Consider the following 115,343-nt stretch of genomic DNA (forward strand, 5'->3'; position numbering starts at 1 on the left):
TATTTGCTCAGCCTTAGCCTGTTTATCAACACCTATTTTTTCCATAAAGTCTTCCATAAAAACCTGCTGATTGCTTGAACCCCCATCATTTTTTATCATTTTCTGGGTAGAAGCTACTAAAAGATTAATAAAATCGCTTTGATCAGTACATAAATCCTGAAATTCGGAAGAGAGGGCTCCAAAATAATATTTCAAAAACTCTTCTGTTTCAATTGTTAAGAGTGTTCCATCTAAATCAAAAAGAAAAACATCTTTATCTTTAAACAAAATTTAACCTCCCTCTATAATTCTGGTTATATAAACTGCTTAGTTTAATGCTCAATGCTAAAACTTTTCCATCAGCGGCAGAAAATCTGTTTCATCAACTAAAATATCTACAAACTGTTTTAAATATTTTCGATCAAGTTCATCAAAACGTGCTTTTTGAGGACTGTCAATATCTAGAACTGCTATAACTTCTCCGGCAACTATTATCGGCAGAACAATCTCTGATTTAGAATTTGGATCACAGGCAATATGGCCGGGAAACTGATGTACATCTTCTACCAGCATTATTTTGCGCTGAGAATATGATGTACCACAGACCCCTTTATCTTCCTCAATCCGAACACAGGCTGTTTTACCCTGAAATGGCCCCAAAACAAGCTGGTCATTTTTCCAAATATAATAGCCAGCCCAATTAATATCGTCCATAAATTCAAATAAAAGGGCTGAACTATTTGCTAAATTGGCCAGCCAATCTCCTTCCGGTTGAATTAAAGCTTTTAAAGCCTGATTCATTTCCTGCAGCTTTTCTTCTTTCTTAAACACTATAATCATTCCTTTCTCTATTTTAAATTATAAGTTAAATACTTAAAAATAATGGAACTAAAATTGGTACAAGTGTTGAAAGTACTGCTCCACTAATAAAGGCTGGAATTACAACCGCTTCTCCGCCTGATTCCTTAACAAGAGGTAGGGTAACATCCATTGTTGTAGCTCCACCGGGTGCAATTGCTGCCAGGCTGCCGAAATATTTGGCAACTAAGGGCAGAATCATAACCGTCAAAAGTTCTCTAAAAACATTTGTCAAAAATGCCAGCGATCCCAATTCAGCACTATGTAATTTAGATATTAAAACTCCTGATAAACTGTACCAGCCAAAACCAGCTCCAACTGCAGCGGATTCGCCAACTGAAAAGTTAAATACAAAACCTATTAAAACAGTTCCTATAACAGAAGCTAAAGCAATTAAAACAGGAATTACAATCAATTTCCAGCCCATCAGCTTTAGGTCTTCAATAATTTCACGGCTGGCTCCAATATCAATCCCAACTCCGAATAAAAGTACAGCTAAAGAATAATTAGTTATTGAATCTAAAAGAGCTGTTTCTCCACCATTTAAGAGGAAATATCCTGCTAAAATACCAAAAACAACTGATCCAAAAATTAAGATTGTCATTGTATTATCAGCATTTTGATCTTCAATCTCTGCTTCTGTATCAGGATCAGCTCCGAGGAGCAGATTATTTAAGTCTAAAATCTTAACAAAAATTATGACCGCTAAAACACTAAAAATAATGCTGACTGCTGCAAAAACTAACGCCTGAAAGCCAATTTCTCCAAGCTGAAGAAAAATCTGATCATTACTTCCCAAATTAGCTCCCATTGCCAGCAGTAAAACTACAAGCCCGAATTTTGTTATTAGATCTGCAAATCTCACAAAATAATTTTTTTCATCTAAATTAAAACCTAATACGATCCCTGTGAATAAAAATAAAATTATTAAATAAAAATCCAACTCTACCCCTCCACCATTATTCTATATAATTTTTAGTAACATATTGAGAAGTCATTGCTCTTAACATTGCACTATAATTAATTTTAAAAGTTAAAAGATCTCCAACCTCTAAATTTTCTGCCACCTCAGTCACATCAGTTATTAAATGATCACTGCTGCACCCTAAAACTTCTACTCCTTCTAGTTCTGGATAAAGACCGTGATAATCTATATCCTGTTTACCAACTGCTAAAATTGCCCGCTGCCGCAGACCTTTATCAGCTATAACCTGGCCTCTTCCCTGGCCTCCAAAAGCCATCTCTCCCTCGGGGTTTGATGGTTTTTCTTTCAATTCAATTATTTCTGCTTTAAGGTGAAAATTATAATGATTAAATCCTTCAAGCAAAGTCTCATTTATAATATCTGTACCGAGAAGAACTGCCTCACCAACCCTTAAATTGCTTATTTCAGCTGCTAGATAGTCATCTGCTAAAAGTCTTAAAGTAGCGGTATTACCAGCAGACAAAATATCCAGCTCTCTTCCCAGCTCAGCTTCAAGTTCTTTTTTAATTTTTATTAATTTTTTTGTGTTATTTTCATCTGGAATAATCCCTGCAAAACAACCGAGATTAGTACCTATTCCCTTCAGTACTACATTTGGCATCTCTTCAATTTTTAGAGCCAGACCTGCTAAATCAGCAGCCAAAACACCTTCTCTTCTATCACCAATATCAACCATAACTATTAAATCCATTATTTTATCGACCTGCTGGGCCTCTTTCGATATCAGCTCAGCAGTTTTAAGCTCTGTCACCAAAGAAACATCTGTATATCGAACAATTTCTTCGATCTCAGAAGGCATTGGAATTCTGAGCATTAAAGCTTCTCCCTGATAACCAGCTTCTCTGAACTTAATTATATTTTCAATTCTAGAGTCGGCTATACTCTTGATTCCTGCCTGCTGATAAGCTTTAAAAACATTTGTGTCACCAGCCAGGCCTTTAACAACTGATGTTAATTTTATATTTTTTGCCTCTAACTTTTCTTTTAATTTAACTGCATTCTCTTCAATTTTATTTAGATAAATATCAAGCTCTGGATAATTCAATTAAAATCCTCCCCATAAAATAAGATTAATTTGCGATGTTTATAATTTATAATTATATTATACTCTACAATTGACAATTCTTCAATTATCAGCCTATAATTGAAAAAATCCCGACCAACAGGCCGGGATTAAATACTAACTAGCTATTATTAAAGTTTATTCGATATCGATTGTACGCTTTTTGACAGGAGTTTGTTCTAATTTTGGTAGATGGACTTTTAAAATTCCTTCATCATACTCTGCCTTAATTTCATCCTGGTCTACATTTTCCAGGTAAAAACTGCGTGTATATCTACCCTGTCTTCTCTCGCGACGAATATAGTTTTCTTTCTTTTCTTCTTTTTCTTCCTGATGCTCAGCTGAAATTGTTAGATAGTCATCATTAAGCTCGAGCTTGATATCTTCCTTTTTCATACCAGGCATTTCAGCTTCGATAGTATATTCGTCATCACTTTCTTTAATGTCAGCTCTAAAACTGCGTCCTGCAAAATCCATCACATCATCAAAGAAACCAGAGACCAAGCTGTTAAATGGATCTTCTTCTCTTTCAGCAACATCTCTCCGACTGCGGTTTCTAAATGGTACTAAATCAAACATAAAACCACCTCCGAATTTAATTAATATTATTTTTTTCACCTTTATTTTCTACTTTTATTATAAGGCTAAAGTCAAAGAAGGTCAAAAAACTACAGATGCTGCTTTTGTTTAATAATTTTCATTAAATTAATTTAGCTCTTTAAATCTCTTTTATTCTTAATTTTAAGAGAGAAATCTCTCCCCTTTAATAAAAGTTTTTTGAACTTTAAAATTACTATCAAAAATTACTAAATCAGCCTGATAACCAGCTTTAATCTTTCCTAACTTATGATCCAAACCCAATTTTTTTGCCGGATTTAAAGACACCATTTTAAATATTTCAGGAATCGACATTTCTGTTATTTCCATTAAATTGCGAACTGCCTGATCTAGAGTTAAAACACTACCAGCCAGCACACCAGACTCTAATCTCGCTGCACCAGCTTTAACAATTACCTTCTGCCCTCCCAATTCGTATTCTCCATCTTCCAGCCCGGTAGCTTCCATTCCGTCAGAAACTAAAATAACTTTATCTGCACCCTTAGCTTGGATTGTAAAGCGGTCTACTGCCTGATGATGGTGAATCAAATCAACAATTAATTCAACTGTGGAGTCAGAATCAAATGCTGCTCCAACAAGACCGGGTTTGCGGTGATGGAGACCAGTCATTGCATTGTATAAATGGGTAAAGTGATTCATTCCGGCTTGATAGGCCTCCTGAAACTCTTCGTATGTTGCGGCAGAGTGGCCGGCAGAAGCGGTTATATTATTTTCTTTAAGCTCTTTTATTAATTGAAGTGCACCATCAACTTCAGGTGCCATAGTTACAATTTCTACAATATCATAATAGTCCTGAAGCAGTTCTAAATCAGGTTTAATTAGATTTTCGCTATTTTGAGCTCCAATATAATCCGGACTAATAAAAGGTCCTTCAACATGAGTACCTAAGACTTGAGCTCCACTTAATCCCTGCTTTTTAGCCTGACGAATATTCTCTAAAGCAGAATGAATTTGATCTCTAGCCATTGTCATTGTTGTTGGCAGAAAGGCTGTCACACCATGTGCTGCCAGAACCTGGCTGATTTTACTTAGAGCTTCAGGAGAAGCATCCATGGTATCAAAACCGCCACCACCATGAATATGGGTATCGATCATTCCCGGGCTTAAATAACCCCCATCAGCATCAATGATCTCAGTGTCTGGTTCAGTTTCCAAATTATAAGCAGCTACTTTTTTAATTCCAGATTCAGAAAAAAGCAGAGAACCATTTCGAATAATTTTATCTTCTAAAATTATATTTGCATTTTTTATTAGTTTCTTCATTTATTTTCACCTCTGATTATAATTTATCGGAAGAATATTTATTTTTAAAGAAAATATACTACATTTTTAACCGATAAATTAAATTTCGCCTTTATTTAATTTTTATTCTTTCTTTTCATTAATCCCATTCTCATTATTTTCTTCATCTTCTTCAGCAAGAAGTTCACTATCAAACTCTGCATATTCTTCCAGTTTTTCTTTAACAGCAGTATGAACTTTTTCTGCCTCTTCTGCCAGCATAATCTCTAAAGCTTGATCTATCTCTTCGATACTGTAAAGATTAAATTCATCCTGCTCAACTGCAGTAATAACCTCTTCTGCCAGCATTAAATTATCCAGATTCCTCTGAGGGATAATAACCCCCTGCTCACCGGTTAAACCTTTGGCCTGACAGACTTTGAAAAAGCCTTCAATCTTTTCATTAACTCCACCAATTGGCTGGACAACTCCTTTTTGGTTCATTGAACCTGTTATGGCTATATCCTGTCTAATTGGAATCCCAGAGAGTGAAGATAAAAGAGCTACTACTTCAGCACAGGTTGCACTGTCACCATCTACACCGCCATAGCTCTGCTCAAAGGCAATAGAAGCTGTTAAGCTTAAGGGGTTATCCTGAGCATATTTACCACCTAAATAACCGGTTAAAATCATTACACCTTTGCTGTGGATCCTGCCGCTCATTTTAGCCTCACGTTCAATGTTAATTACACCTTCTTTGCCAAGATAACTGCGAGCTGTAATGCGAGCTGGACGACCAAAACTATAATTGCCTGCCTGATAAACAGAAAGCCCATTAATCTGACCAACTTCCTGACCGCTGACATCAAGCAGTAAATGATCACGATCTATCTGCTCCTGTATTTTTTCTTCGAGCAGATTTGAGCGCATTTCTTTTTCGTCAATCGCTTTTTTAACAGATTCAGCACTTACTACTTCTTCTCCATAGCTATCTGACCAAACATCAGATTCGTATAAAACCTCAATAATCTCATTAAACTTAGTTGATAATTTTTCGCGATCTCCTGTCAACCGGGAACTAAAATCAATCATTGCTGCCACTGCTCCCGAGCTAAATTCTTTGAGCTGATCTCTCTTAATTACTGAAGAAACAAAATCAGCAAACTTAGCAATATTTTCTTTGTTTCTGGTCATTTCAGTGTCAAAATCAGCTTTAATTTTAAATAACTCAGAAAACTCATCATCATAATTATAGAGTAAATAATAAACATATGGAGAGCCGATCATTATTATTTTTAGATCGAGTTCTACAGCTTCAGGTTTTAAAGTAATAATTGGAACACTTCTGTATTGTTCTCCTATATTCTCAACAGTTATTTCTTGATTAATTAGCGCTCTTTTTAAAGTATCCCAGCAAAAAGGATTTGTCAGCAGATCCTTAGCATGAACAATTAAGAAACCACCATTGGCTCTATGCAGAGAACCACTCCTAATCATTGTAAAATTGGTAGTTATTGTTCCAAACTGACTCTTACCCTCAATCTTACCAAATAAATTATAGTAAGTAGGATTTTTTTCATAAATTACAGGTGCTCCATCAGTTTTGCTGTTATTAACAAAAATATTTATTTGATAACGAACAAAAAAGCTCCCATCCTCATCCTGCTGCATTGCTAGAAAAGGATTTTGCTGATCAGAATCATCATTATTGCGAAAACGATCAATATTATCTACAATATCATCCTGAACTTCTTCTAAATATTCTACAATTTCTTTACAACACTCATATTTATCTTTCAGATGACAAATAATTGGCTGAACTACTGAAATACCTATCTTTTTTTCTAAAGCTCCCAGTTCATCTTGAGCCTTTTCTTTGATAGTACGAATTTCACGCATCACCTGAGATATTTCATTTTGAATTTTTTGACTTTCACTGCGAACTTTCTCTTTTTTTTCTTCATCCATCTCCTGGAATTTATCACGAGATATAGGATCCCCATCTTCATCAACAGGAACAGGTACTAACCCCTGAGAAGTATTCTGCAGAATAAATCCTCTTTCTCTAACTGAACTTTCAAACTCCTGCATTAGTTTATTAGATTTGGGTTGATACTCATTTAAAATCTCTTTTCTTTCTTTATCATATTCCTCACCTTCAAAAGCACGAGGTATTTCCTCCTGTAATTCTTCTATAATTTTATCCATATCTTCTTTTAAATCATTTCCCATTCCAGCTGGAACCCTCATAACTCGCGGCACCTCTGGTTCTGAAAAATTAAAAATATATAAAATGTCCTTAGGCTGGTCCATTTCTGCTGATTTTTCCTCTGCCATATTTTCAGCATATGTTGATTTTCCAGTTCCAGACTCACCGGCCATAAAAATATTATAACCATTTTTATTAACTCTCATTCCAAAATCAAGAGCGGATGCTGCTCTATTTTGACCAATAATCTCCTCATCAATTGCAGAAAGTTCTTTGGTAGTGTCAAAATCTAATTTTTCAGCGTTAAAATTATAATTCAACTTGGATTTAGAAATTTTATATTTATCCATTTTATACACTCCTCTGCATTTAATCTAATCATTTTATGATATACGAAAATTCTGACTAAATCTCTTTAATTAATACTTTCGTCAAAAATTAAATATATCCTGCTTTGAAAAAATTGTTTCGGTAAAATCAAACTTCACCTTTAGCTTAATCTTTTAGGAAAAGTTGAAAAATTCTTTCTGCTGAGATAAAATAAAGTTAAGATATGTTATTTTTTTAACAATATTTGGGGGCGATATAAAATGGCTAAAGATTTATACAACATTCCAGACATAATTATAAGCAGACTACCTGTTTATTATCAGCATTTAAAAAGGTTAAAAGAATCAAGCAAAAAATATATTTCATCTGAAGATCTAGCAAAATTAACTGGATTCAGCAGTTCCTTAATTAGAAAAGATTTAAGCTATTTTGGTACTTTTGGTCGTAAAAGTTATGGTTATGATATCTTTTGCCTTTTCCAACAAATAAGCATCATTATGGGTTTTAATTACGATAAAAAAATTATTTTGATTGGTGCAGGTCATTTAGGACAGGCTCTGGCATATAATAAGGGCTATATTGAAAGAGGATATAAACTTACAGCACTTTTTGACAAAAACCCAAAATTAATTGGACTTGTAATTAATGATCTTGAAATAAAAAATATCAATAATTTAGAAAATCATTTGGCTGCAAACAAGGCTGACGTCGCGATTTTAGCTGTTCCTGGAGCAGCTGCCCAAAAAATAACCGACCGCCTGGTGGCTGCCGGAATTAAAGCTATCTGGGATTTTACAGAAGTCCCTTTAGAAGTACCTGATGATGTTTTAATAGAAGAACAATTAATAAATGAAGGTCTCTGTAAATTATCTGTCAAAATGAATCAACTTAGAATCAATGAATCTGATGAAGATCACAACTTTGAGTGTGATCAAAAATAAAAATTTAAAATCAAGATAATTAAATTATACTAACTCTGCTATTGGATCTTCAATCCCTGAACCATATAATCCAAAATTAAAATCCCTGATATTTTTAGTTATTTTTATTTTGCCACCTCTAAGCAGGGTTATTTGATCAGCCAGTTTTTTTATCTGTCTTCTGTCATGACTGACCATTACCACTGTCATTTGATCAGTTACCAGGTCAGCAAAATGAGAATTAAAAAAGTGAATACTTTCTTCATCTAAATTTGTAGTTGCTTCATCAACAAATAAGATTTCGGGGTCTGTAATTAAAGCTCGGGCAATAGAAGTTTTTTGCTTTTCTCCACCGGAAAGTGTATGGGCAGATTGCTCCAACAAATTACTTATCTCAAGTCGAGCAGCTATTTCCTTAACTTTTTTTTCGATTGCGCTTTGAACAGTGTCTCTTAATTTTAAGGGAAGGGCAATATTATAAAAAACACTACCTCGATATAAATATGGATCCTGCCAGATCACAGAAAATTTGCGCCTTAGAGATAAGTTTTGTTGTTCTTTACTAATCTTCTTCCCTTTATAATAAAGCTCTCCCTGATAAGTCTGGTCAACCAGACTCAAAATATTAAGAAGTGATGTTTTTCCGCTGCCATTGCCACCAATTATAAAATTAAATTTATTTTTAATAACTGCAAAATTATCAATATCAAGAATGGTTTTATCTCTGCAGATCTTTTTAATATTTTTAACTTCGATAATTTTATCTCCTTGCATAGTTTTTTCCCTCCTGCAGAAAATAGGTAAGAAAATTTATTAAAAATGAAAGTGTTAAAAGAATAATCCCCAAAGCCAGAGCAAAACCAAAACGACCTTTATTTGTTTCTAAAGACATAGCAGTTGTTATAGTTCTGGTAACACCTTTAATATTTCCACCAAGCATCATCGAAACCCCAATTTCGCCTAAAACTCTGCCAAATCCTGCAATTACTGCTCCAATAATCCCGTATCTAGCTTCTAAAATTAAAAGTTTAAATTTTTGACTGCGGCTGGCTCCAATTGAAGTTGCTGTTTTATATAATTTTTCATCCATTGAAAAAATAACATTTCTAACCAGAGCTGTTATTAAAGGGATAATTAATATCACCTGTCCAATTATTATTCCAACCGGAGTAAAGAGCAGATCAAATTCTCCTAAAACCCCTCTTCTTGAGATTAATGAATAAACAAAAATACCAACTACGACTGTCGGCAGACTGAGCATTGTATTTAAAATAATATTAATAAACTTTTTTGTTTTAAATTTATTCCGAGCAATTAAAATTGCCAGCGGCATGGATATAATTGAAGCAAGAAAGGTTGATGATACAGAAATTTTTAGTGAGGTTGTAACAACCTTTATCAGTTCTGAATCCAGGCTGATAATCAACTGCAGTGCTCTAAGTATTGCATCAGTATAATAATCCACTTTTTGCCTCCTGAAGATATAATTAGATCAGCCGACCACAGAAATAATTTCTACAGTCAGCCGAAAAATAGGTCTATTCTTCTAAATTCTCTGCTTCAATTGCAGAAGGATAAAATAACTGCTCATCATAACGCATATAGTTATTAATTATGTTTTGCCCCTGCTGAGAAGTTACATAACCGGTAAAAGCCATTGCCATCTGGTAGTTCACATGTGTATGATAGGCTGGATTAATCGGAATGATTCCATAAGGATTAAAGAGCTCAGGATCACCGCTATTTACAATCTCAAGCTCAATATCTCCGCTGTAGGCTAAAAAGGTCCCGCGGTCAGCTAAAATATAGGCCTGACGCTCATTTGCCATATTGATACTTGGTCCCATTCCCTGGCCGCTTTCTAGATACCAGCTGCCATCAGGATTGATACCGGCACTATCCCAGATAGATAGTTCTTTTTTATTGGTACCAGAATCATCACCACGGGAAACAAATTCTGCCCCCTCAGACTTAATTTTTTGGAAAGCCTCAACAGCAGTTTCTGTATCTTTAATTCCAGCTGGATCAGCTGGCGGTCCCAAAATAACAAAATCATTATACATTACATCTCTTCTGTTAACTCCATAACCATTGGCTACAAATTCGTCTTCTGCAGCTCGAGCATGGACAAATATAATATCTGCATCCCCATTGCGACCTAGCTCAATAGCCGCTCCTGTCCCTACAGCCACAACATCTACTCTTACATTAAATTTTTCTTCAAAAGGCGGCAGCAGTTCTGCCAAGAGCCCTGAGTTTTCAGTGCTGGTTGTAGTAGCCATTGTCAAAACTTCCTGAGCAGCTGCAGCTGCTGTAAAAATAAACATAAAAATAAGTAATGATAATAAAGTTTTCTTAATTGACATAGTAATCCCCCTAATTTTTTATTTTTCCGTATTTGCTCTCTTCTAACTCAAATCAATGTTTAAGCAGAATCAGCTAAAAAATAAAGTCAAAAAAATAACTCCCGGCAGCATAACCGGAAGTTTTAGGGCGGATTGAGCTTAATGCAATCCAAATCGATCACTCCTTTCCATCCCGGGAGGCCTAAAAGTTTCCTTTTAAACCCTATCGGTGTAATCAGCATAACTATTCGTCTTAGCATGAAAACACTCGGAGTTGTGCGACTATTCTTACATTAATAATATATTCTTTTTTGTTTAAAGTCAACAAATTTATTTAAATGAGTCAATTTCTTACTTTAATAAAGATAAACTCTTGCTTCATAGGGCCTTAAACTGCCGTTGAGGTTGAATTCAGCTTTTTCCTCATAATTATTTAATATCAGCTCTGCGGCTTCAACTCCAATATCTGAACTCAGATCATATTCTACTTCATTTTCAGTAAAGTTTAAAAGCACCAACAGATTATTTTGCTCACCTAAGCGCTGATAGGCATAAATATCTTTATCTTCTTCCAGTAATATTTGATAGCTGCCATAAGCAAAGACTGGATACTGTTTGCGCAGAGAAATCATTTTTTGGTAATATTTAAAAACTGAATCATCAGCAGCTAAATCTTTTTTAACATTGATTTCAGGATAATTTTCATTCATTTTTAACCAGGGCTCTGACTCAGAGAATCCAGCGTATTTATTAGCATTCCAATGCATCGGAGTTCTTGCATTATCTCGGGTTCGGTAATTAGCAATTTTTAAAATCTCTGACTCACTTAGTTCTCCTTTTGCCTGAACATCTTTAATATAACCTCTAGTCTCAATATCGTCAAAATCAGTTAAAGAATCAAAACTTATATTGGTCATTCCTATTTCTTCTCCCTGATAAATAAAGGGTGTTCCCCGCAGAGTATGGAGCATTGTTCCCAGCATCTTAGCTGATTCCTTGCGGTACTGACCATCATCCCCATAACGAGAAACAATTCGTGGCTGGTCGTGGTTGCAGAAATAAAGGCTGGTCCAGCCATTATTATTCTGCAGCTTATACTGCCATTCACTCATTACATCTTTAAGCTCTTTTAGATCCCAGTTTGTAATCTTTTCCCAGTCATCTTTTTTGTCTAATTCAAGATGTTCAAAAGGAATAATCATTGAAAACTCTTTTCTTTCTTCTTTTACAAAATTTAAAGCCTCATCTTTATCAACAAAAGGAGTTTCTCCTACTGTCATTGCATCATAGTTATTATAGGTTTCTGCTGCCATTTCCTGTATAAACTCATGAACACGGGGTCCATTAGCAAAATATTCGTGACCTTTTAGGCCAGCTTCTTCACCATCAGGAAAGCGCTGATCTTTGGAGATTAGATTGATTACATCTAATCTAAAACCATCAATTCCCTTTTTCAGCCACCAATTGATAATACTGTAAAGTTCTTTCCTTAATTTAGGATTTTCCCAGTTTAAATCAGGCTGTTTCTGTGAAAACAGGTGTAAATAATATTGCTCAGTTAGTTCATCATATTTCCAGGCTGATCCGCCAAAAAATGATATCCAATTATTTGGAGGGCCATCATTTTTACCATCTTTCCAAATATAATAATCTCGATAGGGGTTATCCTTACTTTTTCGTGATTCCTTAAACCACTGATGCTCATCTGAGCTGTGATTAATTACTAAATCCATAATCAGTTTAATATCTCGCTCATGCAGCAGCTCCATTAGCTCCTCTAAATCTGCCATGGTTCCAAATTCATCCATAATATTCTTATAATCACTAATATCATATCCATTATCATCATTAGGTGACTTATAAATTGGATTTAACCAGACTGCATCTACACCTAGTTTATCTAAGTAATCCACTTTTTCAATTATTCCTCTTAAATCTCCAATTCCATCATTATTACTATCATTAAAACTACGGGGATATACCTGATAGACTACTGCTTCTTTCCACCATTTTTTATTCATTCTGAGCCCTCCAATTTAAATTTTTTAGTTAAGCGTTCTTTATCTTTTAGCTTTTTGATTAAATAATTAATACTTAAAAATAAAATAAATAGACTGCTGACAAAAACTGGGATTAACTCTAAAGAAAATTTTCTAGCCAAAACACCTGCCAAACCAGGCAGCAAAGCACCACCAAGACCGGCAGCAGAAATCTGCATTCCAATTGTATTTACTGTATGTTCTTGTCCTACTCGGTAAGAAGTGCTGGAAATCAGCGCCGGAAAGATTGGAGCGATTGCCAGACCGGTAACTGCTATTCCAATTAAGGATAAGTACTGTGAAAAATTTAGAGCAATCAAAATACTGCCAAAAAGTCCTAAACCTGCTGCATATTTTGCAATTTTTCTGCTCAAAAATTTATATGCTAAAAACCCTGCTAAAATCCGACCAGCTGTAAATGAACCCCAGTAAACACTAACCCAAAAGCCTGCGGTTGAAGTATTGATTTCTCTCGATTCCGTCAGCAAAGTATAAATCCAGTGTCCAAGAGACATTTCGATACCTGTGTATAAAAAAAATAAAAAAACACTTAATAAAGCAGGTAAATAAGTTATTGTCTGCAGCAGTTTAAACTCTTTTTTCTTCTTTTTACTTTTTACAGATTCTGTTTCAGCTTGATCTCTTTGAACTTTCCAGAGAGACAGAGTCATTAAAAAAACAAATGCTAATAATAACTGTGCTGCACCGACTATTATATATCCAATTCTCCAGCTGCCTGAATATTTTATAGCATTTGCCATAATAATTGGTCCAATAGTAATTCCAATTCCAAAACTGGCATGAAGCCACTGCATTAGCCCTTCGTTGAAATTCTTTTCAACATAGGTGTTTAAAGCTGCATCAATTGCACCTCCGCCCATCCCTGCTAAAACTGCTAATAAAGGTATCAGCCACCACCAGGGAACAAGTGTATAAGCAATCAGCGCTGCACCTGTAGCCAAACAGCTTAAAGAAAGCAGAACTGCTACTCCAATTTTTTTCATAAAAAATCCATTTAAAAAACTAGAGATTAAATAACCTGTAGTTGAGCCAATTAAAATAATTCCTAAAGCATCAAGAGGTAAGGAAAAGCTTGTCCGCATTTTGGGCCAGGCGACTCCCAATAAACCATCTGGAAGTCCGAGAGAAATAAAAGCTATGTAAATAAGTGTAATCAGCAAATATCTTTTACTCTTTTTAGTCATATTTGATCCCGCCGCCTTCTTCAATAATTTAATATTATCTCAAATATTGATAAAAATATTCTAAGCTGTCTCCCTTTTTATAAGTTCTAAATCTAACTCCTGCTGGTGTTTCCCATTTATTTCACCATTAATTGCTTTTAATAAAACCCCAATTGCTAAATAGCCAAGCTGATACATTGGTTGGCTGATTGTTGTTATTTTTAAATATTTAGCCAACTCAATATTATCATAGCCAATTACAGCAATATCTCTTGGGGCCTGCAGTCCTTTTTCTTCCATCGCTTCTAGAACACCGATTGCCTGGTTATCAGAAGCAGCAAAAACAGCAGTTGGCCAATCTTCCTCTGGGAGTTTTAATATCTCCTGCATAGCTTTAAAACCTTCAATAATTTTGAACGGGCAAAACTTTAATAATTCTGAAGCAATAGTTAAATTGTTTTTTTCTAAAGAATTTCTGACTCCTTTTAGACGATTTTGAGCAGCCTGAGTTTCTTTCTCACCATCTATAAAAGCTAACCTTTGATGTCCAACCTGAATTAAATAGTCAACTGCCATTTCAGCTCCCAAAACATCATTCAAATAAATTGAATGAAAATTACTATTTTTCTCATCAGCTAAAACAATTGGAATTTCTGAATCTAAAAGCTGCTCAGATTGGTGATTAGAAATCCCCATTGTCACTGCAACTATTCCATCAACTGTTTTACTCTGAATAATATCTAAAATTTTATCAATCATATTTTCGCTATAAGAAATCTTATGTAAAATTAAATCAACTGCTTCTTTTTCTAAAGCACCCTGGATACCTTTTAAAACCTCAACAAAAAAGTGATCAACAAAAGTTGGTAAGATAACTGCTACTGCATTAGTTTTCTGCCGTGCCAAATTTTGAGCTGAACGATTAGGTCTATAATTTAATTCTTCGATCACCTGCAGAACCTTAGCTCTGGTTTCTTCTTTTACTTTATTACTTTTGTTGAGAACTCTTGAAACCGTACCAATCCCGACTCCAGCTTTTTCTGCAACATCATAAATATTAACTTTATTTTTTGCCATAACTAATTATTATCCTTTCATCTTTCCTAATTATTACTACTATTTTCATCTATCTTTTTGGAATCGCTTCCAAAATAATTATAGCAGTAGTTATTTTAAAAGTCAAAGATAAACACACTGCAGATTAAAAATTACAATAAAAAACTGACATAAAAAGCAAAAGCCCGGAGCTATTAGCTCCGGGGTCTTAATTATTTCTCTTTAATTTAATAGCCTCCCATCATGTAATAATCCATCAAGGCGCTATCTTTCAATTTTACGTGTCCCTCTACATCAGATTTAGTGTTGTACTTCACCTGATCCTCATGACTTTTGTGAGTGCGCTTGTGCTTAAAAATGTTCTTCATTAGTAATGCCCCCTTAATAATTTGGTTAGGGAACATACTCGCTGCACATCTACTTTGTTCCGAAAATACGACCACCGACCTAATAGTTAACTCAGCTACTCACTTTCTGTCGGTTCAATTAGATTATACTACTTTGAAAATCATTTGGCAAGGAAAATTATGAATTTTTTAAAAATTATTTCTTTTGTTCTTTAGCATGATAATGTGTTGATTTAACAAATGTTATGCAGGACATCTGAAATTTAAAAAGAAATATAACTTATAAACAGCTATTATTGATTTTATCAGTTTCATTTTTAAACTTAGTCTATTATTTTTCAAACTTAAAAGGAGGTAAGATCATGAACCAGAGGAATCTCAGCCTAAAATTTACAAATTTAGTTTTTCTGGCATTAACCATTTTCGTTAATTTTTTGGCCAACTATTTGCCAATTAATAATCTCAGCAGTGGTGAAGTTTCCGCACTTTATCAAAACCCGTTTACCCCAGCTGGATTTACTTTTTCGATCTGGGGAGTAATTTATACTCTATTAATTATTTTTATTATTTATCGTTTTTTTGGCAGTGGACAAATCAATAATAAATTTAGTACAGGTCCTTATTTTATTATTGCTTCACTTGCTAATATCTCCTGGCTCTTTCTCTGGCACAATCTGCTGATTCCATTTTCGATGCTTGTTATTTTGATTTTACCTTTATCATTGTTTCAGATCTTTAAAAGACTGCAGCAGTATCAAACTTATTCTTTAAGTGAATATCTAGCCCTGAAGCTGCCGTTTAGCCTTTATACTGGCTGGGTTACTGTAGCCTCCATTGCTAATTTTATGGCCTTATTGGTTTATTTTAATCAAGACTGGCCTGCTAACTTTCTCAACATTGCAGCTATCATTGGTGTTTTATTGGCTTTAACAATTGCAGTTAAAATCTTGGATAAGTATAAAAACATAGCTTTTGCGCTGGTAATAATCTGGGCCTTAATTGGAATAATTGGCGCCCACTTAAGTTATCAGAGCCCGGTAATGGCTATTATAATTACTGCAGCCATCTCTATTTTAATTATCAGCATTAAAATCATTAAAATTTTGAGCTCATAAGCTAGAGATCCATCTTTTTCAAACGGTATGAAACCTGATAATATTTTAGATCAATTCCTTTTTCCTGTAATCGATTAGCTATTCTTCTGGCACCAAAACCTTTTTCACGATAAAACTTAATTAGGTCTTCTATATTATCCGAATCAGAATTATTTTCTTTAACTGCTGATTGATAATTATTTTTGTTACCTTCAGCAAGTATTTTTTTAGGTATGTGCTCATTCTTAACTAAAATCATTAGTTTTTTATTATTTAAATTATTAATTAATGGAGTAGCACTATCAATTGCATAATTTATCACATTTTTAAAGTGCCTTACATTTCTCTTATAAGATGCATTCAGTAATCTTTCCCTAGCTTCAGGCTCAAACATTATTTCTAAATCAAAATCATATTTTTCTAAAGCTGATTTTTTATATTCCTCTTTAAAATGGAGGAACATTTTCTCTTTTTCACTATATGAGCGCTGATCAAAAGGTGGTAAAAACAGCTCATACTGAGCCAGTCTTTGATAAAGTTCGGGCAGCAGATTTTCCTCCAAATCCTTTGTGGATGCTGCAATCACAATTACATCAACAGGTATTTCTTTAATTCCTCCTATTCTGCGCACCTTCTGCTCTTCAATTACTTTTAAAAGTAAGTTCTGGTAATTTTTAAGAGCATGAGCCTCATCAAGGAACAAAATACCTTTATTGGCCTGCTCAATCAGTCCATTTTTATTAGAAGCACCTGTAAAGCTTCCCTTTTTTGAACCAAAAATTTCAGCTGCTGCAATATCAGGATTTGTAAATTGAGCACAATTAATATGAACAAAAGGGGCATCTTCTTTTAAAACTCCAATATTTTTAGCAAAGCGGTACATCAGTTTAGCTAAATAAGTTTTTCCAGTTCCAGTTTCACCTGAAATAATAGAATGCCTGGGACCTCCTGGGGATCCCATTGCTTTACAGGCCTTGTTTACCACCTCTTTTAAACTCCCCTGACTACCAATAAAATCATTAAATATATTTGAAGAAGATGTGTTAATTAACTTTTCCTGCAGATTTAAAATTTTACTATTCATCATCTTTAATTCTGTGATATCCCTGAATATTGCTAAACCACCCTTGATCTCTCCTTCGATTATTAAAGGATAGGCGTTAACAATAAAATGTCTGCCATCAGGATTTTCAACATGAAGATTAGTATATTCCTTCTTAAAGTTTAAAACTTTCAACACAGCCGCATTTGGATAAAATTCTGTAATATGCTTACCCACCATATTTTCAATAGAAGTATTTGCATAATTTGCAGAATTATCATTAACATAGATTATATTTCCATCTGTATCAACTACATTTACACCTTCATTGATTTTCTGAATTATTTGATCCAATATTAAACTTTTAGATTCATTCAAATCAAGCCACTGCATAAGTTAATCCTCCCTCAGTGAATTAAGGTTTCTGCTGTCAAAAAGAATTTTAAAATAGACACTATCTCATATACTTGTTATATCATACCTCTGCTTAATGAGTAGGTGGCACAAGTGAATTTCGATCATATCCAATTAGGTCTTTCCGTCCAGCCATCTTTAAAGCTTTACGCACTATTTGATGATTCCCCTTTTTATGATACTGCAGAAGTGCCCTCTGCATTTTTTTAGCAGCAGGAGACTTTGCTGTATAAACTTCCTCCATTGTTCTCGGATCATAACCGCTGTAATACATTGCAGTTGCCATTGTTCCCGGTGTTGGATAAAAATCCTGTACCTGGTCTGGATGATGATTAATATCACGCAAATACTCAGCCAGTTTGACCGCATCTTCCAAACGACTGCCCGGATGGCTGGAAATAAAGTAGGGAATTAAATACTGTTCTAAACCTATCTCTTCATTAACCTGATAAAAAGCTTCTCTAAATTTATCAAAAACTTCTATCCCTGGTTTTCCCATATAGCTTAATACATTATCCGAAACATGTTCAGGAGCAACTTTAAGCTGCCCACTTACATGATGAGATGCCAGTTCTTTTAAGTATTCTCGTCCTGCTTTATCTTCTAACAAATAGTCAAAACGAATTCCAGAGCGGACAAAAACTTTTTTAACACCAGGAAGCTGTCTCAATTCTCTTAAAATCTCAAAATATTCCTCATGGTCAACTTCCAATTTACTGCAGGGAGAGGGAAACATACACTCTCTGCCCTTACACATTCCTCTAGAAAGCTGGTCTGGACAGGACGGCTGACGGAAATTAGCTGTTGGTCCTCCTACATCATGAATATAACCTTTGAAATCATCAAGTTCGATTATTGTTTTGGCCTCTGCAATTAATGATTTTTTACTTCTAGCTGTCATCATCTTTCCCTGATGAAAAGAAATAGCACAAAATGAACAGGCACCAAAACATCCGCGCGAACTTACAAGGCTAAACTTAACTTCTTTAATTGCCGGCACTCCTCCAGCTTTTTCATACATCGGATGGTAATTCCTTTGATAAGGTAGGGAGTAAACATGATCAAGCTCCTCCTGATTCAAAGGTTCAACCGGAGGGTTTTGAACTAAATAACGACCGTTATGTGCCTGCACAAGCTGCTGACCCCTAACTGGATCCTGCTCTAAATATTCTATTTTATAGGCATAGGCATACTGCTTTTTATTATTCTTTACATCCTGGTAGGAAGGTAATATTTCATAATCATATAATGATTCTAATTCATCTGCAATAAAAGCTGTACCTGGTAAATAGTTTATATATTTAATATCTAAACCAGCCTCAAGATTTTCTGCAATTTTTAAAATCTGTTTTTCTCCCATACCATAAACCAAAAGATCAGCTCGGCTGTCAAATAATATAGAACGGCGTACACTATCATCCCAATAATCATAATATGCAAAACGACGCAGGCTGGCCTCTATTCCTCCAATAATAATTGGAATATCTCCATAAGCTTCCCGAATTCGGTTACTGTAAACAATAGTTGCCCGATCTGGACGGTGCCCACTTTCTCCCCCTGGGGAATAATTATCATAACTGCGGCGATTTTTAGACGCTGAAAAATGATTGACCATAGAATCCATATTCCCAGCAGTAACTAAAAAGCCATAATTGGGTTCTCCCAATTTTTTAAAATCAGCTGTAGATCTCCATTCAGGCTGAGCTATAATACCAACTTTGAATCCCGCATCCTCTAGTACACGAGCAATGATTGCTGTCCCAAAAGATGGGTGGTCAATATATGCATCACCACTAACAATAATGAAATCTAATTTTTCCCAGCCTCTTTTTTTCATATCAGCTTTAGAGACTACCATGAATTGGTCACGTGGATTTTCTAAATTTTCTTGACTTATTGCTTTAGTTCTTTTCTGTTTAACATTTTCCATTAAATAATCAATAACTCCTTTATTGTGTCTGGCAGCAAAATTAATTTAGTATAAAAATCTATTTTTAAGTTTAAATTATAATTAAAAGTAAATCAAACATAAGTGATCTACTCATTATTATAGCAGAAAAATAGCTTTAAATCGAATTTGAGTCTGAATAATTATTTAAATTTAATTTTCCCCTTATTTTTAATTTAAAAAATCCCCTGCTGCTTCACAAAAAAGAAGTTTACAGGGGATAATTTTTTGGTTTTTTCTAAAACTCCAAAATTTAAATTGGATTAGTTTAAGAAGCTAAATTTGCAAAGAGAAAAATACTAACCATGTAAATTAAATAAAAGCCTGCTGCTGCGGTTGCAATCTTATTAAAAAGCTTTATTTTACTGTTAGAAGTAATTCCTTTTTTAATCTCTTCTCTTGTAGGCATTATTTCTGGCAGACTTTTTCTTTTAGAATCATATTTATTTAAAATAATTGTTAGAGCAATTGTCAGAACAAAAGCAATGCTCAAAAGAATTGCTACAGAATCAATTCCTACTGCATATAAAACAAGAGTAAAAATCGTAACTCCTGCTGTTGTTAAAGCATAAGGAATCTGTGAACTAACATGATCAATATGATCAGATCCGGCAAATATTGATGACATTACAGTTGTATCAGAAATTGGAGAAACATGATCACCAAAAATAGCCCCTCCAAATAAAATCCCCATTAATACAGGAACAATACTAAAACCTACTAATTCATAGCCTGTAGAAACAGCAATTGGAGTTAAAATAGCCATCGTACCCCAGGAAGTTCCAGTTGTAAATGAGATAAACATTGCTGCCAAAAAAATAATTATTGGTAGAGCTCTACCAGGCAGACCAATATTCATTAAAATACTGACAACATATTCTGCTGTACCTACTTGATCTGTCGCATGACCAATTGTCCAGGCTAAAATAATAATTGCAGCAGCAATTATCATAGTTTTAAAACCATCAATTATAGCATCACTTGCTTCACTTAAAGATACCGTCTTATAAGCTAAGGCTCCAACTAAGGCAAAAAAGACAAAGGCAAATGAACCATAAAGTAGGGCTAAAGCAATATCAGTCTGCTGAAAAGCCTGAGCAACACTCACTCCAGCCAGATATCCCTCACCAAGCCACCACATTGAAAATACACTCACAACTAATAAAGAAATAATAGGCAAAAAGAAATTAATCAGTTTAGGATTTAAACTGCTCTGCTCTCCTACATCAGTACTAATATCTGACAGGGCTTCTGCTCCATCCTTCATTAGTTTTCCTTCTTTACGTGAACGCCACTCGGCATCCAGCATTGGTCCATAATATCTCTGTGTAATTGCAACAAAACCAACTGTAAAAAAGGCTAAAAGACAATAAAAATTCCAGGGTATTGATTTTAAAAACACCGCGTATGGAGTCATTCCTATCTGCTCAGCAGTAATCCCAGCTGCAGAAAAACCAACAGCAATCATTGAAACCTGATAACCTATCCAATTTGAAACTGGACCAAAGGTAGTTACCGGTGCTGTTGTTGAGTCTAAAATATAAGAATGGGCTTCTCTAGATGTATTATTTTTCATACTCACATCACGAGTTGCATTACCTGTTACAATTGTACTGGTATAAGAATCAATAAAAATAAACATTCCGATCATCCAGGTTAAAATTTGTGAGTCCCTTGAAGTCTTAACTGCGTTTCCCATCCAATTTTCTAAAGCTAAAACACTACCAGATTTATAAATCAAAGCAGCACCTGCTCCCATCAGCATTATCAAAATTAGAAACTTAGCATTCCAGGGATCGTTGACTGTATTTACAATCCAGCGCAGAGATAATGAAGTTGCAGAAATTGGGTTCCAGCTGCTAATGATCAAAGCAGCAGACCAAACTCCGGCAAATAAAGAAATAAGTACTTCCCGAGTATACATAGCAAGTATAATTGCTAATATAGGTGGGATAATTGACAAAAAACCAACTGTTTCTCCACTAATAATAAAAACCTCCCTCGTTTTATTAATTTAATAGATTAAATTATAGCTTAATTTTATCGAATCTGACTACAGTTGTAAAGTGCAATCTTTTTTTAAAAAATATATAGAAAACCCTCTATTTTGATATGATATCAAAATAGAGGGTTTTTAATCTAACTATATTTTTTAGACTCAATATTTCAATATATAATACTGAAATTTATTCAGCCATTATTCTTCCTTCAACTTCAGGCGCTACAGGAGCATTAGCCTCGATATATTCCATTAGTACTTCTTCCAGACCTCCAGCTTCACTAACTATTGGAGCATCTGCAAACATGGAATATCCATCTCCACCTGCTTTCATAAAGTCATTTGTAGCTACAGTATACATTTTATTTGGATCTAACATTTCGCCGCCAACCCAAACTTCCTGAACTCTATTTCCAGGTTCAGCATCACCGTCAAAGGTGAATTTAATACCTGAGACCTGTGGGAATAAACCTTCTGTTGCAGGATATTCAGACACACCGTGTTCTAAAGCAGCTCTAAGATCAGCACCGCTTAACTCCATCATCATGGCTGTATTACCAAATGGCAGCACAGTGATTACTTCACCCTGAGTTATTTCACCCTGGTCAATTGAAGCACGAATTCCTCCACCATTTGTAATAGCTGCATCTGCACCAAATTTAGCTCTCATAGAATCTGTAATTAGATTACCGAGATTAGTTTCACCTGTTCTAACATGTTCTCTGGCTCCATTTAGTTCAACAGCAGTTCTTCCAACTACCTGAGAGGTAATAACCTCGTTAGCTCTATTAACTCTATCTACAACTAATGAAATAATATAATCTTTTTCTACATCTGCTGTCTCTTCCCTTGGAATTAAATTGGCGTTAATTGCTTCTACTTCACCATTTTCTACAGTTAGGTCTACATAACCAAGAAATTTAGAATATTCACCAGCCATTGCAATCATTGTATCATTAACCATCATACCTTCTTCCAGCACATTATGGCTGTGTCCGTCAATTATTAAGTCAATCCCTGATACTTCTTCTGCTAACTTTGTACTTGTGTATTCGCTTCCTTCACTTATTCCTAAATGAGTTAAGGCAACAACAACATCTACCTGATCTTCTAATTCATTTACAACAGCTTCTGCAGTAGTAAATGGATTTTCAAAAACTAAACCCTCAACATTTTTAGGGTGAGTTTTATAGCTTGTTTCAGGTGTTGCTAAACCAAACACACCAACTTTAACTCCATCATATTCTTTAATAAAATAGTCCTGAGCATAAGAAATTTCTTCTCCATCTTCTCTGCTTAAGTTAGCAGCTAAAAATGGAAAGTTGCTCATTTCATTTAATTCAGCTAATCTAGCCTGTCCATAATTAAAATCATGATTTCCTAAAGTTACAGCATCTAAATCCATAAGATCAAGAATATGGCTGATTGCCTCACCTTCATTTATATTTGCAATTGTTTGACCATGGAAAGTATCTCCCGCATCTAAAAACATAACATTATCGTTATTTTTTTTACCTTCCTTAATCAAAGTTGCCATTTTAGCATAACCCATGCTGCCAGCATAATCATCTTCTTCTACTCTGGAATGGACATCATTGACATGATAAATCCTTAAGTTTACCTCTTCCGCTAGAATAGTAAAAGATAGAGTCATGACTAAAATTAAAGTTAATAAAGTAATTGAAAGTTTTTTGAATTTCACAAATTCCACCTCCGTGATTTTTTTGAAAATTGATTATACTCTTATAATATATTATTAGCGATAAGCTCACAGTTTCCTGCTTAACATAAAGAAATATTTTCTTTAATTGATAAATAGTAGTTTATTAAATTTGAGCTATCATTTATAATAAAATAGGAGGCGGTAATATATGAATAATGATATAACAGCTGTTAAAGGAATTAAAGTAGGTCATGCTGAAGATAAAGCTGCTGGCACGGGCTGTACTGTCATTCTAACTGAAGGTGAATTCACTATTGGAGCTGAAGTCCGTGGTGGAGCTCCTGGCAGCAGGGAGATTGCTCTAACAGACAGCAGAGCTGCTGTTGATAGAGCAGATGCTATTTTTCTAAGTGGAGGCAGTGCTTTTGGACTGGATTCTGCAGGAGGCGTAATGAAATATTTAAAAGAAAAAAATATAGGTTTTCAAACAGGTGGTGGAGTTGTTCCAATTGTTCCAGCTGCAGTTATTTATGATTTAGAATATAAGAGTAATAATTATCCTGATCAGGAAATGGCTTATCAAGCCTGTCTGCAGGCCAATAATTCAAAACAACTAAGTCAAAGTATTGGAGCAGCGGCCGGAGCAACCTGTGGAAAAATTATGGGAATGGACTATGCCAGCAAAACAGTTATGGGGCACGCTGCAGTTAAAACTGGAGATATAATTGTTGCTGCTCTAGCAGTAGTAAACGCTTTTGGTGACATTAGAGATCCTGAACAGGGAAAAATTATTGCTGGAGCAAAAAATAAAAAAGGTGAATTTTTGAATACTGAAAAGACAATTATTAACCAAGCCAAAATAAATCTCGGCTTTTTACGAGAAAATACAACTCTGGTTACAGTTACAACAAATGCTGTTTTAAATAAATCTGGAGCCAACAGAGTTTCTATGATGGCCCACAGTGCTTTCAGCAGGACAATCTATCCTGTCCATACCCTCTTAGACGGAGATACTGTTTTTACGCTTTCCTCAAACCGGTATCAGGCTGATATAAATCAGATTGGAGTTATGGCTGCTGAAGCTGTTAAAAAGGCAATAATTTCAACGACCAAACCACAATAATAACTAATTACTTGAAAAAACTATAGTAATTTAATATACTATAAAATGCATCTTAAAATTTAAGCTACTTTATTAACTTAAATTATTAAATTATTTATATTATTGTGAGGAGGAAATTATGTTTAGTAAGAAAAAAGATTCGCGTTTAACAGATCGATTTTTAAACCGCATTGAAAAAACAGGAAATAAACTTCCACATCCAGTTATTTTATTTTTTATCTTATCTCTATTTGTGCTAGTTTTGTCCTGGTTTGTTAGTTTATTTGAAATAGCGGTAACTCATCCTGGTACAGGAGAGACAATAAGAGCAGTCAATTTACTCTCAAAATCAGGAATAAGAAGAATTTTCACAGAAGCAGTTAGTAACTTCACTGGCTTTGCACCCTTGGGCGTTGTTTTAGTAGCAATGCTGGGAGTTGGAATTGCTGAAAAATCAGGTTTGATTTCAGCCGCCCTGAAAAAAACAGTTTTAAGTGCTCCTGATAAGTATATTACTGCAGTTGTAATTTTTGCCGGAATCATGTCTAATATTGCTTCTGATGCTGGTTATGTTGTTTTGGTTCCTTTAGGAGCTGTAATTTTTGCAGCAAAGGGTAGACATCCAATTGTTGGCCTGGCAGCTGCTTTTGCTGGAGTTTCTGGGGGTTATAGTGCTAATTTACTTGTCTCAACTCTAGACCCTTTACTGGCCGGTCTTTCTCAGGAAGCAGCACAGCTGATTGATTCGGGATATACAATTCCACCAACTGTCAATTATTACTTTATGGTGGCTTCGACTTTTATAGTTACAATTATTGGCACCTGGGTAACCGAAAATATTGTAGCTCCCAGATTTGGAAAATATACGGGTGATCACGAAGAAGCTTTAGATAAAATTAGTGCTGAAGAAAATTCTGGCTTAAAATCAGCTGTAATCTGGCTGGGAATTACCTTAGCTGTCATCTTGTTAATGACTGTTCCTCAAAATGGTATTTTAAGAAGTGATCAGGGAAATTTGATTATGGGTTCAACTCCATTTGTAGGAGGAATGGTTCCTTTAATTGCAATTTTCTTTTTAATTCCAGGACTGGCTTATGGTAAAAAAACAGGCTCTATTCAAAACGGAGATGATGTGGCAAAATTTTTAGATGAAACAATGTCTGGAATGGGAGGCTATATAACTCTTGCTTTTGCAGCCGGACAATTTGTTGCTTATTTTAACTGGTCAAAATTAGGTACAATTTTGGCAATTGCTGGCGCTGATTTTCTTGAAGCAATTAACTTTACTGGTTTACCATTAATTATTGTATTTATTTTAGTAGCTGGTTTAATTAATCTATTTATTGGTAGTGCTTCTGCTAAATGGGCTATTATGGCCCCAGTTTTTGTTCCAATGTTAATGCAGTTAGGTTATTCTCCAGAATTTGCTCAGATGGCTTACAGAATTGGAGATTCAACTACAAATATTATTTCTCCACTAATGCCTTATTTTGCAATCATTATAGCTTTTGCCAAAAAATATGATAAGAATGTTGGAATCGGTACTTTAGTCTCAACTATGGTCCCTTATTCAATTGCCTTTATGATTGGTTGGACAATTTTATTAGTAATCTGGTTTATTTTCAACTTACCAATTGGACCTGGTGGAGTCTTATTTTATTAAAATAAAATAAGAAAAAATAATAATTATTCATTAAAAAAAGGCCTTTTCAGGCCTTTTTTAATTTATTTTAATCACTTTATTATTATTTTAATATTTAACTCTTTTTCCAGTTACAAAAAAGATTGTTTCTTCACCAATATTAGTAGCATGATCTCCAACTCTCTCAAGAGCTTTAGCTAAATTAATATGCTGAACTATTTGTTTTATATCTTCTCGCTTCTCAGTTTTACTGATCATTTTTATTGCTTTATGATAAATATCTTCGTAAAGATTATCTGCTTTTTCGTCCATACGGCAGGCTGCCTCTGCTAAATCAGCATTTCTTGTAGAAAATGCTTCTAAAACTACATCTAACATTTCTCTTACAATATCAGCAAGTTCTGGAATCATAACTAAAGGTTTTAAAATACCGTCATGCTTTAACTGTAATAAGATTTCTGCTATATTTGTTGCTTGATCTCCAATTCTCTCTAAGTCATTAGCAATTTTAATCATTGCAATACTAAACCAGGTATCAGCTGCCAGGGGTTGATCCAGGGTCAACAAGCGTGAAACTTCTTCCTCAATAGTTATTAAATAGTTGTCTACAACGTCATCTCTAGCTATAATTTCATGAGCTGCATCAACATCTACATTCTCTAGAGCCTTCATTACATTCTGCAGCATTCCCTCTGCAACTTCACTCATATCACTGAGATCATTAAGAAGCTGTTCACGCTTTTTTTCGTACACCTGTTCCATCGGACTCACTCTCCTCTTTTAAATTTAATAAAGTTAAGTTTATCTATTAATTATTTAGGTCATATTTAAATATTCTTGACAAAAAGCTAAAATCCTGCCTTTTTTAAAATTTAATTTAGGCAAAAATCTTTTTAGCTGTTATCTCAATATTTTTTACTGCATAACGAATATCTTCTAAACTTAAATCAAGATGAGTCACAGCTCTCAGCTTACCATCCAATCTGCTGACCCTAATTCCTTTTTTAAGCAGTTCATCCGCAAATAAATCTGTTTTTCCATCTGCTACTGAAAAAAGAACAATGTTAGTTTCTACTGTGTTAGGATCAATTTCGAGACCATTTTGATCAGCTATAGTTTCTGCAAGCATTCTCGCATGCTTATGATCTTCTTTTAAACGTGCAACATTATGTTCCAGAGCAAAAATCCCTCCGGCTGCAATAATTCCAGCCTGTCTCATTGCCCCTCCTAATCTCTGTTTCCAGAATCGAGCTTGCTCAATAAATTCTGCTGAGCCAGCCAGCACTGATCCGACTGGAGCCCCAAGTCCTTTACTTAAATCAAGCCAGATTGAATCAAAATACTGTCCATATTCAGCTGGATTAACATCTGCTTCTACAGCAGCATTTAACATTCTTGCACCATCCATATGCATTTTTAGATCATTTTCTACAGCAAGCTCGGCGATTTCTTTAATTCTCTCTAAAGGCCAAATTCGGCCACCACCTAAGTTCGTTGTCTGTTCAATCGAAACAACTTTAGTCTGAGGACTGTGATAATCCTTATCTCTGATTGCCTGTTCAACCTGCTTAGCTGTAAAGATCCCGCCTTCACCCTGTAAAGGCTTAATTGAAACACCAGAAATAACTGCAAGAGCAGCACTCTCATAGTGAATAGGATGTGCTGTTTGATCCATTATTATTTCATCACCCTGATTAGTATGTACAGCAAATGAAATTTGGTTAGCCATCAAACCAGAAGGTAAATAAATTGCCTCATCTTTACCAAGCATTTCCGATGCCATGCGACAGAGACGGTTAACACTTGGATCTTCTCCCAACTGTTCATCTCCAACTTCAGCCTCAGCCATAAATCTTCTCATATCCTGAGAAGGCCTGGTTCCTGTGTCACTAAATAAATCAACTTTAATTTCCATTTTAAAACCCCCATTTATTTTTTTAATGTAAGTAAATAATTAAAAATTTTATATTTTTAAAATAAAACAGCTGTTAATAAATAAAAAACAAGCCCACCACTTACAGTATAAAAAATATTCTTTGTTTTATAAGCAACCAATAGTGTCGGAAAAAAAGCAACAAGTGAAGTATTTGCTAGATTTAAATATAAACTACCATTTTGAAGCAGAATAGAGGGTGCCAGTAAAGCTGACAAAACAGCCGCTGGAATAAAACTCAACCAGAGAATTACTTTTTCAGGAAGTTCTTTATTCCCTAATAAAATCAGTGGTACAACTCTTGGAATAAAAGTAACTAAAAACATACCAATAATCATTAAAATAAATTTAATTATTTCCACTGATATACACCCCTAAAAATGAAGCTAGTACTGTTGCTAAAATTATATTCCAACTCCCATCAATTGTTAAAGCAAAGAAAATCGAAAGCAAAGCTGAAAAAATTGCTACAATGATCTCACTTTTTGAACTAATCTGCATCACTAATAGGACAATGAACATTGCCGGCAAAACAAAATCTAAAGCTCCACCTCCACCAAAATTAATAAATCCAGTTAAAAATGCTCCCACAGCAGAACTGGAAACCCAACCTAAATATGCTGTTAAGCCCAAGCCAAAGAAATATCTATGCTTGTTTTTTTGATTATTTATTTTACTCATACCAACTGCAAAAGATTCATCAGTAATTAAAAATCCTAAAAAGGGATAATAATACAGTGGTAAATTACGCAGATGGAGGCTGAGTGATGCCGATAAAAGCAGATGTCTTAGATTAACCAAAAAAGTCATTGCTATAATTGCCGCTGCTGCAGCACCTGATGCAATCATTTCTATTGAAACAAGCTGAGCTGATCCAGCAAAAATAAAAACAGACATTGCTGAAGCCTGAAAAGCAGTCAATCCTTTGTTAACTGCAAGCATACCAAAAGCCATCCCAATTGGCAGATAACCCAAAACTATTGGGACAGCATCTCTAATACCATTTTTAAAATCTGAATCACTAATCTTTTTTCTAATATTTCCTTCACTTACTAACTTCTCATTACTCTGTGACATAAATATAATCTACTCCTTTAACCAAATATCTCAACTACTCAATTTCTGTCTCTTTAATCATTTTCAGGCATTAAAAACCCAGTTTGCCCTAACAACCCATAACAACTAATCAAGCTGGCGTGGATCCAGGGCATCTCTCAGAGCATCCCCAAGCAGGTTAAAACTTAAAACAGTTATTATTATTGCCAGTCCTGGAAAAATCGACATCCAGGGTGCCTGAATTAAATATTCCTGACCACGATTTAACATTGTACCCCAGGCTGCAGTTGGTGGCTGAATACCTAAACCTAAAAAGCTTAGGCCGGCAACTACAAGAATTGAAATACCAATTCTTAAGGTTGCAAGTACAATCAAAGATGAAATAGAATTTGGTAAAATATGATAAAATAAAATTCTTAAATCACTGGCTCCTAAGGCCTTAGCAGCTGCTACATATTCTTTTTCTTTAATCTGCAGAACAATAGATCGTGTAAGACGAGAAAAGTTTATTAATCCTGTAACTCCAACAGCAATTATAATATTAAAGATACCTTTTCCCAGAGCAGAAATAATCGCCAGGGCCAGAAGAATAAAAGGGATTGAGTTCCAGATTTCAACAACTCTCATAATGATCATATCCGCTTTCCCACCATAATAACCTGCTACTAATCCTAAAGTAACACCCAAACTTGCATTAACTAAAACTGCAGCAAAACCTACACCTAAGGCTATCCTAGCACCATAAATCACTCGGGAAAACATATCTCTCCCAAAATCATCTGTACCAAACCAGTGATTCCAGGAAGGGCCAGAATAAGTCATATTACTATAGTCAATCTCAGTCGGCGAATAAGGTGCAATAAATGGTGCCATAAATGCTGCATAAAAAATTAAAGCTAGAATAATTACAGCAATTTTACCTCCATAACCTTTATTAAATTCTTTTAAAGTTTTAGCATAAAGATCATTTTCTTTAAATTTAAGAAATATACTGTTTCTAAACAGCATCAGCAGGAGTAATATAATAATAACTATTGAAAATACTGTAGCAAATTTATATTCTAAGCTGCTCCAAACTCTACCCTCTATAATCCAATTTTTATAATTTACATATATTTGAATTAATAACAGTGTAAACAAAATAATTTTCTTTTTCAAATTTTAACACCTCAATTCTAAACTATTTGTAGCTAATTCTGGGATTAATAAAAACATAAATTATATCAACCAGAAGATTTACTACAACATAGAGTATCGATAAGATTAAGATTGAGCCAAAAACAAGCGGCTGATCTCTAAACTCAACTGCTTTAACTGCTAACCTCCCTACACCGGGCCAGGCAAATACAGACTCAATCAAAATTGCTCCCCCAAACATCATTGCCAGCTGATTACCAATATTAGTAATAATAGGAATCAGTGCATTTCTAAAAGCATGTTTTAAAATTATTATTTTCTCAGCCACACCTTTCGAACGGGCTGTGACCAAATAATCTTCTTTCATTATATCAAGCATTGATGATCTGGTTAAGCGGCTGGTGCTGGCAATCATAACTGTACTTAATGAAAAAGCCGGCAAAATTAAATGCCTCAAACCAGATAAAGTCCAAATACGCCCTCCATAACCAGAAGAAGGAAATATTTGAAAATAAACTGAAAATAAATAAATAAAAATGATACCTGTAAAAAAAGCAGGAACCGAAATACCTATAGTAGCAACAAACATACTTAGGAGATCAAATAAAGAATTTTTTTTAACAGCTGCAATAACCCCGGTCGGAATGGCTACCAAAACAGCAATAATTAAAGATAATACTCCCAGCTCAATTGTTGCTGTCATTCTTCTTCCAATAATATTTATAACTTTATCACCATAATAGATAGAATCAAGTTCTCCAGTCAAAAAATTTTTAAGCATCAAAAAATATCTAATATGAAAAGGCTCGTTAAAACCAAATTTTTCATTTAAAGCTTCTACTGCTTCAGGGGTTACATTTGTACCAAGCATTATGGCAGCTGGATTACCGGGAACAAGCTGCATGATACCAAATAAAATTAAGGAGACCCCTATCACAACTGGAATTAACCAGAGCAATCTTTTAATAATATAAGCAAACAAATTGTTCACCTCTTTCTAAAAAGACTATGCAGATAGACTAAGCTATCTGCATAGTGATTTAAGATAATTTTTCTTTATTCAGAATAGTCCATAATTCACTTCAAATAAACTTTATTCCTTATAAACATTAGCAGTAGGTGTAACTAAAGGAATCAATAGTGAATTTCCTGGCTCTAACTCTCTTACATTATCCTGCATTACATAGATTTGAGTTGAATGGGCTAGTGGGTGGAAAACCAGATCTTCAATTAGGACTTTTCTTAAGACTTTATTATAAAGTTCTTCTCTTTGAGCCTGATCGGAGATTGCTCGAGCCTCTTCTAACCACTGATCCACCTCTTCATCTGAGTAAAAAGCTCTGTTTAAAGATCCCCCTGCATCAGGAGATTTAAAGAATCTATATAACCAGTAATCTGGATCTGGATCTGAAACAAATCTCAAGAAGAACATTCCTATTTCACCACGTCCTAGCATATCCCACATTGTTCCAAATTCCATAGCATTTACTTCAGCATCTAATCCAGCTTGATTTAAAGCAGTAACCATTGCTTCTGCAGTTTTAACCTGATTTGGACGGCTGTTTGAAACATAAACTTGAGCTACATAATCCTCGGGAATAACCCCATCTGCCTTTAATTCTTCAAATTTTTGGGCAGCAGCTTCAGGATCAAATCCAACTGCGTTTTCTTTGAGGAATTCTCTTTCTTCAGGCCAAATTGTAGGTGGTAACATTGAATAAGCTCTCTCACCTAAGATTCCAAAAATCTGTGGAATAATCTGATCAAAAGGTACTGCCTGCAGTACAGCTTCTCTAAATTCTCGCTCATGTGTTGGCTCCATTTCAAAGTTAAAGCCTAAAAAGTTAATCCCTGCTCCAGCAGCTGATTTAACCTGATAATCAGGATTATCAGTAAATGATTCTAACTGACCTACATCTAAGTTAACACCAAAATCAATACCTCCGCTGCGTAATTCCATTGCCTGAGTTGCAGATTCTGGTATAGATCTAATAACTAATTCTTTAATATTTGGAACCTTATTCCAGTGATCTTCAAAAGCTGACAACACTATCTGATTACCTGCATCCCATTCTTCCAATTTAAAGGGACCTGCACCTATCGGATTCCTACCCAATTCTTCATCTCCAACTTCTTCGGCATATTCTTCAGGAACAATACCAAAAGTCATAGCTAAAATAAATGGTGCATAAGGTTCACTTAAAGTAAATTTAATTGTATAATCATCTATTACCTCAATTGAGTTAACTGACTCAATTTTAGCTCTTAAACCGGAACCATAATCCGGATTTAAAATTCTATTGTAGGTATATTCTACATCACCAGCTGTAAGCTCCTGACCATTATGGAACATTACACCTTCTCTTAAATAAAAAGTATATTCTAAACCATCTTCTGAAACCGTCCAATCCTCTGCAATACCTGGAACTATCTTATTTGCCTCACCATATTCTACTAACCCATCAAATATTAAAGAAGCAACTCTCTCATTAACCGAAATAGTTGTCTCACCAGGGTCCAGATTACTTACCTCATCCTCAATCCCCATTACAAATCTCTCAGTTTCCTGTGCCTGAACAGCTGAAAACATGGAAAACAAAAATAGCGAAACTAATAATAAAACTAAAAACTTATTTTTCATCATACTTCCTCCTTTAAATACTCTCTTATTTTCTAGTGCGGTCCACAAAATCAACAAAGTCTTTAAATAACTTTAACTGAATTGGATCTTTAGCAGCCATCATTTCAGGATGCCACTGAACTCCTAGCAAATATGGATAATTTTTATCTTCAATACCTTCAACAAAACCATCTGGAGCTACAGCAGAAACCGTCAAACCTTCACCAACTTTATCAACAGCCTGGTGATGATAGGAATTAACTGCAACCTCATCTCCAGCAAACACCTTAGCTAAACGGGTGTGATCTTTAATTTCTAACTTGTGTGTTTTATAATATTTAGGTACCATTAAAGCCATATGTGGAATTTTACTCTCATCATTATTACCACAGACATCAACCTTTAAAGAACCACCATAATAAATATTTATCAGTTGAAAGCCTCTACAAATACCTAAAATAGGCTTCTTCATCTCCATAGCTATTTCCAGTATTTTTAGCTCCCAGCGGTCTCTTTCCGGTGTGATATTTCCTAAATTCTTTTCCGGATATGAATTATATAATGCAGGATCAATATCACTTCCGCCAGGTAAAATTACACCATCCACCTCGTCCAGCACTTCTCTAATATACTCTTTATCGTCAATTCTTGACTCAAGGTAGGGCATTATTAATGGTAAAGCACCAGCCATACTTAAGGATTCAGAATAATCCTGGGTTACTAAAGAAAAATCTACTCCCTCTAAACTATACTGTTCTCCCATTTTTTCTGTTGGAACTTTAAAAGACGTAATTAAAATTTTTGGGTACATACTCTTCCTCCATCCAAAAGCTTTTTAACTTTTTTAGCAAAAATTACTATATAGATTATATTTTAAAAAATTATATCAATCTTTAGTATTATTGTCAACTTTGAATATTTTATCACATTAAAGTGTAAAGGAATAGAATTATTAAAATTTTAACCCTGCTTATATAATATTTCTGCATAACTTAAGCTTTTTCCTGCATCAATTATTAGAATATCTGATCAATTTAATTATTGTTTGTCGGCACCCAAACTGAATACCCTTCTGCTGCTGTCCCCTTCACCTTAAACAGCCCATTTGCCTCAGCATCAGTTTCTACTTTTTCAGCTATATTGCCTGTGAAATCATAATAAAGTTGATTGGCCTGCCCTGTATTAATTTTTTTTTCAATTATCTCCTCATTTTCATGCTGTGTAATCATCATCACTAAACCGCTACCAGGGTGTTCTTCATTTCCAGATCTAATATAGGAATAAGTATTTTCATCATTTTGATCACTTTCATAAGCATCTCCGTAAGCAAATTTTTTTCTGGCTTCTATTAATTTATCAATTCTTTCCTTTAGCCCATGACTGTGATAATCCTTCCAGAAAATTGTGGGTACTCCATCTCTCCGCATTAAAATATAGCAGTAAGCCTGCATTTTCCGGTAGGCAATTGATTCGGTCCCATATTCATTTGTACCATCACGCTCAGTGTCATGATTGTCCACAAAAGTAATAGCTCTACTTTTATAATCTTCTTGATTTACCAAACCTTTATCACCCAGCCAGCGCATATCCAAATTACCCTGCATCAGCTTCACAAAATTTTCTCTTAATGGAAAATCAAATACATGAAGTCTATCTTGACCAACTGTATTTAAATAATCCTTTAAAGTCTCAGCATCATTTACCCAGGCTTCACCGATAAAGAATAATTCTTTATCGGTACTTTTATTTACTTCCTCAATGAAATCATGAATCATTTGATTATCAACATGTTTGCTAGCATCAAAACGAAAACCGTCAAAATCGATCTCATTTACTATCCATTTCCCCCAATTAATAACATCTTTTTTAATTTCTGGGTTTTCATAGTCTATGTCAGCTCCCATTAAATAATCATCTTCATAAGAATCATCCCACTCTTTGCATTTAAAAAGAAACTCTCCAGCTCTTTTAGTTCTTTCATCCCAGTCAACACCATCGAAAACTCTCCAGTCAAGTTTAAAGTCACTGTGTTTATTAGCTCGAGCTTCAAAATTAAATACCGTCCAGACTTCAGCAGTTTTATTATCTTTAAGTTTAACTTCTTCTTTATCATCTGCTCCTAATCTGTGATTTAAAACAGCATCATAAAGAAGTTTCAGATTATTTTTATGTAATTTTTCAACAGCATTTTCCAGCTGTTTTTTAGTACCATACTTAGTCCTTTTAGTGCCCTTTTGCTTAAATTCCCCCAAATCCCAAAGATCGTAAGTTCCATAACCAACGTCTTCTATTCCGGCTGCTCCCTTATTTGCAGGTGGTAACCAGAGAAAATCAAAACCAGACTCTGAAATTTCAGCAGCCTGCTCAGCAAGCAGTTTCCAGAGATTAGATTCTTCCGGATATTCTTCTGCATACTCACCTGTATTCATTTCCCAATAAAATGTCTGTAAAATAACAGGATTCTCCACTATAAAACCTCCTAGAAACAAATAATTCGCTCCATTTTTATTTGAATTATCTAAAAATTTAAGCTAAAAACTACTCCTTATTCCTTATCTTATCACAAATTGAATCTTATTTACATTGAATTCAAGTTTAAAAAGAAAAAATATCCTTAAAAGGAGATTATAGATTAATTCTTTAATTCATTAGACATAATTCGACAGGTTCACGGTGCATGCACATAAGTGAACGTAAACGATCACACATATAAAAACCCCGCCCAGAACCCTGGACGGGGTAAGTTGTCTTAGTTTATACAGTTTTAAACTCTATAACTTAACAACGTTTTCAGCTTGTGGACCACGGTCGCCTTCAACGATTTCGAATTCTACTTCTTGTTCGTCTTCAAGTGTTTTGAAACCTTCGTCCTCAATAGCTGAGAAGTGTACGAATACATCGTCGCCATCTTCTCTTTCAATGAAACCATAACCTTTTTTCGCGTCAAACCATTTTACTTTACCTGTGTAAATCATATTAATTCATTCCCCCTAGGAATATTCTATATTTGGGGTTCGTTCAGTTAAAACTTCACCCATCGAAGATAATTATAGCATAAGAAAATTTCCATTTCAAGGGTTTTTATGGAGTTGATTTTCTACTTTAATTTAAATTTATTTGTCTATTCCTAAATAGAGGTATTTACTGTTCTTCTTAAAAGTTTTACGGTCTTTAAATTCCTCTTTTTTGCCTTTATTCCATTCAGATACAGGTGAAAGATAACCAACAACTCGCGAATAAACCTCACATTTTTGTTTTTTAGCCATTTTTAGCCTCCTCTTAAAATTAATCTCTAACTTGAACATTCTTGAGATGCTTTGCTGCAGCTGCTTTAAATTCTTCCAGCTCTGAAGGTGCAAAAGAGCGCTGTTCTCTCAAATTTGGGTCAAGAGTATTAAGCGGCCTAAAGTTTTGAATAAAATATTTATCAGCACCTTTAATCTGGCTGGCAATTTTTTTAACCTCTTCACTGTCATGCAGACCTGGAACTACTGTGGTTCTGAATTCATGATCCAGATCAGAACTAATTATCAGCTCGACTGATTTTTTTATTTCTGAAAGCAATCTTCCTGGAGCCAGCTCATCATAACTGGACCAGCTAAACTTAATATCAACTGCCAGATAGTCTATTAACTCAGCCGTCAGCAGTTCTTTCAGTTTAGCGAAACTGCTGCCATTTGTATCCAGTTTAATTAAAAGATCATAATTCTGCTTGATCTTCTGTATAAATTCTTTTAAATCAGGCTGCAGCAGTGGTTCCCCACCGGTAATTGTCACCCCATCCAGCAGACTGTTTCTCTGCTGAAGAAAGTCGAAAAAATTTCCCTCCGGCATTAACTCCTGCTCGGCTGGGATTTTCATCGGAATCAGCTGGCTGTTGTGGCAGTAGGGACAATAAAAGTTGCAGCCCTGTGTAAAGACCACCGCTGAAATCTGATCGGGAAAATCAATAACTGAGGTCTTCTGTAATCCGGCCAGCTGCATCTACTCCACTTCACTTTCTGAATTGTTTTTTTCGCTAAAAGTAAAATTTGCCTCAACTGCTCCTTGCTCAGCCTCTGCTTCTGCCTCACATTTAGGGCAGTACTCATGCTCTCCCGGCAGATAGCCGTGAACCGGACAGATGCTAAATGATGGAGTTAGTGTATAATAGGGCAATTTAAAGTTTTCAGCAATTCTTCTAACCAGTTTTTTTGTAGCTTCAATGGAATCTATTTTTTCCCCAAGAAATCCGTGGAATACCGTGCCCCCAGTATAAAGTGACTGTAGTTCATCCTGCAGCTCTAAAGCTGTAAAAATATCATCAGTTAATCCTACCGGTAATTGAGTTGAGTTGGTATAATAGGGATCTGCATCTTCCTTAATTACTCGCTCCTGATTGGCAGCAATAATCTGATCTCCAAACTTTTCTCTGTCCAAACGAGCAAAACGATAGGCTGTTCCTTCAGCTGGAGTTGCCTCAAGATTATACATATTATCTGTTTCTTCCTGATACTGCTGCAGACGCTCTCTCATCTTTTCCATTACTTCTTCAGAAAACTTCTGTCCGGCTGGAGTTGAAATATCTTTACCCATGAAATTGAGCAGAGCTTCATTCATTCCATTGAGTCCAATTGTGTTAAAGTGATTTTTCCAGTACTGATCAAAGCGTTTTTTTATATCTCTTAAATAAAACTTTGCGTAGGGGTATAATCCCTGCTCAGTTAATGTTTCTAAAACTTTGCGCTTAACTTCTAAGCTCGTTTTTGCCTGATCCATCAAATAGTAGACTCTATGCATAAATTCTTCTTTAGTCTGAGCCTGATAACCAATCCGGGGCATGTTTAAAGTTACTACGCCTATCGAACCAGTTAGAGGATTAGCCCCAAATAAGCCGCCTCCTCTTTTGCGGAGTTCTTTGTTATCCAGGCGCAGTCTGCAGCACATACTCCTTGCGTCCTCAGGATCCATGTCCGAATTGATGAAGTTGGAAAAATATGGTATCCCAAATTTGGCTGTCATTTCCCAGACCGGATCCAGCTTTTCATTTTCCCACTCAAAGTCCTCAGTAATATTATAAGTAGGAATTGGAAAGGAAAACATTCTACCTTTGGCATCACCTTCCATCATCAGCTCAGCAAAGGCTCGGTTGAGCATATCCATTTCCTCTTGAAATTCACCATAGCATTTTTCCTGATACTGACCACCAATTATAACTGCCTGGTCTTTTAAATAACTGGGAACTTCAAGGTCCATGGTAATATTTGTAAAAGGAGTCTGAAATCCTACCCGTGTCGGGACATTCATATTAAATAAAAATTCCTGCAGCGCCTGCTTAACTTCTGCGTAATTAAGGCCATCATAGGCTATAAAAGGAGCCAGATAGGTGTCGAAGTTGGAAAAAGCCTGGGCTCCCGCGCTCTCACCCTGGAGTGTATAGAAAAAATTTACAATTTGCCCGAGTGCTGTCTTTAAGTGTTTGGGTGGTGCACTTTCAATTTTGGTTGCCACTCCTCTAAAGCCGCTCCGCAAAAGCTCCTCTAAATCCCAGCCGCAGCAGTAAACACTCAGATTACCAAGATCATGGATATGCAGATCACCACCGCTGTGCAGCTCAGCAGTTTCTTTGGGATATATCTCCTGCAGCCAGTACTGACCTGTCACCTCAGAAGCAATATAATTATTTAGGCCCTGGAGTGAATAACTCATATTGGAATTTTCATTTACCTTCCAGTCACTGCGGTCTAAATAATCATCCATAATATTAACTGCATCAGCAAAGAGTTTTTTACTGTCCCTGAGTTTGCTGTGCTGCTCCCGGTAAAGAATATAAGCTTTTGCAATTTCGGCATAGCCCTTTTCGATCAAAACTTTTTCCACCAGATCCTGAATCTGTTCTACCTCTACTGTACCACCATTTTTGAAAAATATCTTTAAATAGGATATCACCTCAGCTGTTATCTCAGCACCAATTTGCTGGTCAACCTGATCTACTGCTGCAGCTGCTTTTGCCACAGCATTTTCAATTTTTTCCGATTTGAATTTAACTTTTTTCCCGTCACGTTTTTTTACATAATCTAAATTCATAATTCCTCCTTTTCGAACTTATGTTTGTCTATATTTAATTATTTCTCTGCTACTTTGAATAATCCTGCTTATTTCTAATTTTTTTATAACCTATGTAAACTAAAAAATCCCCTCCGCACAGGCTCTGCACGAAAGGGATTAATAATTAAAGTTTGCTTAAAGAATTTTATTTAAAATCAGCTATTTATTATTAAAAATAATTCAAATAAAATTCGCTCAAACACCCCCTCATGACCCGTGAGTTTATGGTGTTTAAATAAAGGCAGGTCTTCCGGCTCGGTTCAATTGATAATCAGCCTTCCCAGTATTCCCAGTGGCAGTTTTGATTATCTTTAAACCTTACGGCGGCGGGACCGCAGAGGTTTTTCACCTCTTTCCCATTTTAATCCAGCCAATTATTTGAGCTATAGTCGCTAAAATAATAGCTGAAACCCTTATTTAAAACTATTCAATTTTACTAAAAAATTTATTTAACTTATATTTAGTTTAATACATATTTTATAAAATAACAAATTAAATAAATGCATTTAAAGAATAAAATCTCAGCTAAGCTCAAATTAATTATCATATTTAGAGTAAATACTGCTTAATCTATTTTTAGTTTTACAAATAATCATTCATTGCGTCCTTTAAAAGCTACAGAAGTAAAATAAAATAGTGCAGCTGTAATAATAATTACTGCTCCTGATGGAAGATCATAATAATAAGAAAAAGTTAGACCACTAAAAGAAAAAACAAGACCAAAAATAACAGCAAGTCCCATAATTTTCTTTAAATCATCTGTATATAAACGAGCTGCTGCTGGTGGCGCTGTTAAAAGAGCAATTACAAGTACTATTCCTACAACTCTAATTAAAATTACTATTGCAAGAGCAATCATCACAAAAAGAAAGTTTTCTAAAATAGTTGATTTGACTCCCAAAACCCGCAAAAATTCTTCATCAAATAGGTAAGCTTTCCAATAATTAAAGAGACTGCTGATTGCAGCTATCATAAAAATAGTTAAAGCTGCCATCAGCCAGACATCTACTCTCCGAACGGTTAAAATATCGCCAAATAAATAAGATGAGATGTCAGGTGGATAACCAGGAGTAAAGCCGATAAATAGAACTCCAAGGGCCATTCCTAGAGACCAAAACATACCAATTAGGGTATCAGATCCGGTCCCAATTTTACGGCGAATAGAAGCAATCGCTAAAGAAGCAGCAACTGCAAAACCAAAAGCTCCATAAATGGGCTCGATATTCAAAAGATATCCAAGTCCAATACCTCCAAAAGAGGTATGAGCTATACCTCCACTCAACATAACAAGCTTTTTTTCAACAATTATTGTCCCAATCAGACCACAGGCAATGCTGGCCAAAACTGCAGCAAAAAAAGCATTCTGCATAAATTGATAATTCAAAATTGCATCAATCATTATTTTCCTCCTCTCCATGAGGTTCAAATACATGGTGAGGATGTCCATGTGCTATTAGATCAACAGGGCAGCCAAAAACCTGTTCAGTTGTATGCTGATCCAGCTGTTTATCACCGTGATGATAAAGTCTTTCATTTAAACAGGCCAAACTATCAAAATAAGAAGAAACAGCTGCCATATCATGTGTTACAACAATAATAGTTTTTTTCTTATTTAATTCTTTCAGCAGCTGATAAATTTGCGAAGTAGCTCTAGCATCAACATTAGCAGTGGGCTCATCTAAAAGTAAAATTTCAGGCTCTACAGCCAGACCTCGGGCAATTAAAACTCGCTGCAGCTGTCCACCTGATAATTTACCAATTTGTCTATCTTTAAGCTGCAGCAAATTTAACTGCTCTAAAACTGCCTCTGCTTTTTTTATATCATCCTTTTTATACTGATGAAAAAATCTAACTCTTCCTCCAAGTCGAGCCATCAAAACTACATCTAGCACACTAATCGGAAAGTTTCGATCAAAGTTTGAAATTTGGGGCACATAGCCAATCTTATCCACTGCCTGATCTAAGGGACGACCAAATATTTTAATTTCTCCTACTTCCGGCTCAATCAGTCCCAGTACAACCTTTAATAAAGTAGTTTTACCACCACCATTAGGACCAATAATCCCTAAAAAAGAACCCTCAGCAACCTGGAGGCTGATATTTTTCAAGGCATCCAAATTACCATATTTAACTGAAACATCTTTCAGTTCTACTGCATAACTCACTAATTATCATCTCTTTCTTTAAGTTCAGCTTCCATTTTAGCAGCCATCATTTTTAAATTTTGAAGATAGTTTTCTGCTAATGGATTGAGCTGAATAGTCTTTCCACCCAATTCTTCTGCAACAGCCCTTGTTTTAGTACTATCAATTTCTGCCTGATAAAATACGTTCTTTATTCCTTCAGCCCTTGCAAATTCAATGATTTCCTGCAGATGTCTGGGACCAGGTTCTTTTCCTTCCGCTTCTATTGCTATCATTTCCAGACCATAATGATCTGTAAAATATCCAAATGAAGGATGATAAACTAATATTTCTTTTCCTTTATAAGGAGCCAGCAGTTCTTTGTTCTCTTGATCTACTGCTGCTATTTTTTTAAGATAGGCATCAGCATTCTCTTTAAATTCAGCTTCATACTCAGGCATAATTTTAATTAACTCATCTCTAATTATTTCTACCATATAACTAACTCTTGCTGGTGAAAGCCAAAGATGAGGATCTCTACCTCCAGCATGATTGTGGCTGTGATCATTATCCTCTTTATGCTCTGCCTGCTCATCAGTATCTTCTTCCCCAAAATAGCGGTGAGGATATTTAGCTTCAATTCTTTCAAATAATTTTACGACTCTTAAGTCAGATTGCTCCTCTGCCCTTGGTAAAATATTCTGAACATCGGCAGGAACTCCCATCGAAAAATAAATGCTGGCTTCATTAAAAGCCCTCATTTCAGCTGGAGATGGTGCATAATTAGAAGGACTGAATCCTTTGGGGATCATTTCAATAACTTCAAGCTTTTCCCCAGCTACTGCTTCCACCATTTCCAACTGAGGCATGATAGTTACTGCCACAGTTGTTTTAGCAGCCGCACTATAAAAAGGCACAGCTAATATTAAAACTAACAGAAAGAATACAATTGTTTTTACTTTTAAATTCATATCAAATCACCCTTATATATTCAAATTTGTTTATATTTAAATCACCGTTCTTAAAAGCAACTGAAGCAGACCAAAAACACCGCCAAACCAACCATATTGTTTAAGATGATTGAAATATTTTCCCGCAAAACTGTCAAAAACAGCCTCTATTTCTGCTGGATTCATTTTTCGAATTTCTTTGGCAGTCAGCTCTTTTAACTCAAGGCTTGAAAGTAAAGCTTCAGAATTGGCTTTGAAACTATCAACTCCTGCTTCAATTACTAAAGCCAATAAAAATCTTAGACTATCTCTGTCCATTTCTGTTTTTAATGTATCAGCTAGTTTTAAAATCTCAGCCTCAAGTTGATTTAGTAAAGATTTCCTTAATTCTTGATCATCTAATAATGAGCAGCTATTTTCTTTGAATTTTGCTAAAAATTGAGGATTAAAATACTCAGCATCTAACAACTTAAGCTCAGCAAACATTTTTTCTATTTCCTGATTTAGGAAATCAAAGTTAAGCTGCTTTATTAATTGAGTAAGCTCTTTTCTAAAATTATCTGCAGAAATTAATTTTTTAAACTGGATTAAAAGCTCTAACTTCTGTTCAAGATTTAAATAATCATTTATAAAAAACTCAACAAATTCAGATTCTATGCTTAAGTTTAAGGAAAAAAGTTTTTTGCTTTCTGATTTGAAAGTTAAATCAATTAAATCTGTTAAAAGATCGTCATTTAAATATAAGCTTTTTGTTAAAATATCCGTCCCAGCTTCTGTAGTTAATAGTTCTTTCAGCAGCTGATTAATCTTCATTTGATCTTTTGTCAATAATTCTTTATTATCATCAATTTTCTTTATAAATGAAAAATATAATTTTTTTAATTTACTTCTGTTTTCTATTAAATACTTTTCCTCAAGCCCCTGAAAAACTAATGCCACAACTGAATCTACAAATTCATCTAGATCAGCCATGTAAATTGCCCCAGAGATCAAGGTGTTTTTAAGCAGACCACCTTTTTTCTCTTTTTCTTTTTCAATAATTTCGTCTTTTTTGAAGTTAATCAGACGAGCTGTCTTTTCCTGCTGTTCTAAAAACAGATTTAAACCCTGATCTAAATAAAAATCAACTTCTCTTTTGGCATGATCAATCAAATATTCTTTTGAATCAAAATCAATCTCTTTTTCAAATAAATAAGGTACTAAAAATTTAATTATTGGATAAAGTTCTTTATTCTGCATGAAATTTTTCAATTCTTTTGAATTAAATTCTAATTTATATTCTCCAGCAGCTGCTTCTATTATCGTATTCACTTTAAAGCCGGAACTGAGTCTGGATTCTAAATTAAAACAGTCATTATCTTCTGCTAAATATTTATTAAGTTCAAGGGCAAAATCAAATCCTTCAGCCTTCTTCATAAGCAATCTATTTAAATCTTTATTAAAAGCTTTTATCATGCTTTCAAAGTGCTGATAATCTAGTTCAGAAATTGTGTTTTTTAAACTGTTTAATATTTTCTTTGCTAAAATTTGATTATTTTCTGAAATCAGGTCAAAAAACTGCTGGTAATCATTCCCTTCAAAAAACTCTTCAGTCCTGGCTCTGATTTGCGATCGATTTTGTTCAATAATCTCCGCTGCAGAATTGGCTTTAAGCAGTTCTTTTTCTACAAATTTTCCCATAGAATTAGCAAACCGACTTCGATTTTTGGCTACTACTCCCGGGGTAAAAGGGATTTTAAGGCCAGCTATGTTTTTCTGCTGATAGGGATGAAAGATCATCCAGATTGCTAAAACATTGGTTAACCAGCCGACTCCACCATATAATAAGGCTGAGCTTAAATATTCAATCCAGATTGGAAAAGAATTAAAAACAGCTGCTTCTGCTCCACTGGCAGCAAAGATGGAACCGGCTGCAGCGCCCAACAAAGCTCCTAAATAAGTAATTGGTTTTAATTCTTTACCCATAAAATCTTCTATAGCAGCTTGAACTTCCTGGTCAGAAAGCTGATGTAAATTTGTTGATGCTGCTTCAGTAATTTTACCTTCTAATAACTCAGGAAGATTATTATAGAAGAAAGTTGAAATTGATTCAGTTAAATCTGTAACAGCTTCTGGATTGTCTCTAAAAACTCTATAGAAAGACGATATTTCTTTGGCTGCTGCTTTATTTTTTAAATGCTCAAGCGAATTTTGGATTGAATCTTTGAATTCAGATTTAGAATTATTAATTTCGTTATTTAAAATAGCAAAGAAGTTTTCATTAAGATAGGATACAGCTTGTAGCTTAAATCTTTCTTCTGCCTGCATAAACTTATAAAATTTAGCTGCTGCAGTTTTCTTCTTATTATTAACTGTAGGCTTTGTAATTAAATCTTTTAACCTAAAATCAAATAGATAATCAACCATAATATCTATTGATTCTGATTCACTGCTCAACTTTTTAATAAAGGAGAACAACAAATCAGTAATTTTATCTGAAAAATAGCCCTGAGCGAAAAAATCTTCAGAAAAAAGTTCAATTAACCTTTTGTCTCTATTTTGCTGGTAAAAATCCCAGATTAAAGTTTCCAAATTATTAGTAACTTCTTCCAAATCAATGTTACTTACTAATTTATTTATCTTTATTTCTTTTATTTTGCTGAAAAAGAATTCAGTTATCTTATGATGACTATCAGCATTCTGATTACCTTTAAAATAATTTTTTAGATAAGTTGTTGGTAAACCATATTCATCTATATTTTCTCGATATTTACTATAAATACCCTGACGACTCATTGCTTTGAAGCCAGTACTGGACTCTATCTCAGCTTCTACAGCTTCAAATATCAAGCTGTTTAATTCATTTTCTTCTTCAGTTAAAAAATCTAACAGTTCTGATTCTCCAACAGATATAATTTTTTCTAATTCAGCCTTTAATTCTGCTTTAACTTCTTCGGTTAAGAAATCTTCTAAAATATAATCAGAATTATTAAGCTCAATCTTGATATTTATTAATATTTCTTTTAAGATATTCCTGATTCCTGCTTTATCTTGCTTTTTTTCAATTTCAGTTTGACTTTTAAAAAGATCACTAATTCTTATTTTTTTTATCTCATTTATTATGTTTTTACTAAATTTTTCGATATTGAGTAGTTCTTTGGTTTTCTCTTTAAAATCATTCTTTTCAATCTGGTTCAGACTTTGATAATTAGTTTTAAAATATTCATTTAGTTTTTTTATTATAGTTCTAAGCTGTTCCCTGCTCTCAACATTTAAAAGTTCTCTGAGCTTTTTATTCTGCAGCTGCTCATAAAATTCAACTATTATTTTTTCTGCTGTAGATTCAGATTTCATTTTTTCTAGAATTTTGCTGTAAATTTCTTCAGTAATTTTTTTCTGATTGGAATCAGAAATCAGCTTATTTAATTCAACTTTTCGTAAATGGCCACTGCTGACAGCCAAAAGCTCCACTATTGAAATAGCCGCTGACTCTGTCAATACCCCAAAATTATCTTCCCAGGCAGGTATATCAGAAATTAAAGTTTCAGAACTATGACTTTCCAAATGATTATTTATAAAATCAGCTACAGTTCTACCAAACTCATTTTTGAATTTAGGATGAGAAAATTCCTCTTTTAAAGTATGGTGATTAATCAAATCTCTTTCAACTAAAGCAGAAATACTATCAATAAACTCATTTTTAGTTTTTATTACCACTCCCCCAAGTGGACCATACTCTTTAAAAATCATCTTTAATGCCAGATTATTTGTTAAATAACCAGTTACCGCTCCTGTTCCTGCTGCCGAAATAATTGCTAATAAATCTAAAGCCATTTTTTGTTCCTAAAATAAATTAATTGAACAACGGCAATTACCAGCATTAAAATAATCACAGCAGGATAAGCAATTTGATAGTTAAGTTCTGGCATATATCTGAAATTCATCCCATAAATTCCAGCAATAAAAGTAAGGGGAATAAAAATTGTAGAAATTACAGTCAAAAACTGCATTACTTCATTCATTTTGTTGCTCTTGTTTGAAAGGTAGATTTCCAGCATGCTGGAAAGCATATCCCGGCCAACATCTATTTCATCCATTAGCTGTCCCACATGATCATAAACATCACGCAGATAATAGTCTGTCTCTTTTGATAAAAGTGGTGATTCAACTCGATATAGATTACCTAAAATTGTATTTAAAGGCCAGATTGTTTTCCGCAAAAAGACTATTTCCTGTTTTAAATTCTGAATTAGCTCCAAAGTATCAGGACCTGTTTTAGCTGCAACAACCAGATCATCCAACTCCTCAAGTACTTCTTCGTTTCTTTCTAAAATATGAAAATAATTATCAACAACTGCATCTAATAAGGCATAGAATAAATAATCTGCCCCTTTTTTTCTGATTTGGCCTTTATTTTCTTCAATCCGAACCCTAACTGGATTAAAATCATCTCCATGAGCTTCTTGAAAAGTTATCACAGCATTTTCTAACAGAATTAAACTTACCTGTTCTGACTGTATGTACTCTCCCTGATAACTCAACATATCTAAAATTGTAATTATATAATTATCAAACTCTTCTTTTTTAGGACGCTGTCTGGTATTTGTAATATCTTCTAAAGTAAGTGGATGTAAATTAATCAAATCTCCAACTTCTTTTACCAGCTCAACATCATGAATTCCTGTAATATTGATCCAATTAACATAGCTCTCCGCTTCAATCAGCCCTGATGAAAATTCTTCTATTTTTTGACGCTGAATATTATCTTCATTAAATCTAATTAATTCAATTTCTGCATCAATTTCTTTTTCTATACCGTGTAAAGTTCCTGGTGTATGACCAATTTCACTTGATTTTATTCGAGAAAATTTTCTCATCTGCTCCCTCCTTTATTTATTTATCCACATTAACAGCTATAAGATCCAATAAAAGGGGCTTAATTTACAAATTTTCGATTATTGTAAATAATAATCATTTTTAATATCCACAATTTGTGGATAACCTGTTGGTAACCAGGGTGATTAATCCACATTTTTTGTTAATTAATTGTTAACAACTGTGGATAAAACACCTGTTTTGTTAGTAACTTGTGGATAACATATCTCTGACTTGTTTATATTCTATTTATTTTTATTATTTAAAAAATTGATAAATTTATCCACAATTTCTGGATCAAATATTTTTTCTTTATAATAATTTAATTCATCAATAATCTCCTTTTCTTCTAAAGCCCCAAAATAATATTTGTTTTTCAGCAGAGGAAAATAAATATTTGATTTTAGTTTACTATAAAAATTTACTACTGAAAAAAGTCTGCTTAAATATGGAATTTGATCTCCTTTTAAAGCCTGAGGCCAACCACTCCCATCAAAATGCTCCTGATGAGAATAAATAAGATCACATATATCGCCTAGATCCCGGTAATAAGCAGCAAAAACTGCTGAATTAATCACATACTTTTGATACTCATGCCATTCTAAATCTGTTAATTCGGCACCTTTTTTAACTATATTTTTTGCAAGAGCTAATTTGCCCAGATCATGATGTTCTGCTAAAAGCAGCAGCTTAGATTTTTCTTTTTGATTTAAATTAAAATATTCTGCAGCCTCTTTAGAGATTTTTAAAAGAATATTTCCCTGCCTAAGATTTAAGTAATTATTTTTTTCTACATGATTTAAGATTGATCTGTAAAACTTGCTTTCTGTACTTTTTTTATATTTATTGAAATTTATTTTGCTGACTCCATCGTTAAAAAACTTATTTGCACTGAGCTTTGGAATTTCTTTTTCCATTGAAACTGCAGCTGTATCTATATAAATTCCATTAATATTTATTTCTGCCAACTCTTTTTTTATCGAAGTTAAAGTTTTGTCTATCTCAGATCTATTCTGGTTTTTTAAAATAACTGCAAAATGATCAGCACATAAATGAGCAGCTAATTTATCCTCATCTCCTATTTTAGCTAAAATTAAAGCAATTTCTTTTAGAACCTTATTTCCTTTCTGACAGCCAAAAAATTTATTAATTAGATGAAAATTTTCTACATTAATTAAAATTAAAGCTAAATTGTCTTTTTTATTTTGATTCAATTCTTCAAATAATTGATTAAAATATTCCTTATTATAGAGGCCGGTAAGCCTGTCATATCTCTTAATATAATTTAATTTCTCTTCCTGCTTTTCTAAGTCTGTTATATCATAAGATGCTCCCACGATCTCTTCTACTCTTCCATTTCTAACAACAGGATATAAAGTTGTCTGCCATGCTTTGTGACCGGCTGGAAAAGTTATTTTTTCAGTATAATTAATTCTTTCTTTTTTTCTTAAACATCTACTGTATTTTTCCTCTAATTCAGCAGCTACTTCTTCACTAAAAACCTGATTAACCCTTCTACCTCTAATTTCTTCATTTGTTAAAGCGGTCAAGCGCTCATGGGTTTCATTAATTCTTTTGTAATAAAAATTATCATCACAATCAACTCGAATTAAAAATATAGCATCATGAGTATGATCAATAATAGTCCGATAGTCCTTTAATTTTTCTTCTCTAGCTTTTAACTTTTCTTTTTTCTTTTTTTGTTTAAGCATTGTTAATAATAAAAGATTGGCAAAAGTCGAATAGCCATCATCTTTATTAAAAATAGCTGTTAAATTATTGATATTCTCATAATCCAGAGCCAGCTCTTTATCAGTTTCAGTTAAAAGCATAATACTTGATTCTTTAAATTCTTTTTCAGCCAGCATTAATAAATCTAAACCCGAAAATATTTCAGCTTCTCGATTTTCAGCTATTATAATATCGATATCATTATTTTTATAAAGATAATTAACTGCCTTCCTATTATCACTAAAATCCTCGACTAGTTCAAAGTCAAGATTATTAATCTTTCCTGCTGCCTGATTAAGATAAGATTTTATTTTATTTTTCTCTATTATATCTTTGACAATAGTAATAATTTTTAACACTTTAGCCCTCTCCCATATTATAAAGTAGTAAATTTATTTTTGATGAACAGAAAGTGGATCTACATGTACCAGTACATCTTTAACATCATCACTATTATTAATAATCATATTTTCTACCTGACAGGCAATATTATGACCATCAGCTACTGAAAGCTGGTCTTTAACAACAATTTTTAGATCAACTATATAGTTGGGGCCATAGCTCCTCAGCTTAATATCATGGATCTCAATCACACCCTCAATCTCCGCTGCTAAAGCTCTAATTTCATTAATTTTTTCTTTAGCAGGACGTCCATCCATTAATTCATAAGAAGTATCACGCATAATTTCATAGCCAACTTTTAAAATTAAAAGAGCTACAACCAACCCGGCCAGTGGATCTAAAAATCTAAAACCTAATTTTGCTCCTCCAATACCAATTAAAGCCGCAATTGATGATAAAGCATCGGAACGGTGATGATGAGCATCTGCAATCAGACCTCTGCTGTTAATTTCTTCTCCAATTTTTATTGTAAACCTATAAAGTAATTCTTTAACTATGATTGAAATAAAAGCTGCAAATAAAGCCCAGCTTCCAGGCTCAGCAATATTTCCACTCATAATTGTCAGGACTGCATCTCGCCCGAGAAAAAAAGCAGTCAAAATTAAGATAACTGCTAAAATATTAGTCCCCAGAGCTTCTGCTTTTTCGTGCCCATAAGGATGATTTTTATCAGCTGGAGTCTCAGAAAATTTAATACTGGCCATCACAATTATTGTTGAAGCCATATCTGAAACAGAGTGAAAACCATCTGCAATTAAAGCCTTACTATTAGCGAAAAAGCCAATAAAAATTTTAAGTAAAGCAAGCAAAGTATTACTTATAAGGCTAATAATCGATATCTTTTTACCCTGCTGAAAACGCATATTTTCTTCTTCCATTTTTGACCTCCTAAATCTTTTAAATACATTTTCTCTACTATATCCTTAAGTATATCAATTCAATTAAATAATAGCAATCAATCAGATTTGAATAAAGAATTATAATGTAGTATTATTTACTTAAGTGCTGGCTTTGACTTTTCAAAGGAGAGGATCATGTTTAATAATAGAATTCTAGACTTGTTATTTACCTTATTTAAAAGCATGAGTGTTATTGCTACTTTTGCATATATTCTCAGCCGTCTCAGTAGTGTAAAACACATTTTTGATGATAATTTCAATAAATATGAAAAAATATTTTTAACCATTTTCTTTGCTGTGCTGTCGATAACTGGAACTTTTTTGGGAATTATTATTATGGACGCCTATGCTAATATTCGTGCTATCGGTGCTTTAATGGGCGGTATTCTTGGTGGCCCACTTGTTGGAATGACAGCAGGTTTGATTGCCGGTCTACACCGCTTTTCACTTGGTGGTTTTACTGCTTTAGCCTGTGCAGTTGGTACAACTTCCAGTGGACTAATCGGTGGTCTATTCTATAAAAAATATAAAAATAATGAAATTAACTTTAAAGATGGTTTTTTAATTGGTATTTTAGCTCTAACAATTGAAATGATTATTGTTGTGGTCTTTAGTCGTCCAATTAGCCAGGCAGTCGAACTGGTTAAAATTATTGCAATCCCCATGATTTTAAGTAACAGTATGGGCATTGCTATTTTTATCAGTATTCTAAACAAAGTAAAGGAAGATAATGAAAAAATTAGAGCCTTTCAGGCAGAAAAAGTTCTTTCTATTGCTGATCGCTCTCTACCTTTACTCCAAAATGACTTAAATCCAGAAGCTGCTGCAGAAATTATTAAAATGATTAAAAAAGAAAGCCAGGTTGATGCAGTATCACTAACTGACAACGAAAAAGTCATCGCCTTTACGGGAACCGGAGAGGATCATCATTTAGTAGATGAAAAACTAAAAACAGAAGCCAGCCGCAGAGCAATAGCCGAAAAAAAGACAATTTTAATAGACAATCAAAAAGATATTAACTGTAAAGATAACAGCTGTCAGTTAACTGATGCCGTTATTACTCCTTTAAAAATTGAAGATAATGTTTATGGCCTCTTAAAATTATACCGCTGTAATCAAAAGATAACTGTGCTTGATATTAAATTAGCTGAAGGAATAGCAAGCTTTTTAGCTACTCAAATTAAACTTGCTAAATTATCAAAACAGGCTGAACTAAAAAGTGAAGCTGAGCTAAAAGCTTTACAGGCCCAAATCAATCCTCATTTTCTTTTTAATTCACTAAATGCTGTAGCTGCAACCTGCAGAACTAAACCAAAACAGGCCAGGGAACTGCTGATAAAATTAGCAGGTATTTTCCGCAGAACTTTAAAAAGAGATGTTTATCAAATAACTTTAGCAGAAGAAATAGATTTTTGTAAAGACTATTTAAGTATAGAAAAAGCTCGACTTGATAAAAGGCTTGAAGTCAAATGGAAAATACCTTTTGAATTAAAAGATATAATAATTCCTCCTTTTATTATTCAACCTTTAATCGAGAATTCTATTAAACATGGAATCTATCCCCAGGAAAAGGGAGGCAGAATAGTCATCAGTGCCCAAAAAATAGCTGATAAACTTCAAATTACCATCGAAGATAATGGTCGTGGAATTTCTCGTGAAAAAATTTCTGAAATTGAAAAAGGTGCTAATGACCGAATAGGTATTAATAACATTCAGGAGAGACTGAACTCTGTCTATGGAAATAGTGCTGAATTTATAATCGAACCTAAAACTAATCAGGGTACTCGCAATATAATCAATATTCCTTCTGAATTTCTTTTTGAGAGGAGAAAAGCAAATTGATAATCAAAACTATGATTGTCGAAGATGAGAAGCTGGCCCGAGATGAATTGAAATTTCTAATTGAAGAAGCATCCGACTTTGAAGTTATCTCTGAAGCTGCAGATGGGAAAAAAGCTCTTGAAATCTTAAAAAAAGAAAAAATTGATTTACTATTTTTAGATATTCAGATCCCAGGTCAAAGCGGAATCGAAATTGCTAGAATTTTAAACCAGCAGCAAAACGCTCCCTACATTATTTTTACAACAGCTTATGATGAATATGCAGTTGAAGCTTTTCAGCTGTCTGCTGTAGATTATCTGTTAAAACCAATTTCAGATCAGCGGCTGCAGGAAGGCTTGGAAAAAGCAAAAAAAGAAATTATGGAAAATAAAAATAATTTTAATCAGCAGTTAGAAAATCTTTTTGCCAACTTAAATAGTTCGAGACAAAAAAAATGCCTGAATAAAATTGCAGTTATGGAAAAAGATTATTATCTGATGCTTGATTTTAAAGATATCTATTATTTTTCAACAAAAGATAAAAAGGTCTGGGCTCACTGTTACAAAAAATCGTACATGACCCAGTTCCAGCTCAAAGATTTAGAAAATATGCTGCCAGAACAGTTTTTTCGAATCCATAAAAGCTACATTGTTAATCTAAAACATATCAAGGCTGTAATCCCCTGGTTTAAAGGTAAATATCAGGTTTTAATGGAAGACTACTCTGAACACAAAATTCCTGTCAGCAGATCAAAGGTTGATCAGATAAATAAACTGTTAAATCTTAAATAATGCAATTGAGTATAATATTTTTACAATTCAGTTAAGATGCCTTTTCTAATTCCCTAATCAGAGTATAATTAACTTGTAATAAAAAAACTTTTAGGGGGTTATATTTAATGGCATCTTTTCTTATTTCTTTAGCGGTCTTAATTATTGGTTATTTTACTTATGGGAAAATCGTAGACAGAATTTTTGATTCACAGCCGGAACGAGAAACTCCTGCAATTTCAATGGAGGACGGTGTGGATTACATAGCTATGGATTGGAAAAAAGCTTTTTTAATCCAGTTCCTTAACATTGCTGGTTTAGGACCCATTTTTGGTGCAATTGCTGGTGCTTTATGGGGACCTAGTGCATTTCTCTGGATAGTATTTGGGACAATTTTTGCCGGTGGTGTTCATGATTATCTATCTGGAATGCTTTCAATTCGCTCTGGAGGAGCTTCCATTTCTGAGATTATTGGGGAAAATCTTGGAGGCACAATTAGACAGATCATGCGTGTTTTCAGCATAGTGCTTTTAGTTTTAGTTGGAACTGTATTTATGACCGGACCAGCTCTGCTTTTAGCAAACCTAACACCTGGCTTTATGGGAGTAAATATCTGGCTGCTGATCATCTTAGGTTATTATTTCATCGCAACTTTCTTACCGGTTGATAAAATTATTGGTAAGTTATATCCAATCTTCGGTCTGGCACTCTTAATTATGGCTTTGGGTGTTGGTGGAGGCTTGATCTTTGGTGATTATAATATCCCAAATATTGCTTTAAATAATCTTCATCCTGGTGAACTACCAATGTGGCCTTTATTATTTGTAACAATTGCCTGTGGTGCAATTAGTGGTTTCCACTCAACTCAATCACCAATTATGGCTCGCTGTACTACCAGTGAAAAAGAAGGACGCAAAATTTTCTATGGTGCTATGGTAGCAGAAGGTATTGTAGCTCTAATCTGGGCAGCTGCAGCTATGACATTCTTCCAGGGAACTGGCGGCTTAAATGAAGCCTTAGCTTCACTTGGTGGACCTGCTGGTGTTGTCCATGAAATCACCGGTACTATGATGGGAGTTGTCGGTGGAGTTCTGGCAATGTTAGGTGTAATTGCTGCTCCAATTACTTCTGGAGATACAGCTTTTAGAAGTGTGCGCCTAACTTTATCTGATATTTTTGGACTGGAACAGAAATCTGTTAAAAATAGATTAATGCTTGCTATTCCAATCTTTATTGTTGGTGGAGCTTTATCTCAGATCAACTTTGATGCTCTTTGGAGATATTTTGCCTGGTCAAATCAGACAGTGGCAATGGTTGTTTTATGGGCCGGAGCAATGTGGCTTGCTAAGCGCGGCAAAAATCACTGGATTGCTTCAATTCCAGCTTTCTTTATGACAGGTGTTTCTGTAACCTATATTCTCTATGCACCTGAAGGATTCCAGCTTGCTTATAACTTCTCAGTTATAGCCGGTATTGTAGTTGCTATTATCACAATGGGTATTTACATTAAGAAAATTAACAGCACCCACTTTGAAGAAGAAATTATGGTCCAGGAAGCAGTTTGATTTTACTATATAATGGTACTCTATATTAGATAAAATTAGTAATTATATACCCACAGGCCGTGAGTTTAATACCTAAGGCCTGTGGTTTTTTGATTAAAGTACTCAAGTTTAAAACTAAAAAATTTAAAGCTAAAAAATTAATCTTAAATAATATCATCCATCTCACCTTTAGATGAGAAATTACTGAACAAATGCAGCTCTCCTCTGCAGCTTCTTATAAATTGCTGACCAGCTGCGGCGGGCATAAATAACACTAACTCCACTATTTTTAGCAGCTCTTTTTACTTTGCGCATTACAGCATGATTAATATAATCAGTCATGACCAGCACAAAATCTGTCTCAGACGGAATTTCGAAATTCCTAAACTTTGATTTTTTACGTCCATCAAGGTGGATAATCTCCTCAAAACCCAAATTTTTAACATTATCTCTAATCGACCCTAAATTATCTGCACCAACTATCATCAATGACATTCTACTCTCCTCCTCAAATTAATTTATATAATTTTTTGATTTTCCATCCACTTAAGTCCGAGCTATATTAAGTATTTTAAATTCATTTTAAATCTAAATAAAAAATAAATTAATAACTTATTATTAATTGAAAACGATTCTCATTATCATCTAAATATAAAAAATATATTCTTATATTTCTTTACTATCATCCTCACAGCAATCATCACTACCACAATTACAGTCTCCACAACCGTCTCCTGCGAAAGCTAAATGTCTCAATGAGTTCCCACCATATAACACAACAGTTAAAAAAATTAAAACAGTTAATTGGTTAATCATTTAAATCACTCCCTCTTTAAATTTTATTTAAAAATAAGTAAATTCTTCTCTTTTAAAAATAATAACTGGAAGTCTACACTTCCTATATTATAAAGTTAACTAATCATCAATCACAATATTATCAAAATTATATTCTTTACCACCTGCCACCGGACAGCTTTTATCACTGCATCCAGCACAGGGACTATCTGTTCCCTTAATTCCACCATAAACTTTTTTTCCGATATAGTAAAGACTTCCAAGACCTAAAACTCCTAAGAATAGATATTCCATAAAAATATTAACCTCCTTAAGTCAAAAAATTAAATCTAGTTTTAAGAGCAGACAATCTTATTGATTTAACTAAAATTGCCTGCTTAATAATTTTTAATTTCCTATACCAAGCAGCATTCCACCTTGGTAAATTACAAAGGAGACTACCCAGGCTAAAGCAAACAAATAAGAAGCTGTAATTAAAGGCCATTTCCAGCTCTGAGTTTCTGATTTCACTGCTCCTAAAGTTGCGATGCACGGAGTATAGATCAGAACCATTGTTAAGAATGAATAAGCTGCCAGGGGACTGAAGTTTGCTGTTAGAGCAGCTCTCAATCCGCCTTCTCCTGCAGCATAAACAACACCGAGAGTTCCGACAACAACCTCTTTGGCTAAGATACCAAAAACAAGGGATGATGCTGCCTGCCAGCTGCCAAAGCCTAATGGCTCAAAGATTGGAGCCACCAGCTGCCCAAACTGTCCGATCAAACTCTGAGCTGAAGCATACTCTACACCCAGCGGTAAATTAGCCAGCACCCAGATTAGAACTACAACAGAGAAAATAATTGTTCCTGCTTTTTTGATAAAGGCACCTACCTTTTCCCACATATGAATAAAGACACCTTTTAAGGTTGGGAATCTGTAGGGAGGTAGTTCCATAACAAAGTGTGATCTCTCACCTTTAAATAATAATTTATTGAAAACTCCCGCCATAATCACTGCCATAACAATCCCCAGTGCATAAAGTGAAAAGACAACTGTACTTGCGTGGTTGGGAAATAATGCACCCGCAAAAACTACATAAACCGGTAACCTGGCTGAACAGGACATCAGCGGATTAATTAAAATTGAAATAATACGATCCCGTTTGCTGTCTAAGGTTCTTGTCGCCATTACTCCTGGTACATTACAACCAAAACCAACAATCATCGGAATAAAGGACTTGCCGTGCAGTCCAAGCTTACTCATTACCTTATCCATTACATAAGCAGCTCTCGACATATAGCCGCTGTCCTCTAAAACACCGATTGCTAAAAATAAGAGGAAAATATTTGGAATAAAGACCAGCACTGAACCTACACCACCAATAATTCCATCAGTTATAAAGGAAGTTATTAGTGGAGAAACACCAGCTCCTACTAAGAGGCCGCCGATCCAACCACCTGCAGCTTCGAAAAAAGTCTCTATATAACCGATTAACGGGTCACCAAGTGTAAAGGTGAATTTAAAAATCCCCCACATAACAGCCATAAAAATCGGAATACCGAGATATTTATTGGTTATAACTGCATCAATTTTATCAGATACATTTTCCGGCTCCTGATCTTCCTCAGGTCGTTGAACACTTTCTGCAATAACTTTATTTATAAATTCATATTTTCGATCAATAATAATGTTGTCAAAATCATCTTCTGCTTTAAGCTCCCTCTCGGCAATTAAACTTTTAATTTTTTTGGCTTTAGAAACACCAACTTCTCTTTCTAAAAGTTTTACCGCTTCAGGATCATGCTCTATCAATTTAACTGCTGCCCAGCGCTGATTAATATTACGAGTAAAATCATACTCCTTAAGCAATGAAACTATTTCTGTTATTAAAGCTTCTACTTCACTTCCATAATCAATCTTTAGCGCAGCTTCAGATAAGTCACGGTTTTGAATAGTTTCTTTTAGAAGCTTATCAATACCTCTTCCTCTGCTGGCAACAGTTTCTACAACAGGTGTGCCAAGCATCTGACCAAGTTTCTTTTTATTTATTTTAATACCTTTTTTCTCAGCTTCATCAGCCATATTTAAAACTGCTATTAAATCTACACCCATTTCTAAAAGCTGCACAGTAAAGTATAGATTTCGATCCAGATTAGAAGAGTTAATAATATTTAAGACTACATCATAATCTCCTGCAGTCAAAAAATCTCTCGCCACTACCTCATCTTCTGAATAAGCTCCCAAAGAATATGTACCCGGAAGATCTATTACTTCCAGTGAATAATTCTGATAAGCTGCCCTACCTGTTTTCTTCTCAACTGTTACTCCTGGCCAATTACCAACATGCTGTCTGGAACCAGTTAGTTCATTGAACATCGTTGTTTTCCCTGAGTTTGGATTACCTGCTAAAGCAACCTTTACTTCACTATTTCTTCTCTTACTTTTATTTAAAGCCATTAATTTTCACATCCTTTAATATCTACTATAACTTTATGAGCCATTCCACGACCAAGTGCAACCCTGTTATCGCCAAGCGCAACAATCAAAGGACCACCTGAACTTCTGTGTATTTTTACTTTTTTACCACTGACAAAACCTAAATCTGTTAATTTACCCTTTGCAGTTCTACCGCCAACTATTTCTTTAATGCAGGCTGTCTCACCTGCTCTTAACATTGCTAAAGGCATCAACTTTAAACCTCCTTAACCAAAATTTCTGCTGCTTCATTCTGGCGTAAACTTAGACTATATCCTCTGACCTTAACTTCAATTGGATCCCCCATTGGTGCTTTTCCTTTGACTTCAACTTTAGAACCTCTATTTAAACCCATATCCATTAGTTTTCTTTTTAAACGACCTTTGGTCTGGATTTTTACTACCTCTGCTTTTGAACCAACTTTAATCTTATCTAACATAATATTTTCTGCTGCCATTTTTGCTTCCTCCTTATTTGCCTTCAGCTTAAAAGCACAATTTTGTTCTTTAAGATAATTATTTTGGGTAAGATAATCAACCATCTTTAAAAAACTTTCTTCACTCAGAGCATGTTCCATACTGCAGGCATCCTGATCAGCAGTTTTCTTACTAACTCCAAGTGTCTTATTTAAAAACAAGTATAAAATTTGATGTCGACAGCGAATCTTTTCTGCTGTCTTAAGGCCGCTATCAGTTAGTTTGATCGGTCCATACTTTTCTTGACTAATCAAACCTTCCTGATTTAACTTTTTTAAGCCCTGATTAACAGAAGATGCTGCTATTCCTAAATCATTTGCTATATCTGTCACTCTAGCTGATCCATTTTTTTTAATTAAATTGAAAATAGTTTCTAAATAATCTTCAAGAGATTCTGATAAATTTATTCTCGCTTCCACTTTTTTTCCCCCATTTTTTAGGTTGACCTAAAACTATAATAAAAAAATATAATAATTTAAATTTTAATTCAGAATTTTTTCTGTTTTTAATTACCAGTAAAAAGAACTAAAACTAGAAACTTATATTTTTAATTGAAAACGATTCTCAACTTCAAGTAAAATTATATATAAAAAGCTTACTTTTGTCAAGATATTTTTCAAAAAAAATCATTTAAGATCCCTGATATAACAGTAATCAGTAATCATTACTAATAAGTAGATTTTTAATATTCTTTCTTAGTTAATTTAATTATACCCCCAAGCTAATTAGCTCAGGAATTTAAAATACCAAAACTAGCTCATTAAAATTTCTCTGGCCTGCATGAATTCTGCATCTTCTCTATCATGAGAAACTAAAACTGTTGTAATCCCAATTTCTTTAATAATTTCATTTAGTTCTCCTCTGATCTTATCTTTTAGTTCAGCATCCAGGTTACTGAAAGGTTCATCCAACAGCAATAATTCCGGCCCGGGAGCCAGGGTTCTGGCCAAAGCAATCCGCTGCTGCTGTCCACCTGAAAGCTGATGGGGATAACGTTTTTCAAAGCCCTCTAAATTTACAAGCTTCAATAATTCACTGACCCTTGCTTTTTTCTCACTTTTATTTAAAAAATCGATTCCAAAAGCAATGTTTTTCTCTACACTCAGATGAGGAAAAAGAGCATAATCCTGAAAAACCATACCTACTTCTCTTTTTTCAGGCGGCAGAAAAATATTATCAGCAGCTGCCTTTTTACCAGCAATAGAAATTTCTCCTGATTCAGGTATTTCAAGCCCGGCAATCAGGCGCAGCACAGTGCTTTTACCACTACCGCTGGCACCTACCAGAGCAGCAATTTCTCCCTTTTTAATCTTAAGATTAAAATCCTTAATTATTTTTTCTTCTTTTTTGTGATAAGCAAAAGTAAGCTTACTAATTTTTAGCTGCATTATTTTTCCTCCTTTTCTGATGAGTTATCAAATAGATTGCCACCGCTGAAAAGAAAATTAAAACTAATGAAAGATCAGCAGCCCTGTAAATCATCTCATCAGAGGCATATTCAAAGGCTTTGGTTGCCAGTGTATCAAAATTAAAGGGTCTTAAAATCATAGTCAGCGGCAGCTCTTTCATAATTTCTATAAAGACAAGCAGAAAACCGCTCATTAAAGCAGGTTTGAGCATTGGTAAATCAACTTTAAAAAAGCTTTCAGTTACTCCCTTACCGAGAGTTCTTGCGGCTTCAAAATAACTTTCTCCAATTTTATCGTAGCCGCTGTTAACGGAATTGAAGGCAATTCCCATAAAACGAACTGCATAGGCAAAAATCAGCATAATTAGCGTGCTGCTCAGTAAAATATTTATTTTCAGACCGAGTATTGAATTTAAATAGATAAACAGCTGATCAAGCTGCAGCATAAATAGCAGAATGCCAACTGCAATTACTGCTCCTGGAATAGAATAACCTAAAATTGTTATTCTGGCCAGAATATTTGAGATAAAATTGGAACTCATCCGAGCTGTGCTGGCAACTATTACTGCAGCAGCCAGAATCAACAGTGCTGAACCGCCTCCAGTCAAAAAAGAATAGAAAGCAAAACTCAATGTTTCCAGCAGTTCTCCACCTCGACTTAAAAAACTCCAGTATAAAAGCTGAGCCAGCGGCAGTAAAAATCCAGCTGTAAAAACTGCATAAGTAAATAGCTGAGCTAAAATCTTTTTAGTTCCCTTTAACTCTCTCCGTTTAAGAGGTCTGACATTAGAAGTAGAATAACTGTATTTTCTGCCTCCCCGCATTAATTTTTCAATAAATAGTACCACAAAAATAACCAGCATCGCCATCACTGCCAGCCTAACTGCTGTCGGCAGGTCGCCCATTCCAAACCAACTTTTGAAAATTGCTGTAGTAAAGGTACTGATGCCAAAATATTTTACAACACCATAGTCATTTAAAACCTCCATCATCACCAGACTGCTGCCGGCAACAACTGCTCCTCTTGATAAAGGTAATATTATTTTAAAAAATATCCTGCTGTCACTTTTACCTAAAAGTCTTGAGCTTTCGAGCAGAGAAGCTGACTGTTTAGCCAGAAAAGCTTTGGTCATTAAAAAAACATAGGGAAAAAGAAAAATCGTATAAATAAATAAAGCCCCTCTGATGTTCATAAAATCAAAATACTGCTGTGAAATCTTCAGTTGAAATTCATTCCGCAGTAATGACTGCAGGGGGCCTGTATAACTGAATATTCCCTGATAAATATAAGCACCTATATAAGGTGGTATAGCCAGGGGCAAAATTAGCCCCCAGCTCAAAAAGTTTCTGCCAGGAAAATCATAGGCAGCTATTAACCAGGCCAGCAGAGCTCCCAAAAGAGCTGTTAAAAAACCGGAAGCAATTACTAATATCAGGGAGTTTTGAAAGTAATTTAAGAGAAGGTAATCTCTAACATGCTCCCAGTTTTCACTGGCTTCTCCAAATAAGTTAATTATAATATTTATATTTGGAATCAAAAGCAGGGTAATTATTAAAGCTGTCAGCAGAAACCAGCCTGGTGAACCCTGCTTTATTCTCTTTAATAGCTGCATAATTATCCCAACCTTTCTTTACTGCCAGCCAACTCGATTAAAGATCTTAACTGCTGTCTCATTATGAACACCAAGCTCAGTTAAATTAATAGACTGTGTTTCAAAATCTCCCCAGGACTGAAGCAATTCTGATGCTTCTACATCAGGATTAACTGGATATTCGTAATTTGCTGAAGCAAAAAACTTTTGTGCTGAAGCTGAACTTAAATATTCCAGCAGTTTAACGGCATTTTCTTTATTTGGAGCATATTTTGTTACACCAGCTCCACTGACATTGACATGGGTTCCATTTTCGCCGTCAGGAAAGTGAATACCCACATTTTCAGCTACCTCTACCTCAGCTGGATTATCTGAGTTAACCATTTTACCTATATAATAGGTGTTCATAATTGCCAGATTTCCTTCACCTGCTGCAACTGCTGTTGCCTGAGCTCTATCATTACCCTGAGGTTTGCGAGCCATATTATCAACAATACCAGCAGCCCACTCTTCAGCCCATTCTTCTCCATAAATTGAAACCAGAGAAGCTAAAAGGGATTGATTATAAATATTTGCTGAAGATCTTACCAGAATTTCATCCTGCCACTTATCTGAAGTTAAATCTGCATAAGAACCCAATTCAGATGGGTCAACTCTGTCCTTAGCATAAACAATTACTCTACCCCGCATGGTCAGACCATACCAGTAGTTATCTTCATCTTTTAAATTAGCTGGAACATTTTGAGTCAGTGCTTCAGTTTTTACAGACTGCAGAATTCCTCGAGTTTTTGCTCTATGTAATCTACCTGCATCTGCTGTTATCAAAAGATCAGCCGGAGTATTTTCGCCTTCTCTAGCAATTCTTTCGATTAACTGATCAGAATCTCCTTTAAGCACATTGACTTCGATCCCTGTTTCTTCTGTAAACCGATCCAGTATTTCCTCATCCGTATCATAATGACGATTTGTATAGAGGTTTACCTCTCCTGCTGCCAGAACTGAAGTTCCTAAACTAACAAAAAGTCCTATTAAAACTGTTAATATAAGTAATTTTTTCACTTTAAATCCTCCTAAAATTTTGTTTTTGAAAATGATTCTCAATTTCGTGCGATTTTAATTATAACTAAACCAATTTGTTTTGTCAAGATTAAAAGTAAAAAAAACATCTTTATGATCCCTGCCATGACAACTATTAGTAATTGTTACTAATAGTAATTTTATTGTTTTAAATATAGTTTACAATCAAACTATTCAAATTTATTTACTAATTTAAAGCTTTTTAATCTTTTTCTAATCTTTATTTAAAGTTTTTCTAATAATCGAATGCTATTATATAATTGTAGCAAAGAGATAAACTTTGTTATCCCCTTTTTGAAGCTGTTGCAGAGGACAGCTTTAAGCATAGATAAAAGTAATAGATACTTTTCTCCTTGTTTTAACCGCCTTTTTCCCGAGGCGGTTTTTTTATTTTGTAATATCTTGGATATTATAATTTAATAAGTAATCTTAAAAATTTCTTCAGCATTTTCTATTGCTTCTAAATATTCTTCAGTAACTGATTTCACATCTAAAGAATAATCATTCAGATCTTGCCATTTTGATTTTTCATAAATTTCTATAATACTTAAAATATCTCCTAATTTACCTTCTTTAGAAATCAAAGCTTCTTTGAATTCATTTTTCATTGATATTTGAGGAAGAACTTCTTTTAAATCTCTATCCAAATAAGCGTTAATTAAAGAAAACATCCCAAGTATAAATAAATCTTCATCTATATCGAAATGTTTTTTAAGCGATTCAGCAAAATAAGCTCTTATTAACGAGGTAATTAACAAAATATCTGGTTTGCTGCTGTTTAAACTTTTAAAAGAGTATAAAAGACTCCATTTTTTTAATTTATCTATACCCAAAAGTACTATCCCCTGTCTAATTGAATTAATATCATATCCATATGCAGCAGAATTTACTAGTCTTAAAAGGCTGTAAGACATTGATAAATCCTGTTTTATATAATTTTCTATTTTTTTAAAATCTGGATTCTTTTTCTTCAACTCTTTTATTATCTTAAAGTAACTTTCTTTAAAAGGTTCTACTTTTTTTCCAGATACAATGTCCGGCTTAGTAAAATAAAACCCCTGATAATAATCATAATCAAATCTTTTTGCTTCTTTTAAATGTGAATGATTTTCTATCTTTTCAGCTAAAAACTTTACTTTCTTATTATATTTGCTTTTAATTAAATACAATGTTTCTTTTCTAACTCTTTTAGTAGTATTCAAAAAGTCTATTTTTATAATATCAGCAATTTTAATAAGTTCTATGAGTGATTCTTTATATTCAAAATCATCAAGAACTATTTTAAATCCCTGACTTTTTAATTCTTTACAAATTTTTATTATTTCTTCATCAACTTCAACTGTTTCAAGTATTTCAATATAAATAGAATCACTTGATAATATATCAGATATTTTGTTTTTAATCATTTTAGAAGTAAAGTTAATAAAGGCCGGTTTATTTTGAGTTAAATTAGAAAGACCAATTGATTCTAAACTATTCATTATAACTTCCGCAGTAGCCTTCTCGCCATCAATGATTTTATTACCTTTTGATGATCTAAATAATAATTCGTAAGCAAACAGATTTTCATTTTTATCTAAAATCGGTTGTCTACCAACCATTATATTTTCCATCTTTAGCATCTCCATTTTATCTGATAATTTAATTATTGAACTTTTTAATTTATTTCCTATTGAAGTTAAAAAAGTCTAGCACTCTATCTATATAAATAATATTCTTTATTAATAAATATATTCCTTTATAAATTAATTATTTTATTATAGTTCTATAATAAAAATCTCCACCTAGTAATTAATGGCTGAGTAGAATCCATTAAATAAAAGATGGAGAATTGATTAGGGAAATTTATATTAATCCAACTCTAGCTGGATTTTTTTAATGTCTAAAATGTCTTTTACCCGTAAAGACCATTGCAATTCCTAGTTTGTTGCAGGCTTCAATTACCTGTTCATCTCTAATTGAACCTCCAGGCTGGATAATTGCTTTAATGCCCAGTTCAGCAGCTTTTTCTACAGCATCAGGGAAAGGAAAGAATGCATCTGAAGCAACAACTCCACCTTCCTGACGTCCTTCAGCTTTACGCCCGGCAATAATCATCGAATCAACTCGACTCATCTGACCGGCACCTACACCAACTACCATCTCATCTTTGGCCATTACAATTGCATTTGACTTAACATGCTTAACTACCTTCCAGGAGAATAGTAAATCTTCAATCTGCTCTTCAGTTGGAGCTTTTTCAGTTACTACCTCTAATTCTTCAGCAGTAGTCTGAGCTAAATCTCTATCCTGAACTAAAAGTCCACCTGTTACTTTTTTCATACTGAAACCTGGCTTCTCTCTATTGATTGAAAGCTCTCCTGTTTTTAGAATACGCATCTTATCAGAGCGGGCTTTTAAGATTTCTAAAGCCTCAGCATCATAATCAGGAGCAATAACAACTTCTATAAATTTATCCTGATCAGCAATTTCTCTAGCTGTTGCTGCATCTATTTTTCTATTAACAGCTACGATTGAACCAAAGGCAGATAAAGGATCACCTGCATGAGCATTTACAAAAGCCTCTTTTAGAGTATTCGCTTCTGCCATTCCACAAGGATTGGCATGTTTGATTACAGCAGCTGCTGGCTTTGCTTCAAATTCCTTAACCAGTTCTAAAGCACCATCTGTGTCATTAATATTGTTATAGGACATTCCCTTTCCATGCAGCTGTTCAGCTGTGGAAATTGATGGCTCATTCTGCTCAGTTTCTAAGTAAAAGGCAGCCTTCTGGTGTGGATTTTCTCCATAGCGGAGGTCTTCTCTTTTATCATAGCGCTCTAAAAGCGTTTCAGGTAATTCTTTCTTTTCCTCCTCATCCAGCACAACTTCTCCTAAGTACTTTTGAATTCTCTGATCATATTCTGCTGTATGGTGGAAAGCTTTATAGGCAAGCTTTAATTTTTGAGTTTTAGTTAAACCTCCATTACCAACCTTCATTTCAGCTAAGAGCTCTTCATAATCAGCCGGATCTACCACAACCGCTACATCATTATTATTCTTGGCAGCTGAGCGGATCATTGTTGGACCACCAATATCGATATTTTCAATAGCTTCTTCTAATGTCACATCAGCTTTGGCAATTGTTTCGGCAAAGGGATAGAGGTTGCAGACAACCAGGTCAATTGGCTCAATATCCTGGGCTGCAATTTCTTTTAAATGTTCCTCATTATCTCTAACTGCTAAAATACCTCCGTGGACTGCTGGATGAAGAGTTTTAACTCTTCCATTCATCATTTCAGGAAAATTTGTTACCTGATCAATATTTGTAACTTCAATATCATTTTCTTTTAACATAAGGCCGGTACCACCGGTTGAAATTATTTCGATACCAAATTCTTTTAAACCTTTAGCAAACTCTACAATACCTTCCTTATTTGATACACTAATTAATGCTCTTTTAATTTTAGACAAAGTTATTTTTCCTCCTTTAGAATTTTAACTTTTCGTCCTTGAATTTTAATTTTCCCTTCTGAAATTAACTTTACTGCCTCAGGATAAATTTTATGTTCTTTCTTTAAAATTCTTGCTGCCAGATCATCTGCACTGTCATCCGCTTTAACCTCTACTACTGCCTGTTTAATAATTGGACCAGTATCCATACCTTGATCCACAAAATGAACTGTACAGCCGCTGTATTTAACTCCATAGTCAACCGCCTGTTTCTGAGCGTCAAGCCCTTTAAAAGCCGGTAAAAGTGAAGGATGAATATTGATAATCTGATTTTGAAAATGTTTAACAAAAAGTGGTGATAAAATCCTCATATATCCAGCCAGAACTACAAGCTCAACTCCAGCATTTTCTAAAAGTCCAATCAGCTCCTTTTCATAATCAGCCTTTGTTTCAAAATGGTCTGGGTCAATAAATAGATGTTCTATCTCTTCGTGTTCTGCTCTTTTTAAAGCACCTGCATCCTGACGATCACTGATTAAAAGCTTAATTTCCGCCGGTATCTCTCCACTTTTTATGTTGTCAATAATTGATTGAAAATTTGAGCCTCTGCCTGAGGCAAAAACAGCTACTTTTAGCATTTCTGCACCTTCTTTACTTTATTTCGAGAGAGTGGTCTCCTGCTCCTGAATTTATTTCTCCAATCAAGCAGGCTTCTTCTCCCATTTTCTCAAGTTCATCAAGTATTTCTTCTTTATCTTCTTTATTGATAACTAAAATCATGCCAATTCCCATATTAAAGGTTCTGTACATTTCTCTTTCTGCAATCTCTCCAGCTTCCTGAATCAGTCTAAAGATTTGCTGTGGCTGCCAGCTGTCTTTTTTGATTTCAGCTTTTAAACCTGCCGGCAAAATTCGCGGTAAGTTTTCTATTAGACCACCACCTGTGATATGGGCAATTCCTTTAATCTTATATTTTTCCAGCAGAGCCAGTACAGTTTTTACATATATCTTAGTCGGTCGAAGCAGTTCTTCGCCTAAATTCTTTTCTAAGCCTTCAACTTCTTCAGTATATTCGAAAGCAGCCTTTTCAAAAAGTGCTGCCCGGGCCAGCGTAAAGCCATTACTGTGAAGTCCATCTGATTTAAGACCGATAATTAGATCTCCGGCTTCGATTTCCTGACCAGTAATAATTTCTTCCTGGTCGACTATACCAACTGCAAAACCGGCCAGATCATATTCTCCCGGCTGATAAAAACCCGCCATCTCAGCTGTTTCGCCTCCAATCAGAGCCGCACCAGCTTCTTTACAGCCGGCTGCAATTCCTTTTACGATTTCAGCAGTCTTTTCCGGCTCCAGTTTTCCTGTTGCCAGGTAATCGAGGAAAAATAGTGGCTGAGCTCCCTGGGCTAAAATATCATTGACTGACATCGCTACTAAATCGATGCCAATTGTACTGTGAAGATCAAGTTTAAAGGCCAGTTTAAGTTTGGTTCCTACTCCATCAGTTCCGGAAACTAAAACTGGGTTTTTATATTTGCTCAAATCGGGTTTGAAAAGGCCTCCAAATCCCCCAAGTCCGGTCATTACTTCCGGACCAAAAGTAGACTGCACATCTTCTTTAATTAATTCTACTGCCTGATTCCCGGCATCTATATCTACTCCAGCTTTCTTATAATCTAAGCCCACACTTATTCCTCCTCACTTAAATATCTGCTGTCAACAGGATAATCACCATCAAAACAGGCTGTACAGAAACCTAGTTCAACTTCAGTTTTAATAGATTTTAACATTCCAGCCTGAGTTAAATAATGAAGACTGTCAGCCCCAATGCTTTCTCCAATTTCTTCAACTGTATTACTGCTGGCAATTAGCTCCTGTCGGCGCGAAGTATCAAGCCCGAAATAGCAGGGATGTTCTACAGGAGGTGAAGAAATTGCCATATGAACTTCCTTAGCTCCAGCTTCTTTAATCCTGCCAATAATCTGTTTACTGGTTGTACCTCTAACTATCGAATCATCGATTAAAATTACTTTTTTTCCTTCAATAATTTCTTTGATCGGAGATAATTTAAGTCTAACCTTTAAATCTCTGATTTCCTGAGTCGGCTGAATAAACGTCCTACCCATATAGCGATTCCTTAAAATCCCCTGGGCATAGGGAATCCCCGATTCTTCAGCAAAGCCTAAAGCTGCTGCAATCCCTGAATCAGGAACAGGTACAACAATATCTGCATCAACATCCATCTCTTTAGCCAACTGTTTCCCCATTTCTTTCCTGGCCAACAATACATTCTGTCCCGCAATATTGCTGTCAGGACGAGCAAAGTAAATATATTCAAATACACAGAGACTGGTTCCATTTTCACCAGTATAGCGTCTGCTCTTAATTCCATCTCTGTTAATTATAACAACTTCACCAGGGGCCACATCTCTTAAAAATTCAGCTCCTATAATATCAAAAGCACAGCTTTCAGAAGCGACAACATAGGTGTTGTCAACCTTCCCCAGCGAAAGTGGTCTAAAACCTCTTGGATCACGAATAGCAATTAAGCTATCCTCAGTCATCGCCACCAGTGAAAAAGCACCTTTAAGCTGATGCAAACTCTGAATTAAAGCCTCTTCAATATTATCCTCAAATGATCTAGCCACAAGATGAGCTATTACTTCCGTATCTAAAGTAGAATGAAAAATAGAGCCATTGCTTTCTAAATTGTTTCTGAGCTCTTCCCCGTTAGCAAGATTACCATTATGAGCTAAGGCAAGATCACCTTTAATACTGTTGATTAAAATCGGCTGAGCATTAGCAAGTTTGCTCGAACCACTGGTAGAATAGCGGACATGTCCAATTGCCATCTCACCCTTTAAATTGTCAAGATCCTCTTTTTCAAAAACACTTTCTACAAGCCCCATCCCCTTATAAAGGTTAAAATCACCATTATGATTGGAACAAATACCGGCACTTTCCTGCCCCCGATGCTGCAGGGCAATTAAACCCAAATAAGAAAGTTCAGCCGCACTACTCTCTCCATCAGCGTTAAAAACACCAAAAACCCCACATTCTTCTGTCATTTTATCTTGATTCAGCTCAGCCTGAGTTAATTTTAAATCAGCTGAACTCTGCTTAACTTTATTTTTTTGCTTAGAGAAATTACAACTTTCTCTCATTAATTTTCCTCCCTCAAGTACTTTAGGATTAAGTAAAATATCTTATTTCTGAAAGAATAATATATTTAACGACTCTATAATTTTATTCTAATTCAACTTAATTCTTTTGAGGGATAAATAGCACCGAAGGGCAGGACGCCCTGAGCTAATCACGCCACAGGAGGTGGCATTGATTAGGTAGTGTTATTTAGACCAAAAGAAGAATTTTAGTTGAATAATAAAAGTATAATGGAGGCAAATATATCTGATTTCAAAAAATAATAATTAAAATATCAACTCACGTTGAAGCTTATTTCCAGTCCTGGCCGGTAATCCGCTTATACATTTCATGATAGGCCTCTTCCACATCACCAAGGTCCCGGCGGAAACGATCTTTATCAAGTTTTTCTTTTGTTTCACTGTCCCAGAAGCGGCAGGTGTCAGGTGTGATTTCGTCAGCCAGAATAATTTCTCCCCCAGCTGTTTTTCCAAATTCAAGTTTGAAGTCAACTAAGTCTACATTCCGCTCTTTTAAAAACTTAACTAAAATATCATTAATTCTGTGGCCCAGGGCAATTAAACGCTCCAGTTCTTCTCTGCCGGCAAGACCTAATAATTCAATATGAGAAACATTGATTAAAGGATCTCCCAGGTCATCATCTTTATAATAAAATTCAATTACCGGCTGCTTCAGCGGTGTACCCTCATCCAGACCGATTCTTTTGGCCAGGCTGCCGGCTGCTACATTGCGCATTACAACTTCTAAAGGTATAATCTCAACCTTTTTCACCAGCGAGTCGCGCTCATTTAATTCCTCGATTAAATGGGTTTTGATGCCCTTTTCTTCTAAAAGTTTAAAAAAGAAATTGCTGATCTTATTATTAATCTTTCCCTTTTCTGCAATCTGGCCTTTTTTCTGGCCGTCAAAAGCTGTTGCGTCATCCTTGAAATGGACAATTACCTGCTCATCCTGGTCAGTACTAAAAATCTGCTTGGCCTTGCCTTCATAGATCATTTCCTTCTTTTCCATCTTTATAAAACCTCCGTTTTGAGATCATAGTTAAATTTCTGCTGCCAGTTCTTAACTATTTTTTCTGTTTTTTCGGCTGCGATACCTGTATACTTTTCCGGTTTCAAAATTAACTCTCTCTGCTTTTCAGTGAATTTGTCCCAGTAGCCCTGTAGTTCCTGACTCTGATCAACAAGTTCTCTTAAACTAAGATCTGTTTTTTGAGCTTTTAAAGTCAATTTTCTAACCGCCTCGTGGGCATCAGGATGACCGGCTGCTGCCAGTAAAATATATAAAGGTTCTGCCACAATCATCTTTTTGTTCTGTTCAAAATTCTTTTTAATATTTTCCTGATCAACTGCCATCTTGGAGCTAACTCTGGTTAAACGAGCTGCTGCTGAAAGCAGGGCTGTTATTAATTCAGGAATAAAGCGTGCTGAAGCTGAATTGGTCAGATCACGCTGATGTTCAGATAACTGGTCCATGTAAACTGTAGTCATCTGGGGCATAAAGGCCTTCCAGAGACTCTTTACATTTTCGTAATTAATCGGATTTCTCTTATGAGGCATGGTTGAAGAACCAACCTGATCTTTGCCAAAATGCTCCCCTATTTCTGAAATTTCCGAGCGCTGCAGGTGACGCATATCATCAGCAAAGGCTGCCAGTACACTAAAAGTTGAAACCAGAGCGTGAATAAAATCTGTCATCGGCTCAGCCTGAACTATCTGAGTTGAATGTTCCCCGGGCTTTAAACCGAGCTCAGCCAGAACTTCCTTTTCAAATTCTTCCGGATCTTCAAAAAAGATGCCGCTGGCATTGTAAGCTCCAACTGCTCCGGCGAATTTACCGACGAGTTTTTCAGTTTTAGCTTCAATTTCCTCTATTCTTTCTCCCAGGCGTGCCACATATTCGGCGATGGTAAAACCAAAGGTCACAGGTACTGCATGCTGGCCGTGGGTTCGTCCAATTTGAACTCTATCCTTTTCTCTGAGAGCAATCTCTGTCCAGCTCTGATGTAGTTCTTTTAATTTAGGTAGAATAAGTTCTTCAGCTGCCTTCTGATAGCGGAGGGAGTTTGCTGTATCAACAATGTCATAAGAAGTAGCTGTAAAATGAATATAGGGGCGGGTCTCTTCACTTACCTTTTTTTGAATACAGTTAACTAAGGCTCTAATATTATGTTTGGTCTTTGCTTCTTCTTCATAAACCTCTTCTGTAGTTAATTCCGCAATCGCTTTTTCTACTTCAGCCGGTGCCTGCTTCGGTGCCATTCCCCTCTCAGCCAGCACCTTAACTAAGGCCAGCTCCACCTCTGCCTGAAACTTAATAGTCGCATTTTCTGAAAGGTATTTTCCAATCTCATCAAAATTCTTTTTCCGCCTTGAATAACGGTGGTCAAGGGGACTTATATTGGCAAAAATATCTCTAGTCTGCAAATTTTTCGCTCCTCTCAAGGTAATCCTTGTATCCCATATCTTCTAATTTATCTGCTGTTTTTAAAACTTTAGTTTTCATTTCCTGACGGTATTCTTGCTGCTTTTTATTTAGTTCTTCGTCACTGCGGGCTAAAATCTGAACTGCCAGTAAAGCGGCATTTTTGGCCCCATTGATGGCAACTGTAGCCACCGGAATTCCAGGCGGCATCTGAACTATGGAATAAAGTGAATCAAGCCCACTCAACTTTGAAGTCTTAACCGGAACCCCAATTACCGGCACAGTTGTCACAGCTGCTACCATTCCCGGCAGATGAGCTGCACCTCCGGCTCCAGCAATAATTACATCCAGACCCTTTTCTTCTGCAGTCTCTGCATAATTATATAATCTCTCCGGTGTCCGGTGAGCTGAAACAACTGTCAGCTCGTATTCCACCTCAAATTGATCTAAAATTTCTGCTGCCTCTTTCATTACTGGCAGATCAGAATCACTGCCCATAATAACTCCTACTCTAGGCTTCATAAAATTTTACCTCCCTAATTTTTTGCAGATATATTCTAATCAATTTTCAAATTTCATAACTTATATTAATTGTAAATTTATTAATTAAGGCTGTCACCTTAATTCCAGCTTAATGCTGACCCTTAATTTCAATTAACTTACTGGCTTTAAAAGCCTTTTCAGAAGCCCTATCTAAACTAGCTGCTGTCACAGTCAAATGGCCCATTTTGCGGCCCGGTCTGGAAATAGTCTTCTGATAAATATGAATTTTAACCCCTTCTACTGCTAGTGCTGGTTCCAGTCCAACTACCTCAGATTTACCTTCTTCTCCACTACCTAAAATATTCCGCATAACAGTCGGCCTCAGCAGAGAAGTATCTCCCAGTGGTAATCCCGTAATTGCTCTAACATGCTGTTCAAACTGAGAGGTTACACAACCTTCAATTGTATAGTGACCAGAATTATGTGGTCGGGGAGCGATTTCATTGACTAAAAGCTCACCTGACTCTGCCACAAACATTTCGACACAAAAAATTCCAATACCTTCAAAAACTTTCAGTACCTCTTTAGCAAATTCTTCAGCTTCTTTTTTTAGCTCAGCTGGAATTTCTGCAGGAACTTTTGTTTCGTAAAGAATATTGTTGCGATGATCATTCTCTCCTATTGGATAAACCTTCATTTCTTTATTTAAACCACGGGCAGCAATAATAGAAATTTCTTTTTCAAAAGGAATATATTTTTCTGCCATCAATGGATTTTTTCCTGCTCCCAGTTCCTGAAAAGCTTTTTCGACCTCATCTGGATTGTCAATTAAAGCATTTCCCTTGCCATCATAACCACCTGTACAGCTTTTTAACATCAGCGGATAACCGAACTCTTCCGCAGCCTCTCTGATCTCAGTTGGATTTGTTACTTTAAGAAAATCAGGCACAGCTATCTTGTCTTGTTTTAATACATTTTTCTGATGATATTTATTTTGAATAATTTCTAAGCTGCGGGCTGTTGGATAAATCTTATAACCTTCACTTTCTAATTCTTTTAAAACTTCAACTCCTATATGTTCAAATTCATAAGTTATTAGATCTGATTTCTCTGCAAGTTTTCTAATTGCCTCTCTGTCGTCAAAATCAGCAATCAGATGCTGGTCAGCAATACTGTGAGCTGGACATTTTTTTGTCGGATCCAAAATTGTAACATAAAAGCCCATTTTCTTAGCCTCTAAAATCATCATCTTACCCAGCTGACCACCACCGATAATTCCAATTTTTTGCTTTGTTTTATCTTTAAACTTCAAATTATAACCTCCAGCTTAAACTTATTTCACTAATGCTTTCTGGCCAATGTCATTTCTAATATGGAAATCTTCAAAGCGAATTTTTTCTACTCCTTTATATGCCTTATCAATAACTTCCTGAAAACTATCTCCTAAGGCTGTCACTGCTAAAACTCTACCTCCATCAGTCAGAAGTCTATTATCCTGCAGTCGAGTGCCAGCCTGAAATACAATTATATCTTCAGCTAATTCTGCTTCTTTAACTCCATAAATTTCCCTGCCTTTTTCGTATTCTACCGGATAACCTCCAGATGCCATTACTACACAAAGAGCTTTTTGATCTTTCCATTTTATTTCAAGCTGCTCTAAATTACCTGCAATTACTGCCTCCATAATATCTATTAGATCTGTTTCTAAAAGCGGCAGCACTACCTGTGCTTCTGGATCACCAAAGCGTACATTGTATTCTAAAACCTTTGCTTTTCCTTCTTTGATCATCAGACCAAAATAAATGATACCTTTGAAGTCTAGGTCTTCAGACTGCAGAGCTTTTAAGGTTGGCTCCATAATTTGCTTTTTGAAACCTTTCATAATTTTCTCAGTAACTACCGGAGCTGGGGCATAGGCACCCATTCCACCTGTATTGGGGCCCTTCCCTCCATCATAAGCAGGTTTATGATCCTGAGAAGCAATCATCGGCACAATAGTCTTTCCATCACAAAAAGCAAGAATTGTTGCTTCTTCTCCTTCTAAAAATTCTTCAATCACAACTTTTTCTCCTGCTTGACCAAATTTTTCATCTTTCATGATTGTTTCAACAGCTGCTGCTGCTTCTTCCTCTGTCTGAGCAACAATAACTCCCTTACCTGCTGCCAGGCCTGAAGCTTTAACCACAATGGGAGCCTCTTTTTCTGCTATATACTCTAATGCTTTTTCTGCTTCCGTAAAACTTCTGTATTCTGCAGTTGGAATTTGGTATTTCTGCATTAATTCTTTGGAAAAGGCTTTTGAACTTTCAAGTCGGGCAGCACTCTGATTTGGTCCAAAAACTTTAAGTCCATTATCTTCAAAAAGATCAACAATTCCTGCTGCCAGAGGAGCCTCCGGTCCAACTACTGTAATATCAATTTTTTCTTTCAAAGCAAACTCTAAAAGTGCTTCCTGATTGCTTTCGTTAAAGTCAAGATTTTCACCAAATTCTGCAGTCCCCGGGTTACCTGCTGCTATATATAACTCATCTACTCTGCTGCTTTGTGCTAACTTCCAGGCAAGTGCATTTTCTCTTCCACCACTCCCGATGAGAAGAATGTTCATTATATCCACTCCTGATTCTAGATTTCCAGTTTAACTGGATTAATACAAATAATAGTCTTAAATTCCCTAAAAATAGAAATAGCCCAGGTAGGAAGACTCTACCTTTGATGAGTAGAACCTCCCCGCCTGGGCTTTTATCCCTTCGGTGTGATATATAATATTCATATCTGTACCGCTCGGACCAGCCAGCAAAATTTTAGCTGCGGAAACCTAGGTACACTTCCCTCATAGTCGAACAATTTACGGTGTCCGGTAGAGACTTGTGGGCCATATTCCCACTATTATATGAGGTACAAATTCAATTTTTATTTCACATTTACACCTCAATATTAACAGATGCAATTTTTAATGTCAAGCAGAAACAAATATCTTATTCTTAAAAAAGATTGGAAGTAACCAGCATTTTATATCATTTTTATAGTAATGGGCTATATTCCTGATCTATTTCTTCACCTAAGTAATCATAATATATTTTTTTAAATAATTTAATCCCTTTTTTAATCTCATCCTCATTTACAGCTGCAAAACTTAAGCGGATATAGTTAGAAAAAATATTATTTAAAGAAAACAAATATCCTGGTGAAAATACCAAACCTGCTTTAACTGCAGCCTGATAGAGTTCTTTAGTATCAACATTAATCGGCAGTTTTAACCAGAGATAAAGACCTCCATTTGATTCATAAACTATTTTAATTTCTGCTGGCAGCTCATTTTTAATTTCAGCTGTTATTAAATTATACTTCTTTCTAAATAGTTTTCGCTGCAGATCTATATGTTTATCTAGCAGACCTTCCCGCAAATAGAAATCAAAAGCCCGTTGGGTTAAGCCTCCACTTGAAATATCAGTAGCATATTTAGCTTCCAACAATTCCGGCAGCAGCTTATCTGGTAAAATTATGAAGGCCAATCTTAATCCAGGCATAAACACCTTTGAAAAACTTTTAATATAGATTACTCGATCTTTTTCATCAGATTCTTTTAATGTTTTTACTCTACTTTCATTATAATACAAATCAGAAAGAATATCGTCCTCAATAATATAAAAATCATATTCTTCTGCTAATTTCAAAAGCTGCTGCTGCTTTTCAAAACTCCAGTTGACACCAGTTGGATTTTGGAAGTTCTGCATGGTAAAGAAAAATTTAATTTGGTTTTCTTTAAGATGAGTTTCTAACTCTGCTAAATCTGCTCCATCAGCCTGCATCTTAACTGTTATTATATCTGCTTTCCTGGAATTAAAAGCCTGAAGTGCTCCAAAATAAGTAGGATCTTCAACAACAATTTTTTCACCAAAATCTAATAATATCTTACTTAAAATATCAATTGCCTGCTGAGCTCCAGATACTACCTGAATTTGTTTTAAAGAAGAATTTATTCCATTATTCATAAAATATTTTTGAATAGATTTTCTTAAAGATAAAAATCCCTGACTTTTTTGATAACTGAATGCTTCTCCCTGGTCTCTTTCTAAAACCTGATTAATCGCATATTTAAAATCTTCAACGGGAAATAATTCTTTGCTGGGAGCAGCGCTTGCTAAATTAATATTCTCAGATAGTTTAATCTGCCCATGTTCCAGCATGTTTTCACCTGTTTCAGGTCTTATAACTTTTTGAGTTGGAGCAACAAAACTTCCACTACCTACTTTTTTATAAATTAAATTATCTTCTGCTAATAAATTATATGCTTTAACTACAGTTGCTGGATTGACTCCAACTTTTTCTGCTAATTTTCTGATTGGCGGCAGCTTAGTATCAGCAGGAATATTATTTTTAATCTCATTTTTTAACTTTTTATAGAGCTGTAGGTAAAGAGTTTTATCACTTTCCTTATTTAGGCTGAATTCAAAAATAACAATCACTCCTTTGTATTAGTACAATTATTTATTTTTAGGTTTTTGTATTAGTTCTTGACATTTTGTATTACTTAATCTATAATTGTATTGCTATTTAGTAAATTAAGTTGCTTTATATCATTATTGTATCATTACAATTTAAATTTATCAATTGGAGGAGATTAAAAATGTCAGAAAAATATCGTTTAAACAAGAATCTAGCTCAAATGTTAAAAGGTGGAGTTATTATGGATGTCACTAATGCAGAAGAAGCAAAAATTGCTGAAGATGCTGGAGCAGTGGCTGTTATGGCTTTAGAAAAAGTTCCAGCAGATATTAGAAAAGAAGGCGGAATCGCCAGAATGTCAGATCCAAAAATGATTAAAGAAATTGTAGAGACAGTTTCAATTCCTGTAATGGCAAAAGTTAGAATTGGACATTTTGTAGAAGCTCAAATTTTAGAAGCACTTAAGATTGATTACATAGATGAAAGCGAAGTTTTAACTCCTGCTGATGAAGCTCATCATATTGACAAGAGAAAATTTAATATCCCTTTTGTCTGTGGAGCTACTAATCTTGGTGAAGCTCTTAGAAGAATTGGAGAGGGTGCAGCTATGATCAGAACAAAAGGTGAAGCTGGAACAGGAAATGTAGTTGAAGCTGTTCGTCATATGCGTAAAATTAAATCTCAAATCAATAGACTAACAAATATGGGAAGTGAAGAATTGATGGCAGCTGCTAAAGAAATGAGAGCGCCTTTTAATTTAGTAGAATATGCTGCAAGAAATGGCAAATTACCTGTGGTAAATTTTGCTGCTGGTGGAATCGCAACTCCTGCAGACGCAGCTTTAATGATGCAGCTTGGTTGTGATGGAATTTTTGTTGGCTCTGGAATCTTTCGCTCAGGAAATCCTGTTAAAAGAGCTGAAGCTATTGTTAAAGCAACAACTCACTATCAAGATCCCCAGGTTGTTGCAGAAGTATCCGAAGATTTAGGGAAGGCAATGTCAGGAATTGATATTAATGGCCTAACAGATGCAGAAAAAATGGCTGATCGGGGCTGGTAAAATGGAGCTTACAGTTGGAGTACTTGCTCTACAGGGAGGATTTAGAGAACACATCGATCATCTAAATCGGATTAGGGGTACTAATGCAGTCCCTGTCAAAAAACCAGTAGAGCTGCAGAAATGTTCTGGGCTAATCATTCCTGGTGGGGAGAGCACCACAATGAGAAAGTTAATTGCCAGTTATAAATTCAAAGAGCCTATTATTAACTTTTATCAACAGCAAAAAGTAATCTGGGGGACTTGTGCGGGTTTAATTTTGATGGCAAAAGAAGTTGAGGGAGAAAATGAAGATCAGCTTGGATTACTGGATATTAAGATTAAAAGAAATGCTTTCGGCAGTCAGCTTGAAAGCTTTGTAGAAAGGAGTCTGATAAAAAAAGTGTCAGATATTCCACAAGAATTAGTCTTTATTAGAGCTCCAATAATAACTGAGTTTAATCAAAAACTAGAGATATTACACAAAAAAGATAAGCAAATTACTGCTGTAGAAAGTGATTGTCTGTTAGGAACAGCATTTCACCCTGAGCTTACTGATAATTTAGCTTTTCATAAGTATTTTGTTAATAAAATAAAGAATAAGAGATAAGTTCAGCTTATTATAGTTAGATTGCAAAAAAAATTTAAGTTAAAAGAAGAGACCCCGAAAAAATAATCGGGGTCTTTTAATAATCAGTTCATTTATTCTATTATTTTAAGACTTACTAATTAATTACTGGACTTCTACACTTTCATTAACAATATCTCCGTCTTCTATCTTCCAGATACCAATTGCTCCCATACTATCTCCGACATCATTGAAAAGAATCGGGCCTGAAGCTCCTTCATAACGTATCTTTTCTCCAGCAGCAATTAAATCTTTGGCTTTATTCCACTCATTAATATTAACTACCATTCCATCTTCAGATAAAACTTCGTTAATTGCATCTCTAATGGCTGGCCCCTCTGTACTGCCGGCCTTTTCGATAGCTAATGCCAGAACAAAGGCAGCATCATAACTAGTGTCAATATAGGGCTTAGGAGGAATTTCCCCAAACTCTTCTTCATAAAGCTCGGTAAATAATTCAGGACCATTTCCACCAGGCATTGAAGTTGGAGCAGTTCCCCTCATTCCTTCTAAATACTGTTCAACACCTTCAGTTATTTCCGGAGCCTTTAAGCCATCGGTAAATATAAACTCATCAAAATAACCATTTTCTAAAGCCTGTCTGATAATTGTAATTCCACCATCATCAGTATAGGCAATTAATAATAGAGCATCAGGGTTCTCAGAAGCAGCATCCATCAGCTCACTTCTATATGATACCTTATTTGGTTCAAATGCAATAGATGCAGTTACTTCTCCACCTCTTTTTTCAAACTGTTCGATCACTGCATCATTAAGTCCCTGACCATAGTCATTATTAACATAGATAATAGCCAGCTTTTCGTGATTTAAATCAGCTGCCAGATTTCCTGCAATTACTCCCTGCAGACTATCAGATGGTACAGTCCTAAATACATAACCATTATCATCTAAGGTAGTCAGCACAGGTGAGGTAGATGAAGGAGAAATCAAAACTACTTCTCCCGGAACTGTTACACTCTCAGCAACCGGAATAGTAACTCCACTTGATAGAGCTCCAACAATTGCATTAATTCCATTTACAGAAACTAGCTTCTGGGCTCCATCGACACCTGCCTGAGGATTAGTCTGGGTATCAACATTGACTAACTCAAGCTCTCTACCCCCAAGCAGTCCACCCTGCTCATTAATTATCTTCTGAGCCAAAAGCGTACCATTACGAGTAAACTGACCATAAGAAGCCAGTCCACCTGTGAGCGGCATTAAAGTACCTATTTTTACAGTTTCCTGAGCAAATACTCCACTAACAGTCAAAGACAGAAACAACATCACCAGCATTGTAATAAATATTTTCTTTTTAAACATTAATTTTCCTCCTCTTATTCTCTCTACTCGTATTTAAAATACTCACTTAAGAGCAAAATTATAAAACATTTTCATCTAACTATTAGCCGCTGATTTACTGCTGTATTTCTTTTCGCCAAATAATCCCTGAGGGCGGCTCAATAAAATCACTTCTAAAAAAATACCAATTAAAATCACTCTAACAGCTGCAGCCTGAGTTGTATAGGCTGCCGGCAGCATTCCTGTTAAGAATTCAGTTCCTGTCCAGATTCCCCAGGTCAAAAGAGCTCCAACAAGCGAACCAAAATTATTGGCACTGCCGCCAATGATCAGCATAATCCAGACTAAAAATGTAGCCTGCATTGGCCTAAAAGCTTCAGGTGAAATAAAGGAAGTAAAATGAGCATAAAGTGCACCCCCAACTCCCATCATAAAAGCACCTAAAATAAAGGCCTCCATTCGATAGCGAACCACATTCTTCCCGGCAGCTTTAACTACTTCTTCATCTTCTCTAATTGCTCGTAAAACTCTGCCCCAGGGAGAATTGATTCCCTTTTCACTTAAATAATAAAAAATGGCAATAACTGCAGCCACTATCAAAAGAAAAAAGAGATTATAATTTGAACCAAAAATTCCAGCTAAAGGTTTGGGAATCGCAGAAACTCCTCGAACTCCATTTGTCAACCAGGCTTCATTTTTAATTACCAGCCTGATTATCTCGGCAATACCAATTGTTGCAATCCCTAGATAATCTTCCCGCAGGCGAATTGTTGGAATCCCTACCAGCAGTGCCAGGATAGAAGCAACAATTCCAGCAGCCAGCAGTCCCAAAATAAAAGGCATTCCAAAACCTCCTAGATGATCGGGCGAAGCTCCTTTGGTCACAATTGCTGAAGTATAGGCTCCAACCGCCCAGAAACCAGCGATTCCTATATTAAAAAGCCCGGCAAAGCCGCGCTGGATATTTAAAGCCAAAGTCATAATTGCATAAATACCAACAAAAATTAAAAAGAAAACTAAATATGAAAAAACACCAGCAAAAGTCATCTGCTTACACCTTCTTTCCCATTAAACCAGAAGGTCTAATTATTAACATTAAAATCATAATTGTAAAAGCAACTGCAGGTTTATAGGCTGCAGAAATTATCAGAGTCGACATTTCCTGAGAAATCCCAATTACCAGCCCCCCAAACATCGCTCCATAGGGGCTGCCAATTCCGCCTAAAATAACCGCTGCGAATAATGGAAGCAGTAAATTCCAGCCCATTACAGGAGTCAGGTGGGTATCAAAGGCCAGTAAAATACCGGCGGCTGCTGTCAGCACTCCCCCCATTGCCCAGGTCCAGATAATTACTTTTTCTGTATTAATCCCGGTTATCTGGGCCAGATCAATGTTATCAGCCATCGCCCTCATTGCCTTACCCAGTTTAGTTTTGCTTAAAAATAAATGAACTGCAATAACAAGGGTTAAGGCTAAAACTAAAATTATGATCTGATTTTCTTTAATTCTCAGCAGACCATCACCTAAAATAATCGGCATCTGAATTGCCTTATCATAAAATTTATTCTGCGGCCCCCAGACTAATAAGACAAAATTTCTAATTATTAGAGCTGCTCCCACAGAAGAAATCATTACAATTACAGAATCTCTTTCCTTTAAATGCCTGTATAAAATAATATTCAAAAGTACTGCTGTCCCTGCAGTAAAAGCTGCAGCTAAAACAAAAGCCAGCCAGAACGGCAGGCCAAGCTGAACCTTAAACAGGAAAGCAAAATAAGCTCCCAGGGTCATTAAATCCCCATGAGCAAAATGTCCAAATTTCAAAATCCCATAAATCAGTGATAAACCAATTGCTCCCAGGGCAATAATTGAGCCCAGAATCAATCCATTTAAAAATAGCTGTGCGACCATAGACTTATCCTCCCAAAAAGAGCTGCGCTACTTCTTCATTCTCAAGTAAGCCACGCCCACTATCTTCATATTTTTTTTCGCCTGCTGCCAGTACATAACCTCTATCTGACATAGCAAGTGCTTTTTTTGCATTCTGCTCCACCATTAAAATAGAAACACCAGTTTCGTTTATCTCTTCTACCTTCTCTAAAATAAGATCAATATACATCGGTGCCAGTCCGGCTGTCGGCTCATCTAAAAGTAAAAGCCTGGGCTCAATTACAAGAGCTCTCCCAAAGGCCACCATCTGTCTTTGACCACCACTTAAAGTACCTGCTTTATTCTTCCTTTTTTCTACTAATGGTGGAAAAAGATTGTAAATTAAATCAAATCTATCTTTTAGTTTTTTCTTTGACACATAAGCACCCAGTTCCAAATTTTCTTCCACAGTTAAGCTAGGGAAAATATTATCAGTTTGCGGAACAAATGATAATCCTTTTTTTATCATCTGATCAGTAGTGATTTTAGTTAAATCACTATTCAGATAATTAATTTTGCCCCCCATAATATCAACAAGAGAAAAAATGGATTTTAAAAGAGTAGATTTACCAGAACCATTGGGCCCCACAATTGAAACTATCTCTCCTTCATTAACTTCCAGAGAAATACCGTGGATAATTTCTATCTCACCATAGCCAGCATAAATATCCTTAATACTTAACAATGAGACCACTCCTTAGGCCGTTTTTTCCCCCAGATAAGCTTCTAAAACCTGTGGATTCTTTTTAATTTCAGCAGGTGTTCCTTCAACCAGATGTTTACCATCATTCATTACTATTACCCGATCACAGATATTCATTATTAAATCCATATTGTGTTCTATTAAAAGAATAGTTTTTCCTCTTTCTTTCAATTTAATAATGTTTTCTGCAATTTTATTTAGTAAGGTTGGGTTAACACCAGCTCCGGGCTCATCAAGTAAAATCAATTCCGGTTCTGCCATCAGGGCTCTACCTAATTCGAGTAATTTTTTCTGGCCACCTGATAAATTAACAGCCATTTCATCAGCAAGATGCTCCAACTCGAGAAATTCAAGGGTCTCATAAGCCTTAGCTGCATTTGCTTTTTCTTCGTTTTCTACTTTGCTGCCTCTAAACCAGCTGTTCCAGATATTCTCACCACTCTGTCCTGATGGAACAAGCATCAAATTCTCAAGTACTGTCATTTTCTTTAGAGTCTTAGGAATCTGGAAAGTCCTTGCCAGACCTAATCTGGCAATCTGATGAGGCGCAAAATTATTAACTTTTTGCTCTGAAAAATATACCTCTCCCTGATCTAATTTTAAAGACCCTGCAATTAAATTAAACATTGTGGTTTTACCAGCTCCATTTGGTCCAATCAGACCGGTAATTGAATTTTTTTCTACCTCAAATGAACACTGATCAACTGCTCTAAATCCACTAAACTCTTTTACTGCGCTTTCTACTTTTAACATTAAAGCTCACTCCTTTCTACTCAATTCGCTTTAGCTTTATGTTAAGTTGTAATAATCTTAATCCTTTTTCTGACAACTGTCAAGTAGTCCACTTACATTAAAAGGTCTAATCCCGGTATACACTGGTAATTTTTTAAAATATCCTTGTATACAGTTATATATAATAACTTTTTTAACTAGTAAGATTTAATTATTTCAAACTATTATTGAATTAAATAAAATATCTAAATAACAAATCACTTAAAAAGTACCCTCTGATCTCCATCTTTTTTGAGCAGACCTTCTTTCTCAAATTTTTTCAGCAGTGCTAGAGCATATTTTCTGCTGCTTTCAATTAAATCTCTAAACTCAGCCAGTTCTATTGTAGAATTCTCTTTTAAATACTCTTTTAATATTTTTTCTGCTCTGATTAGGGCCTGACTGTGAATTAAAATCTCGTCATTTAATCTGATTATCACATTTTTAAAAAGCAGATAATTAATAATTGAATTAAATTTCTTTTCTTCTTGCTGATCAACATCTACTAATTGATTCTTAATAGTTTCTATACTGGGAGGAGAATATAAACTTTTTCTGAACTCTTTTAAGATTTTATCTTTTAACTCTTTTTCTGCGTCAGTAAAACTAATCTCAAAATCAAAAAGTGCTGCAGCATTTTCTTTTTCCTTAATTAAATTTTTAGAAACTAAAAGCTCCATAATTTTATTAAACTCCTGCTTATCAAAATCAAATGGGATTTTTGATCTCAGCTCTTCTTTACTGATTCCAGGTTCCAGATGATTTTGCTGATGGTAAGAAGCAATTAGTTTAAGTACCTGTTTTTCAATTTCTGCAAATTTGTCGATGTGAATCCAGAGGCTGTTTCTACCTTCTTTTAGACAGATTACTCTGCCTGACTTTTCTAATCTTTTTAGAATATTTTCAATTTTAGTTTCTTCAAGTGATGATTTTTTTAATAAATATGCCAAAGAAGCTGATTCATATTTTTTGGAATTAATAAAAATTTCTATCCTTTTTAGCCAGTCTGCTGCTTCGATTTCTTTAAGCATTTTAGTTAGCTGCTGGTCACTTCTTTTTCTCCGGGGTGGGTCAACAATTATAATTTGCCCACCACCGATTAATTCCATCGGTGAATATCTTCTGATCACAAATTTTTCTCCGAAGAAAGCTGCAACCTCTTCCTGCAGGCTGAATAAAACATAAGCCTCTTCCCCCGGAAAAAGATCTTTTTTATTATAAATATAGATTCGGCCTATAGTTTCTTTGGCCCCAATATGAAATCTTATCTGCTCCCCATTTTTGAGCACAAAACTTAGATCTTTTAGCAGCTTCAATTTTGCTTCAAAATATTTTGTCTTAGAAATTGAATTGATTTCTGCCAGCACATCTCCCCGCTGCAGCTCATCTTTATCAATACCAGAGATGTTAATTCCTACTCTCTGTCCTGGATATACTTTTTGGACCTGATCATTATGTACCTGCAGACTTCTAACCCTAATTTTTTTAGACTGAGGATAAAGTTCAAGCTGATCTTCTACTTCAATAACCCCTCTAAAAAGAGTTCCGGTTACTATTGTTCCGAAACCTTTAAGAGTAAAAACTCTATCAACTGGAAAATAAGTATTATTTTTAATTTTTTTGTCATCTAATTTTTCTACAATATTATTAAGTTCTAATTTTAATGAATCTAATCCTTCTTTTTTTACAGCAGAAACAGGAATAATTGCTGCCTTTTCTAAAAAAGAACCGGCTAGATTTTCCCGGACATCTTCTTTAACCAGCTGCTTCCATTCTTCATCTACCTTATCAATTTTAGATAAGACAACTACTCCCTGTTTGACACCAAGCAGATCAAGAATTGACAGATGTTCTTTAGACTGGGGCATCATCCCTTCATCGGCAGCAACTACTAAAATTGCTAAATCAACTCCAGCAGCTCCAGCCAGCATATTTTTTATAAATTTCTGATGGCCTGGCACATCAATAATTCCTACCTGATTCTGGTTAGAAAGTTCAAAAGAAGTAAAACCAAGTTCAATTGAAATCCCGCGTTCTTTTTCCTCTTTTAATCTATCTGTATCTACACCTGTGAGTGCCTTAATCAAAGTGGTTTTTCCGTGGTCAATATGCCCTGCTGTGCCGATAATAATATTTTTATCATGCATCAGAGCTTTCCTCCCTCAAAATCTGATTAATCTCTGCAGCCAGTAATTCAACTTCAGCGACCTGTACAGTTTTTAAATCAATTATTAATTTCTGGTTTTTAATTCTGCTGAAGATAGGCACCCCTGCTTGACGAAGTTTATAAGCCAGCTCTTCTGGAGACATCAAACTGGAATCAATTGTTAAAACATAGGTCTCTATTTCAGTTAGCGGATAACTTCCACCACCTATTTTAGCTTTATCCTTTTCAATTTCAAAATCGAAATTATAATTTTTTTCCAAGCAATAAAATAGCCTTTCAGCCCTCTCTTTAACTTTCTGATCTGATTCTGTCAGCATCTTTAGAGTTGGAATTTCAGCTGCAGCATCTTCAAAATTGCGGTACAACTTTAGTGTAGCTTCAAGTGCTGCCAGAGTAAATTTATCAACTCTTAAAGCTCTTAATAGGGGATGATGTTTTAACTTTTCAATATATTTTTTCTTACCCACAATTATTCCAGCCTGAGGCCCCCCAAGCAGTTTATCTCCGCTGAAGGTTACCAGATCAATACCGGCATCTATACTTTCTTTAACAGTTGGTTCATAAGGTAGTCCATAAGACTGCAGGTCAAAAATTATACCGCTCCCCAGATCCTCTATAACAGGTATCTCTCTCTGATGGGCATCATTAACCAGTTCTTCAGCTTCAACAGCTGCTGTAAAACCCTTAATTCTATAATTACTGGTATGTACTTTTAAAAAAGCACCTGTTTCTTCAGTAACAGCATTCACATAATCTGCTAAATATATTTTATTTGTTGAGCCAACTTCGACTAAATTTGCTCCACTCTGTGCGATAACTTCCGGGATCCTAAATGACCCTCCAATTTCTACAAGTTCTCCCCGTGAAATGACAACTTCTTTACCTTTAGCTACCGCAGCTAAAACTAAGGTCAGTGCTGCCGCATTATTATTTACAACCAGTGCAGCTTCTGCTCCAGTTAACTTCTTTATGATATCCTGAACAGATGAATAACGGTCACCTCTTTCACCACTATCTCTATTAATTTCTAAGGTAGAATAATGTCTGGCCACATTATTAACTGCCTCTGCTGCACTCTCAGCCAGCAGAGATCTGCCCAGATTAGTATGTATCACAACACCCGTAGCATTTACAGCAGACGCCAGCTGAGGCTGGTATATTTTTTTTAAATAATTACTAGCTGTATCTAAAATATTTTCTAGCTTTAGTTCATCTTTATCAAAATCAGAAGCTGAAAAGTCAGAGGCTAAAATCTTAGTTCTTAATTTACCGACTGCATATCTAATTCCTTCCAACAAATCGGATCTGGAATAGTCATTTTTAATTTTTTCTGCCTTTTTGGCAGCCAGTATATCATTGACAGCCGGTATTGATTTTAAAAGATCTTTTTTACTCATAATACTTCCTCCTAAAATTAATAGCTCATCTGCTAAAAAAAATACACCTAAAAAGATTATATAATCTAAATAGATGCCAGAAAGATTGTGAATTTTATTGGCGGGAATGGATGGGAATCGAACCCACCACAGACAGGTCCGCCTGCCTGCCGCCGGATTTGAAGTCCAGGATGTTCACCATGAACATGACCACTCCCAATAGATTACTGATATAATTATAACATTAATATACTATTTTACAATATTATATTAAAAATGAAAGTGATATTAAAGATCATTAAAATTACTTAACCCTGCTGATTAACCAGCAGGGTTAGAATTTAAAAATATCATATTTTATCTAATTTAAGTTCAAACTTATTCAGAGACTACAACTGGATTAGTCCAGCCTTTAGCTTTTTCTTTGTTCTCCTCTACCCATTTTTGGGCTGCTTTTTCTGCTTCCATTCCATCTTCAATCCAGGCCATGACCTCTGCTAATTCGTCTGTAGTCATCCGAAAATCATGAAAAAAGCTTACAACCTCAGGCTTTTCCTGGGCCAACTGTGGATTATGGAAAGTATAAACATTTTCTTTAGAGCCATACACATTGTTTGGATCTTCTAAAAATTTCAAATCAAATTTTGCAAATTTATAATGAGGCTTCCAACCAGTAACAACAATCCATTTCTCTTTCTGGACTGCACTTTCTAAAGAACCAGTCATTGCCGGTCCACTGCTGGTTAATAGATCAAAATCTAAATCATATTCTTCAATAGCAGCATGAGTGGCCTCCATGACTCCAGCACCAGGTTCAATACCTGTAATCTTTCCTTCAAATTTGTCGCGGTGGTTATTTAATTCTTCCACAGAATCAATATCTACATATTCTGGAACAACAAGTCCTATTTTGGCACCTGTATAATTAGGACCAGTTTTAATTATCTCACCTTTGTACTTTTCAACATAATCTTTATGTGTTAGCGGCAGCCAAACTCCCATAAATGCATCAATATCACCTTCAGCTAAAGCTGCATAAACTGGGCCAGCTCCAACCATTGTTGTTTCAACATTATAATCCATCATATCTTCCAATACTACCTTAGCAACCTGGGTTTCAGCAATTGTTCCCGCCCAATTAACATAACCAAGTTCAATTGTCTTATCCTGAGCCTGAGTCTCATCTGGCAGTAATGCCATCCCTGTAATCAGCAGTGTTATAATCATCAATGAAGCAAAGATAGTTCTAATTCTTTCCATAAGTAAAAACCTCCTTGTAAAGATTATAGTTCTTTTTGAGCATTTTTTACTTTGAAGAAGATTGAACTTTGATTAGAAGCGATTTATTCTTTTAGAGAATAAATTACTTCTATTTGCTCTCACAACCACTATTTATTATAACAAAGCTAAAAAGATTATCAAGCCTCAGCTGTAATATAGTTAATATCAAGTTCATCACAAATTAATTTAGCTGTATAATAGGCCATTTCACCTGTAAATTTAATACACTGCTTCTGATGTTTTTTAGAACCAATTTTGTAGTCCTTTGTTAAAACACGACAGCAGAGACAGCCATTTTTTTCTTTAAAATAATCATGCACTGCAGCGGAAAGTTCCATTGCTTTTTCTACCTTCTTTTCTCCAGCATTTCTCCTGCCGAAAAAATAACCAATCATCATCTGTGATGAGATAACTGCTCCACAGCTGCAGCCGGAATGTCCCATACCAACTGGAAAAGATGATGCCATTGCTACCACATCATTACTAAGATCCAGATTAAATTCTTTAATAAAAGTCTTAACAATTGATTCAGAACAGTAAAAATCACCATTTTTATAATATTTTTCAGCTTTATTTTTTATTCTTTCTAGATTTATAAGCTCCGCTTCATATTCCTTTTTAAGCTGACTGTAGTCCGGGCCAAAGATAAAAGATTTAATTTTATCTAACATTATATCTCCTCTTTACATTTATTGTTATTTTTATCACATTATTTGGAGTATAACATAAATCCTTCAAAATTAAAAGAAACTGATTCAATTACTCTTTTCTAAAAATTTTGGTTCAAAAACTAATACCAGAGCTGGAAGTATTAGCAAGGCCCCTATCAAACAGGCAGCAATTGAAACTGTTACTAAAAAAGCAAAGAATTTCACTGGTAAAAAACCAGAAACAAATAAAATTGAAAAGCCAACTATTACAGAAAGGGCATTAAATGTAATACCACGGCCAGAAGTTGTCAGAGTTTTAATCACTGCTTCTTTTTTATTCAAGTTTTTTCTTTCTTCTCGATAGCGCCAGAGAAAATGAATAGTATAATCAACTCCAACTCCGATCATTATTGAAGAAAGCATAGTTGTAATCATATCAAGTTTAATATTCAAAAAACCCATTAGTGAAAATAAGGAAATTAAAGCAGTTACAAGTGGAACTGCTGCATATAATCCAGCTGTAAACGACTTAAATAAAATCATAACAACAGCTGCAACCAGAATTATAGAAATAAAAAGACTAAGAATCTGTCCCTGGACAACAGCATTTACGAGTTCAGACAGCAGATCTCCAAAACCACCAATCAAAGGAAAAGTTCCTTTCTGGTATTTATCAGCTTCATTTTTTATTTTATTTAAAACCTCTCTAATCTGCTCAGTACTGTTAGTCTTTATTCTCGCAGTTATCAATGCATTCTCTTCTCTAAAATCTATCATTTTATCAAGATCTCCCGACATTGAAAACAGCAGTAGGTATTGCGATAGAGCAAAGTCATCTTCTGGAATCTTTTTGAATTCTGACTGGCCATTGTGGAATTCTCTATTCATCGTTCTAATGATTGTAGAAACTGCATTAACCTCTCCTACATTTTCAAATTCTTCTATAGCCAGTTCAAAGTCACTAATCTTCTGCATCATCTCAGCCTCTTTAATGTTTCCTCTGGCAACCACTGATATAGTGTTTGCACCTCCAAAATGTTGGTTAACTATTTCAGTTGCCCGCACAATATCAGATTCTCGATTATAAAAACTAATTGGATTAGTGTCAACTTTTAGCAGCAAAATCCCGGCAGAAATAACCAAAATAACAGATAGACTTACAATTAAAATTTTTTTATCATTTTTGCTGACCAGCTCAGCTATTTTAAAGAGAATTCTATTTATAATACCTTTTTTACTTTTATGATTAAGATTATTAAGCTCAGCCTGATTATTTTGCAGTGGGGTTTCAACTTTAAGTAAAGATAAAACTGCCGGTATAAATAAAAGACTGGCAAAAAGTGCAAAAGTAATCCCGGCTCCTGCAAGCACTCCCAGCTCTCTAGCAGGTACTATCAAATGTGTAGAAAGTGAGAGTAGGCCTACAACTGTTGTGATACCAGCTGCAATTATTGGTGAACCAAGCTTTAAAACTGAATTTTTACTAACCAAAAGTGAATCAGCTTGACCAACTGCCAGTTCCTGATAGGCAGCAATAATATGAATCCCATAATCATTGGTTACTGCTATTAAAATCACCGGTAAAATGACTGTCAAAAGCTGAAACTTCCAGCCCAAAAGAGGCAGCAGTGATAGAGAAAATATAATCGACATCACTACAACAATAAAAGGTAAAAACACTCCCCGCAGCTGTTTAAAACAGAGAAAGAGAAAGATCAGCATGATTACTAATCCCAGAGGCATTAAAAGCCGCATATCATGCTGCATAATTTCTGCATTTAAGGCCCTCATAATCGGCAGTCCAGTCTTTAAAACTTTTTCATCAGCCGAAAATTTATTTTCTGCTTCCTTTAAAATATTTTCAACTTTAGCCAGAAGCTCTGCATCATCAAAATTATCAGAGAGAATAACAGCAATACTGACTGCCTTAAAGTTTCTTGCAAAAACTGAACCCATTACTAATTCACTATTTTCAAGCCGCTTTCTTAAACTCTCTTTTGCAATCTCATCTGTAGGAATGGTACTAACGGCACTTTCTATCAGCAGCTCATCATTTCTACCTTCTATTATATTTACTGTAAAGGGGCTGTTAACCTGATCAACTTCTCGTAAAGACCCTAATTTTTCAGAAATAAACTTTAATTTTCTCAGCAGTTCAGCTTCCAGCACATCTTCTGCTTCTAATGTCAGCATTATCATTTCTGTTCCACCAAAAATATTTTCAATTTCTTCCAGTCTGATCCGGGAAGGCATTTCTTTCGGGATCTGACTTTTAATTGCTGTATCGATCTCTACAGCCTGTAAATTAAAGAGCGAAAATAAGGTTATAAAAATAAAGACTATAATTATTGGAATGGGATGCTCTACAGACAGTGATGAAATTTTTTTTATTATTTTCTGCAGCATTCAGATCAGCTCCTGTACTAAAAATATTTACTTAAAGAAAAATAGATAAGTTCGTGATTCAAGCTATTTAAGCTGCTTTCTCTTTTCTGATTGAATTTGATAACTGCTCCAGCTTCTAAATCAAGACTTTCAGTTAAAGAAAATATGAGCTTGGGTCGGATTAAAGACATCCCTTCTTTAAGGTCAAAAATTAAATTGAGCTCCCAGTTGTGAAAATAGAAAAAAGGTCTTTCTGCTCTTAAAATCAGCATCTGATTTGCTTCATTCTGTGCCGGGGGAAGTTCCTGATAATAGTACTGCCCCAATAAATAAAGATTGTTTTCAAATTTATAATCCATTCCAATAATCAGTTCATTTGTATTTTTTAGTCTTAAATCCTGATAGTCACTGTAGACATATTCGGAAAAAAGACCTATATTTTTACTGCTGAAATCTCCTTTAAAATCAAATCCAATTTTATTTACTTCTGGATAAAAAACATCCTGTCCAGGGCGGGAAACCGCTGTCAAACTGTTGCCGCTGAACACAGAAAAAGCTAGATCATAACCCCGCCAACGCCTGCGGACCAGCTGAGCTGCAGTCTGTATTTCGTCTGCTTCTGCATGTTCAGTCAGAACTCCTGTCAGCTGCCACTCAAAACTGGGGTAATAGGCTGCTTTAATTCCATCAACTGCCTTCCTATTTTGAAATGGATCTAAAGCATTTTGGTCAACTGGATTAAAATAATTGAGTGGATTAAGATTATAAGAACTTCCCCAGCTGAAATTCTGCCTTCCCAGCCGCCAGTCAATCTTATCTGTATAATAATTTAAATAAGCTTCTTTAAGTTCTAGTTCAAGCTCCCGTTCTTTTTCATTTTGCTGGTAGTAGCTTGCAAAAGTTAAAGCTCCTTTTAAATAATAGTTTAAATCATAACTTAAATCCTGCTGATAATCTAATTCCAAGCTGTTTTGATCCCTCCAGCGCTCAGTTTCCTGCTCATAAATTACTGAGCTCTCTAATTCACCACTAAAAGAGGCTGCAGCCAGCTCAAATGTAAGTAAAAGACTTAAAATCAAGGCTAGAATAGAAGCTTCATAAATTATTTTATTCTTCTGTTTGAAATTGAACATTATTTGCTTCCTCCTCTTAATTTCACTAGATTCTTAAAGCTACTGCCGCTGCAGATAACGAGTTGTAAAAATATTTGGATCAAGCTCCGGATTAAATTCTACTTCCAGCATTTCGAGCACTGTTCTGCTCCCTTTTTTCACATTTTCAACTTCAATTCTTCGGGCCAGCCTACTGCCGTCAATCTCATCAAAATCACTCAAATTTATAACCTTTATTAACTCTTCATATTGATCATAATACTCTATCTTTTTTGCCAGCCAGAGATCCTTTCGAACCCACATTTTGCCGTAGCTGTAGTCAATATCTGGATCAATAATCTCTAAGTACAGTTCCACTATTTCTTTGTCTTCTGCTGTAATTTCTGCCCTATAATTTTCGGTAAAATTAGCTCCACTAAAAATACTAATGTCACTGTAAGTTAAATCTGAACCGACAAAACTGCCATTTTTCTGACTGCCGGAAATTTTTCTGACTCCTCCTAAGGCAGGTAAATAAAGATACATATCTTCCTGATTATTGGACTGGTCATCTAAAAGCAAAAAAGCAGTGCCGCGGATGTCTGCTGGCTCAGTAAACTGAATCAAGGATCGATCAACATCTCCTTCTAATTGATAATTATTCATAGTTCTACTTCTCATGTCACCAGAACTGCTGTATAATTCCATTTTCATTTTCATCTGATGGGCTTCTGCCTGTCTGGAGGCCTCTAAGTTTTTCAAAACCTGCTCACCATCTAATCCCTGGACCAGTCCAGGCTGAGAAATAAGAAATAATAAAAATAAGAAGATTGAAATTTTTTTAAGCATCTTTCTCCTCCTTTTTAATCTGTTCTGATATTATCCCAGAAAAATCTGATATGTTCTTTTGCTGCTGTTTTTAATTCATCAAAACTATCAAGTTCAAAAATCAAATAGCGCATTCTGTAATAAATAAGAGCACTAACAAATTCATTAGCAATAAAATTCGAGTTAAGATTTGCTTTTATTTTTTTCTCCTGCTGCAGTCTTTTAAAAAATTCAGTAATCATTTCTATATTATTTCCCATTCGTTTCTGCAGTCTTTTTTTAACTACCGGATTATTATTTTCTTTGAGCATTATTTTTAAAAGTTTTACCTTCTTTGGATCCTTCATTTCTTCAATCACAATACTGCTGAGGTAATTTAAAGTCTTAACCGGCTCTACTTCTGCTGTCATAAATTTAGATTTAAATTTTTCAGCTTTCAAATTTAAAGGTGCTAGATAGTTAAAAAGCTCTGAAAAAATCTCTTCTTTACCGCTAAAATGATTATAAATCGAACTACCTTTAATCCCTACTGCTTTTGCTATTTCACGCATTGAAGTTCCATGATAACCATTCTCCGCAAATAGCTCCAGTGATTCATTTAATATTTTTTCTTTAGTAGAAGCCACCATCTCACCTCCGTTTAAATATTTATCTCTTATATCTTTTTATGTTTACTCTACCTTAATTATAACTAACGTTTGTTAGTATGTCAATGTATTACTCTGAAAATTTGAAATAACATTAATAAATAATATCAGTCTAAAAGAGTTCTATAATTAATTATTATTGCCTGCTTTAATATCCTCAATTAACTCCTTTAGATCATTAATTATCTTAACAAGCCCTTCTGATTGCTGGTCAATTTCCTGAATTTCTTTTAACTGATTTTCGCTTTTTTGCTGCGCTTCAGCAGATAAGTCTGTATTTTCTTCAGAGATCTTAGAAATGTTATCCATATTCTCCAGTATATCTTTAATATTCTTATCAGCATCTTCAGCTGAATTATAGGATTTATCTATTGCTTGATTTACTTTATTTAAAGATTTTCTAATCTGTAAATAACTTTTAGTGTTCTGGCTAACTGTTTTGATTCCAGTATTTAATTCCTTCTTACCTGCCTCCATGTTTTCTCCAGCTTTATGAGTTTCAGATTTTATTTCTCGAATTAGTTTCGAAATCCTTTCTGCAGAATCCCTGGACTCTTCTGAAAGCTCTCTTATTTCTTCTGCGACTACTGAAAAACCTCTTCCAGCCTGGCCTGCTCTTGCTGCCTCAATAGAAGCATTTAAAGCAAGCAAATTTGTCTGCTGAGAAATCCCATTTATTATATCCAGTATATTATCAATATCATCAGATAAAGAAATCAGAGCAGCTATATCCTCAGAAACCATCTCAATTTTTTCTTTAATCACCTGCATCTGCGCTTTCACATTTTCTATACTTTCTTTCCCTTCTTCAGTACACTTATTCATTTGCACCGAGCTCTGACTTAAAATATCATTATTATTTCTCAGTTCTTCAATGTCATCAGCCAGCAGCATTGTCTTTTGATGAATTTCTTCAATATTTTTCTCCTGAATATCTGCCCCCTCTTTAACCCGAACAAATACTTCCTGATTCTCCTGAGTAGAAAGCATAATTTCTGAAGTCGCAGAGTTAATACTGTCAGAAGAATCATTAATTTCTCCTGATAAATTTTCAATGTTATTCATCATAATATTAATTTTTCTGAGCAAATCTTTAAAGCCCAAAGATAATTTTCCTATCTCATCCCGACGCTCAAGATTTAAATCAAGCTCAAAATTTCCTCTTTCAGCTTTTGCTAAATCTTTCTCTAAACTCAAAATTGGTTTTATTAAAGATTTTCTGATAAAAATAAATAAAAGTAGAACCAGTACTACCAGGATAATAAAAGCTGAAATTATTATAGTTTTCTGTATGCTGTTTATTAACTGATAGGCTTGAGAAGTCGGAACCTGCGCCATCAGTGCTCCATTAATTAAATCAATCTTCACGTTTGAAAGCAGATAGCTCTGATTATTATAATTTAAAGTTTGTATTTCTTCACTCTTAAAAAGTTTATTTATATTAAGAAAATTACTCATATCAATTTTTTCCTGCAGTAATTTTTGATCAGTGTGGGCAATTACTCTACCCTGATTATCGATCAAATAAACAAAGCCTCTGTCTCCAATCTCCCAGCTTATTATTTCGCTCAAATTTGTTGTCGAAATATTTGCTGCTATAATACCAATAAAGTTATCAGAATAATCGAGAACAGGTCGCACAACTGAAATTGTTTGCTTTTCTCCACTAAGATCCGGATGGGTTGAAGTCCAGAAAGTTTCCTTTGATTCTTTAGCTTTAGATAGCCAATCTTCTTTTTGAGAAAAATCATATTCTATACTTTCACCTTCAGAAAAAACTGTATAGGCCCCATCAGCTCCTAAATAAAACATTGTACTGAAATAATTATAGTTTTCCATCTCTTCTCTAAATTTGCGTTTTGCTACCAGTTCAGCCTGATTATTTGAGCGCAGACCATAATCTTCTGCCACTCTGGCAAGTGATTTTTCAGCTCCCAGAAAGAATTTACTGCTTTCTTTTTTTAATAATTCTACAATATTTAAGTTCTTTTGATGTGTTTCAATTTTTAAACCGTTACTGATCTCAGAGTTAATAATGTATCCTAAAGAAAAAAGAGAAATGCTTACCAATATTATTACTACAGAAATCAACTTGAAATTAATACTATTTATATATTTAGCAAATTGAAAATTGCTTTTTGAAAATTTATGGTTAATCTTAATCATCTCCTGTTATTATATTTATGTTTTAGAGAAAAATTATTATTTAGTACCAGAACAAATTTGATTGACAAACTTTTCTACAACTAAAGGGTCAAACTGAGTCCCTGCTGAACGTCTTAGCTCTTCAACAATTTCAGTCTCATCCATGGCTGTTCTATAATTCCTGCCATATTTCATTACATCATAGGCATCCACAACCGCAATGATTCTGGCAATCAAGGGAATTTCTTCTCCTCCTATTTCTAAAGGATAACCACTTCCATCCCACCATTCATGATGAGTTAGTATTCCTTCAGCAACTTTAATTAAATCTAGAGAATTATAAGCCATTTGAAAACCAACCATTGGATGTTCCTTTATTTTTATCCATTCTTTATTATTTAAAGAACTTTTTTTATTCAAAATTTCTTTATCTATAATAATTTTACCTAAATCATGCAGTTCAGCTAAAAGCAACAGATTTCTAATATCTTTGCGTTCAAGTTCAAACTCTGCTGCAAGTTTTAGTGCCGGTCTTTTTAATCGCTGACTGTGTTTATAAGTATCTGGATCTGAATTTTTAATGATTTTTTTTAATATCCCTGCATAATTATAATCATACTTTAAGTTTTTTGCATAATTTATATTTTGCATTATCTTTTTTTTGCCTCCTATTTTTAAAATAATTACTTCCAGGTTTTTCTTTAACAACTTTTTTCAGTTCAGCGGCTCGATCACTGACTTCAATATGACTTTTAATTTCATTATTTTCATTTGTTACAATTGCTATCGAAATTGATGTTAAGGGTGTATTTATTATATTATGTTGGCGATCAAGGCAGATGAAATGGCCATTCGATAAATCCTCTTGATTAAAAAATTTCTGGATTCCAAGATCAAAATAATCTATAATTTTTTCTGCTAGCTTTTGATCACAACTGCTTTCAGTAATCAAAACAAAATCATCTCCACCAACATGACCGATAAATATATTTTCTGAAATTACCTCTGCTGCTTTTTTTAATATTTCAGCAGTAAACTTAAGAACTTTATCTCCTTTTTGATAACCATAGTTATCATTGTAAGCTTTAAAATTATCCAGATCTATATATAATACGGAAAATGTTTTCTGCTCATTTATCGCTTCTTTAATTTCCATTTTAATAGAATTATTACCGGGTAAACCCGTTAAAGGATTGGCATCTCGAGCTTCTTTAACTTTTAGCTCAGAAACCTTAACTAATAAATCTCTGATTGAAATAATAGAATAATATTCATTATTCTTTGTAACTATTACTGAATCATAAATATCTTCCTGTGCTCGAGCTGTAACAAGACTTGAGACTTCAAAGATACTCTGATTATAATCTACAATTAAAGGCTTAGAATCCATAACTTCAACAATACTTTTTTCCATATATAAATTATAGCCATATCTGCTTCCCAGTCGGTAAAAAAGCTTATCTCTCATTACTAAACCCACTGGCTTATATTTATCTAAGACAACTATACTTTGAATATTATTCTCATTAAATATACTAACTAAATCTTTTGTCTTTGCCTTTACTGATGTGGTATACCCATTATTTTCTTCTGACAAAGAGCCTACTTTATCCAGTCTCAAAATTATCACCTCTCATCAAAATATTTACTTAATTACATAATATCATCTCTTCGTTTCTAAAATGTAAATTTTAGATTAAGATCAGGTTAATAATTTTTAAGCAAATATTTTTGAATATTGAAACATTTATCTGATATAATTACTTTAAGTAGACAGACTCTTTTAAAGGAGGGTATTATGAAAAAATTATCTGTTTTGATTATTATCTTATTATTTATATTCTTAGCAATTAATCCAATCCAGGCAGAAATTGAAGTTGGGGAATTTCCACAACAGGTTGAAGATAATTTTATTCTAGAACCAGAAGCTATTAATTTTGAAATTTGGCAGCAGAATTTGAATGTCCCCTGGGAATTAGTTTTCTTACCACAAAGTAATCGAGCTTTAATTACAGAAAGAGATGGAAGAGTTCTTGAAATAATAGATGGAAATTTACAGCCAGAAAGTTATCTCAAACTAAATATTGTCTCCAGAGGAGAAGGGGGACTAATGGGAATGGCTCATCACCCAGATTTTCCAGATAATCCTTATATCTACTTAATGTACACCTATACTTCTACTGACGGGGAACAGTATAACAGGGTTTCTAAATTTAAAGATCAAGGTGATCGAGCTGTTGAGGAAGAAATTATTATTGATCAGATACCTGCTGGAAACAACCATAATGGCGGCAGGATTGCTTTTGGGCCTGATGGAATGTTATATATCACAACAGGTGATACTTTTAATAGAGAAATTGCCCAGGATTTAGATAATCTAGGGGGAAAGATTCTGCGTCTGACTCCTGAGGGGGATATTCCGGAAGACAATCCATTTGAAAATTCCCCAGTTTACAGTCTGGGCCACCGCAATCCGCAGGGACTGGCCTGGCATCCCAAAACTGGGAAACTTTTCATTTCTGATCACGGACCTTCTGGTGAAGATGGCTTAAGAGCAAAAGACAGAATTAAAATTGTTGAAGCTGGAAGTAACTTTGGCTGGCCGGATAAAATCGGTTATTTTGAAAATGGTGAATATGCAAATCCGCTGATTATGTGGGAAAACGCTGTTCCTCCTTCTGGTATTACATTTTATCAAGAAGATCTATATGTCGGAACTTTGCGCAGTCAATCATTAGTCAAAATTGTTCTGGCTCAAAATAATGAAGAATATAATATAAAAAGTATTGAACATCTCTTTAATAATGGTAGAGGAGATGCTGTTTATGGCAGAATAAGAACCGCTATAACAGGGCCAGATGGTTACCTCTACTTCTTAACCAATAATCGTGATGGTAGAGGACGTCCCCGTGAAAATGATGACAAAATTTTGAGGTTTAAAATAGAGGAGTGAAATAATAATGAATTCTCAGCTCAAAAAGGCAATAATTAATCATCAGCAAAAAGAAATTGAGTCTTATCTGGAAGAATTAGAATATGATAAAAGCTTTACTCTGGCATCTCTGATTGAAGATCTATTACCCCTAATGCTGATGGAATGCAGTCTTCGTTATGGTTCTTTTCATTTTGTGAAAATGAGTCTTTTTTTAAGAGAACTTTCTCAAAAAAAATATTTTTCTAGAGACTCTGAACTTAAAATTACTGAAGTTGTAATCCGAGGATTAGCTGAAAGGCATTTTATTAATATTGAAGCTGGAAGTGGGGGTTATAAAGAAGATCAGATAAATCCAAAAACCTTTGCTAAACTAACTGAAGAAATTAATAATGGAAATAGTCATAATGCTTTTTACTATGCTCTAGGTATTCTGGAAAAAAAGCCTGCTGAACTAAAAGAGCATCTCTTAAATCTTGGGATGGAAAGAATTCCGGACAGCCTGGGACACAGCCTAAGCTGTTTTTTCCCGGTGATGAGAGATATAGTTAGCCACCACCAGGATGTTTCGGCAGCTGCAGTTTTAAGTTATGTTATGTATCTGAGCCGTTACAGCTATCAGAACAAATATAATCCGGGTGAAGATCAACGTAAAAAACTAACTCAAGAGAATCTTGAGGATCTAGGCCTAAAGGCAGCTTCTGGAAGCGGCATTGTTAATCTACACCACATGATTACCTATTATACATTCTTTATGCTGCAGGACAGCTCATTTTATCAAAAATTTCCACCATACAGCATTTTAGAAAATTACTTTGGAAATAAAAAAATTGACAAAAAAAGATTAGAATTAACTTCACTAAATGATCAGAAAAATGAGATTGCAGAAAGTTATCAGCAGTTTAAAGATAACTTTTCTCTGGTAAATTATCAAAATGATCTATCTTTTCTCTTTAATAATTTAGATAAAAATTATAAAGAAACTGTCAGTCATCTCCATCGTCTATTTGCTGAGTATTATAGACCCAGCTGGAATCCTCATTATTATACTGGCCTTTATTGTGCACTTGGACTATATAAATCAGAAAAAATTAATGAACCAAAAATTAAAAAAATGGCTGTTATTCAGGCGGTTGAATATTTTACTAATAATGTGCTTTGATAGTTAAAAAGCCTTCTCTATTATAAAAAATAGAGAAGGCTTTAATATTTTAGTTCTTACCCAGTTCCTTATCATTTCTTTTTGCTTTATACATTGCTAGATCAGCATTTTTAATTAAAGTATCTAATTCGCTGCTATCATCAGGATAAAAACTAATTCCAGCACTGATACTAACATGAATTTTCTCTCCATTGATGATTAAAGGTTTTTTAAGATCTCTAATTAATCTTTTTGCCACTTTAATTATTTTATCCTTAGAACTCAAATCAGCAAGAGCCACTACAAACTCGTCCCCACCCATCCTAGCTTTTAAATCCTTTTCTTTTAAACTATTCTTCATTCGAGAAGCAATATTTATTAAAACCTGATCACCAGTATCATGGCCATAATTATCATTAATTAATTTAAATTTATCAATATCTATAAAAAGTATACCGATGTTGTTCTTTGAGAAATCAGCCTTTTCCTTCAGTTTCTTTAATTCATCTAAAAAACATTTTCTATTTGCTAAACCTGTCAATTTATCATGATTAGCATGATGCTCAAACTGCTTTAGTAAGTAAACCACAACTGCTATAAAAGCAGCAAATAAAGATCCAAGTAACACTATATTTATTATAAATAAATATTTATGTCTATCTATTTCCTGTTGCATTATCTGGTCATTATAAACAATACCTACTACATAAGAATTCCATCCCTGCTGATTTTCTTGATTACTTATTAAAGCAGGAAAAAAACGGTAGCTGTGCTTAATCCCATCTGTAGTCTCTACACTTTCCTGCAGGGAATTATTGATTACTGCCTCTCTTGCTAATTCTTCCTCAAATTCTGGAACATCTGGATTTAAATATGGTCGTTTACTGGCCCTCAATTTAGCAACTCCATAATTTATTGGTTCTACACTATAAAAAGCAATATCCTCAACCATCTCATATTCTTCAGTTAAAGCTGCTGCATCTTTAAATAAATTTAAGTTATCAAAAGAAGGATACTGATCTTCGATACTTACACTAAGCTCAAATAAATACTGATTATCAGGACTTGGCATGTAGCTGTACTTTTTAATTTCTCCGGCTTGAGTAGAAAGGTCAATCCTATCAACTTTAAACTCACTGCCTGCCATCCTTTCTCTTAAGACAGTCGCAAAACTACCAAATTTTGAAAAATCAAGCCCTAAATCTTCCTTATAAGTAGTCTTAATAATTTTTAAATCTTTGTTTACAATGTAGATATCATAACCGGGAAAAAGCTGCTGCAGCTCTTCTAGATCCCAGCTCATCACATCAGAATTCTGCTGATATTTTTCTACCATAACTTCCGAATAATCTCTCATCTCCTGATTTAACTGCTTCTCAACAATTTTATAAGCATCGTTGATGTAATTAACAGTTTGCAAAATATTTTTCTCAACCAGCTCTTGTTGACTTTGGTATTTATCTTTTACAACTCCTTTAATATTCCCATACTGTGCTGAAAAAATATAGATCATTATCAAAGCCAGCAGTGTAATTATTATGTATTTGAGTTTGCTAAGTAATTTTTCCAATTTGTTCCCTCCTGGAGATGAGTTAAAATTCTTGCTTCTTAAAATCTATAAATAATAAAAATAGAAGTTTTACTATATTATAGCATAAGAATATAATAAAAGTAAAAAGAACCGAGAAAAGGATAAAATATCCAGATGCTCGGTACTAATTACATATTATTTATGCCGCTTTTTTAACTCAAACCTAACCTGATCAGGTTCTATTCCTCTTTCAGCCAGCAAAACCAACATATGATAAAGCAAATCTGCAGATTCATAAATCAGCTCATTATCAGGTTCATTTTTGGAAGCAATTATTACCTCAGCTGATTCTTCACCAACTTTCTTTAAAATTTTATCAATTCCTTCTTCAAAAAGATAAGTTGTGTAAGAACCCTCAGGCATTTTCTTTTTCCGATCTAAAATTAAATTATAAAGAAAATCTACTATATTCTTTGTTTCAAAATCGACTTCAATCTTCTGAGCCTCCTGCTGCAGCTCCATCATTTCTTTAGCTTTAGTCTCAGTTTCTTCTGCTATTTTACGATAAAAACAGGTCTCCTTTCCAGTATGGCAGGCTGGGCCTGTTGGATTAACCAAAAACAAAATTGTATCCTGATCACAGTCATAATAAATTTCTTTAATTTCCTGAGTATTACCTGAAGTTTTACCCTTATGCCACAATTCCTGGCGGGAGCGGCTGTAAAACACTGTTTCCCCTTTGTCTAGACTTAAATTGAGTGATTCCTCATTTACATAGGCCACCATCAGTACCTCTTTAGTCTGATAATCCTGAACAACAGCTGGCATTAACCCCTGCTGATTAAATTTAAAATCTATATCTTCTAACTTATCTATTATTTCAAGCACTAAACCACCCTTTCCTCTATAATTTAATGAATTTATTTTATTCAGTTCGAACTGGAATATCTGCTTTTTCAAGCTCATCTTTGACATCTTTAATAGCTATCTCTCCAAAATGAAAAATAGAAGCTGCCAGAGCTGCATCTGCACCTGTTTCTTTAAAAATATCTATAAAATGCTGAATGCTGCCTGCTCCTCCTGAGGCAATTACCGGAATATTTACTGCCTCTGTTACAGCTTTCAGCATCTCTAGATCAAAACCTTCTTTAGTCCCATCAGCATTAATGCTGGTTAAGAGAATTTCTCCTGCCCCAAGCCGTTCCAGTTCTTTGACCCATTCAATTAAATCAATGCCTGTTTCTTTACTGCCGCCGTGAATAAAGATTTCCCAGCCTTCGCCTGAAACCTTTTTGGCTGCATCAACTGCTCCAACAATACACTGAGAGCCAAATATTCTGGCTCCTTCCCTGACCAATTCAGGATTTTTTACTGCAGCTGAATTAACCGAAACCTTGTCTGCTCCAGCCCGCAGGATAAACTGCATATCCTCTACAGTTCTAATTCCTCCCCCAACAGTCAGCGGGATAAAAACCTGAGCTGCCACCTTCTCTACCAGCTCAGCCAGAGTTTTACGCTTTTCTTTAGTTGCAGTGATATCCAGAAAAACAAGTTCATCTGCTCCCAAATCATTGTATTCTTTAGCTGATTCAACCGGATCTCCAGCATCTCTTAAACCAACAAAATTTACACCTTTGACAACCCTGCCATCTTTAATATCCAGGCAGGGAATAATTCTTTTTTTAAGCATTATTTTCACCCAACTTTTTTAAAACTTCTTCTAAATCTACTTTTTTCTGATAAATAGCCTGACCGGTAATTGCTCCATAAAAATCTTCAGCTGCTAAATCATATAAATCTTGATTAGAGCTGATTCCACCTGAAGCAATAATCTTCAGCTCAGTTTCTGCCTTCAGTTTTCTTAAGCCAGCAAAATCAGGCCCTTTAAGCATTCCATCCCGACCAATATCTGTATATAAAATATATTTAACACCTAGGGCTTCCATCTCTCTGGCAAAGTCAAGCATATTTTTTTCGCTTGCTTCCAGCCAGCCTGAAGTTGCTACCTTACCATCACGAGCATCAATACTGACTAAAATACTTTCTGCTCCAAATTCTCTAATAATATCTGCCAGCAATTCAGGATTTTTAATCGCTAGAGTCCCTATTATGACCCTCTTCACTCCGATATCTAAAAGCCGCTTAACATCTTCTTTTTTTCTGATTCCACCACCGGTCTGAATTTTAAGATCAGCTGCTCCCGCAATTTTTTTAATCACAGCATAATTCTGACTTTCTCCTGCAGCTGCTCCATCTAAATCAACTAAATGCAGCCACTCAGCACCTTTTGCTGCGAAATCTTCTGCAACAGCCAGCGGATCCTGGCTGTAAACTGTTTTTCGCTCAAAATCTCCCTGTTTGAGCCTTACTACTTCACCTGATTTTAAATCTATTGCAGGCAGTACTATCATCTATAACAACTCCCTAAAATTCTTTAAAAGTTTTATCCCATTATCTCCACTTTTTTCAGGATGAAACTGTAATCCAATAACATTATCTTTTCTAACAACTGCTGGTACTGTTGTTCCATAAGCTGCTGTAGCCAGTACATCATCTGTCACCTGATCCAGCTGGTAAGAATGAACAAAATAAAAATGAGGATTTTCTGGTAGTCCCTCAAAGAGAGGATCATTCTTTATTATCTCGAGCTGATTCCAACCCATATGAGGAATTTTCAAGTGGCTGTCCAGCTTATGAACCTCTCCTTTAAGTAATCCTAAGCCTGGAGTTTTTTCTTCTTCATAACCTTTTTCAAAAAGAAGCTGCATCCCCAGACAGATTCCCAAAAAAGGTCTGCCGCTGGCTGCAAATTTTTCAATAAAAGTAATAAAATTATTATTTTCAAGCCGTTCCATTGCTCCCGGAAAGGCACCAACTCCAGGCAGTACCAGTCCTGAATATTTATTAACTTCCTCTATCTTTCCTTTTTCTAAAATGACTGTCTCTTCACCCACAAACTCAAGTGCCTTTTGAATACTGTTTAAATTACCAGCACCATAATCAATAATTGCAATCACTTAAAGCACACCCTTTGTCGAAGGAATTTTATCTGATTCAATTGTGACTGCAGCTTTTAAAGCTCTAGCCAGTGCTTTAAAAACAGCTTCAATCTGATGATGGCAGTTATCACCGTGTAAAATTTCTAAGTGGAGAGTGATTCCAGCATTAAAGGCAAAGGCCCGCATAAATTCCACAACCATTTCTGAAGGGAAGTCTCCAACTATTTCTCTGGTAAAGGGAAGATCTTTATACAAATAAGGACGGCCGCTAATGTCAACAACTGCCCTTACCAAGGTTTCATCTAAAGGTACTAGAGCGCTGCTGAAACGAGCTATACCTTTTTTGTCTCCTATTGCCTTCGCAAAAGCCTTTCCCAGAGCAATCCCTGTATCTTCAATAGTATGGTGAGAATCAATGTGAAGATCACCCTTAACAGAAAGCTCTAGGTCAATATTCCCGTGTCTGGCAATTTGTTCAAGCATATGATCAAAAAAGCCAACACCAGTTTTAATCTCACTTCTACCTTCTCCATCCAAATTCACACTGGCGATAATTTCAGTTTCCTTAGTTTTTCGCTGCTCAACTGCTACCCGATCTCTACTCATAATAAACCACTCCTAGTTTTTCTGCTTAAATTCTGAAAAAGCTTTTAAAACAGCCTCATTTTCTTCTCTACTGCCAATAGTAATTCTAATCGCCGAAGATTCTTTATTAAAAGATCTAATTTTAATTCCCTTTTGATTTAAAATTCTTTTAAAATCCATAGTTTTTGGACCCTCTATGTAGAGAAAATTGGCCATTGAAGGATAAAGCTGCCACTTTTGATATTGGTTGAGTTCCTGATAAAGCCTCTGGCGTTCTTCTTTGATAAAATTAATTCTTTCTTTTATAATATCATCATTTTCTAGTATTAAACAAGCTAATATGTCAGTCAAAGAATTTAAGTTGTATGGTTTTAGTACTTTTTTTAATTCTTCAACCAGGACTTTATTCCCATAAAGATAGCCAAAACGAATTCCTGCCAGTCCAAATGCCTTAGAAAAAGTTCTACACACAGCTAAATTGGGATATTTTTTTACATCTGACATAAAATCAAGTTCACTAAAATCTGCATAGGCTTCATCAACAATTACAGGACCAGAAAAATAATCTGCGGTTTTTAAAACCATTTCTTTGTCCACAAGCTCACCAGTTGGATTGTTAGGAGAGCAAAAAATAATTAGTTTAGGGGTTAATTCATCAATTTTTTCTTTAATAGTTTGATAATTAAAATCTTCTACTAAGGGGAGAGCTTGATAGCGGCCTCCACTTAACTTAGTAAAATATTCGTACATTGAAAAGGTTGGGCTCTGTGAAATCACAACATCACCTGGCTCAACAAAAGTCCTAATCAATATATCTAAAATTTCATCTGAACCATTACCAATTAATATTTCCTCAGCAGTGACATTTTCACTAAGTTCTCGGCTCAAATAAGCAGCTAAAGTTTGCTGCAGACGTTCAGAATATATTTCCGGATAGCGGTTAATATCATGCTGGTCAAATTTTTCTTTAAATTTTTCTTTAATTTCTTGAGGCAGATCAAAGGGAGACTCATTCCCTGATAAATTTATTTCAACCTCAAAGTTATCTTTTTCCCCTCTGTAAGGGGACATTGCTTTAACTTCATCTTTAAGCAGTGCTTTTAGTGCTTTTTCTTTTTTATTTAAATTATTACTGCTCATTTTTTCCTCCTCCAGTTTTCGCATAATAATACATAAATTTTATTAATAAAAAATTTAACTTTTATTTCTGATTCGAACTGAATTGGCATGTGCATCAAGTCCTTCACCCTCAGCAAGACAAATCACATCAGCACTAGCTTCTTTAAGTGCTTCCTGGCTGTAGTGAATAAAACCTGAATATTTAACAAAATCTCTAACAGATAGCGGAGAAAAGAATCTAGCAGTCGAATTTGTTGGCAGCACATGATTAGGACCTGCATAATAATCTCCAATTGGCTCCGGGGTATATTCTCCTAAAAAGATAGACCCTGCATTTTCTACTGCAGGCAGCAGCTCAAATGGATTTTTAACTGCTAATTCTAAGTGTTCTGGTGCAACTAAATTTATCATCTCTAAGGCAGCCTGCTGATCTTCAACTTCAATCATCAGCCCAAAATTTTCAAGTGATTCTTTAATAATTTCTTTTTTACTCAGTTCAGCAATCTGCTTTTCTAATTCTTTTTCAACTTCTTCGATTAACTCTGGTGCATCTGTAACTAAAATTGAAGAGGCTAGTGGATCATGTTCAGCCTGACTCATCAGGTCAGCAGCTATAAAAGCTGGATTAGAATCCTTTTCGGCCATAATCATAATTTCACTGGGACCGGCAATCATATCTATTTTAACCTGACCAAAGACCAGTTCTTTTGCCATTGATACATAAATATTACCTGGGCCAACAATAATATCCACCCCTGGAATTGTCTCTGTACCATAAGCTGCAGCAGCAACTGCCTGAGCTCCTCCAACTTTAAAAATACGATCTACACCAGCAATATCTGCTGCTGCTAAAATAACCGGGCTTATTTTCCCATCTTGATCTGGAGGAGTCAGCATAACTATCTCTTCTACCCCCGCTACCTTTGCTGGGATAACAGTCATTAAGACTGAAGACGGGTATGCAGCTCTACCACCTGGAACATAAACCCCTGCTTTTTTAAGCGGCTGACAAATCTGACCGGTTATAATGCCCGGTTTTTTCTGCTTCTGCCATGAACGATCTTTTTGTTCAGCATGAAATTCTTCAATGTTAGCAGCAGCATTTTTTAAAGCCGCGATAAAGTCAGATTCAACTTCTTTTACCGCCTCTTTTATTTCTGCTTCTGTCACCTCAAGTTCTGAAGCTTTAAATTCAACTCCATCAAAACGAGCAGTATATTCTAAAATTGCCTGGTCACCATTAGCTTTAACATTTTTTAAGATATCTGCTGCAATTTTTCTGTATTGGCTAAGATTATCACCAGAACGACTGTCCAGCAGCTCTTTTACCTGGTCAATATTTTTCCTGCCGTCTTTAATTCTTTTAATTTTTAGCATTTTCACCATCTCCATTTACAACTTCATCCAGGGATTCTATAATTGATTCGATTTCCTGCTGTCTTGTTTTCATACTAACCTTATTCACAATTAAACGAGCTGATAAATCTCTGATACTTTCATAAACAACCAATCCATTTTCCTTTAAAGTTCTTCCTGTTTCAACAATATCTAAGATAGTATCTGCCAGGCCGGTCAATGGTGCCAGTTCAATTGAACCATTAAGTTTAATTATTTCAACTGGTTCTCCTCTGCTTCTAAAATAACGCCGGGTAAAATCTGGATATTTAGTTGCCACTTTTCTCTCCAAAAGGGTATCTTTACGATCTGGTAAACCAGCTAAGGCAAATTCACAGACACCATATTTTAAATCTAAAACCTCATATAAGTCACGATTTTCTTCTAATAAAGTATCTTTACCAACTATTCCTAAATCAGCAGTACCATATTCAACATAAATTGGAACATCTGCTGGTTTGACAAGTATAATTTCTAGCTTTTCACTTTCTATTTCAAAAATTAATTTACGTGATTTAAGCATATTTTCAGGCAAATCATAATCTGCCTGTCGAAAAAGCTTAACGGCTTCTTTGGCCAGTCTTCCTTTAGCCATGGCAATACAGAGATTATCCATTATTCCCACTCCTCTATTTTATTTAAGATAAGATATTCGAGTGCTTCTTTTTTATTTCTCTTAATTTTAGCAGTTTCACCACTGTACTGTTTTAACTCCAGGCTCTCACTTTTTAAATAAATTTCAAAGTCTACCTGCTGAAAATCTAAATATTCTTTATCTGCATTATTATATACTTCTGTTACAAAACCAGCATTTCTAAGATCTTCTGCCAGTTCATAGGAAAGTTTAAGATCACTTTGATCAGTATATGCTATTAAAAATCTCTTCTGTAAATTTTCACTAAAATTTTCTGTCCTATTTAAATAGTCCAGTAAGTTTTCAATTTCTAAAGCAAAACCAACTGCTGCTTCTTCAAGGCCAAATTTTGCAGTCAAATTATCATAACGACCACCACTAGCAAGTAAATTACTATAACCCTTTGCATAGCCCTTAAAAATTAAACCTGTATAATATCCGTGCCGAGAAATTAACATTGGATCAAAAGTAATATATTTTAGAGAGTCAAAAACCTCTAATTTATTGAATAATTCTTCCAAGTTTTTGAGTGCTTTTTTAGTTTCAGCTGACAGGGGCATATTTTCTAATTCTTTAACAACCTTTTTGGGATCACCAAACAGTGAAGGTAAACGCAATAGAACTTTTTCAGCATCTGCTGTTAGTTCTATATTTTGAATATAATGTTTAATTCCAATCCTGTTTTTAGCAGCTAAAAGTCGGCGCAGCTCTGTTTTTTCAACTTCAGCAATTTTTAAATCTGCAAAAATTTCATTAATTAAATCAGCGTGTCCTATATCAATCAGCGGTTCTGCTACCCCAACTTTTTTCATTGTTTTCAGCAGCAGTAATATCATCTCTAAATCAGATTCTAAGCTAGCTGAACCTATTAGCTCGACCCCTGCTTGAGTTTTTTCTTTCAGGCTCAAGCTTTGAGAACTTTTTGATTGAAACGCTGAACTTAAATAAGAAAATTTAAGTGGACGAGGGCTATCCTGAAATCGGCTTGCAGCCAGCCTCGCAATCGGCATTGTTAAATCAGGTCTTAAAACCAAAATCTGTCCTTTATCATCAACAACTTTAAACATCTCATTTTTATCTACCAGTCCCTCAACCCCAGCATACAGTTCTAATGATTCAAGTGTTGGAGTGATAACTTCCCTATAGGCATTAGCTTCAAAGACTTCTCTAATTGCCTGATAAATAGCCCTTCTTTTTCTGAGCTCTGCTGGTAAAATATCACGGACCCCTTCTACAAATGCATTCATCTATTTTGCCTCCCTTTATATTTTAGTGCTTTATCATAGTAAAGTATTAAAATGTTGTATCTATTATATTTATAATTTATCTAACTGTCAAGCTATTTCAGTTATTTCTTTATTGTCTTAATTTTAACACTATTTTTATTAAATTTAAAATAGAAAAAGATCTGCCAAAAAAATCGTGACAGACCTTATTATTTGAAATATTTTTTAAAAAATATCTAAACTAAAAATAACTAATATTCTCCTGTTCTTCTAATCTATCAGTTGCTGGTGGAGGAGTTACTGAAAGATCAGTAATTTCTTTTCTCCACTGATCAGTCATTTCTATGTCTAAAGCTCCCAGTGAACCTTTTAATTGTTCTGTATTACGGGCACCAATAATCGGAGCCGTAATAGTTGGATTGTTCATTACCCAGGCTACTGCTAAAGAGACAGGATCTACTCCTCTTGCTTCTGCATGATTACTGAAATCTTCAGCTATCTGGTAATACTGTTTTAAACCATATCTTTTAGCATACATATCTCTCTCAACTAATCTTCCCTGCTTCGGCTTTTTATCTTTTCCATATTTACCAGTTAATAGCCCGCCACCTAAAGGACTGTATGAAATAACACCTAACTCTTCTTCCTCAGCCATTGGCAGTATTTCAACTTCAGCCTGCCTTTTTGCAAGGTTATACATCGGCTGTATGCATTCAAAACGGGCAAGGCTTTCACGCTTTGAAATACCTAAAGATTTTTCTATCTGCCAGGCTGCCCAATTACTAACAGCAGGGTATAATATCTTACCTTCTTTTACTAAATCATCAAGTGCTCTCAAAGTCTGGGCCATATCAGTCTTAGAATCAAAGCTATGTACAAAATAAAAATCGATTCGATCAGTTTTCAGTCTTTTTAAACTTTCTTCTACACCTAATTTGATATGCCGTCTGGAAAGTCCTTTGGCATTAACATCTGCAGCAGTTTTGCCAAAAACTTTAGAACTAATAACTAATTCGTCGCGGCAGTTATTTTCCTGAATAAATTTACCCAAAAGTTCTTCAGAACGGCCTTCATTATAAACATCAGCAGTGTCAAAAAAGTTAATACCGCGCTCACGTACAGCTTTAAACATTTTTCTAGACATTTCTTCATCAGCAATCCCACCAAATGGCATTGTGCCAAAACAAAGTGGAGAAACCTGAACTCCAGTTTTACCAACTGTTCTATATTCCATCATTTATCCCTCCCAAATTTTCACCTTACTATTACCATTATATTCAATTTGGAAGCTTATTACAAATTATTCTTAAAATTTATCAATTTAATAAAAAGACCCAGATTACTTTAAGCAGCCTGGATCTTTCCATTAATTATCTTTAATGCTCTTTGTTTATTTTTTCTTCAACAAAGTTTACCAGGTTGTTTAAAGCCTCTTCTTCATCGTCACCATTTGTTTTAATGACAATTTTACTACCCTGAGAAATTCCAAGACTCATAACACCCATTATACTTTTAGCATTTACTGTTTTTTCACCAAAAGCTATTTCTACATCTGATTCATAATTACCCGCCTCATTTACAAAAGCTGACGCTGGTCTAGCATGAAGACCAGTCTCATTTGTAATCACAATTTCTTTTTCCATTAGAAATCTCCTCCTATAATTTTTATTGATCTTGATTGATAAATAAAAAAACCAGAAAAGAGGGTGCAAAGATCCCTACTCTTCTGGTTTATGCCTGCCAAACAGTTACACACCATTTTAAATATTTAAATTTTAGGTTAACAAATTAATAACCATTTAAAGTTTATCTCACTCATTTACTATCACCTCAATTAAATTATTTACTAATTATAAATATTAGTTACTATTAAATTATGATATTAAACTCAAGTGTCTCTGTCAAGTATTTATTTTTGTTTTATTAGTTAATATGCTATGATATAGATATATTAATCTGTTACTTACTAAAGTTTTAAATATTATATTAAAAGGAGATGTTTAAATGTTCTTTGACTATCATCTGCATTCACAATTTTCAGCTGACTCAGAAATGACAATGGAAGAGCTCTGTCAGACAGCTGTTAAAAAAGGTTTAACAGAAATAGCCATAACTGACCACCATGATATTGATTATCAGGATAATACAATTGAATTTCTAATAGATAAGGAAAAATACTTAAAAGCAATAGAAAAAATGCAAAAAAAATATGAAGGTAATTTGATTATAAGAAAAGGAATAGAGATGGGATTACAGTCTCATATTTTAACAGAATGTGATCAATATTTGAAAGATGACTTTGATTTTGTAATCGCTTCTTTCCACACTGCTGAAAAAAATGATCTTTATAATGGTGATTTTTTTTCAGGCTACAGTCAGTGGGAAGCCTATATTCAATATCTAAAAACTGTTATTAAAGTAGTGAAGGAATATGATAATTATAATGTAATTGGTCACCTTGATATTATTAGACGTTATGGAGACTTTGAGAAGAAGCCAGATTTACTAGAAAATGAGCAGGCAGAAAACTTAATCAAAGAAATCTTAAAAACCATTATAAAAAAGAATAAAGGTTTAGAGGTGAATACTTCCGGTTATCGTTTGGATGGACAAAACCCTCTGCCCAGTTTTGAAATACTGAAACTATACTATCAACTTGGAGGAGAAATTTTAACTCTTGGTTCTGACAGTCATAAAACTGAAGATATTGCTCAAAAATTTGACTATACAATCAGCCAACTTAGAAAAATAGGATTCAAAAAATTAACTACCTTTAATAAGATGAAGGCTGAATTTCATAAGCTTTAAATAAGTAGTTAAACTTAATTTAAACATGAAAAAGCAGGAGATTAAAGCTCTCCTGCAAGTTTCTTCAGTAATTTTGCTGTATCACCAGGGTCATTAAGATAATAATCAGCTTTTGTTTTTAAGTCATTTTCATTCTTTACATAAATCCTAATTCCGTCTTCTAGAACTTTAAAAGCATCTTCATCTGTCCGATCGTCGCCAATATATATCCTGAGTAAATTATCTAGATCTAAATTATCTTTAATTTGATTAGTAATATAGTCAACCGCCTTTCCTTTATCCCAGCCTTCTGGCCGAATTTCAATAATTTTTCTCCCAGAAAGCAGCTGGTAGGCAGTATTTTCGAAGATTAGCTTAAGTTTTCTTTCTATTTCTTTTTGCTTTGATTCAGAATCAATGTGGAGTGCAAAACCAAAACCTTTATCTTCTAACTCAACAGCTTCCGACTCTATATATTTTTCTTTTATTTTCTGATAGCTTTTTCTGCTTAATTCATCCAGGCTCTTATTCTGATAGGGATAAACTAATTCTTTTCTAAAAAATAGCTTTATCTCCAGACCATGACTGCCGGCATAATTGCTGCGCCTGAGATCTATCATGTTTTTCAACTCGATTAATTTTCTCCCGGAAACCAAACTTAAATAATATTTACTGCTTTTTTCTAATTTTTTTAAACTCGTCATAATTTCCGGGAGAGCAAAAGCTGATAGTGGTTCAGCTTTAAAAGGCGCTAGAGTCCCATCATAGTCTAAAAATAGCAGTATATTTTCTGCCTCGTCTATTTTTTCTTGAATTATATCCAAATTATGCTTATCTAAAACATACTTTTTATTCATAAGATTCCACCCATTTTTTTAGAAAATAATCACGCCACCAGTTGATATCATATTCTTTAAGATCAGCTTTAGCCTGCTGCAGTCTCTTTTTCTTTTCTGTTTCAGACATTTCTAAACCCTGATAGATACTGTCAGCTAATGCCTCTGTATTATAAGGGTTTACTTTAATTGCACTATCTAAATATTCTGCTGCTCCTGCAAATTCTGAAAGCAAAAGCACACCTGCATCCTGAACTGCAAGGTATTCCTTAGCTACTAGATTCATACCATCAATTAAAGCTGTGATTAAAGCTAAGTCTGCCGCCTTATAATAGGGAAGCAGTTCAGCCTGTGGTACCGAGCCATAAAAATATTTAACAGGTGCCCACTGATCTTCTTGATATTTACCATTAATTTCAGCCACTTTTTTCTCTATTCTTTCTTTCATCTGCTGGTATTCTTCAATTCCAGTTCTGCTGGGAGCAACTCTCTGAACAAAAGTTACTTCTGTCTGATATTCAGGATATTTCTCAAAAAATCTATCAATCCCTTTTAACCTTTCTTCAATACCCTTAGTATAATCCAATCTATCTACAGCAAAAATTAGTTTTTCTGTATCATAACTTGCTTTTACCGATTCTGCTTGGGCAAGATAATCATCATCTTTGGCCAGATTATCAAAACGCTGAAAATCAATACCTAAAGGAACACTCTCAACTTTAGTTTTTGAACCCTGATAAAAAATTTCTTTTGTAGAAAAATCCACCTCAGCTCCAATCTTTTTAGCACAATTCAAGAAATTATAGACAAATAAATCGGTATGAAAAGCTAAAAAATCGGCAGCTAACATACCCTCTAAAATTTCTTCCCGCCAGGGAATAGTTCTAAAAGCTTCCCAGGCCGGCCAGGGTATGTGCCAGAAAAGAGAGGTTTTTGCACTAGTTTTTTCTAAAAACCCAGGTACTAAAGCTAAATGATAATCATGAATCCAGACTAAATCGTCTTCTTTTAGTTCCTCTATAATACTTTTGGCATATTTTCGATTCACCTTTTGATAACTCTTCCAGTATTCTTCTTTAAAATTAGCCTTAGAGATAAAAGTGTGACTAATCGGCCACATTACTTCATTTGCAAAACCATAATAAAAATTATTCTTTTCTTTTTCACTTAGTTCAACTCTTTTTAGCGGATAACCATCTTCATCTGGAACCATAACTTTACTATTCTGATCAACAACTTCAAAATCAGCTTCACCCCTACCCCAGGCAATCCAAAGTCCTTTATCTTTTTGCATCATCGGGTCAAGGCCAGTTGTTAAACCTCCTGCTAGTTTCTTAATTTCTATGTCTTGATTTCTATATACATGTTTATATGGTTCACCATTGGAAACAAGTATAAGCCTTTTATCTTCCAAATCTGCTTCCATAGTATTTACCTCCTGATTTTTGTAAGTACTCGAATTCTTCATTATTAAAATAACAAAAATCAGAAAAGAAAAAAGTAATTACTTAACACTGCATTTCATAGATTTAATTTATCTAAAAGAAAACCTTCCAGATTTATAATCTCCAGAAGGCTCAAATTTAAGTATTTAAATTTCTATTTCTTCACCGATCTCTATTACTTTAGAACTGCATCCAATCTGCTCAAACTTACTGGATAAACCTTTGGCCTGCAGTAGTTCCTGTCTTTCTTCCGGATCATAATGATAGGGGACAGCCATTTTAGGATTTAGTTTGATTACTTTCTCTAAATAATCAGAAAAGTGGTCATTAAAACAGGCTGTAAATAAGATCTCAATTTCTTCTCCAGGATCTGGGTAATCAGCAGCATCTGCTGTCTGATAAAGCCCTTTGTAAAAGTAGGCTACAGATTCTTCAGCATTATAACAGTCAACAGCTAAAACTTTAATCTCATCTTCAATCAAATCTCCAGCTTTTACTACCTCACCGTCGATATCAAATTTATTATAAACTGATTGTGGAGCAAAGACTTTGGTATCCTCTTTACTAACAGCTGACAGATCTTCAGGGTCAATATGATCTTCATGTTCATGTGTAATTAAAACAATATCTGCTTTAAAGTCAGCTTCAGCTTCTTCCCTAAAACTAGGATCAATTACAATTGTTTTTTCAGCTTCAACTAAAAGAGCAGAATTACCTAACCATTTAACTTTGATAATAATCATCTCCTATTGAAAATATTAAATCTACCTATATTAATTTTAGCATAGAATCTTTAATAAATAAAATAGCTTCCCCCGATTAAGAAGGAAGCTATATATTGAATTTATTAAGTATTAAGTTCCCTAACATGATCTTCGTCTCCAGCTGCTACTTTTTCTCCTATTTCAGAAGTTATTGTGCTGCCACTGGGTATATCCTTAGATTTAAAGTCATCTACTCCAACATAAGAAAAAATTCTACAGTTTCTACCAATTGTTGTTCCTTCAGGTATTGTAGCTCTTTTAGCAATAACATTTAAGCCATTATCAAGAAGGTCAGGCTTGTCCTTGTTAGGAGTTAAATCATCACCATAACCAACTTTACAGTTTGCCATGATTTCAACTTCTTTATCAATTATTGCTTTTTCAACCACAGAATTACTTCTTATTATAGTGTCATTAAAAATTATAGAGTCTTTAACTACAGCTCCTTCTTCAACATAAACTCCCGGGCTGATTATGGAATTTTTAACTTCACCATTTATAATAGAACCATTAGAAATCAAGCTCTTAGAAGCACAGGCATCTTTACCAAATTTAACAGGAGGTTTTTCTTCACTTCTGGTATGCAGCTTCCAATCTTCATTATAAAGATTAAGACTTGGAATTGGATCGGTTAACTCTAAACTACTTTCCCAATAAGCAGCAAGTGTACCTACATCTTTCCAATAATCATCAAATTTATAAAGATAAACACCTTCTTTTTCAATCATTGGTGGTATAATATGATGTCCAAAATCTGAGTCTTTTTCTGAACAATACTTTTCTAGTACTTCTAATAGCACTTCTTTTTTAAAGACATAAATACCCATTGATGCTAGATTACTGGGGGGATTTTCTGGTTTTTCAACAAAATCTGTAATTCTCATATCATCATTATAATCTAAAATCCCAAAACGATTTGCATCTTCATAAGGAACTGGTTGAGCCGCTATTGTTAAGTCTGCACCCTTTTCCTTATGATAATCAACCATCTTGCTGTAATCCATCTCATATACATGATCACCTGATAAAATAACCACATCTTCAGGATTTTTATTCTTAATAAAGCTCATATTCTTGTAAATTGCATGGGCGGTTCCTTCGTACCAATCTGTTGTTCCAGGCTTACCTCTAAAAGGTTGTAAAATGGTAACCCCACCCATTCTACGATCTAAATCCCATGGTTTCCCAATACCTATATGGTTATTTAAGGATAATGGTAAATACTGAGTTAAAACTCCTACATTATAGATGCCAGAGTTAACACAGTTGCTTAAA

General features: G+C 34.7%; 100 protein-coding genes, 1 tRNA gene, 1 pseudogene and 3 riboswitches (2 of these 105 running past the window's edge). Of the genes and pseudogenes, 12 read left to right on the plus strand and 90 right to left on the minus strand.

Annotated features, from left to right (window positions below; translation table 11 throughout):
• The 7 genes from ACZ446_RS12675 to ACZ446_RS12705 form a co-directional block, all read right to left on the minus strand.
• Positions 1-267 carry the start of an HAD family hydrolase gene (locus ACZ446_RS12675; RefSeq protein WP_464392913.1) on the minus strand. Its footprint begins 465 nt before the window's first position, so 267 of the gene's 732 nt are visible here — the first part of the coding sequence; its start codon is at positions 265-267; its stop codon lies off the left edge, out of view.
• A 57-nt stretch (positions 268-324) separates the two neighbouring features.
• Positions 325-819, minus strand: coding sequence for a GAF domain-containing protein (locus ACZ446_RS12680; RefSeq protein WP_464392914.1), 495 nt, complete (start codon positions 817-819; stop codon positions 325-327).
• 25 nt (positions 820-844) lie between these two features.
• Entirely contained in the window at positions 845-1,780 is a 936-nt protein-coding gene (locus tag ACZ446_RS12685; RefSeq protein ID WP_464392915.1) for a LysO family transporter, read from the minus strand.
• Between the two features lie 16 nt (positions 1,781-1,796).
• Positions 1,797-2,867, minus strand: a complete 1,071-nt coding sequence (locus ACZ446_RS12690) for an alanine racemase (RefSeq protein WP_464392916.1) — start codon at positions 2,865-2,867, stop codon at positions 1,797-1,799.
• A gap of 156 nt (positions 2,868-3,023) precedes the next feature.
• Positions 3,024-3,464: an Hsp20/alpha crystallin family protein gene (locus ACZ446_RS12695; protein ID WP_464392917.1), complete on the minus strand. Its 441-nt coding sequence runs from the start codon at positions 3,462-3,464 to the stop codon at positions 3,024-3,026.
• 162 nt (positions 3,465-3,626) lie between these two features.
• Positions 3,627-4,766 carry an N-acetylglucosamine-6-phosphate deacetylase gene (nagA, locus tag ACZ446_RS12700; protein WP_464392918.1) on the minus strand — a complete coding sequence of 380 codons (1,140 nt, stop codon included), beginning with the start codon at positions 4,764-4,766 and terminating at the stop codon, positions 3,627-3,629.
• Between the two features lie 102 nt (positions 4,767-4,868).
• The gene (locus ACZ446_RS12705) at positions 4,869-7,283 is read right to left on the minus strand and encodes a Lon protease family protein (protein ID WP_464392919.1); all 2,415 of its coding nucleotides are present in this window, start codon (positions 7,281-7,283) and stop codon (positions 4,869-4,871) included.
• Positions 7,284-7,523: 240 nt separating this feature from the next.
• Here ACZ446_RS12705 and ACZ446_RS12710 point away from each other — a divergent pair, with 240 nt between their 5' ends.
• Positions 7,524-8,204: a redox-sensing transcriptional repressor Rex gene (locus tag ACZ446_RS12710; RefSeq protein ID WP_464392920.1), complete on the plus strand. Its 681-nt coding sequence runs from the start codon at positions 7,524-7,526 to the stop codon at positions 8,202-8,204.
• Between the two features lie 24 nt (positions 8,205-8,228).
• Here the strand turns inward: ACZ446_RS12710 and ACZ446_RS12715 are convergent, their stop codons facing one another.
• The 6 genes from ACZ446_RS12715 to ACZ446_RS12740 form a co-directional block, all read right to left on the minus strand.
• A complete protein-coding gene (locus ACZ446_RS12715; protein WP_464392921.1) occupies positions 8,229-8,957 on the minus strand; it encodes an ABC transporter ATP-binding protein in 729 nt (242 codons plus the stop codon).
• Positions 8,944-9,648 (minus strand): ABC transporter permease, encoded by a 705-nt coding sequence (locus tag ACZ446_RS12720; RefSeq protein ID WP_464392922.1) that lies wholly within the window; start codon positions 9,646-9,648, stop codon positions 8,944-8,946. Before ACZ446_RS12720 ends, ACZ446_RS12715 begins: the two co-directional genes overlap by 14 nt.
• Positions 9,649-9,721: 73 nt before the next feature.
• Entirely contained in the window at positions 9,722-10,549 is an 828-nt protein-coding gene (locus ACZ446_RS12725; RefSeq protein WP_464392923.1) for an ABC transporter substrate-binding protein, read from the minus strand.
• 144 nt (positions 10,550-10,693) lie between these two features.
• A riboswitch (molybdenum cofactor riboswitch) is annotated at positions 10,694-10,814 on the minus strand.
• 70 nt (positions 10,815-10,884) lie between these two features.
• Positions 10,885-12,549 (minus strand): glycoside hydrolase family 13 protein, encoded by a 1,665-nt coding sequence (locus ACZ446_RS12730; protein ID WP_464392924.1) that lies wholly within the window; start codon positions 12,547-12,549, stop codon positions 10,885-10,887.
• Entirely contained in the window at positions 12,546-13,772 is a 1,227-nt protein-coding gene (locus tag ACZ446_RS12735) for an MFS transporter (RefSeq protein WP_464392925.1), read from the minus strand. The genes ACZ446_RS12730 and ACZ446_RS12735 overlap by 4 nt, the downstream gene beginning before the upstream one ends.
• A gap of 60 nt (positions 13,773-13,832) precedes the next feature.
• Positions 13,833-14,828: a LacI family DNA-binding transcriptional regulator gene (locus tag ACZ446_RS12740; RefSeq protein ID WP_464392926.1), complete on the minus strand. Its 996-nt coding sequence runs from the start codon at positions 14,826-14,828 to the stop codon at positions 13,833-13,835.
• Positions 14,829-15,516: 688 nt separating this feature from the next.
• Here ACZ446_RS12740 and ACZ446_RS12745 point away from each other — a divergent pair.
• Positions 15,517-16,269, plus strand: a complete 753-nt coding sequence (locus ACZ446_RS12745) for a hypothetical protein (RefSeq protein ID WP_464392927.1) — start codon at positions 15,517-15,519, stop codon at positions 16,267-16,269.
• 1 nt (position 16,270) lies between these two features.
• Here the strand turns inward: ACZ446_RS12745 and ACZ446_RS12750 are convergent, their stop codons facing one another.
• From ACZ446_RS12750 to ACZ446_RS12765, 4 genes are all read right to left on the minus strand, one after another.
• The gene (locus ACZ446_RS12750) at positions 16,271-17,683 is read right to left on the minus strand and encodes a sigma 54-interacting transcriptional regulator (protein WP_464392928.1); all 1,413 of its coding nucleotides are present in this window, start codon (positions 17,681-17,683) and stop codon (positions 16,271-16,273) included.
• Between the two features lie 94 nt (positions 17,684-17,777).
• Positions 17,778-19,562: a YgiQ family radical SAM protein gene (locus ACZ446_RS12755; RefSeq protein ID WP_464394410.1), complete on the minus strand. Its 1,785-nt coding sequence runs from the start codon at positions 19,560-19,562 to the stop codon at positions 17,778-17,780.
• 358 nt (positions 19,563-19,920) lie between these two features.
• Complete coding sequence (locus ACZ446_RS12760; RefSeq protein WP_464394411.1) at positions 19,921-21,576, minus strand: Na+/H+ antiporter NhaC family protein; 1,656 nt, start codon at positions 21,574-21,576, stop codon at positions 19,921-19,923.
• A 262-nt stretch (positions 21,577-21,838) separates the two neighbouring features.
• Positions 21,839-23,353, minus strand: coding sequence for a bifunctional metallophosphatase/5'-nucleotidase (locus tag ACZ446_RS12765; protein ID WP_464392929.1), 1,515 nt, complete (start codon positions 23,351-23,353; stop codon positions 21,839-21,841).
• Between the two features lie 169 nt (positions 23,354-23,522).
• Between ACZ446_RS12765 and ACZ446_RS12770 the strand changes: the two genes are divergently transcribed.
• Both ACZ446_RS12770 and ACZ446_RS12775 read left to right on the plus strand, forming a co-directional pair.
• Positions 23,523-24,437 (plus strand): P1 family peptidase, encoded by a 915-nt coding sequence (locus ACZ446_RS12770; protein ID WP_464392930.1) that lies wholly within the window; start codon positions 23,523-23,525, stop codon positions 24,435-24,437.
• Between the two features lie 118 nt (positions 24,438-24,555).
• Entirely contained in the window at positions 24,556-26,079 is a 1,524-nt protein-coding gene (locus ACZ446_RS12775; RefSeq protein ID WP_464392931.1) for an AbgT family transporter, read from the plus strand.
• 87 nt (positions 26,080-26,166) lie between these two features.
• Here the strand turns inward: ACZ446_RS12775 and phoU are convergent, their stop codons facing one another.
• From phoU to ACZ446_RS12875, 20 genes and pseudogenes are all read right to left on the minus strand, one after another.
• Entirely contained in the window at positions 26,167-26,820 is a 654-nt protein-coding gene (gene phoU / locus ACZ446_RS12780; protein ID WP_464392932.1) for a phosphate signaling complex protein PhoU, read from the minus strand.
• 115 nt (positions 26,821-26,935) lie between these two features.
• Positions 26,936-27,973, minus strand: a complete 1,038-nt coding sequence (locus ACZ446_RS12785) for a threonine aldolase family protein (RefSeq protein WP_464392933.1) — start codon at positions 27,971-27,973, stop codon at positions 26,936-26,938.
• Between the two features lie 56 nt (positions 27,974-28,029).
• Positions 28,030-28,353: an AzlD domain-containing protein gene (locus ACZ446_RS12790; protein ID WP_464392934.1), complete on the minus strand. Its 324-nt coding sequence runs from the start codon at positions 28,351-28,353 to the stop codon at positions 28,030-28,032.
• Positions 28,340-29,068, minus strand: a complete 729-nt coding sequence (locus tag ACZ446_RS12795; protein WP_464392935.1) for an AzlC family ABC transporter permease — start codon at positions 29,066-29,068, stop codon at positions 28,340-28,342. Before ACZ446_RS12795 ends, ACZ446_RS12790 begins: the two co-directional genes overlap by 14 nt.
• Positions 29,069-29,173: 105 nt before the next feature.
• Positions 29,174-30,187, minus strand: coding sequence for an ABC transporter permease (locus ACZ446_RS12800; protein ID WP_464392936.1), 1,014 nt, complete (start codon positions 30,185-30,187; stop codon positions 29,174-29,176).
• A gap of 40 nt (positions 30,188-30,227) precedes the next feature.
• On the minus strand, positions 30,228-31,166 hold the full coding sequence (locus ACZ446_RS12805) for an ABC transporter permease (protein WP_464392937.1): 939 nt from the start codon (positions 31,164-31,166) through the stop codon (positions 30,228-30,230).
• A gap of 111 nt (positions 31,167-31,277) precedes the next feature.
• Positions 31,278-32,825: an ABC transporter substrate-binding protein gene (locus ACZ446_RS12810; RefSeq protein WP_464392938.1), complete on the minus strand. Its 1,548-nt coding sequence runs from the start codon at positions 32,823-32,825 to the stop codon at positions 31,278-31,280.
• A gap of 25 nt (positions 32,826-32,850) precedes the next feature.
• Positions 32,851-33,615, minus strand: a complete 765-nt coding sequence (locus tag ACZ446_RS12815; protein WP_464392939.1) for a gamma-glutamyl-gamma-aminobutyrate hydrolase family protein — start codon at positions 33,613-33,615, stop codon at positions 32,851-32,853.
• 223 nt (positions 33,616-33,838) lie between these two features.
• On the minus strand, positions 33,839-35,272 hold the full coding sequence (locus ACZ446_RS12820) for an alpha-amylase (protein WP_464392940.1): 1,434 nt from the start codon (positions 35,270-35,272) through the stop codon (positions 33,839-33,841).
• A 303-nt stretch (positions 35,273-35,575) separates the two neighbouring features.
• Entirely contained in the window at positions 35,576-35,776 is a 201-nt protein-coding gene (locus ACZ446_RS12825) for a cold shock domain-containing protein (RefSeq protein WP_202943531.1), read from the minus strand.
• 141 nt (positions 35,777-35,917) lie between these two features.
• Positions 35,918-36,058: pseudogene (nrdD, locus tag ACZ446_RS12830) on the minus strand (anaerobic ribonucleoside-triphosphate reductase); the annotation flags it as partial.
• A gap of 31 nt (positions 36,059-36,089) precedes the next feature.
• Positions 36,090-36,788: an anaerobic ribonucleoside-triphosphate reductase activating protein gene (locus ACZ446_RS12835; protein ID WP_464392941.1), complete on the minus strand. Its 699-nt coding sequence runs from the start codon at positions 36,786-36,788 to the stop codon at positions 36,090-36,092.
• Positions 36,789-38,870 carry a ribonucleoside triphosphate reductase gene (locus ACZ446_RS12840; protein WP_464392942.1) on the minus strand — a complete coding sequence of 694 codons (2,082 nt, stop codon included), beginning with the start codon at positions 38,868-38,870 and terminating at the stop codon, positions 36,789-36,791.
• 253 nt (positions 38,871-39,123) lie between these two features.
• A riboswitch (cobalamin riboswitch) is annotated at positions 39,124-39,311 on the minus strand.
• 172 nt (positions 39,312-39,483) lie between these two features.
• The gene (locus ACZ446_RS12845) at positions 39,484-40,290 is read right to left on the minus strand and encodes a metal ABC transporter permease (RefSeq protein WP_464392943.1); all 807 of its coding nucleotides are present in this window, start codon (positions 40,288-40,290) and stop codon (positions 39,484-39,486) included.
• On the minus strand, positions 40,283-41,056 hold the full coding sequence (locus tag ACZ446_RS12850; RefSeq protein WP_464392944.1) for a metal ABC transporter ATP-binding protein: 774 nt from the start codon (positions 41,054-41,056) through the stop codon (positions 40,283-40,285). Before ACZ446_RS12850 ends, ACZ446_RS12845 begins: the two co-directional genes overlap by 8 nt.
• Positions 41,056-41,985 (minus strand): metal ABC transporter solute-binding protein, Zn/Mn family, encoded by a 930-nt coding sequence (locus ACZ446_RS12855; RefSeq protein WP_464392945.1) that lies wholly within the window; start codon positions 41,983-41,985, stop codon positions 41,056-41,058. Before ACZ446_RS12855 ends, ACZ446_RS12850 begins: the two co-directional genes overlap by 1 nt.
• Before the next feature lie 36 nt (positions 41,986-42,021).
• The gene (locus ACZ446_RS12860; protein ID WP_464392946.1) at positions 42,022-45,777 is read right to left on the minus strand and encodes a DUF445 family protein; all 3,756 of its coding nucleotides are present in this window, start codon (positions 45,775-45,777) and stop codon (positions 42,022-42,024) included.
• On the minus strand, positions 45,768-46,820 hold the full coding sequence (corA, locus tag ACZ446_RS12865; RefSeq protein WP_464392947.1) for a magnesium/cobalt transporter CorA: 1,053 nt from the start codon (positions 46,818-46,820) through the stop codon (positions 45,768-45,770). Before corA ends, ACZ446_RS12860 begins: the two co-directional genes overlap by 10 nt.
• Before the next feature lie 243 nt (positions 46,821-47,063).
• Positions 47,064-48,908 (minus strand): sensor domain-containing diguanylate cyclase/phosphohydrolase, encoded by a 1,845-nt coding sequence (locus tag ACZ446_RS12870; RefSeq protein WP_464392948.1) that lies wholly within the window; start codon positions 48,906-48,908, stop codon positions 47,064-47,066.
• A gap of 33 nt (positions 48,909-48,941) precedes the next feature.
• A complete protein-coding gene (locus ACZ446_RS12875; protein WP_464392949.1) occupies positions 48,942-49,829 on the minus strand; it encodes a cation diffusion facilitator family transporter in 888 nt (295 codons plus the stop codon).
• Between the two features lie 156 nt (positions 49,830-49,985).
• Here ACZ446_RS12875 and ACZ446_RS12880 point away from each other — a divergent pair, with 156 nt between their 5' ends.
• The 3 genes from ACZ446_RS12880 (at position 49,986) to ACZ446_RS12890 (ending at position 54,006) form a co-directional block, all read left to right on the plus strand.
• Positions 49,986-51,692: a LytS/YhcK type 5TM receptor domain-containing protein gene (locus ACZ446_RS12880; RefSeq protein WP_464392950.1), complete on the plus strand. Its 1,707-nt coding sequence runs from the start codon at positions 49,986-49,988 to the stop codon at positions 51,690-51,692.
• The gene (locus ACZ446_RS12885) at positions 51,689-52,462 is read left to right on the plus strand and encodes a LytR/AlgR family response regulator transcription factor (protein WP_464392951.1); all 774 of its coding nucleotides are present in this window, start codon (positions 51,689-51,691) and stop codon (positions 52,460-52,462) included. The genes ACZ446_RS12880 and ACZ446_RS12885 overlap by 4 nt, the downstream gene beginning before the upstream one ends.
• A 107-nt stretch (positions 52,463-52,569) precedes the next feature.
• A complete protein-coding gene (locus ACZ446_RS12890) occupies positions 52,570-54,006 on the plus strand; it encodes a carbon starvation CstA family protein (protein ID WP_464392952.1) in 1,437 nt (478 codons plus the stop codon).
• Between the two features lie 180 nt (positions 54,007-54,186).
• Here the strand turns inward: ACZ446_RS12890 and ACZ446_RS12895 are convergent, their stop codons facing one another.
• The 20 genes from ACZ446_RS12895 to pdxR all read right to left on the minus strand — a co-directional run bounded on the left by ACZ446_RS12895 (position 54,187) and on the right by pdxR (position 75,754).
• Positions 54,187-54,480 (minus strand): DUF2325 domain-containing protein, encoded by a 294-nt coding sequence (locus tag ACZ446_RS12895; protein WP_464392953.1) that lies wholly within the window; start codon positions 54,478-54,480, stop codon positions 54,187-54,189.
• Positions 54,481-54,651: 171 nt separating this feature from the next.
• A complete protein-coding gene (locus tag ACZ446_RS12900) occupies positions 54,652-54,801 on the minus strand; it encodes a hypothetical protein (protein WP_464392954.1) in 150 nt (49 codons plus the stop codon).
• A gap of 99 nt (positions 54,802-54,900) precedes the next feature.
• Positions 54,901-55,074, minus strand: a complete 174-nt coding sequence (locus tag ACZ446_RS12905) for a hypothetical protein (protein ID WP_464392955.1) — start codon at positions 55,072-55,074, stop codon at positions 54,901-54,903.
• 93 nt (positions 55,075-55,167) lie between these two features.
• Positions 55,168-57,216: a ferrous iron transport protein B gene (gene feoB / locus ACZ446_RS12910; protein ID WP_464392956.1), complete on the minus strand. Its 2,049-nt coding sequence runs from the start codon at positions 57,214-57,216 to the stop codon at positions 55,168-55,170.
• Complete coding sequence (locus tag ACZ446_RS12915) at positions 57,216-57,446, minus strand: FeoA family protein (RefSeq protein WP_464392957.1); 231 nt, start codon at positions 57,444-57,446, stop codon at positions 57,216-57,218. The genes feoB and ACZ446_RS12915 overlap by 1 nt, the downstream gene beginning before the upstream one ends.
• A gap of 5 nt (positions 57,447-57,451) precedes the next feature.
• Complete coding sequence (locus tag ACZ446_RS12920; protein WP_464392958.1) at positions 57,452-58,129, minus strand: metal-dependent transcriptional regulator; 678 nt, start codon at positions 58,127-58,129, stop codon at positions 57,452-57,454.
• Between the two features lie 333 nt (positions 58,130-58,462).
• Positions 58,463-59,098 (minus strand): ABC transporter ATP-binding protein, encoded by a 636-nt coding sequence (locus ACZ446_RS12925; RefSeq protein ID WP_464392959.1) that lies wholly within the window; start codon positions 59,096-59,098, stop codon positions 58,463-58,465.
• A complete protein-coding gene (locus tag ACZ446_RS12930; protein WP_464392960.1) occupies positions 59,082-60,731 on the minus strand; it encodes an ABC transporter permease in 1,650 nt (549 codons plus the stop codon). The genes ACZ446_RS12925 and ACZ446_RS12930 overlap by 17 nt, the downstream gene beginning before the upstream one ends.
• 18 nt (positions 60,732-60,749) lie before the next feature.
• Complete coding sequence (locus tag ACZ446_RS12935) at positions 60,750-61,769, minus strand: Fe(3+) ABC transporter substrate-binding protein (RefSeq protein WP_464392961.1); 1,020 nt, start codon at positions 61,767-61,769, stop codon at positions 60,750-60,752.
• 434 nt (positions 61,770-62,203) lie between these two features.
• A complete protein-coding gene (locus ACZ446_RS12940) occupies positions 62,204-63,400 on the minus strand; it encodes an EAL and HDOD domain-containing protein (protein WP_464392962.1) in 1,197 nt (398 codons plus the stop codon).
• 262 nt (positions 63,401-63,662) lie between these two features.
• Entirely contained in the window at positions 63,663-65,240 is a 1,578-nt protein-coding gene (purH, locus tag ACZ446_RS12945) for a bifunctional phosphoribosylaminoimidazolecarboxamide formyltransferase/IMP cyclohydrolase (protein WP_464392963.1), read from the minus strand.
• Between the two features lie 2 nt (positions 65,241-65,242).
• On the minus strand, positions 65,243-65,857 hold the full coding sequence (gene purN / locus ACZ446_RS12950; RefSeq protein ID WP_464392964.1) for a phosphoribosylglycinamide formyltransferase: 615 nt from the start codon (positions 65,855-65,857) through the stop codon (positions 65,243-65,245).
• A gap of 13 nt (positions 65,858-65,870) precedes the next feature.
• The gene (purM, locus tag ACZ446_RS12955; RefSeq protein WP_464392965.1) at positions 65,871-66,905 is read right to left on the minus strand and encodes a phosphoribosylformylglycinamidine cyclo-ligase; all 1,035 of its coding nucleotides are present in this window, start codon (positions 66,903-66,905) and stop codon (positions 65,871-65,873) included.
• A gap of 2 nt (positions 66,906-66,907) precedes the next feature.
• Entirely contained in the window at positions 66,908-68,383 is a 1,476-nt protein-coding gene (purF, locus tag ACZ446_RS12960; protein ID WP_464392966.1) for an amidophosphoribosyltransferase, read from the minus strand.
• Between the two features lie 289 nt (positions 68,384-68,672).
• Complete coding sequence (gene purC, locus ACZ446_RS12965; RefSeq protein ID WP_464392967.1) at positions 68,673-69,392, minus strand: phosphoribosylaminoimidazolesuccinocarboxamide synthase; 720 nt, start codon at positions 69,390-69,392, stop codon at positions 68,673-68,675.
• A gap of 2 nt (positions 69,393-69,394) precedes the next feature.
• Positions 69,395-70,807: an adenylosuccinate lyase gene (gene purB, locus ACZ446_RS12970; protein WP_464392968.1), complete on the minus strand. Its 1,413-nt coding sequence runs from the start codon at positions 70,805-70,807 to the stop codon at positions 69,395-69,397.
• Positions 70,797-71,327 carry a 5-(carboxyamino)imidazole ribonucleotide mutase gene (gene purE / locus ACZ446_RS12975; RefSeq protein WP_464392969.1) on the minus strand — a complete coding sequence of 177 codons (531 nt, stop codon included), beginning with the start codon at positions 71,325-71,327 and terminating at the stop codon, positions 70,797-70,799. The genes purB and purE overlap by 11 nt, the downstream gene beginning before the upstream one ends.
• A gap of 109 nt (positions 71,328-71,436) precedes the next feature.
• Positions 71,437-72,600: a 5-(carboxyamino)imidazole ribonucleotide synthase gene (locus ACZ446_RS12980; protein ID WP_464392970.1), complete on the minus strand. Its 1,164-nt coding sequence runs from the start codon at positions 72,598-72,600 to the stop codon at positions 71,437-71,439.
• Positions 72,601-72,621: 21 nt separating this feature from the next.
• Positions 72,622-73,893, minus strand: coding sequence for a phosphoribosylamine--glycine ligase (gene purD, locus ACZ446_RS12985; RefSeq protein WP_464392971.1), 1,272 nt, complete (start codon positions 73,891-73,893; stop codon positions 72,622-72,624).
• Between the two features lie 208 nt (positions 73,894-74,101).
• Positions 74,102-74,202, minus strand: a riboswitch (purine riboswitch).
• Between the two features lie 106 nt (positions 74,203-74,308).
• On the minus strand, positions 74,309-75,754 hold the full coding sequence (gene pdxR, locus ACZ446_RS12990) for a MocR-like pyridoxine biosynthesis transcription factor PdxR (RefSeq protein WP_464392972.1): 1,446 nt from the start codon (positions 75,752-75,754) through the stop codon (positions 74,309-74,311).
• Between the two features lie 161 nt (positions 75,755-75,915).
• On the opposite strand from pdxR, the gene pdxS reads away from it, so the two are divergent.
• Together pdxS and pdxT are read left to right on the plus strand one after the other, a co-directional pair.
• Positions 75,916-76,794, plus strand: a complete 879-nt coding sequence (gene pdxS / locus ACZ446_RS12995; RefSeq protein ID WP_464392973.1) for a pyridoxal 5'-phosphate synthase lyase subunit PdxS — start codon at positions 75,916-75,918, stop codon at positions 76,792-76,794.
• Positions 76,763-77,380, plus strand: coding sequence for a pyridoxal 5'-phosphate synthase glutaminase subunit PdxT (gene pdxT / locus ACZ446_RS13000; protein WP_464392974.1), 618 nt, complete (start codon positions 76,763-76,765; stop codon positions 77,378-77,380). The genes pdxS and pdxT overlap by 32 nt, the downstream gene beginning before the upstream one ends.
• 123 nt (positions 77,381-77,503) lie before the next feature.
• Here pdxT and ACZ446_RS13005 read toward each other — a convergent pair whose 3' ends face one another.
• The 17 genes from ACZ446_RS13005 to ACZ446_RS13085 form a co-directional block, all read right to left on the minus strand.
• Positions 77,504-78,721, minus strand: a complete 1,218-nt coding sequence (locus tag ACZ446_RS13005) for an ABC transporter substrate-binding protein (protein ID WP_464392975.1) — start codon at positions 78,719-78,721, stop codon at positions 77,504-77,506.
• Positions 78,722-78,796: 75 nt separating this feature from the next.
• A complete protein-coding gene (locus tag ACZ446_RS13010; RefSeq protein WP_464392976.1) occupies positions 78,797-79,747 on the minus strand; it encodes a branched-chain amino acid ABC transporter permease in 951 nt (316 codons plus the stop codon).
• Between the two features lie 4 nt (positions 79,748-79,751).
• Positions 79,752-80,612, minus strand: coding sequence for a branched-chain amino acid ABC transporter permease (locus ACZ446_RS13015; protein WP_464392977.1), 861 nt, complete (start codon positions 80,610-80,612; stop codon positions 79,752-79,754).
• Between the two features lie 4 nt (positions 80,613-80,616).
• Positions 80,617-81,315: an ABC transporter ATP-binding protein gene (locus ACZ446_RS13020; RefSeq protein WP_464392978.1), complete on the minus strand. Its 699-nt coding sequence runs from the start codon at positions 81,313-81,315 to the stop codon at positions 80,617-80,619.
• A 12-nt stretch (positions 81,316-81,327) separates the two neighbouring features.
• Positions 81,328-82,086, minus strand: a complete 759-nt coding sequence (locus ACZ446_RS13025; RefSeq protein ID WP_464392979.1) for an ABC transporter ATP-binding protein — start codon at positions 82,084-82,086, stop codon at positions 81,328-81,330.
• Between the two features lie 236 nt (positions 82,087-82,322).
• Positions 82,323-84,251, minus strand: coding sequence for a selenocysteine-specific translation elongation factor (gene selB, locus ACZ446_RS13030; protein ID WP_464392980.1), 1,929 nt, complete (start codon positions 84,249-84,251; stop codon positions 82,323-82,325).
• A complete protein-coding gene (gene selA, locus ACZ446_RS13035; RefSeq protein ID WP_464392981.1) occupies positions 84,244-85,668 on the minus strand; it encodes an L-seryl-tRNA(Sec) selenium transferase in 1,425 nt (474 codons plus the stop codon). Before selA ends, selB begins: the two co-directional genes overlap by 8 nt.
• A 98-nt stretch (positions 85,669-85,766) precedes the next feature.
• A tRNA-Sec gene (locus ACZ446_RS13040) sits at positions 85,767-85,865 on the minus strand.
• Between the two features lie 160 nt (positions 85,866-86,025).
• A complete protein-coding gene (locus tag ACZ446_RS13045) occupies positions 86,026-86,907 on the minus strand; it encodes a glycine betaine ABC transporter substrate-binding protein (protein WP_464392982.1) in 882 nt (293 codons plus the stop codon).
• Positions 86,908-87,065: 158 nt separating this feature from the next.
• Positions 87,066-87,599, minus strand: a complete 534-nt coding sequence (locus ACZ446_RS13050; protein ID WP_464392983.1) for a C-GCAxxG-C-C family (seleno)protein — start codon at positions 87,597-87,599, stop codon at positions 87,066-87,068.
• Positions 87,600-87,683: 84 nt separating this feature from the next.
• On the minus strand, positions 87,684-89,984 hold the full coding sequence (locus ACZ446_RS13055; protein WP_464392984.1) for an efflux RND transporter permease subunit: 2,301 nt from the start codon (positions 89,982-89,984) through the stop codon (positions 87,684-87,686).
• A 17-nt stretch (positions 89,985-90,001) separates the two neighbouring features.
• Positions 90,002-91,096: a DUF1302 family protein gene (locus ACZ446_RS13060; RefSeq protein WP_464392985.1), complete on the minus strand. Its 1,095-nt coding sequence runs from the start codon at positions 91,094-91,096 to the stop codon at positions 90,002-90,004.
• 39 nt (positions 91,097-91,135) lie between these two features.
• Entirely contained in the window at positions 91,136-91,903 is a 768-nt protein-coding gene (locus tag ACZ446_RS13065; protein WP_464392986.1) for an outer membrane lipoprotein-sorting protein, read from the minus strand.
• Positions 91,904-91,917: 14 nt separating this feature from the next.
• On the minus strand, positions 91,918-92,508 hold the full coding sequence (locus ACZ446_RS13070; RefSeq protein ID WP_464392987.1) for a TetR/AcrR family transcriptional regulator: 591 nt from the start codon (positions 92,506-92,508) through the stop codon (positions 91,918-91,920).
• 150 nt (positions 92,509-92,658) lie between these two features.
• Complete coding sequence (locus ACZ446_RS13075) at positions 92,659-94,599, minus strand: methyl-accepting chemotaxis protein (RefSeq protein WP_464392988.1); 1,941 nt, start codon at positions 94,597-94,599, stop codon at positions 92,659-92,661.
• 132 nt (positions 94,600-94,731) lie between these two features.
• Positions 94,732-95,325, minus strand: coding sequence for an HD-GYP domain-containing protein (locus ACZ446_RS13080; protein WP_464392989.1), 594 nt, complete (start codon positions 95,323-95,325; stop codon positions 94,732-94,734).
• Positions 95,288-96,295, minus strand: coding sequence for a GGDEF domain-containing protein (locus ACZ446_RS13085; protein WP_464392990.1), 1,008 nt, complete (start codon positions 96,293-96,295; stop codon positions 95,288-95,290). Before ACZ446_RS13085 ends, ACZ446_RS13080 begins: the two co-directional genes overlap by 38 nt.
• Positions 96,296-96,472: 177 nt before the next feature.
• Here ACZ446_RS13085 and ACZ446_RS13090 point away from each other — a divergent pair, with 177 nt between their 5' ends.
• Positions 96,473-97,627, plus strand: coding sequence for a PQQ-dependent sugar dehydrogenase (locus tag ACZ446_RS13090; protein ID WP_464392991.1), 1,155 nt, complete (start codon positions 96,473-96,475; stop codon positions 97,625-97,627).
• A gap of 7 nt (positions 97,628-97,634) precedes the next feature.
• The gene (locus ACZ446_RS13095; RefSeq protein WP_464392992.1) at positions 97,635-98,768 is read left to right on the plus strand and encodes a hypothetical protein; all 1,134 of its coding nucleotides are present in this window, start codon (positions 97,635-97,637) and stop codon (positions 98,766-98,768) included.
• Between the two features lie 49 nt (positions 98,769-98,817).
• On the opposite strand, the gene ACZ446_RS13100 is transcribed toward ACZ446_RS13095, so the two are convergent.
• The 12 genes from ACZ446_RS13100 to ACZ446_RS13155 all read right to left on the minus strand — a co-directional run bounded on the left by ACZ446_RS13100 (position 98,818) and on the right by ACZ446_RS13155 (position 109,879).
• Positions 98,818-100,317, minus strand: coding sequence for a diguanylate cyclase domain-containing protein (locus ACZ446_RS13100; protein WP_464392993.1), 1,500 nt, complete (start codon positions 100,315-100,317; stop codon positions 98,818-98,820).
• 156 nt (positions 100,318-100,473) lie between these two features.
• A complete protein-coding gene (gene hisIE, locus ACZ446_RS13105; protein WP_464394412.1) occupies positions 100,474-101,106 on the minus strand; it encodes a bifunctional phosphoribosyl-AMP cyclohydrolase/phosphoribosyl-ATP diphosphatase HisIE in 633 nt (210 codons plus the stop codon).
• A gap of 97 nt (positions 101,107-101,203) precedes the next feature.
• Complete coding sequence (hisF, locus tag ACZ446_RS13110) at positions 101,204-101,968, minus strand: imidazole glycerol phosphate synthase subunit HisF (RefSeq protein WP_464392994.1); 765 nt, start codon at positions 101,966-101,968, stop codon at positions 101,204-101,206.
• Positions 101,961-102,689 (minus strand): 1-(5-phosphoribosyl)-5-[(5-phosphoribosylamino)methylideneamino]imidazole-4-carboxamide isomerase, encoded by a 729-nt coding sequence (gene hisA, locus ACZ446_RS13115; RefSeq protein ID WP_464392995.1) that lies wholly within the window; start codon positions 102,687-102,689, stop codon positions 101,961-101,963. Before hisA ends, hisF begins: the two co-directional genes overlap by 8 nt.
• Entirely contained in the window at positions 102,690-103,295 is a 606-nt protein-coding gene (hisH, locus tag ACZ446_RS13120) for an imidazole glycerol phosphate synthase subunit HisH (RefSeq protein ID WP_464392996.1), read from the minus strand. It abuts the gene before it with no gap.
• The gene (hisB, locus tag ACZ446_RS13125; RefSeq protein ID WP_464392997.1) at positions 103,296-103,883 is read right to left on the minus strand and encodes an imidazoleglycerol-phosphate dehydratase HisB; all 588 of its coding nucleotides are present in this window, start codon (positions 103,881-103,883) and stop codon (positions 103,296-103,298) included.
• Positions 103,884-103,895: 12 nt separating this feature from the next.
• Entirely contained in the window at positions 103,896-105,002 is a 1,107-nt protein-coding gene (gene hisC, locus ACZ446_RS13130) for a histidinol-phosphate transaminase (RefSeq protein ID WP_464392998.1), read from the minus strand.
• Positions 105,003-105,056: 54 nt separating this feature from the next.
• A complete protein-coding gene (hisD, locus tag ACZ446_RS13135; RefSeq protein ID WP_464392999.1) occupies positions 105,057-106,358 on the minus strand; it encodes a histidinol dehydrogenase in 1,302 nt (433 codons plus the stop codon).
• On the minus strand, positions 106,345-106,992 hold the full coding sequence (gene hisG / locus ACZ446_RS13140; RefSeq protein ID WP_464393000.1) for an ATP phosphoribosyltransferase: 648 nt from the start codon (positions 106,990-106,992) through the stop codon (positions 106,345-106,347). Before hisG ends, hisD begins: the two co-directional genes overlap by 14 nt.
• A complete protein-coding gene (gene hisZ, locus ACZ446_RS13145) occupies positions 106,992-108,257 on the minus strand; it encodes an ATP phosphoribosyltransferase regulatory subunit (protein ID WP_464393001.1) in 1,266 nt (421 codons plus the stop codon). The genes hisG and hisZ overlap by 1 nt, the downstream gene beginning before the upstream one ends.
• Positions 108,258-108,477: 220 nt before the next feature.
• Entirely contained in the window at positions 108,478-109,470 is a 993-nt protein-coding gene (locus tag ACZ446_RS13150) for an aldo/keto reductase (RefSeq protein ID WP_464393002.1), read from the minus strand.
• A gap of 142 nt (positions 109,471-109,612) precedes the next feature.
• Positions 109,613-109,879, minus strand: coding sequence for an HPr family phosphocarrier protein (locus tag ACZ446_RS13155; RefSeq protein WP_464393003.1), 267 nt, complete (start codon positions 109,877-109,879; stop codon positions 109,613-109,615).
• Between the two features lie 361 nt (positions 109,880-110,240).
• Here ACZ446_RS13155 and ACZ446_RS13160 point away from each other — a divergent pair, with 361 nt between their 5' ends.
• Entirely contained in the window at positions 110,241-111,044 is an 804-nt protein-coding gene (locus ACZ446_RS13160) for a histidinol-phosphatase HisJ family protein (RefSeq protein ID WP_464393004.1), read from the plus strand.
• A gap of 41 nt (positions 111,045-111,085) precedes the next feature.
• On the opposite strand, the gene otsB is transcribed toward ACZ446_RS13160, so the two are convergent.
• The 4 genes from otsB to ACZ446_RS13180 all read right to left on the minus strand — a co-directional run.
• Positions 111,086-111,880: a trehalose-phosphatase gene (otsB, locus tag ACZ446_RS13165; protein WP_464393005.1), complete on the minus strand. Its 795-nt coding sequence runs from the start codon at positions 111,878-111,880 to the stop codon at positions 111,086-111,088.
• Positions 111,873-113,285: an alpha,alpha-trehalose-phosphate synthase (UDP-forming) gene (locus ACZ446_RS13170; protein ID WP_464393006.1), complete on the minus strand. Its 1,413-nt coding sequence runs from the start codon at positions 113,283-113,285 to the stop codon at positions 111,873-111,875. The genes otsB and ACZ446_RS13170 overlap by 8 nt, the downstream gene beginning before the upstream one ends.
• A 165-nt stretch (positions 113,286-113,450) precedes the next feature.
• Entirely contained in the window at positions 113,451-114,047 is a 597-nt protein-coding gene (locus ACZ446_RS13175; protein ID WP_464393007.1) for an MBL fold metallo-hydrolase, read from the minus strand.
• 104 nt (positions 114,048-114,151) lie between these two features.
• Positions 114,152-115,343, minus strand: the 3' portion of a protein-coding gene (locus tag ACZ446_RS13180) for a glucose-1-phosphate adenylyltransferase (RefSeq protein ID WP_464393008.1). The gene runs 119 nt beyond the window's last position; the window shows 1,192 of its 1,311 coding nt (coding positions 120-1,311); its start codon lies off the right edge, out of view — the gene reads right to left on this strand; its stop codon occupies positions 114,152-114,154.

This window comes from Halanaerobium sehlinense, from assembly GCF_055379485.1.

Coding starts and splice junctions, on each gene's coding strand:
- ACZ446_RS12680 (WP_464392914.1), bottom strand. CDS start 819: ATGATTATAGTGTTTAAGAAAGAAGAAAAGCTGCAGGAAATGAATCAG.
- ACZ446_RS12695 (WP_464392917.1), bottom strand. CDS start 3,464: ATGTTTGATTTAGTACCATTTAGAAACCGCAGTCGGAGAGATGTTGCT.
- nagA (WP_464392918.1), bottom strand. CDS start 4,766: ATGAAGAAACTAATAAAAAATGCAAATATAATTTTAGAAGATAAAATT.
- ACZ446_RS12705 (WP_464392919.1), bottom strand. CDS start 7,283: ATGGATAAATATAAAATTTCTAAATCCAAGTTGAATTATAATTTTAAC.
- ACZ446_RS12710 (WP_464392920.1), top strand. CDS start 7,524: ATGGCTAAAGATTTATACAACATTCCAGACATAATTATAAGCAGACTA.
- ACZ446_RS12715 (WP_464392921.1), bottom strand. CDS start 8,957: ATGCAAGGAGATAAAATTATCGAAGTTAAAAATATTAAAAAGATCTGC.
- ACZ446_RS12725 (WP_464392923.1), bottom strand. CDS start 10,549: ATGTCAATTAAGAAAACTTTATTATCATTACTTATTTTTATGTTTATT.
- ACZ446_RS12730 (WP_464392924.1), bottom strand. CDS start 12,549: ATGAATAAAAAATGGTGGAAAGAAGCAGTAGTCTATCAGGTATATCCC.
- ACZ446_RS12735 (WP_464392925.1), bottom strand. CDS start 13,772: ATGACTAAAAAGAGTAAAAGATATTTGCTGATTACACTTATTTACATA.
- ACZ446_RS12740 (WP_464392926.1), bottom strand. CDS start 14,828: ATGGCAAAAAATAAAGTTAATATTTATGATGTTGCAGAAAAAGCTGGA.
- ACZ446_RS12745 (WP_464392927.1), top strand. CDS start 15,517: ATGAACCAGAGGAATCTCAGCCTAAAATTTACAAATTTAGTTTTTCTG.
- ACZ446_RS12750 (WP_464392928.1), bottom strand. CDS start 17,683: ATGCAGTGGCTTGATTTGAATGAATCTAAAAGTTTAATATTGGATCAA.
- ACZ446_RS12755 (WP_464394410.1), bottom strand. CDS start 19,562: ATGGTAGTCTCTAAAGCTGATATGAAAAAAAGAGGCTGGGAAAAATTA.
- ACZ446_RS12760 (WP_464394411.1), bottom strand. CDS start 21,576: ATGTATACTCGGGAAGTACTTATTTCTTTATTTGCCGGAGTTTGGTCT.
- ACZ446_RS12770 (WP_464392930.1), top strand. CDS start 23,523: ATGAATAATGATATAACAGCTGTTAAAGGAATTAAAGTAGGTCATGCT.
- ACZ446_RS12775 (WP_464392931.1), top strand. CDS start 24,556: ATGTTTAGTAAGAAAAAAGATTCGCGTTTAACAGATCGATTTTTAAAC.
- phoU (WP_464392932.1), bottom strand. CDS start 26,820: ATGGAACAGGTGTACGAAAAAAAGCGTGAACAGCTTCTTAATGATCTC.
- ACZ446_RS12785 (WP_464392933.1), bottom strand. CDS start 27,973: ATGGAAATTAAAGTTGATTTATTTAGTGACACAGGAACCAGGCCTTCT.
- ACZ446_RS12795 (WP_464392935.1), bottom strand. CDS start 29,068: ATGTCACAGAGTAATGAGAAGTTAGTAAGTGAAGGAAATATTAGAAAA.
- ACZ446_RS12810 (WP_464392938.1), bottom strand. CDS start 32,825: ATGAAAAATAAGTTTTTAGTTTTATTATTAGTTTCGCTATTTTTGTTT.
- ACZ446_RS12815 (WP_464392939.1), bottom strand. CDS start 33,615: ATGTACCCAAAAATTTTAATTACGTCTTTTAAAGTTCCAACAGAAAAA.
- ACZ446_RS12835 (WP_464392941.1), bottom strand. CDS start 36,788: ATGCAGCTGGCCGGATTACAGAAGACCTCAGTTATTGATTTTCCCGAT.
- ACZ446_RS12840 (WP_464392942.1), bottom strand. CDS start 38,870: ATGAATTTAGATTATGTAAAAAAACGTGACGGGAAAAAAGTTAAATTC.
- ACZ446_RS12845 (WP_464392943.1), bottom strand. CDS start 40,290: ATGATTGATGCAATTTTGAATTATCAATTTATGCAGAATGCTTTTTTT.
- ACZ446_RS12855 (WP_464392945.1), bottom strand. CDS start 41,985: ATGAATTTAAAAGTAAAAACAATTGTATTCTTTCTGTTAGTTTTAATA.
- ACZ446_RS12860 (WP_464392946.1), bottom strand. CDS start 45,777: ATGGCTTTAGATTTATTAGCAATTATTTCGGCAGCAGGAACAGGAGCG.
- corA (WP_464392947.1), bottom strand. CDS start 46,820: ATGAGAAAATTTTCTCGAATAAAATCAAGTGAAATTGGTCATACACCA.
- ACZ446_RS12875 (WP_464392949.1), bottom strand. CDS start 49,829: ATGGAAGAAGAAAATATGCGTTTTCAGCAGGGTAAAAAGATATCGATT.
- ACZ446_RS12880 (WP_464392950.1), top strand. CDS start 49,986: ATGTTTAATAATAGAATTCTAGACTTGTTATTTACCTTATTTAAAAGC.
- ACZ446_RS12890 (WP_464392952.1), top strand. CDS start 52,570: ATGGCATCTTTTCTTATTTCTTTAGCGGTCTTAATTATTGGTTATTTT.
- ACZ446_RS12895 (WP_464392953.1), bottom strand. CDS start 54,480: ATGTCATTGATGATAGTTGGTGCAGATAATTTAGGGTCGATTAGAGAT.
- ACZ446_RS12900 (WP_464392954.1), bottom strand. CDS start 54,801: ATGATTAACCAATTAACTGTTTTAATTTTTTTAACTGTTGTGTTATAT.
- ACZ446_RS12905 (WP_464392955.1), bottom strand. CDS start 55,074: ATGGAATATCTATTCTTAGGAGTTTTAGGTCTTGGAAGTCTTTACTAT.
- feoB (WP_464392956.1), bottom strand. CDS start 57,216: ATGGCTTTAAATAAAAGTAAGAGAAGAAATAGTGAAGTAAAGGTTGCT.
- ACZ446_RS12915 (WP_464392957.1), bottom strand. CDS start 57,446: ATGCCTTTAGCAATGTTAAGAGCAGGTGAGACAGCCTGCATTAAAGAA.
- ACZ446_RS12925 (WP_464392959.1), bottom strand. CDS start 59,098: ATGCAGCTAAAAATTAGTAAGCTTACTTTTGCTTATCACAAAAAAGAA.
- ACZ446_RS12930 (WP_464392960.1), bottom strand. CDS start 60,731: ATGCAGCTATTAAAGAGAATAAAGCAGGGTTCACCAGGCTGGTTTCTG.
- ACZ446_RS12940 (WP_464392962.1), bottom strand. CDS start 63,400: ATGGAAAATATAATGGTTGGTAGACAACCGATTTTAGATAAAAATGAA.
- purN (WP_464392964.1), bottom strand. CDS start 65,857: ATGCTAAAAGTAGCTGTTTTTGCCTCAGGCAGAGGCTCAAATTTTCAA.
- purF (WP_464392966.1), bottom strand. CDS start 68,383: ATGAGAGAAAGTTGTAATTTCTCTAAGCAAAAAAATAAAGTTAAGCAG.
- purC (WP_464392967.1), bottom strand. CDS start 69,392: ATGGAAAAGAAGGAAATGATCTATGAAGGCAAGGCCAAGCAGATTTTT.
- purE (WP_464392969.1), bottom strand. CDS start 71,327: ATGAAGCCTAGAGTAGGAGTTATTATGGGCAGTGATTCTGATCTGCCA.
- purD (WP_464392971.1), bottom strand. CDS start 73,893: ATGAACATTCTTCTCATCGGGAGTGGTGGAAGAGAAAATGCACTTGCC.
- pdxS (WP_464392973.1), top strand. CDS start 75,916: ATGTCAGAAAAATATCGTTTAAACAAGAATCTAGCTCAAATGTTAAAA.
- pdxT (WP_464392974.1), top strand. CDS start 76,763: ATGCAGAAAAAATGGCTGATCGGGGCTGGTAAAATGGAGCTTACAGTT.
- ACZ446_RS13005 (WP_464392975.1), bottom strand. CDS start 78,721: ATGTTTAAAAAGAAAATATTTATTACAATGCTGGTGATGTTGTTTCTG.
- ACZ446_RS13010 (WP_464392976.1), bottom strand. CDS start 79,747: ATGACTTTTGCTGGTGTTTTTTCATATTTAGTTTTCTTTTTAATTTTT.
- ACZ446_RS13015 (WP_464392977.1), bottom strand. CDS start 80,612: ATGGTCGCACAGCTATTTTTAAATGGATTGATTCTGGGCTCAATTATT.
- ACZ446_RS13025 (WP_464392979.1), bottom strand. CDS start 82,086: ATGTTAAAAGTAGAAAGCGCAGTAAAAGAGTTTAGTGGATTTAGAGCA.
- selB (WP_464392980.1), bottom strand. CDS start 84,251: ATGCATGATAAAAATATTATTATCGGCACAGCAGGGCATATTGACCAC.
- selA (WP_464392981.1), bottom strand. CDS start 85,668: ATGAGTAAAAAAGATCTTTTAAAATCAATACCGGCTGTCAATGATATA.
- ACZ446_RS13045 (WP_464392982.1), bottom strand. CDS start 86,907: ATGGAAAGAATTAGAACTATCTTTGCTTCATTGATGATTATAACACTG.
- ACZ446_RS13050 (WP_464392983.1), bottom strand. CDS start 87,599: ATGTTAGATAAAATTAAATCTTTTATCTTTGGCCCGGACTACAGTCAG.
- ACZ446_RS13055 (WP_464392984.1), bottom strand. CDS start 89,984: ATGCTGCAGAAAATAATAAAAAAAATTTCATCACTGTCTGTAGAGCAT.
- ACZ446_RS13060 (WP_464392985.1), bottom strand. CDS start 91,096: ATGTTCAATTTCAAACAGAAGAATAAAATAATTTATGAAGCTTCTATT.
- ACZ446_RS13065 (WP_464392986.1), bottom strand. CDS start 91,903: ATGCTTAAAAAAATTTCAATCTTCTTATTTTTATTATTTCTTATTTCT.
- ACZ446_RS13080 (WP_464392989.1), bottom strand. CDS start 95,325: ATGCAAAATATAAATTATGCAAAAAACTTAAAGTATGATTATAATTAT.
- ACZ446_RS13090 (WP_464392991.1), top strand. CDS start 96,473: ATGAAAAAATTATCTGTTTTGATTATTATCTTATTATTTATATTCTTA.
- ACZ446_RS13095 (WP_464392992.1), top strand. CDS start 97,635: ATGAATTCTCAGCTCAAAAAGGCAATAATTAATCATCAGCAAAAAGAA.
- hisIE (WP_464394412.1), bottom strand. CDS start 101,106: ATGCCAGCTGTTGTTCAGGATTATCAGACTAAAGAGGTACTGATGGTG.
- hisF (WP_464392994.1), bottom strand. CDS start 101,968: ATGCTTAAAAAAAGAATTATTCCCTGCCTGGATATTAAAGATGGCAGG.
- hisA (WP_464392995.1), bottom strand. CDS start 102,689: ATGATAGTACTGCCTGCAATAGATTTAAAATCAGGTGAAGTAGTAAGG.
- hisB (WP_464392997.1), bottom strand. CDS start 103,883: ATGAGTAGAGATCGGGTAGCAGTTGAGCAGCGAAAAACTAAGGAAACT.
- hisC (WP_464392998.1), bottom strand. CDS start 105,002: ATGAGCAGTAATAATTTAAATAAAAAAGAAAAAGCACTAAAAGCACTG.
- hisD (WP_464392999.1), bottom strand. CDS start 106,358: ATGCTAAAAATTAAAAGAATTAAAGACGGCAGGAAAAATATTGACCAG.
- hisG (WP_464393000.1), bottom strand. CDS start 106,992: ATGGATAATCTCTGTATTGCCATGGCTAAAGGAAGACTGGCCAAAGAA.
- hisZ (WP_464393001.1), bottom strand. CDS start 108,257: ATGAATGCATTTGTAGAAGGGGTCCGTGATATTTTACCAGCAGAGCTC.
- ACZ446_RS13150 (WP_464393002.1), bottom strand. CDS start 109,470: ATGGAATATAGAACAGTTGGTAAAACTGGAGTTCAGGTTTCTCCACTT.
- ACZ446_RS13155 (WP_464393003.1), bottom strand. CDS start 109,879: ATGGAAAAAGAAATTGTGATTACAAATGAGACTGGTCTTCATGCTAGA.
- ACZ446_RS13160 (WP_464393004.1), top strand. CDS start 110,241: ATGTTCTTTGACTATCATCTGCATTCACAATTTTCAGCTGACTCAGAA.
- otsB (WP_464393005.1), bottom strand. CDS start 111,880: ATGAATAAAAAGTATGTTTTAGATAAGCATAATTTGGATATAATTCAA.
- ACZ446_RS13170 (WP_464393006.1), bottom strand. CDS start 113,285: ATGGAAGCAGATTTGGAAGATAAAAGGCTTATACTTGTTTCCAATGGT.
- ACZ446_RS13175 (WP_464393007.1), bottom strand. CDS start 114,047: ATGATTATTATCAAAGTTAAATGGTTAGGTAATTCTGCTCTTTTAGTT.